This is a genomic window from Rothia nasimurium (assembly GCF_928381705.1).
Classification (GTDB): domain Bacteria; phylum Actinomycetota; class Actinomycetes; order Actinomycetales; family Micrococcaceae; genus Rothia; species Rothia nasimurium_G.
The window spans coordinates 1-93,501 of the sequence record NZ_CAKMSR010000011.1 but is presented as its reverse complement, the minus strand read 5'-3'; the positions used below and the strand labels follow the sequence as shown (position 1 = coordinate 93,501).

Sequence of the window (93,501 nt, the reverse complement as noted above, 5' to 3'; positions counted from 1 at the left end):
GGCCAGTAGGCGTAGGGCTCTTGTTTTGAGTTCTTGGGGGTATTTGGTGGGCATGGGTGAAGTTCCTTTGCTCTTTTTTGTTTGTTTCCAATGTACGGGGTCGGAACTAAACCCAGTACATATCACTGCATTTCAGTCTACAGGGTTCCATCTCTGTGGAAGCTCAGCCCTAGATATATAGCCAATCACTTCTCCCTAGTTAGTGCCTAAGAGGGATACACATTAGGTTTCACCCCCCGCACCTCTGCGCACCAGACTAAGACTCAGGCACTTGGAGCCCAATATCTAACTTTCCTTCACCCACTACACTAGATATGAATGTCACAGGTCACATAACCTGTTCTGTTTGATACCAAGGAGTCAATGATGACCTATACCGTGGGTAACTATATTCTCGATCGCCTGGCTGAGCTGGGCGTAGACAAAGTCTTCGGCGTGCCAGGGGACTTTAACCTCTTCTTCCTCGACGATGTGCTTGCGCACGAGAAGCTTGATTGGGTGGGCAACGCCAATGAGCTCAACGCCGGCTATGCGGCGGACGGCTATGCCCGCGTTAAGGGGCTGGGCGCCCTGGTAACAACCTACGGAGTAGGCGAACTGTCGGCCATCAATGCGACCGCCGGTTCCTACGCCGAGAACGTACCCGTGATTCATATTGTGGGTGCTCCCAGCCTCTCAGCCCAGAATTCCCATCTGCGCATGCACCACACTCTGGGCGATGGCGATTTCAAGCACTTCATGCGTATGGCATCCGAGGTGTCTGCTGCGGTTGCGGCTCTGCACCCGGCGACCGCCGCCACCGATATTGACCGCGTCATCCGTACCGCCGTCATCCACCGTAAGCCGGGCTACCTGATGCTGCCGGTTGATGTGTCCACTATGCCGGCTACCCCGCCGTCGCGTCCGCTTGATGTGGATAGCCATGTTTCTTCCCCTGACGTCGAAGCCCTCTTTAAGGAGGCCGTCACCGACTTTATGCGCGGCAAGAGCGTGACAGTGCTGGCAGACATCATGGCTGAGCGCCTGGGGGCGGTGCAGGACGTCCGCGCCCTGGTTACCGAGACCAAGTTCCCCTTCGCGTCCCTCATGTGGGGCAAGGCCGTACTGAACGAAACCAAGCCCAACTTCGCGGGCATCTACGTGGGCGGCCTGTCGGCTGAACATACCCGTGCGGTAGTAGAAGATGCCGAGGTTTTGGTCTGCGCTGGCGTGGAATTTACAGATACCACAACCGGCATATACTCACATCAGATAGACTTTGGGCGGGTTATTAACATCGGTGCTGAGAGCACCAGCATCGCCGATCGTCACTATGCCCCGCTCACCATGTCCAGCGCCCTGAACATCATTAAAGAGGTGTCTCTCAAGCTCGGTCTGAAAGGCACCCCCTTTGAGGCACCCACCACCGACGAGCCCCTACCTGAGATCACCGACGAAGCCCTGACCCAGGACGCCCTGTGGCGGGTCCTCTCATCAAACCTGGATGAGAAGAACACCGTTGTGGTCGATATGGGCACCTCTTTCTTCGGCATGGCAACCCGCAAGTTCCCGCGCAACTCCCGCTTTATCGGTATGCCCCTGTGGGGTTCTATCGGCTACTCCATTCCGGCCCTGCTGGGTGCGGCCATGGCCGATACCGATTCCCGTGGCGTGCTGATGGTGGGTGACGGCTCAGCCCAGCTGACGATTCAGGAGATTGGCACCATTATCCGCGAGGGCGTGAACCCGGTGGTCTTCTTGATTAACAACGATGGCTACACGATTGAACGGTCTATTCACGGCGTGGAGGCTGAGTACAACGACATCACCGCCTACGACTGGTCGAAGATTCCGGCAGCCTTCGGCGGCACAGACTCTAACACCGTCACGCTACGCGCTGCTACGGTTCGCGAGTTCGACGAGGCCTGCCGAGTGGCTAAGGAGAACCGTGACAAGCTGGTTTTCATTGAGGTGGTCACCGCACCCATGGATATGCCCGAGCTGCTTGAGAAGTTCGGCGCCCAGGCAGCCCAGCTCAACAAGAAGAAGTAGTTTAAGAGCCCGCAAGGACGCGCCCGCCCCGCCTTCACGCACGAAGGCGGGGCGGGCGCGTCCGGCCATAGCCCACAGGCAACTAAAGCAGGCTAGCGACCCCAAACACGGCCACGGCACCGGCAAAACCTACGACACCAATGAGGGTTTCCATCACCGTCCAGGTTTTGAGGGTGGTCTTCTCGTCCATATTGAAGAAGCGGCTGACCAGCCAGAAACCTGAGTCGTTGAAGTGCGAGAGCACCACAGAGCCTGCGGCGACCGAAACGACAAGGGCAGCCAGCTGGATGGAATTGAAATCTGCAGCCAGAACACCGGGGGTGATGAGACCTGCAGCGGTGGTCAGGGCTACGGTCGCTGACCCCTGGGCAACGCGCAGAATTGCGGCAATGAGGAAGCCCGCAACAATGAGGGGAACACCCAGGTCACCCAGCACATCGGCGAGAGCATCGCCGATTCCTGAGGATCGCAGCACGCCACCGAACATACCACCGGCGCCGGTAATCAGGATGACGGAGCAGACCGCGGGAAGCGCGCCGTCCATAGTCTGCTGGATACCCAGCGCGTGATCCTTACGTTTGAAGCCGAGCAGGTACATGGCAACGAGAGAGGTAATGAGCAGGGCAACAGGGGTCTCACCAAGCAGACGCAGGGTTTGGAACCAGGTTTCATCTGCTGCACTTTCAGGCAGCACGCCTCCCTTTGCCAGAGTGTTGAGACCGGTGTTGAGGAAGATGAGGACCATGGGGAGCAGCAGCACGAAGAGAACGGTGCCGAAGGAAGGCGGGTTGAGGGGTGAGTCCTGGGTTTCTTCGTGGCCCATGAGGGCAGGAACCGGCAGGTCAATGCGCTTACCGATGAACTGGGAGAAGAGGTAGACCGCTAGGTACCAGGTGGGTACCGCAATGATGAGGGAAACAAGCAGCAGAGTACCGACGTTGGCTTCAAAGAAGGAGGCGGCTGAGACGGGGCCGGGGTGCGGCGGTACGAAGACGTGCATAACGGAGAAGGCACCCACAGCGGGAATACCGTAGAGCAGGAGGGAGCCACCTACCCAGCGGGCGACAGAGAAGACGATGGGGAGCATGACGACCAGGCCGGCATCGAAGAAGATGGGGAAGCCAAAGAGCATAGATGCCACGCCGAGGGCGATGGGGGCGCGGTCTTCACCGAAGACCGAGATGAGCTTATGGGCAAGTACCTGGGCGCCGCCGGAGTATTGGATGAGGGCACCGAGCATGGCGCCGAGGCCAACGAGCAGAGCTACGGAGGCCAGGGTGGAGCCAAAGCCGCTGAGCATGACAGGTACGACACTGGCGATGGGGATTCCGGTGGCAACCGCGGTGAGCAGGCTGACGATGATGAGGGCTGGGAAGGCGTGGAGTTTGAACTTGATGATGAGCAGGAGCAGTAGCAGAATCGCGCCGGTGGCGATGGCAAGAAGCGGCCCGGCGGTAAGGGTTTGGACCCAGTCTTCGGGAAGAGGCATGGTGATGTGCTTTCGTGTGGGGGGTGTTTTAGAGGGTGGGGCGCAGAGCTGCCAGAGCAGCGGCAGCGACTTCTTCGGGGGTGCCGGAGATATCAACGAGTACGCCGGCTTCGTCAGCTTCAAGGGGTTCGAGGGTGGCGAACTGGGAGTCGAGCAGGGAGGTGGGCATGAAGTGGCCTTCGCGGTGCATCATGCGGTCTGCAATGGTTTCGCGCGACCCCGTCAGGTGAACGAAAAGGACGCCGGGGGCGGCTTCACGCAGTACATTGCGGTAGGCGCGCTTGAGGGCAGAGCAGGTGACGACCGTGTGCTCGCCGCGGGCGTCCGCGCCCTTGATCCAGGTGGCGATGCGGGCAAGCCAGGGGGCGCGATCGTCGTCGGTGAGGGGAATCCCGGCGCTCATTTTCTGGATGTTTTCAGCAGGGTGCAGGTCGTCGCCTTCGACGAATGGCCACCCTAGCTGGTCGCGCAGGGCGTGGGCGATGCTGGTTTTGCCGGTACCGCTCACACCCATCACGACAATGTGATGTGTGTTTTCCGTTGTCATGTCTATTATTGTGCACCCATTTAGTCTGTATATCGAATGCACAAAGCACTCAAGACATACGACTTCTACCCTTTGTTACAGCAGGTTGGCGTAACAGTGTCACAGTTCTACTCATAGGGGCAATATGTGAGAAAGGCTAGGGTTTGGTGCATCTGAAGTCCTAGGCTGAGACCAAGCGCTTCAGGCGCTGTAGTCCCCAAGCAGCCGCACAAAGGAAAACCGACCATGACCACCCAGGTAAATATCAGCGAAAAGACCGCCACTGAACTGTTCTGCGAGGCTTTCGGCGCGCAGGCGGCGGGCGTTGCCATCATTACCGCTGAAGGTTCCGACGGGCTGCCGGGTGGCCTGACTATCTCATCTCTGTCATCGGTTTCCGCAGAGCCCCCTATTGTGTCTTTTTCTTTCAAGGACCGCACCGGTTCGGCTGCCCGCATCATCGACGCTGATTCCTTCCTGATTCACCTGATTGGTGCCGACAACATCGAGATTGCCAAGCTCTTCTCAATCAGCAAGGCCGATAAGTTCGGTGATACATCCACCTGGGATCGCTTACCCACCGGTGAGCCCCTGCTGCACGGGGTGAGCCGGGTGCTGCGCGTCCGCCCCCTGGGTACCCTCGATGCGGGCCCGGCCGTTGTCTTTACCGCCGAGGTTACCGACTTCATCCGCCACGACGCCAACGCAGCCCCCACTGTTTACCATGCCCGCCGCTTCCACGGTCTGGGCGACCACTCCGCTCTGTAATCTAGCGCCCCGGCAGGCCCCGGGGTTTTAGACTGGTGCTATGACACTCCCTGCATCTCTTCCCTGGATTGAAAAGCTTATTGCCGCGCAGTCCATCAGCCAGACCAGCAACCGCCCCGTGCTCGACCTGTTGGCGGCTGAGTTTGAGGCTCACGGCCTGACCCCGCACTACACCTACAGCGAGGACGGCGAGCGTGCCAACCTCTTCGTGACCGTGCCCGCCGCTGACGGTGGTAGGGACGGCGGCGTGGTGCTGTCGGGGCATACGGACGTGGTGCCGGTTGAGGGCCAGGCATGGACGGTCACTGCCCCTTTCACGCCCCTGGTGAAGGACGGCAAGCTTTACGGGCGCGGGGCGTCGGATATGAAGTCTTTTATTGGGTCGGCTATGTGGCTGCTGCCCCAGTTGCGTGAAGCGGAGCTGGCTAGGCCCGTTCATTTCGCTTTTTCCTACGATGAGGAAATTGGCTGTGTGGGTGCGCCTGCTATGGTCAGAGATTTTAAGGCCCGCGGTATTAACCCTGATTTTGCGGTGATTGGTGAGCCATCCATGATGCAGGTTATTTCTGCCCATAAGGGTGCCCACCGCGGCCGGGTGACTTTCAAGGGTATCGCTAAGCATGCATCCTTGGGCCCGCACGGGGTTAACGCTCTGGCGCAGGCGGCGGAGTTTATTACTTTCTTTGAGCAGTTGGCCGGTACCTGGCGGGCTGAGGGTCCCTTTGATGAGGGGTTTGTGGTGCCCTATTCCACCGGCGGGGTGAACTTTGCCCGCGGTGGTATTCAGTACAACATTGTGGGTGAGCACGTGGTGCTGGAGTATGACTTCCGCACGGTTCCCCAGATGACGACCGACGAGGTGCTGGCCCTGGTTGAGGCGAAGATTGCCGACGACCTGTTGCCTGCACTGAAGGCGCGGGCAGCGGACGCTGAGGCCCTGGCTGGCGCTGCACCCGGCGAGTTTGTTGACGCCGTGGGTATTACCCATGAGCTGCTGGCTGCCGTCCCTGCCCTGGGAACTGCTGACGGTGCTGAGATTATTGCCCTGGCTAACGAGTGGGCGGGGCGCCCCGGTTCTGTGGAGGCCCAGAAGGTTACCTACGGTACTGAGGCTGGCCAGTTCGCCCTCTATGGCGGGGTGCAGGCGGTGGTGTGCGGTCCCGGCGATATCGCCCAGGCCCACACCCCCAATGAGTGGATTGAACTGAGCCAGATTGAGGCCTGCGACCGTTTCATGCTCAAGGTGCTGGAGTGGGCTAGCCGCACATAGTCCGGTGCAGACTTTTTGGGCTGTGTGCAGAGAAAACCCTGCACACAGCCCAAGAAGTCTGCACAGCACCGAGTGGGTTACTCCCAAAAGGCCCTCTTCTGCACGACCGGGATTTTGCCGGTGGGCACGTAGGTGGCGGCGGCGGACGCGGCGGTAGCCTCGGTGTCCTCACTCTGGGGCAGCACCTCAGCCGACTTAGACCGGTACATGTGCTTATTAGCCCACAGGCCAAACCCGAGCACAGCCAGGGCCAGCACGACGCCGACCACCTGGAAGATAGAGAACTGGCCGTCGTAGTAGAGCTTGAAGAAGGACCCACCCATCATGCCGCCTGCGATGGGGGCGCACACCGGCACCCAGGCGTAGTACCAGCGGGAGCTACCCTTACCGTGAATAGGTAGCAGGGCGTGCATGAGGCGGGGGCCGAAATCGCGGGCCGGGTTGAGGGCAAAGCCGGTCTGGCCACCCAGACCAATCACCAGCACAGTGACCAGGAAGCCAAAGGCCAGGGGCTTGAGCACATGGTTCAGGTTGAGGGCCAGGGCTGACCCCTCAAGGACGGGGGTGAAGTTAACCCCCACGTAGAGGGCCGAGAAGACCAGCAGGAAGGTCCCGATAATCTCAGACAGGGCGTTGGTGAAGTAGTTGTGAATAGCCGGCACGGTAGCAAAAACGCCGAGTTTGATCTTGCGGTCGGCGGTTGCCTTCCAGTGGGGCAGGTAGTTGAGGAAGACGAAACCCGCACCCACCATAGCACCGGCGACCTGGGCGATGATGTAGCCGGGCACCATGGCCCAGTCGAACTCCCCGTAGGCGGCTAGGCCGATAGAGACGGCGGGGTTGAGATGGCCGCCGGAGTAGGCGTGGGAGGCGTAGACACCGAAGGCAACGGCAAAGCCCCAGCCGAAGGCGATGGTGAAGAAGTTGTCGCCGTGGCCCTTGGAGCGGCGCAGTTCGACGGTGGCGATGACGCCGCAACCGATGGTCACCATAATCATGGTGCCCAGGAATTCAGCGAGGTAGGGGCTGATGGTGTTCACGTGCTTCTCCGCAAGTATCGGGGGCTAGTACGCCCAGGCAGGTGCCGGATCCTTCAGCCCATAGTTTGCTTCACTTGGCTTTAAGTGTGAATGATTGGGTTTTACGCGGCAAGGCTTAGGAGTAAAAGTGCCCTAACACTTAAGCGGTTTATCGCCCTCTTTTCCAAGCGCTGTGACCAAGCACCCATCAGCCCCACCCACCAGCTAAGACGGCGAGGGGCGGGGCGGGCGTCCGCGCGGGTCAACGAGGCGGACGCCCCACCCCACTAGCGCCCGAAGAGGCGGCGCAGCTGCCCCGGCAGGGTATGGCGATACTGCCAGGCGGCAAGGGCGCCCCAGCCCAGTACGGCACCCAGGGTGTTGTTGAAGATGTCTTCGGCGTCAAAGGTTCGGATAGCGCAGTCGTAGTAACCCCAGATACCGGTCAGCTGGGTCAGCTCGATCGCGAGCGAAGTGCCAAAGGCAGCAAAGAGCACGGTGCGAAAACTAGCCCCCCAGCGCCAGCGGGCCAGCAGGCCAAAGGGCACAAAGAGCAGCACGTTCAGCAGCATCTGCAGCACGTAGGTGGAGAAAAGGGCGCCGAGCAGGCTGTCGTTGGCGGCGACGGCGAACTCCATGCTCCAGCCCAAAGAAAAGCGGGGATAGGTGCTGCCCCAGCCATCGGGGCAGACAAAGACGTCGTTATCGGGCAGGGGTAGGAAGGTGTAGGCGATGACCCCGGTAGCGTAAAGCACCAGGACGCCCGTGGCAGCTATGCGGCGCAGGAGCCTGCGGGCAGGCAGGTGGCGGCCAAACCACCAGAGGGCAGGCACGATAAACACCATGAGCAGGGCCCAGAGGGAAAGAGCCTGCTGGAGCACAGGAATCGAGAAGTAGAAGTAGTACTGCATAGTCTTATATATCAACAAGAATCTGAGTGATTGAGTGTACCGGGTTTAGCTGGGTCATAACAGAGAAGAATAACGAGAGACTAGATGAGGGCGGTCAAGGTCAGCCCGGCCGCGGCGGCAGCGGTTGCGGCAAATAGTTGGCCGAGGGCAAGGACGACGGTGGCCAGCTTACCGGGGGCTCGTAGGGTTTCGAGCAGGGCGGTGGAGAAGGTGGTGTAGCCACCTAAGAAGCCCACCCCCAGAATGAGGGTGAGGTTTTCTGTAATTACAAAAGTTTCCGCGCCGGGAATAGGCTCAATATGGGCAGCAAGAAGGCCGGTGAGGCAGCCCAGAAGAAAGGACCCAGTGACATTAATAAAGAATGTCCCAAACGGCATAGACACTTGCCAGAGCCTTGACACGAGGGCCTTAACCCAGGCATCAACCCACAGGCGCAGGGCAGCGCCTGCGCCACCGGCGATAAAGACCAAAAGATAGACCATACCCTACTCCCCCGCTCCACGAGCTGACGTGTCGGCGTGGGGCGGGCGTCCGCGCCTCCCCCATCTACCCCCGAGCTGCCAGCCAGCCCAGGCCAGCAGGTAGCCACCAACAAGCGAGAGCAGGGCGTAGGTGACAGCCATTCCCCAGTGCCCGCCCAGGGTCAGCTGAGCCAGGGCGAGGGCGAAGGTGGAATAGGTGGTGAACCCGCCCAGAAAGCCGGTGCCCAGCGTAAGACGGAGCTCCTCAGCACGAGCCGTCAAGACCCCTCCCGGGGCAGCGGCAAGCAGGGCACCCGTCAAGAGAGCCAACAGGAAGGCCCCCACCCAGTTCACCACCAGCACGGTCACGGGTAGGGTGCCAGAGACGGGAAAGGCAGCCAGGAGCAAGGCCCGCACCAGGGCACCTGCTCCACCACCCAGAAAGACGAGCCAGGTTGCGCGAAATGTAGGGGTCATTCCCCCAGCCTACGCCACCAGCAGGGGCAGACGCACCGTAAACTCGGTACGCCCCGGGCGGGAGACTACATCGATAGAACCTCCGTGGGCTTCCACAATGGCCTTGGCGATGGGAAGCCCCAGGCCGGTGGTGCCATCGGAGCCGGAGCGGGCAGCGTCCGCCCGCGTAAAGCGGTCAAAAATCTTGCTCTTGAACTCGGGGTCAATGCCGGGGCCGTTATCGCTCACGCTCATGATGGCCTCGCGGCCGCTGGCAGAAATCGACAGGGAGGCGGTCACCGTGGTGCCCTCGTCCGTATGCTTCCGGGCGTTCGAGAGCAGGTTCAACAGCACCTGCTGCAGCTGGGAGCGGTCACCGCGCACCTCCACCACGTCCTCGGGCAGGTTAAGCTGCCAGATATGAGAGGGGGCTGCCACCTGCAGGTCCATGACGTTTTCTACCAGCAGTTCGGTCAGATCCACTTCGGTCATCTCAGGCTCGCGCCCTTCGTCGAGACGAGCCAGCAGAAGCAGGTCTTCGACCAGGCGCGACATGCGTTCGGTCTGCGAGTTCACGCGCTCTAGCGACGTCTTACCCTGGTCGGTGAGGGTTTCGGTCCAGCGAATCATATCGGCATACCCCTTGATAGCCGCCAGGGGCGTCCGCAGCTCGTGGGAGGCGTCCGCCACAAAGACCCGCATCTGTTCCTCAGTGCGCGAGCGCGCTTCAAGAGCCGACTGCACGTTGTCTAGGAGCTGATTGAGGGCATACCCAACCGCTCCCACCTCGTCGCCGGGGTGGGCGTCCGCGGGTTGCACGCGGGTTGCCTCGGGCAGGGTTTCGAGGGCCAGGTCCATGTGGGCGACGCCCGCTGCTACCTGTGAAACCCGCTCAAGGGGTTGCATGGTGCGGCGGATAATCCAGGAGCCCAGCACACCGGCACCAATCATCACGGCAACCGAGCCTGCAGCGATCACAGCTACCAGCACAGCGAGGGTACGGTGGGTTTCTGCCAGGGGTACGCCGGTGACGATGACGCCCTTGCTGACCGGGTTATCCTGCATGACAACCAGGTATTCACCCACCTCAAGGTCTACTTCAACGGTTCCGTTAGAGGTGGAGAGCGCCAGCAGGGTCTGCTGGTCGGCATCGCTGAGGGTCTGGGTGGAGCCAACCGAGTCAAGTAGACCAGCCACCACGGTCTGGCCGTTGGCGGTGCACAGGCTCAGAGTACCGGGCCCTTGGCCGGGGGCGTCAAGGGTGGTGCGGCCGTTGAACTGCTGGCAGCCGTCTACCTCGGTGCTACTGCTTTGCCCGGCAGGACCACCGGGTTTGAAAGAAACCGCTCGGTGGGCAGCTTCGTCGAGCTGCCCGTAAGCCCGGTCCATGAGAGAGCTAGAGAGGGCAATGTAGCTCGAAACGCCAATAATCAGGCAGGCGATACCCAGCATGGTCACCAGAATGGCGATGAGCTTGGTGCGCAGGTGGGGGGCGGTGCGCAGCCCGGTGGGGACTGCGTCCTGGGCCTGCTCCTGCCCCGAAGCGGGCGCAGGACTGCCCGCAGACTGTGAAGGTGCTGCCATGGGCCCTACTGGTTGGCGGGTTTAATGACGTAGCCTGCGCCGCGCACGGTATGAATCATGAGCTCACGGCCCGCATCAATCTTTTTGCGCAGGTAGGAGATGTAGAGTTCCACAATGTTGGCCTGGCCGCCGAAGTCGTAGTTCCAGACATTATCGAGAATCTGGGCCTTAGAGACCACGCGCTTAGCGTTTTCCATGAGGTAGCGCAGCAGATCGAATTGGGTTGCGGTGAGCTGGATTTCTTCGCCGCCGCGGGTAACTTCGCGGGTGTCCTGGTTGAGCACCAGGTCGCCGACTACGAGTTCAGCGTCATTGGCTGCTGCTACGCCGGAGCGCTGCACCAGGCGGTGCAGGCGGATGATGACCTCTTCCATGGAGAAGGGCTTGGTGACGTAGTCGTCGGCGCCGGCTGCTAGGCCGACGATGCGGTCGTCCACGGAGTCTTTGGCGGTGAGGAAGAGGCAGGGCACCTCGGGGTAGAGCTTGCGGATGCGGGAGAGCAACTCAACGCCGTCGAAGCCGGGCATCATGATGTCGAGCACGAGGACGTCGGGGCGCCAGCCGCGGGCGATAGCCAGGGCTGCGGGGCCCTCACCCGCTGATTTGACCTCCCAGCCAATCATTTTGAGTGCCACGCTGACCAGCTCTTCGAGCATGCGCTCATCGTCAACTACGAGGGCGCGGATGGGCGACCCGTCGGGGTGTTCAAGGGCCGGAAGGTTCTTGGCGATATCGGTTGCTGTGCTGCTCATACTTCTAAGGGTAGCCAACCGCGGAAGTTTAGGGGTACCTTAACCGCTATTTGGGGGCTTTGGGGGCTGTTTTCACAGGCGATTCTTATGCGAGTGTGAGCGGGAGCAAACTGGAAGCGGGGGTCCTTATAGAAGCAAGTGGGAGGCTGTTTTGTGTCGCATGAATGACACAGAGATGTAATGTTTCACAAAGACCTGGCTTTATGAACACCGCGGGTTTATTTCCGTGGCTTCATCGGGTAGAGTTTTGAGCAGGCTGTCAATTGTTTATTTTTGAAGAAACTTTATGACGGGTTGCCTAGAGGCTTTCTAAGTTTGAGTTGAATGAACCACCTCGCAACTCGTTAGGCGGGCTCGCGTTGATGGTTGTGGTTCCCCTCAGCGCGAGCCTCTCTACAGCAAAGGGTCTTGCCCCGCAGATGCGGGAGCAAGACCCTTTCTTTTTGCCCTCCTAAGAGGCCGGTGCGGTGCCCGGCTTAGCGGGCGGACGCGCGGCGGTGCTGTACCAGGTCGATGGCGGCACCGATGAGGGCGGCAACCAGAGTGGGTACGAACCAGCCCAGGTCGTAGGCGTGGGCGGGGGCCCAGCCGATGAGGGGCTCGATCACGTTTGAACCAAGACCCTGGGAGTTGAGGGTCATGAGCAGGGCCCAAATCACCGAGACCAGCAGGGCGAAGCGGTGGGTGAGGTTCATCCAGGGGGCGCGCAGGGCGGCCTCAATAAGAGTGAGGACGACCAGGGTCAGGGCCGGCGGGTAGAGGGTGGTGATGATGGGGATAGCGAAGCTCATCAGCCCTTCAAGGCCGAAGGACGCCAACGCGAAGGCAATCAGGGTGAAGATGATAGCCCAGGTGCGGTAGGAGACCGAGGGCACCAGCTTGTTGAAGAAGGAGCTGGTTGCGCCGATAAGACCCACCGAGGTGGTCAGGCAGGCTAGCAGTACGATGAGGCCGAAGACGACGGCACCGGGGCCGCCCATGGTCTGGGCTGCGGCGTCGGTGAGCAGGGCTGCGCCGTCCTTGTATCCCTGGCCGTCCGCGATATGCTCGCCAATATAGCCCAGCCCCAGGTAGACCGCACCCAGCAGCACGCCGGCAATACCGCCGGCCAAGGCGACGCTGCGGAGCATCTCGCTGCGTCCGGTCACCCCTTTTTCACGCAGGGAGGCAATCACGATGATGCCGAAGGCAAGAGCTGCCAGGGAATCCATGGTCATGTAGCCGTTGACGAAGCCGGTGGCAAAAGCACCCGTGGCGTAGTCTTCAGTCGGTGCAGCCGAGGGAGTGCGCAGGGTAATAAAGCTCATCACGACCAGCACACCCAGCAGGATCACCAGGGCGGGGGTCAGGTACTTGCCCAGGGTGTCGACGATACCGGTGGGGTTCATAGCCAGCAGGTAGGAGACACCAAAGAAGACGGCAGAGAAGATGAGGGTGGGCACCATGCCGTCCGCCGACAGATAGGGGTCTACGGCCATGGCATAGCTGACGGTACCGGTACGCGGCAGGGCGTAGAGGGCGCCGATGGAGAGGTAGACCAGGGGAGGGAAGATGAGGGCGAAGATTTTTCCGCCGCGGGCCGCCAAATCTTGCAGGTCGCGGCCGGTGACGGCGAGCGCGATAACAGCCAGGATGGGCATGAGGACGCCGGTCACCAGGAAGCCTGTAATGGCGGGGGTGAAGTTTTCACCAGCTTCTGCACCGAGCATGGCGGGGAAGATGAGGTTGCCTGCGCCGAAGAACATGGAGAACAGCATGAGGGCTGTGACCACGATGCTGATGAGCGGTGATGATTTAGTGGGTGCTGAGTTCATAAGTGTGGGGGGTAGTTCTCTATTCGTACGAAAGGGTTTAGTTTACTCCTCTTTATTGGGTAGGTTGCGGGCGCGTGGGGCCCGCGGGTGGCGGTGGGTCGGTAGACTGGTAGGGATATTCGCGCGTTTTGAACCTGAGGCGAAAGGGGGTCACGTTGCGCATTTCACGTATTTATAACAACAATGTGGCTCTGGCTCAGGCCTATACGGGCGAGCAGATGGTGGTTATCGGTCGCGGCTTAGCGTTTGGTAAGCGTAAGGGCGACATGGTTGACCCCACCCTCATTGAGCAGACCTTCGTGCCGGAGCACGGCACCCCCGATGAGCATTTGGCGGGGTCGCTGGCGAAGATTCCGTCTGAGATTTTGGGCTTGGCGACCGAGCTTGAGTTTTTGGTCAAGGCCGAGGGCATTACGATTTCTCATTCCTTTATCGTGCCGGTGGCTGACCATATCAGCTATGCGGTGGTGCGGGCCCGGGAGGGGCTGGCGGTGGATTACCCGCTGGCTCTTGAGGTGTCTCAGCTGTACCCGCAGGAGGTGCGGTTTGGGCGCCGTGCCCTGGAGCTGGTCAAGGAGCGCTTGGGCGTTGAGCTGCCCGAGATTGAGGCGATTCCGCTGGCTATGCACCTGGTTAATTCGCAGTTTGCCTCTGAGGATATGGGCGGCACCTACCGCATGACTGAGGTGCTCTCTCAAATTTTTGAGGTGATTGGGGCTGGCTTTGGCGGCCCGGTGGATCGCTCACTCATGAGCGCTGCCCGTTTCGTGACGCATCTACGCTATCTCTTTGTGCGCGCGGGTGCCGCCCAGACTGCGGACGCGGGCACGAGCGTCCCCATGCTCCTTGAAAGCCTGAAGGACGCCCACCCCCGCGCCTTTGCTGCGGCGGTCAAGGTGAAGCTGGTGCTTGAGATGCACCTGGAGCAGAACCTGACCGATGATGAGCTGACCTATCTGACGATTCATATCGCCCGCCTGGCCCGGGACCAGTACGGCACCTCCTAGCGGCGTCCGCCCTATTCTTTCTCTCTTCACCCCGAGATAATCCCTAGGGTCAAGAGAGAAAGAGTAGGGTCATTGGCTGGCTACCCGGACGCCAAGGTGACGCAACCTTGAGATCAACAGTTCCGGGCGCTGCGCCAGGTCACCCCAGGTGGCGCGAATAACCGTCCACCCCGCCAGTTCTAATTCCCGCTGTCTCAGCGCATCATTGCGTAGCTGCTCATCGGTTGCCCGGTAGGCTCCGTAATACTTATGCAGACCGTCCACCTCAAGAAGTAGCTTGAGGTGAGGCCAGGCAAAATCAGCACGGTACAGGCGCCCGGACGGGGTAATAATTTCAAACTGTTGAATAGGCGGCTCGAGACCTCCCTGATAGAGGCGAAGCCTGGCAAAAGACTCCAGAGGAGATTCGCTCAGCGGGCTCATCAGCGCAGCCACAACACGTAATTTCTGGGAGCCTCGCCCCGCACAGTGTTCAAGCTCTTCTTGTGCAGTGTCGAGTTCAAGATGCCCGTGTTTTAAAAAGAAATCTGCGATAGCTAGCGACTCTTGCAGGGGCATAGTTTTTCCGCAGTCTATGACGGTTGTGAGCGGGTTCGTGACTCTGACTCCGCCTAAATCAGTAGCCAGAGAGCATTCTTTTACCTTATGGCTATGCAGAATTGCCTGCGGGTGCCCCGACTTATTGATACCCAAGAGGGAGAGGTGCACTTTAGGGGGTAGGGCCATCAGCGGCGCACCCCACAGCAGAGCGGCTGACTGATGACTCACTACGGCTGTGGGACGGGTTTTCTGAAGGGCTACCGTCACAGCTTTAGCTCGATCGCTGCCTGTGCAGTGTCGTGCGATATCGCCTTTGAGATAGACCCCGCGCGTCAGACGTATAAGCTCACCTCTACGGTGTTTTGCGCTGATGAGATTATTGCTCATGCCTGAGTCTTTGAGATCGCGGTGAGTGTGCATCGCTGAACAGATGTGTGAGAGGGTGAGTTCCATGCCGCTACTGTGGCAAAAAGGCGCGGGCGCTTCAAGTGACCCTATTTGCGCCTGTGGATAACCCTTATTTTCGCTCGTCAGATGCCTGTGGACAAGAAGACACGAGACGGCCTCTACGTCGTCACAAAGAGCGCCCTATTCTTTCTCTCTTCACCCCGAGATAATCTCTAGGGTCATGAGAGAAAGAGTAGGGCAGTGAGCGCCGCTTTAGAGTTCGGTAGCCTGCTCCCCGTCACGGGCGTACAGAGCCAACCCGTCTAGGGGCAGGGAGCCTGCACGGTAGCGGACGGCGTCCGCCCCGGATCCTGTTGCGCGGACGGCGGTGGCAGCAAACGCCTTGACCGAGCCAGCCGATTCAATGGCAGGTACATTATCGCCACTGGTGGAAATTTCGCCGCCGACCTCGATGGAGTCGAGCTCGCCCCCGTCCTTGATGGACAGGGCGATGGCCTGCAGGGTGACTTGGACGCCGCGTACCAGGCTCAGTCCCTCACCACCGACGGTGGTGAGGTCGCGCTTAACGGTCAGCGACGGAAGCGGCTTGGAGACCTGAATGCCAATGGAGCCGTCGCCGGTAGTGGCGATGGAGTCAAAGATAGCCTTCTTAAGGTAGCCGTCGTAGAGGTTGAAACCACGAGCGCCCTTACCTGTGGTGAGAATGGGCTGGCGGATGTCGAGGGTGTCGATACCACCGAAGTTGACGAAGCCAATGCCAGAGGGGCCATGAGAGGTGACGCGGCCTTCAGAGATCCATTCGGTGGCCTTACCCCAGTTGTCGAGCACCATATCGTTTTGCCCGTAGGTGGTAGTGGAGCCCAGGTTGATGACCTTGTCGGCGATACCGCCATATATCAGGAAGACACCACCAGAGATCAGATCGGGGGTGCCGGGGGCGATGCCGCCGTCGGTGTAGATGTCGCCGGTGGTCAGTTCTGAGATAACGAGGGTGCCTCCTGCCGGAGTGCCGTCCTCGGTGCCTTGACCACCCACGAACACGCCGGAGCCGCGGACGGGGGTGTCTTCGGTTCCAGCAGAGATATTCAGTAGTTCTGCGGTGATAACGACATCCTCGTCCTTCTGCAGGTTCCAGGCGGTGAAGCCGCCCTGTAGGGCGTCGACACCGTAGGCATGGGGGCGCAGGGTGCGCCCGCGCACATCAGCGGCGATGACATGCACGCCGTCAGCTTCGAAGCGGCCTGCCCGGTTAGCACCAGCGGCGGTGAGGAAGACCTGCCCCACGGTACGGACATCTTCGAGGCGCAGGGTGCCGAAGTCTTCAACATCGTCGGAGTTGAAGATAGCAAGTTCCTGAACTGAGGTTGAGATTTTGAGGTGGGAGACGGTGTTGTTGGCGGTGAGCTGTAGGCCCTTGGCGCCGAAAGCCAGCTCGGCGTCGTCGGTGACACCGCGCAGGGTAACCCCTTCGGGGAGTTTGAGGGAGGGCATACCGATAATACGGCCGGAGATTTCAAGGACGCTTGTGCCAGCTGAGAGGGCGTCGGTTAGTTGCTGGGCGGTTGAGATGGTAGCCATGAGTAAACCCTTCAAATAATTCATCAATGTACTTCTTACACCCCTCACCCTACTCTCTTTTACACAAAATACAAGCCAGAATAATTTACATAGAAAATTTTTAAACCTTCCCATTCGCACAACACACCGACCGCAAGTTACTTTACAAGGAAAGTTTTTAGGGGTAGATTAAAACCATCAAAACAACAACACCACCCCGAAAGGTCACCACCATGCAGTTCGGTATCTTCTCCGTCGGCGACGTCACCATGGACCCCACCACCGGCAAGACCCCCAGCGAATACGAGCGCCAAAAGGCCATCGTTGAAATCGCCAAGAAGGCTGACGAGGTTGGCCTGGATGTCTTTGCCGTCGGCCAGCACCACAACCCGCCCTTTATTGCGTCCTCACCGACCACCACCCTGGCCTACATCGCAGCCCAGACCAAGAACATCCTGCTCTCCACCTCCACCACCCTGATTACCACCACCGATCCCGTGCGCATTGCCGAAGACTACGGTACGCTGCAGCACCTGACCGACGGCCGCATGGACCTCATGCTGGGCCGTGGCAACACCGGCCCCGTCTACCCCTGGTTCGGCAAAGACATCCGTCAGGGTGTCAACCTTGCCATCGAAAACTACGCTCTGCTGCGTAAGCTCTGGAGCGAGCAGGTGGTCAACTGGTCCGGCAACTTCCGCACCCCCCTCAACTCCTTCACCGTCACCCCGCAGCCCCTAGACGGCACCGCCCCCTTCGTCTGGCACGGCTCCATCCGCACCCCCGAGATTGCCGAGCAGGCCGCCTACTACGGTGATGGCTTCTTCCACAACAACATCTTCTGGAACAAGGAGCACACCCAGCAGATGATCAACCTCTACCGCGAGCGCTACGGGCACTACGGCCACGGCACCGCCGAGCAGGCCATTGTGGGTCTGGGCGGGCAGGTCTTCATGAGCAAGAATTCCCAGGACGCGGTCGCCAAGTTCCGCCCCTACTTCGACAAGGCTCCCGTCTATGGAGGCGGCCCCTCCCTGGAAGATTTTGCCGACCAGACCCCGCTGACTGTGGGCTCCCCCCAGCAGGTCATTGAGAAGACCCTCTCCTTCCGCGACTACGCTGGTGACTACCAGCGTCAGCTCTTCCTGGTAGACCATGCAGGCCTGCCCCTCAAGGAAGTTCTGAACCAGATCGACATGCTGGGTGAGCAGGTTGTGCCCGTCCTGCGCGAAGAGTTCGCGAAGCTGCGCCCCGCCGGTGTACCCGAGGCTCCCGTCCACCCCCGCTACGCAGCTCACCTGGCTGAGCAGGGCAAGTAGAGAGGAAAAGTCGTGAACACCCCGTCAATTGTTGTTGTCACAGCGGGTTTGGGCGAGCCGTCCACCACTGCCCTGCTGGGTGAGAACCTCAGTGAAGCTACCGACCGCGCCCTAGCCGCTGCTGGAGTTGAGGCGAGCTTCACCCAGATTTCGCTCCGCTCTCTAGCTACCGATATCACCAACCACTACCTGACCGGCTTCCCCATGGGCAAGCTGGCGACCGCCCTGGATCAGGTGCGGGAGGCTGACGCCCTGATTGTGGTGAGCCCGGTCTTTAAGGCCAGCTACTCGGGGCTCTTCAAGAGCTTCTGGGACCTCGTCGAGGACGGCTCTTTGGCCGGTAAGCCCGTGCTGATTGCTGCCACCGGTGGCACCGCCCGCCACTCCCTCATGCTGGAGACGGCCATGCGTCCGCTCTTTAGCTACCTCAAGGCAACAGTTGCCCCCTCGGGCGTCTTTGCCGCTACCGACGATTTTGGCTCCGATACCAACCTGGCTCCGCGCGTTGCCAAGGCAGCGGCCGAGTTCGCCCAGCTGGTCCTCTGGACGCTCGGGGCAGCACCTGCCGGGCAGGGTTCGCAGCAGGCGCCCCAGCAGGCCCACGAAAGCGGGGCGGACGAGGCCAAGCAGCAGGCAGTTCAGGACGCCAACGCCGGCTCCTTCTTCGGGATTCTTGAGGAAGAGCGGGGCGGGAAGGCACCTGCGCCAGCCTACAAGGCCCCGGGCTTAGAGGCTTTAACCGTGACCCCTTTCGAGGAATTACTTAAAAGGAATATGCCGGAATCCTAGGCCTAGTCATAAGCACACCGAACGAGCGGGAGGGCACATGCCCTCCCGCCCGTTCTTTAAGATGTCTAAATTGTCACCCTCTTTGCCGCGCAATCAAAAGGGAGTCCTACCTGGTGAATGCCAACAAACCCGTTAACCCGTCTTAATATTTCCCACATATATTCCATACAGGTGACACTGCGCGTTAGGCTAGCACCGAATAGAGATTTTCTGAGTAAAGTCTCCTGAACCACACCTGCCCACCCGGTAGAGAGGAGAGGAGGTTCTATGGGAACAGCCCCCACACCGGCTCGCTTCACCAAAGAACAGGAAAATCTGTGGAAGATCTATACCAACACATTAGAAACCCTTAATCTGCATCTCGATAGATGCTTGAAAGAAGAGGTGAAGATTAAGCTGGCAGACTACAGGATTCTGGCAGCAATCCTAGATTCCCCACAGACAGATTCCACCAACGAAGATTGCGTAGTGCGCATGCGCGATTTAGCTCGCGCCACCAATGTCTCGGCCTCGCGGCTGACCTACCAAATTGACGTGTTAGAGAAAAACGGCTGGGTTACTAAAGTCTCTGTTCCCAGCGATAAACGGGGCAAGGGCGTGCTGATTACCCCACAGGGGCGGCAGGTCTTCAGAGAAGCCACCCCGGTCTACACCCGCGAAGTCCAGCGCACGGTCTTTGAGGGGCTAGACCCCGACATCGCACGGGCTCTAGCCCACTTTTCGCGCGGGGTTCTCGGCAAGGTTACCCACCCCGAACGCAAGCGCGTGAGAGCCTAGATAGCATACAAGAGGGGCGGACGTTTATCAGCGTCCGCCCCTCTTGCGTACTCTGCTGGCAAGCAGAGAAAAAGTTTTAGATTTTTACTACTGGCCGGCCGAATCCTGCTTTTTAGCCTTGGGAATAACCCCAACCCGCTGGGCCTTGTAGAGCTGCTCGCGGTTAGCCAGCACCACCAGAGCCAGGGCATTGAGGGCCAGGCCGATAATGAAGATAATCCAGCCGATCACCATCAGGGTTGTGCCGCTGAGGATTGCACCAACAATCAGGGCAGCAACTGACACCAGATAAGCGGGGGAAAGAAGAAAACGGGTATCCATGGGGGCCTCTTCTGTGGTTCTAGCGGACGTGCGGGCGCGGGGCGCGGGAGCGGAAGATACGATCATCGCTAGCGACATCACCGGCACTAGCAGTGGGCGTTGCGGCAGCCACCAGGGGCTGGGACTCGGTAATGGCCTCGGGCTCATAGAGGTAGGTGTCAACGGACGCCTCTTCTTCCTCATACTCTACCTGGGCATCTGTGTCCACACCGGCAATCATAGCGGGCAGGGGCCCACCTTTGAGGCGCTGCACCATCACCAGGGTGGCAAAAATATTCAGGCCTAGACCCGCCAGCAGTACAACCCAGCCCAGCACCGAAACCCAGGTGGAACTCGTACCCACCATTAAAGCACCTGCAAAAAGGGCTGCCAGGGAGGTGAAGTATGCCGGGGAGAGGTCTTTGGTGTCCATTGATCCTGATTCTGTGAAAAAATTTATATTCTTTATTGAGAATATACTACCGAGTGTTGCGCCCTTCTTTTGCCCTCCATCACGAGGGCAATAAGCCAGAGGCCCTATAGGCCTACAGCGGAATAAGCACTTACCCATAGTAGGTGATGATTCTGCAAATTTCTTGAGTATCACCTAGCCGGTGCCCGGAATCACGCCCGCTCACGAGCGTCCGCACCACCAACGACAGGTAGCTGACGGGTCGCCACCCGCAGGGCCTCATCATCTAGCTCCTTTTGGGCCGAGATAATGCGCATCTCGGTGGTCTTAAAGAGCTGCTCTGCCTTCTCGCGATCCAATTTGTGCTCGCCGTTAATGAAGGACTTAGGCAGTGACATGGTGAGTGCCCCGGAGCCCTGGTCCATGGCGTCCTGGGCCTGCACCTGAACGTCAATCTGGTAGAGCACGTTACTCACTACTTCATAGTCATACTTGTTGCGCACATCGAGCACCGCAGCCTGGGCAGCCAACACCGATTTCTGCCGCACCAGGTTCATGAACTCGCACTGACGCTGACGTTCAGCCCAGCGCTCCTGGAAGTCACCGGTCTTCTGGCCCTCCTCAATACGGTCCATCATGCTGGTGACCACGTGCTTGAGCTGCTCGAAGGACTGCAAATCCCCGCTCTCAGCAACGGTTTGATACATAGATTTCCACATAGCCCTCTGGGCGATCTGCAAGAGCTCCTGTTCCTCGTGGTCGTCCTTTTCAGCCGTAGCACTCACACCCAGCACACGCACCAGCCAGGGCAGGGTCAGACCGGGGAAGACCATGGTGAAGAAGAGGACGGTCAGCACAATAAAGACAGCCTCGGTGTGCAGGCCGTCGGCCATTTCGGGCAGGCTCAGCGCCAGGGCGAGGGTGACCAGACCGCGCATACCGGCCCAGGTCATCACCAGCACTTCAGCAAAGGAGCACGGGGTGGTGCGGCGGGAGCCCCGCCAGCGGCCCCACAGCCACATGCCGGTCAACCAGGCCAGGCGCGTACCAATGGCAACGGCCGAGATGAGTACGCCGTGCCAAATCATGGTCAGCACATTGCGGTCTGCGCTGTAGAGCAGTTCGCCCGCCTGTAGGCCGATGAGGCCGAAAGCTAGACCGGTCGCCAGCATTTCGAGAACATTCCAGAAAACGGTGTTAGCTAGGCGTTCTTCGGCGGTGAGATCGGCGCTGTAGCTGGCCATCTGGATTGCCGCAATGACCACGGCTACTACACCCGAGGCATGCAGCTCCTCGGCGATGATGTAAACACCGAAGGGAATGACCAGGGTTAGCGCACTGCGGGCCACGGTGTCGGAAAGGTTGCGGCGTAGCAGGCTACCGCCCCAGCCCAGGGCTAGTCCCAGGGCCACAGCAACGAGAGCACTATAGACGAAACTGCCGAGGGCAGACAGGGGGCTGGGGATCGGTGCCAGCCGTCAGGGCAGCGAGGGCGATGTGAAAGAGCACCAGAGATACGGCGTCGTTAAAGATACCCTCGGTCTGCAGATTCGAGATGACGCGGCGGGGAATACCTACCGGCTCAGCCACAGCTTCTACTGCCACAGGGTCGGGCGGGGCGACGGCCGCACCGATAGCCAGGGCCAGGGCGATGCTGATACCGGGCACGATCATCCAGGTAGCCCACCCCACCACCAGGGCAGAGACAGCTGTCAGGGTGATGGAGTAAATCAGGACGCTGCGCCAGCTTCTGCGCAGCATGCCCCACGAGACGCGCTGGCCAATAGCCCACAGCAGGGGCGGCAGGAAGATGGGCAGAATAATCTCGGGCTCAATGTGCAGGCTGGGCATCTGCGGAATCACGATGACCACGGCGGTCACCAGCGTCAGCAGCACGGGCCAGGGCAGATTTAGCCTATCCCCCACACTTACCAGCAACAGCACCACAATCACAATGAGGACTTCCACACCCACCCCTTCGTCACCGATTTTAACTCTAGTACCTCAATCTAGGGGGACCCTGTGCCTCATGTGTGGTTTTGAGATGCCCTTTCCCCGGGGCTAGAAGTTGGGGACGGCGTCCGTCCCTACTCCGCGGTGGCGGATTTCGGGTATAAGAACCTCGGTAGCCCCCTGGTCAGCGGGGCGGACGCCGGCGTCCGCCTCCCCTGCGGACGGGTGGGTTCCACAGGCCCCGGAGCTACACCCACCGCATCCACCGGACGCCCCGCAGGGCGCGGGCGCAACAGCAGCTTCTTGGGCGAGGTCTACGCCGTGGGCGCGCAGGTAGTCTTCGTGTTCGGCGACCAGGTCACGGTCTTCGGCGCCGAGGACGACGAACCCGCCGTCCCGAATCATCTTGAGGTCCTCAAGGGCTGACTGGCCGGTCGAGGTCAGGTAGTCGCCCAGGAAGAGGGAGTTAACCACGTGCAGGGCTAGGGGTTGCAGGGTGCGCAGGTGCATTTCGCGTCCGCCCGCCATACGGAGCTCCTTATCAGGGGCGACCAGGCGCACGGTGGCCAGGATACGCAGGCAGCGCATGGGGGTGAGCTCCCAGGTGCCAGCTAGCGGAGTGCCTTCAAAAGGCATGAGGAAGTTGACGGGAATGGAGTCGCCGCCCAGATCGCGCAGGGCGAAAATCGCATCGACCAGCTGCTCGTCGGTTTCCTTCATACCCACGATCAGGCCGGAACAGGCCGAGAGCCCGGCATTCTGGGCCTTGTCGACGGTGGCGAGGCGGTCGGCATAGGTGTGGGTGGTGCAGATATCGGCGTAGTGGTCTTCGCTGGTGTTGAGGTTGTGGTTGTAGGCGTCCACCCCGGCCTGCTTGAGGCGGTCGGCCTGGCCGTCCTTGAGAATGCCCAGGCAGGCGCAGACTTCCACCTGGGGGTGTTCTTCTTTGAGGTCTTCGACCATGGTGGCAACGCGCTCGACGTCGCGGTCGGTGGGTCCTTTGCCCGAGGCGACCATGCAGACGCGGGAGGCTCCACCCGCGATGCCGTAGCCGGCCTGTTTGACGGCTTCGTCGGTTTTGATCCAGGAGTATTTGAGCACTTCAGCTTCGGAGCCAAGGCGCTGGGAGCAGTAGGTGCAGTCTTCGGGGCAGAGGCCGGACTTGAGGTTGACCAGGTAGTTCACCTTGACGGTGTTCCCGAAGTAATGGCGGCGCAGGCGGGAGGCGGCGTCAACGAGGGCAAAGGTTTCGGCGGCGCAGGCGGTCAGGGCGGCAAGCGCTTCATTGCGGCTTGCGGGCTGTCCGGCCAGGGCGCGGTCGGCGATGGCGGAGAAGTCAATCATGGAACCAGTCAACACCGATTTTGAACGGTGTTCAAATTATTACTTCTCTCTACATAGCCCCCACCAGCCAAGGGGACCGCAAAACTTAAAAGGGACCTCGTGTTTTGCGGTCCCTTTCAAGTTTTGCGGTCCCCTTGCGGAAAGCGCTAGGCGCCACAGCCTCCAGAGCCACAGGCACAGTTACCACCGCAGCCACCGCCGGACGCCGCACCCTCCAGCGCGACCTGGGCGTAGGCGTCCGCGTCCTCCACACCGGCAGCACGCAGGTGGTCTACATACTCAGCCACCAGGTCGCGGTCGCCCGCATCTGCGATGGTCAGGCCAGCACCCACGATGAGTTTAAGATCTTCAAACACCAGGCGGGGTTGGGCGGGGTCTACGGTCAGTACCAGTGAATCCAGGGCACCCACAGCCAGAGGTTGCAGGGAGCGCAGGGTCATTTCGCGACTCTCCCCCAGGTACAGACTCTTGGCCGGTGCGGCCAGACGGGCAGCAGCCAGCACGCGCAGGGCCTCCATGGGGGCGAGTGCTGGGCTGCCCACATAGTCCACGTCAATGCGTTCAATGGCAGGGTCAGCTGCCAGGTCTGCCAGGTTGGCGGCCAGGGCGTCGGCATCGAGCGGGGCGGTCACTTCCAGGCGGACGGACGCCACCTGCAGCGCGGGTGCGCCCAGCAGGTTGGTGGCGGTGACGGTTGAACCGTGGTGGGCGACGCGGAGTTCTGTGGCCAGGTCCATGAGGGCGAAGGTGGCGGCAGGGCTAGCGGTGAGCACGTCGTGAAGGTCGGCAGGTGAGGCTGTTTCTCCGGCTCGCAGGCGAGCGGCAAGATCTGAAAAGTTGAGGGTCATGGGTTCAAATCTACTCCTCTTCTTCCCCACCTTGCCCGCTCTCAGCTGTTGCCGGGAGCGAAAGTAGGTCACAATGAGGGGGTGGCTTTATCCCGTGAGAAGATTCTTGATACCGCTTTTGATGTGCTGTGCCAGTTTGGTCTGGCCGACCTTTCGATGCGTCGGCTGGCTACCGAACTGGGCGTGGCTCCCGGCGCTCTCTACTATCATGTGAAGAATAAGCAGGAGCTCCTTGCATCTCTCGCTTCCCGCATGTTGGCCACGGTTGAGCACCCCGGTACACCGGCAGACCGTAATAGCTTGGTCACCACCGGGGAAAACATCTACCAGCAACTTATTCCAGTTAAGGAATGTGCCGAAGTTATCCGCCTGGCCCTAGCTCTTCACCCCGCCACCCTCACCCCCGACCGGCTCACCTTACTGGACGCCCTGGAAGCTGACTTTGCGCTGGCCACCGGCACTCCGCAACCGGCCCTGGCTGCTGAAATCTTCATGCATACCTGCCTGAGCCTCATTGAGCAGGAGCAGACCCGTGCCCTACTCACAGGCAGCACCCCACCAGCTGAACCACCGGCGTCCTACACCGCCGCACTCACAGCCCTTATTAAGGGTTTTACCGCCTAAGCCCCCGACATCCAACCGACCGAAAAGAAGAAAAACCGTGACCCTCCGCGTTGAGCCCGCCTGGGCCTCCCTGCCAGACCACCGCGCCGAAGTTGAGGCAGCCCGAGCTGCCTTTGTCGAGAAATACGGCGTGGAGCCCGACGGGGTCTGGTCAGCCCCCGGCCGCCTTAACCTCCTAGGTGAATACATCGATTTTCTCGGCGGATCCTGTATGCCCATGCCTCTGCCCTACCGCACCTATGTGGCGGGCAGGCTGCGCACTGACGGGGTACTGCGAACCGCCTCCCTGCAGATGCCGGGGGACGACCGCACGGTCGTGATTCGCGAGATCACCCCGGGCACGTTCAAGGGCTGGTTTACCTATGTGGCAGGGGTAGCCTGGGCCATGAACCGCGAGGGTGGCAAGGATATCGCCCTGCCCCACAACTTTGGGGCCGACCTCCTCATTACCTCCCAGGTTCCGGTGGGTGGGGGGCTATCTTCTTCTGCTGCCCTGGAGTGCTCCACGGCCCTTGCCCTGTTGGATCTTTCCTGCCCCCTACGCAAGGGGTGCGACTGCACCGAGGCGCTACCTTCTGACCTCTCACCCGCCAATGACGCCCTGCGTGCCCGTCTAGCCCAGGTCTGCATACGCGCCGAAAACGAGGTGGCTGGGGCTCGGACCGGCGGTCTTGACCAGACCGCTGCGCTGCGCTCGTCGCCGGGCAAGGCTCTGGTGGTGGACTTCCGCGATTTTTCTATCAACCCGCTGACTGTTGATGTGGCCAGCGCTGATTTGGGCTGGCTGGTCATCAATACGAATACTCCGCACGAGCTGGCGGGGGGTGAGTTTGCGGCCCGGCGGGAGGCCAACGAGGCGGTTACTGAGGCCATGGGCTTGGACTACCTGCGCAATGCCCTGCCCGAGGATCTTACCTGCGCTGGCATGAGCGAGCGTGAGGCCAAGCAGTGCCGCCTAGATTTGGTGGATCAGACCGTCAACCGCGCCTTAAGCGCCCTGGAGGAAAGCGGCCAGCCTCGTACCTTTCCGCGCGGCTGGGTGCGCCACACCCTGCACGATATAACTCTGGTGGAGCGGGCTGCCTATCTTCTGGGGCGTCAGGACGCCGGTGGGCAGGTTGACTGGGAGGAGCTGGGCAGACTCTTTACCGAGAGCTTCGTGTCGATGCGCGATGAACTGCGTGTTTCCCGGCCCGAAGTTGACCTGGCGGTTGATACCTGCCTGGCAGCCGGAGCTCTGGGTGCCCGTATTGTGGGTGGCGGTTTTGGTGGGGCCGTGATGGCCCTGCTACCGCTGCACCTGGTGGAGTCGGTGGCCGAGCAGGTAGCCCTGGCCTATGCCCAGCACGGTTATGCTGATCCCGAGTTCCTGCCGATGGTAGCGGGCTTCCCAGCAGATCGGGATATCTAGACTTATCTTTCCCTTCTGGCTAGTTCAGGGCTAGCCGTCAGAATTTTCTCAGCCTACCGGGTTCCCTTTTGTAGGACTAGTGCGTAAACTTATCAATAAGGGAACCCTACGAACTATCCCTGTATTCCAGGATCGCGCAGGCGAGAGATGAAAGGAGCCACCATGGCTGCAGAAGACAAGATTGAAAACGGCCTCGACAACCTGGCTGGCAAGGCCAAGGAAGCCGGCGGCAAGCTGACCGGCGACGACCGCCTCGAAGCTGAGGGCAAGACCGACCAGATTCAGGCCCAGGCTAAGGACAAGGTCGATGAAGCCAAGCAGGCCATCTCAGACGGTGTCGATAAGGCTAAGGACGCCATCAGCGGCATCAAGAATTCCCTGAAGAAGGACTAGTCTCATCCCATTGAGGTACTACATCGCCGGGTTCTCACGATAATCGTGGGGCCCGGCGATAGTTGTATCTAGGCCCGGGCGTGAGCGCCCCACCCAAGTAGCTACAGAGGGAATACCTGCCCCTGTAGTGCGTTATATCGGACACTAGACCATATTTTTCACAAAAGGAGCATTGTATGCCGAGCACATCTTCCACCCACGCTGCCGCCGAAACCGGCTCTGTTGCAAAGATTGGCGGCAGTCAGAGGTAGGCTGTCGCTCTGCGCCGATCAGGCGGCTGCTGCGAAATGGTGGTTGAGCATGCCCATGGCCTCCGTCAGCGCCGAGGGCCCAATGCCAAAAGCTCTCTCCACAAGGCGCACCTCGCCCCTGATGCCGGGCTGCAGGCACCAGGGGCGAGCCTGTCCTTTGCGCAGGGCTCGCATGACTTCGAATCCCTTGATCGTGGCATAGGCCGTGGGGATCGATTTGAAACCGCGCACCGGCTTGATCAGTATCTTGAGCTTTCCGTGATCGGCCTCGATCACGTTATTGAGATACTTCACCTGCCGGTGGGCCGTCTCCCGGTCCAGCTTTCCTTCGCGCTTCAATTCGGTGATCGCTGCACCATAGCTCGGCGCTTTGTCGGTATTGAGCGTGGCAGGCTTTTCCCAGTGCTTCAGGCCTCGCAGAGCCTTGCCCAGGAACCGCTTCGCTGCCTTGGCGCTGCGGGTCGGCGACAGGTAGAAATCGATCGTGTCGCCCCGCTTGTCGACTGCCCGGTACAGGTAGGTCCACTTGCCCCGCACCTTGACGTAGGTTTCATCCAGGCGCCAGCTCGGATCAAAGCCACGCCGCCAGAACCAGCGCAGCCGCTTCTCCATCTCCGGGGCGTAGCACTGGACCCAGCGATAGATCGTCGTATGGTCGACCGAAATGCCGCGTTCCGCCAGCATTTCCTCAAGGTCGCGATAGCTGATCGGATAGCGACAATACCAGCGCACCGCCCACAGGATCACATCACCCTGGAAATGGCGCCACTTGAAATCCGTCATCGTTCCGTCCGTCCAATCTCCGCCAAGCATGCTCAAGCTTCACGATTTTTGCAACAGAGCCATATCGACAACCTCTCGCGCAACCAAGACATCGCGGTCGGACTGCAAGTGATCTTGAAGCCACGGGCCCGTCCCACCCCGACATGGACCTCGATGCCCGAACGGACGTTAGATTTCGAGTTCTAGGCGTTCTGCGATGAAGGTTGGATCCCAGCCGGGATTGAAAGTGTCGACGTGGGTGAATCCGAGCCGCTCGTATAGGCCACGCAGGTTCGGGTGGCAGTCGAGCCGCAGCTTGGCGCACCCCTGCGTTCGCGCGGCATGGCGGCAAGCCTCGATCAGCGCGGAGCTGACACCCCGGCCCGCATGTGTCCGTCGCACCGCGAGCTTGTGCAGATATGCGGCCTCCCCCTTGAGGGCGTCGGGCCAGAACTCGGGATCCTCGGCCGACAAGGTGCAACAGCCGACGATGCCGTCGCTGCAACTCGCGACTAGGAGCTCGGATCTCAGGACGAAGGTCTCCGCGAATGTCCGGTCGATCCGCGCGACGTCCCAGGCGGGCGTTCCCTTGGCGGACATCCACGCAGCAGCGTCGTGCATCAGCCGCACAACCTCGTCGATATCACCCGAGCAGGCGACCCGAACGTTCGGAGGCTCCTCGCTGTCCATTCGCTCCCCTGGCGCGGTATGAACCGCCGCCTCATAGTGCAGTTTGATCCTGACGAGCCCAGCATGTCTGCGCCCACCTTCGCGGAACCTGACCAGGGTCCGCTAGCGGGCGGCCGGAAGGTGAATGCTAGGCATGATCTAACCCTCGGTCTCTGGCGTCGCGACTGCGAAATTTCGCGAGGGTTTCCGAGAAGGTGATTGCGCTTCGCAGATCTCCAGGCGCGTGGGTGCGGACGTAGTCAGCGCCATTGCCGATCGCGTGAAGTTCCGCCGCAAGGCTCGCTGGACCCAGATCCTTTACAGGAAGGCCAACGGTGGCGCCCAAGAAGGATTTCCGCGACACCGAGACCAATAGCGGAAGCCCCAACGCCGACTTCAGCTTTTGAAGGTTCGACAGCACGTGCAGCGATGTTTCCGGTGCGGGGCTCAAGAAAAATCCCATCCCCGGATCGAGGATGAGCCGGTCGGCAGCGACCCCGCTCCGTCGCAAGGCGGAAACCCGCGCCTCGAAGAACCGCACAATCTCGTCGAGCGCGTCTTCGGGTCGAAGGTGACCGGTGCGGGTGGCGATGCCATCCCGCTGCGCTGAGTGCATAACCACCAGCCTGCAGTCCGCCTCAGCAATATCGGGATAGAGCGCAGGGTCAGGAAATCCTTGGATATCGTTCAGGTAGCCCACGCCGCGCTTGAGCGCATAGCGCTGGGTTTCCGGTTGGAAGCTGTCGATTGAAACACGGTGCATCTGATCGGACAGGGCGTCTAAGAGCGGCGCAATACGTCTGATCTCATCGGCCGGCGATACAGGCCTCGCGTCCGGATGGCTGGCGGCCGGTCCGACATCCACGACGTCTGATCCGACTCGCAGCATTTCGATCGCCGCGGTGACAGCGCCGGCGGGGTCTAGCCGCCGGCTCTCATCGAAGAAGGAGTCCTCGGTGAGATTCAGAATGCCGAACACCGTCACCATGGCGTCGGCCTCCGCAGCGACTTCCACGATGGGGATCGGGCGAGCAAAAAGGCAGCAATTATGAGCCCCATACCTACAAAGCCCCACGCATCAAGCTTTTGCCCATGAAGCAACCAGGCAATGGCTGTAATTATGACGACGCCGAGTCCCGACCAGACTGCATAAGCAACACCGACAGGGATGGATTTCAGAACCAGAGAAAGAAAATAAAATGCGATGCCATAACCGATTATGACAACGGCGGAAGGGGCAAGCTTAGTAAAGCCCTCGCTAGATTTTAATGCGGATGTTGCGATTACTTCGCCAACTATTGCGATAACAAGAAAAAGCCAGCCTTTCATGATATATCTCCCAATTTGTGTAGGGCTTATTATGCACGCTTAAAAATAATAAAAGCAGACTTGACCTGATAGTTTGGCTGTGAGCAATTATGTGCTTAGTGCATCTAACGCCGGAGTTAAGCCGCCGCGCGTAGCGCGGTCGGCTTGAACGAATTGTTAGACATCATTTACCAACTGACTTGATGATCTCGCCTTTCACAAAGCGAATAAATTCTTCCAAGTGATCTGCGCGTGAGGCCAAGTGATCTTCTTTTTGTCCCAGATAAGCTTGCTTAGCTTCAAGTAAGACGGGCTGATACTGGGCAGGTAGGCGTTTTATTGCCCAGTCGGCAGCGACATCCTTCGGCGCGATTTTGCCGGTTATTGCGCTGTACCAAATGCGGGACAACGTAAGCACTACATTTCGCTCATCGCCGGCCCAGTCGGGCTGCGAGTTCCATAGCTTCAAGGTTTCCCTCAGCGCCTCGAATAGATCCTGTTCAGGAACCGGGTCAAAGAATTCCTCCGCTGCCGGACCTACCAAGGCAACGCTATGTTCTCTTGCTTTTGTAAGCAGGATAGCTAGATCAATGTCGATCATGGCTGGCTCGAAGATACCCGCAAGAATGTCATTGCGCTGCCATTCTCCAAATTGCAGCTCGCGCTTAGCCGGATAACGCCACGGGATGATGTCGTCATGCACGACAAGGGTGACTTCTATAGCGCGGAGCGTCTCGCTCTCGCCAGGGAAAGCCGAAGCCTCCATAAGGTCATTGAGCAATGCTCGCCGCGTCGTTTCATCAAGCTTTACGGCCACAGTAACCAACAAATCAATATCGCTGTATGGCTTCAGGCCGCCATCCACTGCGGAGCCGTACAAATGCACGGCCAGCAACGTTGATTCCAGATGGCGCTCAATGACGCTTAGCACCTCTGATAGTTGGTTCGAAATTTCGATGGTCACCGCTACCCTCATGATGTCTAACTTTGTTTTAGGGCGACTGCCCTGCTGCGTAACATCGTTGCTGCTCCATAACATCAAACATCGACCCACGGCGTAACGCGCTTGCTGCTTGGATGCCCGAGGCATAGACTGTACAAAAAAACAGTCATAACAAGCCATGAAAACCGCCACTGCGCCGTTACCACCGCTGCGTTCGGTCAAGGTTCTGGACCAGTTGCGTGAGCGCATACGCTACTTGCATTACAGTTTACGAACCGAACAGGCTTATGTCAACTGGGTTCGTGCCTTCATCCGTTTCCACGGTGTGCGTCACCCGGCAACCTTGGGCAGCAGCGAAGTCGAGGCATTTCTGTCCTGGCTGGCGAACGAGCGCAAGGTTTCGGTCTCCACGCATCGTCAGGCATTGGCGGCCTTGCTGTTCTTCTACGGCAAGGTGCTGTGCACGGATCTGCCCTGGCTTCAGGAGATCGGAAGACCTCGGCCGTCGCGGCGCTTGCCGGTGGTGCTGACCCCGGATGAAGTGGTTCGCATCCTCGGTTTTCTGGAAGGCGAGCATCGTTTGTTCGCCCAGCTTCTGTATGGAACGGGCATGCGGATCAGTGAGGGTTTGCAACTGCGGGTCAAGGATCTGGATTTCGATCACGGCACGATCATCGTGCGGGAGGGCAAGGGCTCCAAGGATCGGGCCTTGATGTTACCCGAGAGCTTGGCACCCAGCCTGCGCGAGCAGCTGTCGCGTGCACGGGCATGGTGGCTGAAGGACCAGGCCGAGGGCCGCAGCGGCGTTGCGCTTCCCGACGCCCTTGAGCAGAAGTATCCGCGCGCCGGGCATTCCTGGCCGTGGTTCTGGGTTTTTGCGCAGCACACGCATTCGACCGATCCACGGAGCGGTGTCGTGCGTCGCCATCACATGTATGACCAGACCTTTCAGCGCGCCGGCTCTGTTGCAAAGATTGGCGGCAGTCAGAGGTAGGCTGTCGCTCTGCGCCGATCAGGCGGCTGCTGCGAAATGGTGGTTGAGCATGCCCATGGCCTCCGTCAGCGCCGAGGGCCCAATGCCAAAAGCTCTCTCCACAAGGCGCACCTCGCCCCTGATGCCGGGCTGCAGGCACCAGGGGCGAGCCTGTCCTTTGCGCAGGGCTCGCATGACTTCGAATCCCTTGATCGTGGCATAGGCCGTGGGGATCGATTTGAAACCGCGCACCGGCTTGATCAGTATCTTGAGCTTTCCGTGATCGGCCTCGATCACGTTATTGAGATACTTCACCTGCCGGTGGGCCGTCTCCCGGTCCAGCTTTCCTTCGCGCTTCAATTCGGTGATCGCTGCACCATAGCTCGGCGCTTTGTCGGTATTGAGCGTGGCAGGCTTTTCCCAGTGCTTCAGGCCTCGCAGAGCCTTGCCCAGGAACCGCTTCGCTGCCTTGGCGCTGCGGGTCGGCGACAGGTAGAAATCGATCGTGTCGCCCCGCTTGTCGACTGCCCGGTACAGGTAGGTCCACTTGCCCCGCACCTTGACGTAGGTTTCATCCAGGCGCCAGCTCGGATCAAAGCCACGCCGCCAGAACCAGCGCAGCCGCTTCTCCATCTCCGGGGCGTAGCACTGGACCCAGCGATAGATCGTCGTATGGTCGACCGAAATGCCGCGTTCCGCCAGCATTTCCTCAAGGTCGCGATAGCTGATCGGATAGCGACAATACCAGCGCACCGCCCACAGGATCACATCACCCTGGAAATGGCGCCACTTGAAATCCGTCATCGTTCCGTCCGTCCAATCTCCGCCAAGCATGCTCAAGCTTCACGATTTTTGCAACAGAGCCCCGAAACCTTTGTCGCCGAGGGTGGCGTCGCAATCTATTGGCGCCCGGGGTGCCCTTTCTGCCAGCGCCTGGACGCCGGCCTGGGCGAGATGGGTGAGCGAGCCCTCTGGGTGAATATCTGGGAGGACGCGGACGCCGAGGCCTACGTTAAGAGCGTCAATGACGGTAATGCCGTGGTGCCGACCGTCCGCACCGCTGAGCAGTCTTTTGTTGCCTCAGCTGCAAGCGCCCCGCAGACCGTAGCTGAGCTGATTGAAGCTTCAGGCAAGTAGCGGTTTAAGCCTCGTTTAATCCTGGTTTCATGTTGGCTTGAAAGAATGAGCGCATGATGTTTTCTATGAAAAAGACTGTTTTCACTTCTTCAGCGGCAGTAGCGGCGCTGGTACTTGCAGCGTGTGGTTCAGGGAGCGCCGAGACCAGCGCCCCTCAAACCTCTGCAGCAACCACCAGTGCAGCTGCTACCAGCACATCTGCCACAAGCAGCCAGGCAGCTACGTCCGCTAGCTCCTCCCCTACCCCTGAGGGCCCTGCCGAAACAGGAGCTCTGCTTGCTGCGCTTGAGCAGGGTCTAGCTGCCCGTCCCGGTGGCATCGTGGTACAGGTGGATGAGGAAGATGAGACCCAAGACAGCTTTGACCTTGCCATAGTGGTGGACGGGGTCAAGCATGAGTTCACCCTCTTTGCTGATGGTTCTATAGCTGATGAAGAGACCAGCGACGATGCTGATGATGTAGCACGTGCGGCTGCGGCCCAGGTTCTAGCTGCGGACGCCGTCCGCACCGCTGCTGAGGGTCGTGGCGGGCAGGTTGCCACTGACCTTGATCTTGACGATCAGAACGGTGCCCTGGTGTGGGAGGTTGATTTTGAGGACGCCCGCGGCAACGACGTGGGTTCAGTCAAGGTTGATGCCCTCACGGGCGAAGTATTGCCTGCTGAATAGTCACCTTTTTAAAATTACAGGTTTTCTACACCCTGCGGACGAAAGTTATCCACAGGTGGGGATAAAACTGGGGAAATCTCTTACACTGGTGTAATTACAGGCTCCATTCAAAGCCTTTTAGCCCTGTACACAGGTTTTTAACATCTGTGGAATTACACCCCTGTAGTTATTAACAGCTGTGGATAAAACCTGTGAATAAAAGAAGTGCGGGATCGCCATACCGGCGGTCCCGCACTTCTTCGCTGACATCGACTTTACTGTGAACGGCTTGGAATCCGATCAAGAACTGTAGCGACAAGCGCACCCGTGATTAGACCTCCCAGGTGGGCTTCCCAGGAGATTCCCGGCATGAGGAAGCCGAAAGCAAAGTTGATAGCCACCAGAATTATGATGCCGCTGGTGCTCTGCTGGCGCGCCCGAGACAGTGCGAAGAAGGCCCCGAAGAGGCCAAAGACGCCGCCGGAAGCCCCCAAAGTACTCACGTCCATGCCACCCAGAATAGATGCCAGCAGGTGCACTGCCACGGATCCACCAATAATTGAGAGCATGTAGGTGGCAAGGAACTTCCACTTTCCCATGAGCGGCTCTAGGGCTTGCCCAAAGAGGTAAAGGGTGAACATGTTAAGGAGCAGGTGGGTGACGTTGTTGGGCGAGTGCAAGAACCCCGAGGTCAGCAGACGGTACCACTGGCCCGTGTATTCCACGTAGAGGGGGTTATAGATACCGAAGGTAGTGACGCTAGAGAAGAAGAACTGCAAAATCCACACCACACTATTTATGCCGATAAGGGCATATGTAATAGTGGGAGTGGTTTTAGCGTAGCGAATCTGCGGCGCTGAGCGTTGTGCTTCTGCCAGGCAGTCCACGCACATCATACCCACCTCAAGCGGCACCTGGCACTGCCCGCAGGCTAGCCGCCCGCAGCGTCCGCACCGCACATAGGTCACCTGGTCAGGGTGGCGGGGGCACACCGGAGTCTCATCACTGGAATAGCCGTACCTGCCGACCTGCTCGCTCACGCGCTCGTCCTTTCAACTGCGGCGTTAGCCGCTCAAAAAAAAATTTTTCTAGGGTAGAGCAAAGGCCCACCCAGGAAGGGGCGGGCCTTGCACTAACCTGTGGAAGGTTTAGAGTTCTTCGATGTCGATGGAGGAGATAACGACGTCCTCGACGGGGCGGTCCATAGCGCCGGTTGCTACACCTTCAATGGCGTCAACGACCTTCTTGGAGTCCTCGTCTACAACCTCACCGAAGATGGTGTGGCGGCCGTTGAGCCAGGGGGTCTCAACGGTGGTGATGAAGAACTGGGAGCCGTTGGTGCCGGGGCCTGCGTTGGCCATAGCCAGCAGGTAGGGCTTGTTGAAGCTCAGTTCGGGGTGGATTTCGTCCTTGAACTGGTAGCCGGGGCCGCCGATACCCTGACCGAGGGGGTCGCCGCCCTGGATCATGAAGTCGCGGATAATGCGGTGGAAGATGACGTCCTTGTAGAGGGGGCCTTCCTGCACTTCGCCGGTGCGGGGGTGGCGCCATTCCTGGGTGCCATCAGACAGACCGATGAAGTTCTTGACGGTCAGCGGTGCATGGTTACCGAAGAGGTTAACGACGATGTCACCGTGGTTGGTGTGAATAGTTGCTTTTGCAGTTGCAGTCATGCCCCTATTCTCGCACGGGCAGGTGGGCAGCCGCTAGATATGACCTGAGCTTTTGCGGTGAGTGAAAGGAGCGGACGCCGGCGGGCGGCCTATACCTGCCCCGCCTGTCTCAGCACGAAGTCCTGCATTCCCGGCACCGTAAAGGCCAGCTGGCCTACACCCGGCGAGTACACCAGCCCTTTTTCGATGAGGGATTTACGCACCACGCTGGTTCCGTTAGCTGTCTTATCCAGGGTCTCTGCGATTTCTCCGGTGCGGGCGACCTGACCTTTCATCACGCGGGCCATAGCAACCAGGTAGTCCTGTTCTGCATCGGTAGTCCGCTGCCAGCGGGTGAGGTAAAAACCGCTATCTAGTTCGCTTCGCCCTACGGCAAGGCCAGCAAGCACATCGTCGTCGGTGATGGTCTGTTGGGCGGCAGAGTTCCAGATAGCCTGCCCGTACTGCTGAATGAAGTAGGGGTAGCCTTGTGAGGCTACGGTTGCTTTTTCGAGGGCGCTTGCTACGATGTGACCGCCGGGCCTGCGGATAGGTTCGATGAAAGCCCGCCGGGTCGCATCCGGGGTAAGAGCACCTATTTCGCGGTAGCTGAAGAGGCGTTCAGCGTAGGTTTTGATTTCCCCTAGACGGGTGGGCACTGAGGGTAGACCAGCCCCGATGATGTAAAAAGGTAGTTCCCGTTGTCCCGCCTCATGCTGGGTTGTCAGGAGCATATCGAGCAGTTCGCTGTCGAGGTCTTGGATTTCGTCAATGAAAAAACCGATAGCTTTAGGCTGGGGAAGTTCTTTGAGGGCTTCTGCCAGGTTCAAGATTGCTTCGGGGAAGTCTATATCGAGGACGCCGGTGGTGAAGGCAGGTTCGTCAGTCTTAGGTTTGAGCACTAGGCGGGCTTGGGCAAAGCCCAGCGTCAGTGATAGTTCGGCAATAGAGGCGATTGCTCGCTGTATTGCACTTCCAGTGTGCCCTTGGGTGGCTACCCTGGTCTGCTGGGCAAGATCTCGTGCGAGTTTGATACGAAGCTGTTTTTGGGCAGAGGAAGTAAGGCTCCCTTCGAGTCTGAGGGTGAGCCAGCCGGAGCGTTCTGCATGGGTTTCTAGTCTGCGAAGCAGGACGGTTTTACCGACTCCGCGTAGACCGTAGAGCATAAGCCCTCTATCGGTCAGGCGCATTTTGCTGCGGGCTACGAGCCTGTCGAAGTCAATGATTTCTTGGTCTCGGCCTGTGAGTTCAGGCGGTGTGAGCCCTGCTCCGGGGGTGAAGGGATTGAGGTCTTGATTCATCGTTCGCTGCTTTCTAAATCTTTCTAAGGCGTTCTAAAAAATATTTTAGAATGTCTTAGAAAGATTTAGAACCGCATGTCCCCGAATGTGACTCTCCGTCCCGAGCGTCCGTTCAAACACCACCCGCTCGGGAATTCACGTCGCATTCGAGCGGGTGCGCACCAGCGTCCACCCACCCTTCAGAAGCCCTTAACTTTAGCGGGCAGAGAAACACGAGGGTTTTTGTGCCGCCGCAAAACACTTTTAAGGTTTTAGAAAGTAAGCTGATACTAAATGTAAGTTGCTGGCCACCGCGCTCTACTCGAACTCACGAGTTAGGTGAGGGGCAGCCCCACACATGGAGGAAACACCCATGGCACTGTGCAAGAAGAGCAAGGCTAAGAAAGCTCAGAAGCAGGCAGAGAAGTTCTTCTCAAAGGCCGCTAAGAACACCGGCAAGAAGGCTGACAAGCTGACCGCCCTGGCCGAGAAGAAGGCCGCTCGCGCCGAGAAGCTCACCGGCAAGAAGGTTTCAGCCCTGCAGAAGGCTGCTGAGAAGCAGGGTAAGAGCATCTCCAAGGCAACCCAGTCTGTTGCTAAGGACAGCTCCAAGAAGCTGGAGAAGGTCCAGTCCACCCTGGCCGACAAGATTCAGCACACCATCGACGATGTCACCCCCGCCGTTGAAAACGCTGTAGCAACCGCCCGCGTTAAGGCTGCTGACGTTGCCACCACCGTTGCAGACAAGCTCTCCGACGCTGAGGTTCCCACCCAGGTTGAGACTGTCGCTGCTAAGGTCACCGGCGACAAGAAGGCGCTGAAGAAGGCTCAGAAGGCTGCTGTTAAGGCCGCTAAGGGTTACGCCAAGGAGCAGAAGAAGGCTTCTAAGAGCGGCAACAAGGGCCTGCTGGTCTTTGGTCTGCTGGTTGCTGGCGCTGTCGCTGGCGCAGCCGCTTTCAAGGCTTCTCGCCCCGTTGAGGACCCCTGGAAGACCCCCGCTGCCTAGTCCTCACTAGCTGCTCACATGCGTCCACCCCTCGTTGATTGCGAGCGCGGACGCCCGGCCCCGGCTCCCGCACAGGGAGGCCGGGGCCTTTGCTGTAAGGGGGCTTATTCTGAGATTCCTGACTCGTAGACGTCCCACCGGCCTTCGAAGTAGTAGGCCGAGGTGGTGGCGTCCATCAGGTCAAGGGTAAAGGCGCTGCCAATCGCCGTTCCCTGCACGCCCTCGACCATGGCCTGGCGGGCGGCGTCCGTATCTCCCGTGTAGCTCTCAAAGCGGGCGGTCACAAAGTAGTCGGTGGAGTCCCGGTATTTGTTGATGCTCACGACCTCTAACCCCTCAGTATGCGCCGCAAATGCCTGGGCAACCGGGGTAGCAGAGCGTGACCAGACCTGCGTCTCGCTCAACGGGCCGAAGACGAAAACCTGTATCGTCTCGGCATCAATCTGGGTCTCCTCCACGTACGAAACGCTCTCAAGGTCTGCCCCCTCCAGGGGCTCCCAGCTGGCCATATCAACGAGTAGGGCCTGCTGGTCTGAGCCCTTATCTCCGTAGAGGTAGTATGTGACCTCGGCCCAGGGAGCCTCGGTTTCGTATTCGTCAGCCCCGCGAGCGGAAGCACTCACCCGACCCCATGCGCTCGTCGGACGCCCGCGTGAGGATCGCCTGCCAGGTCTCGGCAAAGAGGGTAATAGGGATTTCCTCGTGGCTGTCAATGTCGATGGAGCCACCGCTCGGCAGGTAAATGTAGGTGGCATGGGTGGGCTCTCGCTGGAAGATTCCGCTGGTACCACCCAGCTGGGGCACTGTCTGCGCAAGGTGCTCGGCAAGGACGCCCGACTCTATACTGCCGGTATCGGCAACGCTGAGCCAGGTGGCATCTGAGTTTGATGAGCCGTCACCGGTCAGTATCGACGAATCCCAGATGCTCCCTCCGCCCAACGTCATGTGGCTGCGAGACCCCGCGAAATAGGCCACAAGCGCCAGAACCAGCGCCGTGGGAACGGCCAGTACACCCAGCAGAATCAGAATATTGCGCCGGGTATAGGACTTGTTCTCAATGCCAGGGACGGCAGTATCAGGCGTCTGGGCGGGCACGCTGGCAGGCACGGCTTCAGCCGGCACAGGCGGAGCTGGCACGGTTTGCTCAGGCGGGGTCTGAACGGACGCACTTTCCCCAGGCGGGGCGTTATAAGGCTGTTCTGGGTATGGGTGGGTCATGGTGGTTTCAGCCTAGCAGAACCCTTCCCCTCGCCCGGGGTACCCGTGCGTCCTTCCGTGCTTAAGCGTCCTTAGCCTTGACCTGCTGCATCTGCTGGGTGTGGCGCTCGCGGTCCTTCATCTCCTTGGGGCGCAGGAAAATCAGGCCCACCGCAATAGAGATAATGAAGATAGCGAGCATGACGAAGAAGAGGGGCCAGATGCCGGTCAGGTAAATGACGGGCACCGCCAGGGCCGTCACCAGACCGCCACCGAAGAAGGGCTCAAAAACCAGCTGCTTGTAGCCAAAGGCCTCGAAAGCTGGGGATTCGCCCTTGGGATCCACCACGCGCATCAGAATCAGGCCGGTGGCGGTCACGCCCATAGACTGGCCGAAATCACCGATGCCGCGTTCGAACCAGTAGCGGCCGATCAGGCGCGGGGCCAGCCAGAGGAACATAGCCACGTTGAAGCCGATACCGGCTACCGCCAGAATGGCAAAGACGGCGATGTTCTCACCCACAGCCTGCAGGGAGAGGTTGGCGATAGCGGCAACGATGAGGAAGTCCAGAGCCCAGCCCTGAATACGCAGCATCATCTGGTGGTCAATGATAGAGTCAGCGCCCACCGCCTTAGCAATCATCTGCACGATAACGCCGCCGAGCAGAGCCATGGGGAAGAGCGGCACGTAAGCGAAGATTTCAAGCGGGGTGTTCTCGTCCAGCATGATAGAGGCGTAGGTCTGCTGCTCAATCCAGCGCAGGCCCTCCAGAATCAGCCAGCCCACCAGCACCGCCAGCGCCATAATGGCCATGTGCAGGGAGAGCGGTTCAACGGACGCCGGGCGGGAGGTCATTGTGCCGGCCGAGTAGTGCTCGTCCTCGCGGAAGAGACCTTTCTGCTCGGCAATCGACATCTTGGCGTCACCCTTGAGAATTTCGGTCTTGCCGGTGCGCACGCCCCAGTTGATGAGGGCAATACCGATGACGATACCGCCTACGATACCGACGGTTGCCAGGCCAACTGCCAGGTCGGCACCTTCACTGAAGCCCAGGTCTTCCATGACACCGCGCATACCGGCAGCGGTGCCGTGCCCGCCCTCGAAGGCGATTTCGATGAGGGCGCCGGTCATGGGCGAGGCTGCAAAGACGGGGACGAGCACCAGGGCGGCAAGGAGCAGGCCCACGACGTACTGGCCCGACCCTAGAGCCACGCCCAGGGAGAGCTGGGGGCCGGCAAGCTGCACGGCCCGCTTGGGCGTGGGGAGCTCTTGCCCCAGGAACATGGTTGCGAAGATGACGCTGATGAGCAGGCCGGGGAGGGCTCCCCAGGTGGTGAGCATGGCGTCGGTAAAGAGGCCGTTTTCACCCCAGGGGCCGGAGAAGCGGCCAAGAACCTGCGGGCCGAGCAGGAGTAGCAGGACGCCCGCCACGATGGAGCTGGGCAAAAAGAGGGTTTGTACCCAGCCCACTTTGACTCGAATAATCTTGCCGATGAGAAGGGCTACGCCGAGTATCAGGAGGGCGAAGCCAACTGCTTGTGGTGACATGGTTTTGCCTTTGTTCTCGCTGGTGCGTCCTTGCACCTGCAATCACAGAGATTGCAACACTACTTACTTTTGAAGTGTTTAGTTTACCTACACAGGGTTGCCTCTGGCTATTTATGACAGAGACGGGCGGACGCGAGCGGTGGGCGGACGCGAGCGTGCGCCATATCGCTGAGCGTGCACCCGCCCTGCGCACGCTCAGCGATATCATGCACGCTCGCCAAAAGAACTGCGCATACAAAAAGGAACCCCAGTCTTTCGACTGGGGTTCCTTACCAAATTTAATTCGGCGATGACCTACTCTCCCACACCGTCGCCAGTGCAGTACCATCGGCGCTAAGAGCCTTAACTTCCGGGTTCGGGATGGGACCGGGTGTTTCCCTCTTGCTATAATCACCGAAGAGTGGAGGCGAGGGGACTCGAACCCCTAACCCCCTGCTTGCAAAGCAGGTGCGCTACCAATTGCGCCACGCCCCCGTGGTGTTATGCTTCTACCTTACTACAGGTTTTTTGCACGCGCAAACCAATTCTACCAAATATGCGGTTAGCTCCGCCACAGGTTGAGGGTGAAAGTCTGAAAAATAGGCGATATACCCCGGTTTATCCAAGGTGGTGCAGGTACATGTCGGGGTCATCGAGCATATTGCGCCAGTGGGTGGTCATATCGAGCTCAGCCCAGGCCAGTTTCTGGATCCCCCACTCCCCTATTTCCCACACCAGTTCATTGCGGCGTGCAGCGAGCGCAGCAAGGAGCGGGCTGTGGGTGCAGAGCACTACTTGCCCGCCTCGCTCAAGAAAGGCAAGGACGCGGGCACACAGCTCTAGTTGCCCCGAGAAAGATAGGCCCGATTCTGGTTCATCAAGAACCCAGAGGCCGTAATCTTCGAAAGATTCTTCAAGTAAATGCTGGGTGCCCTCCCCGTGGGAGAGGCGCAGAATATCGGTTGCCTGCTTTGATTTGAGGCTGGCCAGGTGTTCCAGGTGGGCCAGCATTCCTTCAGCTCGCAGGAAGAGCCCTGCCCGGCATCCTGCCGCACCTCGCACTACCTGCAGGTCAGCCCCAAAAGCGGAGGCCTGTTCAAAGGTGGGGCGGGCAACCCGGTTATCCCCACCGCCAAGTGGCAGGCCATAGGCTTCTGCGATGGATTCAACCAGGGAAGACTTGCCAGCCCCGTTTTCTCCCACGATAACCGTGAGCCGCCCAAAGGTGAGCCCGGCGAGCGCTGCCCGAGTAACCGCAAGACAATAGGGCCAGGTATGGGCGCGGACGTCCGTGAGCGGCTCGAAGTCGCTACGGGCGGTGATACTGCGGAGGGGAAGGTCGTTGAGCACCATACAAGGAACCCTACCGGCTTAGCAGGAGGGGGCACAAGGAACCAAAACCCCGTTCGTCCACCCTTTAAAACCAGTAGGGGCCGGTGGTTTCAGATGAAACCACCAGCCCCCGCCGTCTATAAACAGAACCCTTTTATTTAGCCTACAGCTCCCAGGAAGTTGAAGCCGGTGTAGGCGTAGATGAAATCCTTGGCGATCCAGAGAATACCGCTCACAACAGCCAAAGCCAGTACCGCAAACAGCACGTAGGCGGCAGCGCGGGCCACAGGGGCAGGCTCAGTGTAGACAGTACCCTCGGGGGTCTCTACAGCTGTGCCACTCATCAGGCGCACACCCAGGGCGTAGAGAATCGGCAGGCCAGCACCAAAGCCCAGACCGGCCAGAAAGACGGGGTAAATCTTGTGGAAGATATCAACAATCAACATTTAGGAACCAGCCTTCACGGTGGGAATCGACTCGGTGTGCACCTCACGGGCGGTGACGGCCTCACCCGAGTGCATATCGATGTGGCTGACGGCGCTCTTGCGGGAGTGGGCCCACATCCAGAAGCAGAAACCGACCAGAATGAGGAAGACGGTTGCCTCACCCATCCAGGCGCTACCGGTCATGGAGTTGATGCCGTTACCCACGAACCAGGTCAACGCGCCGACGGAGCCAGCGGCGGGCAGGGTGATAATCCAGGCGATAACCATACGGCGGGCGGTTGACCAGCTCACCTTAGCGCGACGGCCGAGGCCGGAGCCGATGATGGAGCCGGTTGCCACGTGAGTGGTAGACAGGGCCATACCGAAGTGGGAGGAGGTCAGGATGATAGCTGCCGAGGAGCCGTCCGCAGCAAAGCCCTGAGGGCCTTCAATATCGACAATGCCCTTACCCATGGTCTTGATGATGCGCCAGCCACCCAGGTAGGTACCCAGGGCGATAGCCAGGGCACAGACCAGACGTACCCAGAAGGGGATGTCTGCTTCGGGGTTGATTTCGTTGGCGGCCACCAGGGCTAGGAAGATAACACCCATGGTCTTCTGGGCGTCATTGGTGCCGTGGGCCAGGGACATCAGGGAAGCGGCAGAGATCTGACCGAAGCGGAAGTTCTTCTTCTTTTGTTCGGCGGGGACGGGCTTGGTGAGCGCATAGATGAGGGCGGCACCGACACCGGCAACTACACCCGCGATGAGCGGTGCCATCAGGGCCGGGACGATAATCTTCATCAGCACGCCGTTCCAGAGCACGCCGCTGGTGCCCAGTGACGCCAGGGTTGCACCGATCAGGCCGCCGAAGAGGGCATGAGAGGAGCTAGAGGGTAGACCCAGCAGCCAGGTGAAGACGTTCCAGAGGATAGCGCCAACCAAGCCGGTAAAGACAATGAGCATGAGGCTGGGGCCACCGCCGGCAGTTTCAAGGTCGATGAGGCCGGAGCCGACGGTCTTAGCTACCTCGATGGAGAGGAAGGCGCCGATGAGGTTAAGGACGGCTGAGAGAGCGACAGCCGCCTTGGGCTTGAGGGCGCCGGTGGCGATAGATGAGGCCATGGCGTTGGCGGTGTCGTGGAAGCCGTTGGTGAAGTCGAAGGCTAGTGCGGTCAGCACTACGATCACCAGAATGATGAGTTCTGTAGTCACGGTTTCTATTCTTGTGGGCAAGGCAGGTTTTGGGAAACATCAGGCAACTGAGGGGTTAGGCAGGGGTGAAATGTTGCTTAAGTTTCATAAAACCCACAAGAGGCATATTTTTAACAAGGACGCCCGCCGCGGCGAGGGCGGAATACTTTCGTTTCACCTGGTTAGGGGGTATTCCCTGCGAGGCTCCCCCTTAAAAGAATGTGGTTTTATATGGCTTTCCCCGAGCAGGCAGGGCCTCTCGTCACGAAAATCCCACACTCGGGGCGATGTTGTTTACCATTTGTTCATCTTAAGACCCCGTGGGGTTGCTCATAAACTGCCACAAAAGTTCAAGGTTTAGTTGAACTCTATTTCCACACCCCACCCGCCCCAGAGCAGAAGCGCCTATACAAAAAAGGAACCCCAGTCTTTCGACTGGGGTTCCTTACCACATTTAATTCGGCGATGACCTACTCTCCCACACCGTCGCCAGTGCAGTACCATCGGCGCTAAGAGCCTTAACTTCCGGGTTCGGGATGGGACCGGGTGTTTCCCTCTTGCTATAATCACCGAAGAGTGGAGGCGAGGGGACTCGAACCCCTAACCCCCTGCTTGCAAAGCAGGTGCGCTACCAATTGCGCCACGCCCCCATCGGGTGCTACCTATGAAATTTTATCTGTAGCTTCTTCCCAAGTTTTTTTATTCTCCTGAGAATCCTTAGCTTTCTTTGCTGCTACCGCTGTTGCCAGCGCAGCGAGCGTGATTGCCATAAATTTCTTCATGTCAACCTTTCAACCAAGGTGAGTGGGCGTACCAGGAATTGAACCTGGGACCTCTACATTATCAGTGTAGCGCTCTAACCGTCTGAGCTATACGCCCTTGGTGTTCATCAGAACGAGATATAACTTTACACAGGTTTTGACACCTTGCCAAATCGAAATAGCGTGTTCTGAGACACATACCCTGAAAGGGTGTTTAAAAGCTTCGTGGCGCCCTGAATCTACAGGGCGCCACGAGGCAGGGTTTTGGTTTATTCGTCGGTGAGGGTTACGCCCACGCCGCCAACCAGCTTGGCTGCCACGTTGTAGAGCATGGCTGCCAGGGTGCCGAGCAGGGTGAAGAGCACGACGTTCACCACGGAGATGATGGTGCTGTAGAGAGCTACCTGGCCCAGTGAGAGGTACTGGGAGATGTCTACGGCGTCACCGGTGGTACCGAGCAGGGTCAGCAGGTCATTGAGGCTCTGGAAGGCACCGGTGGCCTGCATGACGAGCCAGAGAATAACGGCTGCAACCACGGTAGCGATACCGATGGCGACCGAGAGCAGGAAGACGAGCTTGGCGACCGAGAAGGTATCTACCTTGGCAACGACCAGGCGAGCGCGACGGATCTTGGAGCGGGGGGCGGGGCGCACCAGCGGCTTGCGCTGGGCACCTGCGGACGCCGCACTCTGGGGGCGTGCCTTACCTTGGGCAGCGCGCGGGGTGCCGGCTCGCGGCGCTGGCCGCGGTGCGGTTCCGGTGCTTTTAGTGCTCACTCTTACCTCCAAGTGCGTCTGCGGTGTCGGCTACTGCCGGGGTGGTGTTGTTTTCTAAAGGTACTTCATCTGCCGGCTTTTCGGGGCTTTCGGCGCCGTTTTCGTCGGTGTCGTCTGCCTCATCGATGTTGCGCTCGTAGTTGCGGGCAACTTCGAGAATCTCGTCATTCTTGCCGGGCTTGGCGAAAATGACACCCATGGTGTCGCGGCCCTTGGCCGGTACTTCTGAGACCGAGGTACGCACGACCTTGCCGGACTGCATGACGACCATGACCTCGTCCTCTTCGCCCACAATCAGGCCACCGACGAGCTCGCCGCGGTCTTCTGCCAGCTTGGCGACCTTGATGCCAAGACCACCTCGACCCTGTACGCGGTACTGGTCGACCTGGGTGCGCTTGGCGTAGCCGCCAGCGGTGACCACGAAGACGAAGGAGTCGTCGGTGACGACGTTGGCTGAGAGCAGTTCGTCGCCGTCGCGGAACTTCATGCCGGTCACGCCGGAGGTTGCGCGGCCCATGGGGCGCAGGGCCTCGTCAGAGGCGGTGAAGCGCAGGGACTGGCCCTGGCGGGAGATCAGCAGCAGGTCGTCCTCGGCGCTGGCCAGCTGGGCTGAGACCAGCTCGTCGCCGTCACGCAGGTTGATGGCGATGACGCCGGCGGCACGGTTGGTGTCGTAGTCCGACAGGGCGGTTTTCTTCACCAGACCGTTCTTGGTGGCCAGAATCAGGTAGGGGGCGTCCTCGTAGGACTTGAGCTCCATAACCTTGGCGATGGTCTCATCGGGCTGGAAGGCCAGCAGGTTAGCTACATGCTGCCCCTTGGCGTCGCGGCCGGCTTCCATGAGCTCGTAGGCCTTGGTGCGGTAGACGCGGCCCAGGTTGGTGAAGAAGAGAATCCAGGAGTGGGTGGAGGTGACGAAGAAGTGCTGAACCACGTCGTCCCCGCGCAGTGAGGCACCCTTGATGCCCTTGCCACCGCGGTGCTGGGAGCGGTACTGGTCGCTGCGGGTGCGCTTGACGTAGCCGCCGCGGGTGATGGTGACGACCATTTCTTCCTCGGGAATGAGGTCTTCCATGGACATGTCACCGTCGTAGCCCATGAGGATCTTGGTGCGGCGCTCATCGCCGAAGCGGGCGACGATTTCGGCCAGCTCTTCAGAGATGATGGCGCGCTGGCGGTCCTCAGAGGCAATAATCGCGTTGTACTCGTCGATCATGCGCATGAGCTCGTCGTGGCGGTCCTGAATCTTCTGGCGTTCCAGGGCGGCAAGGCGGCGCAGCTGCATGTTCAGAATCGCCTGGGCCTGAGCCTCGTCGATGTCGAGGAAGTCCATCAGGCCGGTGCGGGCGTCATCGGCGGTGGGGGAGCGGCGGATTAGGGCGATGACCTCGTCGAGGGCATCGAGAGCCTTGAGCAGGCCGCGCAGGATATGAGCCTCTTCCTCAGCCTGACGCAGGCGGTAGCGGGTGCGGCGCACGATGACTTCGAGCTGGTGGTTGACCCAGTGGCGGATGAAGGCATCGAGAGAAAGGGTGCGGGGTACACCGTCCACAATCGCCAGCATGTTAGCTGAGAAGTTTTCCTGCAGCTGGGTGTGCTTGTAGAGGTTGTTCAGCACAACCTTGGGCACGGCGTCGCGTTTGAGGACGATGACCAGGCGCTGGCCGGTACGGCCGGAGGTTTCGTCGCGCAGATCAGCGATGCCGGTGATCTTGCCGTCCTTGACCAGTTCGGCAATCTTGATGGCCAGGTTATCGGGGTTGGCCTGGTAGGGCAGTTCGGTGACGACCAGGCAGGTGCGGCCCTGGATTTCTTCGACGTTGACCACAGCGCGCATGGTGATGGAGCCGCGGCCGGTGCGGTAGGCCTGCTCGATTCCCTTGTGGCCCAGGATGGTAGCACCGGTGGGGAAGTCGGGGCCCTTGATGCGGGCAATGAGGGCTTCGAGCAGCTCTTCATTGGAGGCTTCGGGGTTCTGCAGGAACCACTGCACACCGTCGGCTACCTCGCGCAGGTTGTGCGGCGGGATGTTGGTGGCCATACCGACCGCGATGCCCGATGAGCCGTTGACCAGCAGGTTGGGGATGCGGGAGGGCAGGACGACCGGCTCCTGGTTTTTGCCGTCGTAGTTGGGCTGGAAGTCGACGGCGTCCTCGGTGATATCTCGTACCATTTCGAGGGCCAGGGGGGCCATCTTGGTTTCGGTGTAACGGGGAGCTGCTGCACCGTCGTTACCGGGGGAGCCGAAGTTACCCTGACCGAGGGCCAGGGGGTAGCGCATGACCCAGTCCTGGATCAGGCGCACCAGGGTGTCGTAGATAGCGGCGTCGCCGTGGGGGTGGTATTGACCCATGACTTCACCGACCACGCGGGCGCACTTGTTGAAGGAGCGCTCGGGGCGGTAGCCGCCGTCGTACATGGCGTAGATGACGCGGCGGTGCACGGGCTTGAGGCCGTCACGCACGTCGGGCAGGGCGCGGCCGATAATGACGGCCATGGCGTAGTCCAGGTAGGAGCGCTCCATCTCGGAGCGCAGGTCGACAACCTCAACGTTGCCGGCGGCAGGTGCCGGGGTTGCGTCGGTTGTAACGATATCGCCCTCGACGGGCTGGGGTGAGCTGGTGGTGTTCTCGTCGCTCATAAGTTCCTCGTTTTTCGTCCTTGATTTTTATATTCCGTATTGGCTATATAGCGCTTAATTCACACTAAAAAGCCCTAGATATCAAGGAAGCGGATATCCTTTGCATTCTGCTGGATGAATTCTCGGCGGGCCTCGACGTCCTCACCCATCAGCACGGAGAAAATCTGGTCAGCCGCTGCGGCGTCTTCCATCTTGACCTGTAGCAGGGTACGGCGCTCGGGGTCCATGGTGGTATCCCAGAGCTCGGTGTAGTCCATCTCGCCCAGACCCTTGTAGCGCTGGATGCCGTTGTCCTTGGGGATGCGCTGGTTCTTGGCGTAGCCGGCTTCCAGGGCAGCGTCGCGCTCGGCGTCTGAGAAGACGTAGTCGTGCGGGGCGTTGGACCACTTGATGCGGTAGAGCGGGGGCTGGGCTAGGTAGACGTAGCCGGCTTCGATAAGCGGACGCATGTAGCGGAAGAGCAGGGTCAGCAGCAGGGTGGTGATGTGCTGGCCGTCCACGTCCGCGTCCGCCATCAGGACGACCTTGTGGTAGCGGGCCTTCTCGATGTCGAAGTCCTCACCGATACCGGTACCGAAGGCGGTAATCAGTGACTGGATTTCAGCGTTAGACAGGGCGCGGTCGAGGCGAGCGCGCTCGACGTTCAGCACCTTACCGCGCAGGGGCAGAATCGCCTGGGTTTCGGGGTTGCGGCCGCGCACGGCTGAACCGCCCGCGGAGTCACCCTCCACCAGGTAAATCTCTGAAATTGAGGGGTCCTTGGAGGAGCAGTCCTTGAGCTTGCCCGGCATGGAGCCGGTTTCAAGCAGACCCTTGCGGCGGGTGGTTTCGCGGGCCTTGCGGGCAGCCAGGCGGGCCTGGGCTGCGGTGATAGCGCGGCGGACGATTTCCTTACCGGTACCGGGGTTACGTTCCAGCCAGTCGCCCAGCTGGTCCATGGTCTCGCGCTGAACGAAAGCCTTGGCTTCGGAGTTACCCAGCTTGGTCTTGGTCTGACCCTCGAACTGGGGCTCAGAGATCTTGACAGAGACCACGGCGGTCAGACCTTCGCGGACATCCTCACCGGTGAGGTTGTCGTCCTTCTCGCGCAGCAGCTTGTTGTCGCGGGCGAAGCGGTTGATCAGGGTGGTTAGAGCAGTACGGAAGCCCTCTTCGTGGGTGCCGCCCTCGTGGGTGTTGATGGTGTTGGCGTAGGTATGCACCGATTCCTTGTAGGCGGTGGTCCACTGCATGGCCACTTCCAGGCTCATCATGCGGTCGGTATCTTCGCTTTCGAAGGCGATGATGTCATCGTGCACGGTGGTGAGCTTCTTGGAGGTATTCAGGAAGTTCACGTAGTCGAAGAGGCCGTCCTTGTACATGTAGGTGACGGTCTTGTAGCCGTTGGCATCGGCACCCACCTGGTTGAGGGGCAGCTTCTCGGGCTTCTCTTCGCCGGTGACTTCATCCCCCTCGTGCAGCTCGCGTTCGTCGGTGAGCTGGATGGTCAGGCCCTTGTTCAGGAAGGCCATCTGCTGGAAACGGGCGCGCAGGGTCTCGAAATCGAATTCGACGGTTTCGAAGATTTCGGGGTCGGGGTAGAAGGTCTGGGTGGTGCCGGTTTCGTCGGTGGCCTCCCCGCGGGTGAGGGGCTTGACGGTATGGCCGCCGTTGGCGTAGCTGATGTGCCACTTGTAGCCCTGGCGGCGCACCTCGGTTTCGACCTTAGTCGAAAGCGCGTTAACAACGGAGATACCCACACCGTGCAGGCCGCCGGAGACCGCGTAGCCGCCGCCACCGAACTTACCACCGGCGTGCAGGATGGTCATGACGACCTCGACGGTGGGCTTCTTTTCGGTGGGGTGCTCATCGACGGGAATGCCTCGCCCGTTGTCGGCTACTCGCACTGCGCCGTCCTTCTGAATGACGACCTCGATCAGGTCGGCGTGCCCTGCCAGGGCCTCATCGACGGAGTTATCAACGACTTCGTAGACCAGGTGGTGCAGGCCGCGTTCGCCGGTTGAACCGATGTACATACCGGGGCGCTTGCGCACGGCTTCAAGGCCTTCGAGGACCGTGATGTCGGCGGCGCCGTATTCGTGGGAGGTTTCTTCAGTTGCCACAGGTAGTTAGGCTCCTTGCATGGTCGGTCTCGCACCGGCGGCCGTTCAGCGCGGACGCCCGCGCTCAAGGCGGCGGGGTGGGGCTACTGTACGGGCGGGCAGGCGCGCGTATTCTGCTCTCAATTCTACCGCACAGGGCTATTTTTGAACCTGTTTTGTGATGTTTTAGAGGGGTACTTAGGGCCAGAAGAGCCCTAGCTCGCTGCTAGAGCGACCGGAACCCCGATGCTGTGGGTTCTCACAGGGTCAGGGGGTCAGGGGCGCAGAAACGATTTTTGTAATTTGCGCTCTTGGGTTTTCTACCCGTAGGTGTCGCGGGGGCCGCGTCCGCCGGGGGCAACCCGCCGTCCTTTTTTCCAGGAGGGGGCTGCTGGCCCAAAGGCGCGCACGTCTTTGACGACGTCGTCCCCCAGCTCCCCGTTGAAGCGGCGCATGATGTCGTATTTCATCTGGCGAATCTGCACGGCCCAGGCGGTTGATTCGCAGCGGACGGTCATCACCCCGTCCTCAAAACTCTCGGGGGTAGCTTTCGAGGCGATTTGGGGGCCGACCAGTTTATCCCAGCGGGCCATGACCGAGGAAACCGCTAGGGGAGTGGTCCAGCCCCGCTCCATAATGACGCGGTCGAGCAGGCCACCGAGGCTCTGCGGGTCGCGGGCGCTGGGGCCAGCTCCGGTATAGCCACCGAGCTGGCCGGTTGATCCTGTTGAGGCATAGCGACGCACTTTGGTGCCGGGCTCAGCGTTCATGACGCGGCCGAAGTCCTTGATAATTTTCCGACCGGCAGCGCCCTGCACCCGGTGTTCACCGCGGGCTTCTTTGGCAGCCCGGATGCGGCTGAGCAGGGCATGGGGAGCATCCACTGCTTCTACATCATATTCTGAATCAACCATATTTACCCCGTTGCCCAATTATTCCTGATTTGGAATATTACCTAGTGGGGAGCTTTCCACTCGGGCCCTGCCGGGTTCAACCCTGACCAGGGTAATCTCTCCCAGTTCTTCAGGGATATCACTTGCTACAGCACAGGTCACCAGCACCTGCTCAGCACCGGCAACAATAGCACCCAGCTTATGGCGGCGGGCGGTATCGAGCTCAGCAAAGACGTCATCAAGAATCAAGATGGGGGAGGCGCCGGGGGCATCGTTATCTGCCAGGTGCACGTACCAGGAGGCCAGCTTCAGACCCAGGGCATACGACCAGCTTTCCCCGTGGGATGCAAAACCCTTGACCGGGATGCCACCGAGTTCCAGGGCAAGATCATCGCGGTGGGGTCCCACCAGGGTCACGCCGCGCTCCAGCTCTTCCCGCTGCTTATCGGCAAAACCGCGCAACATAGCCTCCCGCAGATCATCTACCCCCATCAGGGCTGCGGTCGGCAGAAGGTTAGCTGAAATCGGCGGGAAAACAGTGGAATCGTACACCAGGCTCACATTCTTGGAACCGTCCGTGAGCTCGGTATAGGCCCTCTGTAGTTGCGGCAGAAGCAGGGCCAGGGTGCGTAGTCGGGCCTGCAGAAGGTGGGCACCGGCGTCCGCCAGCTGCTTGTTCCAGACCTCCAGGGTGTAGGAGTCCTCGGCCCCGGTGCTGCGCCGCGAGCGCATGGATTTGAGCAGGGAATTCCGCTGGCGCAAAACCCGCTCGTAGTCCGCCCGGTAGGCGGCAACAGAGGGGCGCAGGGATACCGCCAAATCATCAAGGAAACGGCGTCGCCCGGCGGGGTCCCCCTTCACCAGCTGCAAATCCTCGGGTGAGAAAAGCACGGTGCGAGTGACGCCCAGGGCTTCACGGGCGCGGACGGGCGCCGCCCGGTTGATGCGTACCCGGTTGCTTTTGCCGGGGGCTAGTTCAAACTCAAGGACGGTCTGCTGGTTGCCGCGGACCGTGCGGGTGCGGATGTAGGCGCGGTCAGCGCCCACACGTACCAGCGGGGCGTCCTGACTAACCCGGTGAGAAGCCAGCTGCGCAGTGTAGTCGATGGCTTCAACGATATTGGTTTTGCCCACCCCGTTTGACCCGAGAAAGACGGTGACGCCGGGGGTGAGGGGAAGAGTCAGGAGCTGGTAGGTGCGGTAGTCCATCAACGAAAGGTGGTCGATGTACAGCGCGCCCTCCTTGAGATAGCGGTTTGACCTGCGGCTTTACTGGTTCTGCAGGCGGATAGGCATGAGCAGGTAGCGGTAGTTCTTCTCGTCCTCAGCCTGCCAGTCGTCCTGTTCAGAGAGCACAACGGGCTTGCGGGGGTCGGTGAAGGAGAAGCGCACGAACTTGTTGGCTGCGAAGGTGTGCAGACCTTCGGAGAGGTAGCTGGGGTTGAAGGCTACGGTGATGTCGTCGCCGTGCAGGTGGGCCTGCAGCACCTCGGTTGCCTGGGCGTCCTCGCCGGTACCGGCGTCCAGGGTGACCTGGCCCTGGCTGAAGGCCAGGCGGACGGGGGTGTTGCGCTCAGCGACCAGGGAGACACGGCGGACGGCTTCCATCAGGTCTGAGGTGCGGACGATCGCGTGCACGGGGGTGACTTCGGGGAAGAGGGAGCGAATCTTGGGGTATTCACCGTCGACCAGCAGGCTGGTGGTGCGGCGGGAGTCAGATTCAAAGCCGATGAGCTCATGGGCATCTGACAGGGCGATGGACAGTTCCCCTGCACCACCCAGGGTCTTGGCGACCTCAGAAAGAGTCTTAGCCTTGACCAGCGCAGCGGTTGAGATAGAAGCGTCTGCGGGGTTCCAGGTCAGCTCGCGCATGGCCAGACGGTAGCGGTCGGTTGCGAGCAGGGTGATCTGGTCACCCTCGATTTCCATGCGTACACCGGTCAGAATCGGCAGGGTGTCGTCCTTCGACGCTGCTACCGACACCTGGGTAACAGCCTTGGCGAACTCAGAGCCCTCAACGGTACCTGATACCGCGGGGAGGGCAGGTAGCTCGGGGTAGTCAGCTACAGGCATGGACGACAGGTTGAAGTTAGAAGAACCGCAGGAGAGGTGAACCTTGCCCTCACGCAGTTCAAAGAGCACGTCAGACTTGGGCAGCGAACGGCAGATATCGGCAAGCAGACGGCCAGATACCAGGGCTTCGCCTTCTTCAGCGATATCGGCTGCGATGTTGAGTTTGGCTGAGGTCTCGTAGTCGAAGCTGGCGATAGACACTTCACCGGCTGCTGCCTTGATGAGCAGGCCAGAGAGTACCGGTACAGGCGGACGGGGGGAGAGGGAGCGGGCAGTCCAGCTGACGGCCTCGGCCAAAGTATCGCGTTCGACAGTAAATTTCACTGGAGCACCTTCCAAAGCTTTAAACATGAGAAGCCCTTAAACGGGCACAGTTCAGGTGTCCAGTCTACCGGACTACCTTGGCACTAAAGCTGTTTTTCTGTAATTACAAGCCGTGACCCTGAACCAAAGAGCCCTCACGAAAATCTGTAATTACAAGAGCTCAACCCCGCCCGGCAGCACGAGCACAGATTTTTTGTTATTTGACGTTTTTTCTTTAAGAATCGTAGTGTTAATAACCCTTGTGAAAACTGTGGAAAACCCCGTTTGAGCCCGGAATCTCAACCAAGTGCTTGTGGGGCGCCTGTGCAGAAAACCCGTCTCCGCTGTGAATGAATAGTGGATGGATATTTATGCAATCACCGAACTTCACAGGCTTTGCATATTCATGCACTTAACATCCACATTAAAACCCCTTAAGTCTCAAAGTTATCTACAACCCTGTGACTAGGCCTTTTAGGGTTAGGATGCGTCACGAGACCCCTGCTTAATACGGTTGGTAAGCTCTGTGACCTGGTTAAAGATAGGTCGACGCTCTGCCATGAGGTTACGAATCTTGCGATCTGCGTACATCACGGTGGTGTGGTCACGGTCGCCCAGCTCCTGCCCGATACGGGGCAGCGACATATCGGTGAGCTCTCGTAAGAGGTACATGGCGATCTGACGCGCGTTCACCAGAGTGCGGCTACGGGACTTCGACCGCAGGTCATCAATCGTTACGTCAAAGTACTCTGCCGTCGCCTGCAACACCTGCGATGCTGTAATTTCCTGGGCACCGTCGTCCAGCAACAGATCTTTGAGCACCTGCTCCGCCAGCTGCATATCCACCGGCTGCCCCTGCAAGGAGGCAAAAGCGGTCACACGAATCAGCGCGCCTTCCAGCTCACGAATGTTGGTGGAAATGTGCGAGGCAATATATTCCATCACGTCATCGGGTACATCAAGACCCTCATTCTGGGCCTTCTTACTCAGAATCGCGATACGGGTTTCGAGCTCCGGCGGCTGAACGTCGGTAATCAAACCCCACTCAAAGCGCGAGCGCATACGCTCTGCAAAACCGGTCAGCTGCTTGGGCGGTAGGTCAGAGGTAATGACCACCTGCTTCTGGTGGTTGTGCAGGGCGTTGAAGGTATGGAAGAACTCTTCCTGGGTACTATCTTTCCCAGCCAAGAACTGAATATCGTCGATCAAGAGCATGTCGACATTGCGGTAAATCTGCTTAAAGGTAATACCGTTGTTGTCGCGAATGGAGTTAATGAAGTCGTTGGTGAACTCCTCAGAGTTCACATAGCGCACCCGCAAACCGGGGTAGAGACTCTTGGCGTAGTGGCCGATGGCGTGCAGCAGGTGGGTCTTACCCAGACCCGAGCCGCCGTAGATAAAGAGGGGATTGTAGGCAGACGCCGGGGTTTCGGACACCGCGAAGGCAGCCGCGTGGGCAAAACGGTTGGACTGGCCAATCACAAAGCTATCGAAGGTGTACTTGGGGTTCAGGCGCGCGGTAGAGTCCCAGGTCTTTGCCTCCCCCGTCTCTGCGGGAGCCTCGATCAGCTCGCCTGCCTCAACAGGCTCTTCAAGGGGCTCTGCCTCGTGGTTGACCTGGGCAAACTCGGGAGCCGCCGGTGCCTGCCCAAAGGTGGGGGCGGCGTCCGGACGCTGGTGGGCAGCTTCGTCGAAACCGGCGTGGGAAGCCGGATCCCGCTCAACGGACGCCGGGAAAGACGGAGCAGCAGGACGCTCGGTTGCGGGTAGCGCCACCTTCTCAGGAGAATTCTCGAGGCTGGTATCAATAATGAAAGCCTCGGTCACCCCCTGGCCAAAGGTTGCAGTAATAGCCTCTTGCAGGGTCTCCTTCAGCTCGTGCTGAAAAATATCGCGGGTAAACTCGCTCGGCACCGCAATCAGCAGCACATTACCCATAAAAGCGTGAGGCTGAGCCAGGCCAATATGCGCACGGTGACGCTGAGCCACCGAAGTATCTGCCCGCAACAGGGTTACCAGGTGCATCCACTTCTTCTGAAGCTCCGGGTCCATATAATCGCCCACTGGCTCTCCTTTAATCTCAGGTCACGCAAAAAACTTACCCACAGCTTAGCCGCAGGGCCCACCGATTTATCACCATGTTATCCACAGGGTGGAAAACTTGTGATTTAACGAGGGGAGTACCTGTTTACAGTATGTGATTAAACCGCGCACCGCTAGCTCAAAACCGCAGTTTTTGTAACTTACAACTTTCCCCGGTGCGCCTGTGGATAACTCTCGCTAGGGCGAGCGCGCTCGCAAGCTATCCACAGGTGTGGGCAAACTCTCCCACCTACCTGTGATTAAAGACCTACCCCTAGCGGGCTTGACCTTATATCACAACCTCTTCTAGAGTTGTTTAGTCAAAGTGTGCTAGGACTATGCCTATATCTAAGGCCTGATATCCGCCCCTTACGCGGCGGAGCTAACACACGAGCAAGAAGCGTCAACCTGTTCGAAGAACTGTTGAAAGGTTGGCCCCCGTACCAACCATTTTTGGAGTAACCAAATGAGCAAGCGGACTTTCCAGCCGAATAACCGCCGCCGCGCCAAGAAGCACGGCTTCCGTCTTCGCATGCGCACCCGTGCAGGCCGCGCCATCCTCGCGAACCGTCGTTCAAAGGGCCGCGCAAGCCTCTCAGCATAAGGCTTCACATCTCCTCGCCTCGGCCTAGCCCCTTGTGCAGGCCAGCGTGACCACGCAGCCCGCCGAGAGACGACCGAAAAGACAAAGGAGACTACGTGCTGGCACAACAGAACCGGATGCGAGCTTCGGCTCAATTCTCAGCAACTACACGTTCCGGCGCCCGCTCAGGGCGTCGGAACTTAGTTCTATATACAGCCAAAACAGGCGAAGAACCAACCATCATCGGTTTCATCGTCTCCAAGGCCGTCGGTAACGCCGTTACCCGCAACAAAACCAAGCGACGCCTCCGCGACATCATCGCCCCCTTCGTCGCCGAAAACCCCACCGGCTACCAGGTGGTCGTACGAGCCCTGCCGCCGGCAGCGTCCGCCCCCTACACCGACCTCGAAACAGACCTGACCAGCGCGCTGGCCACCACCCTCAAAAAACTCGGTGCCACCGCCCGAGAGGAGCTCTAACCCATGAGCACCTCCCACCAGCACCCCGCCGGGGCACCCGCGGACGAAGACGTCCTGCTCGATAACGCCCCCCACGAATTCGTCGTGCCCACCACCATCGTTCAGGCAGCTATCACCCTGCCCCAGAACGTCCTCATCGCTTTCATCAAGGTCTACCGCGCCATCGTCTCGCCGCTCTACGGCAACGTCTGCCGGTACTATCCGAGCTGCTCAGCCTACGGGCTCGAATCGCTCACCACCCACGGCGCCATACGCGGCCTCTCGCTGACCGTCCGCCGTCTACTGCGCTGCCACCCCTGGGCCACCGGAGGCCTCGACCCGGTTCCACCCGGGCGGCGCACCTTCGCCCCCGGCACCGAACCCAAAATAATACTTCTAAACCACCCGCACCAGCACCTGAACCACTAACAGGCACTGGCTGCAGTCCACCACAACCGGCTCACACACCCGAGCCAGGGAGAGAACTATGTTCGACATCATTCTCTGGCCCTTCAAATGGATCGTCTCGGCGATTCTCTGGGCATTCCACGAACTCTTCACCGCCATCGGCATGGACCCCGCGTCCGGCGTCACCTGGGTACTGGCCATCATCGGCCTGACCCTGGTCATGCGAACCCTCACCATCCCGCTCTTCATGAAGCAGATCAAGGCCATGCGCGGCATGCAGGAACTGCAGCCCGAACTGGCCAAGCTCCAGGCCAAGTACAAGGGCAAGACCGACCAGCTCTCCCGCCAGGCCATGGCCCAGGAGCAGATGGAACTCTACCGCAAGACCGGCTCCAACCCCCTGGCCTCCTGCATGCCCATCCTGGTGCAGATGCCCATCTTCTTCGGCCTCTTCCAGGTACTCAACGGTGTACCCAGCGCAGCTGCCAACAATGAGAGCATCCTCATGCTCTCCAACGACAAGGTCGAGCAGTTCAACGACGCCTACATCTTCGGCGCACCCCTCTTCTCCACTATGATGCGCCCCGGCGATGGCAACCACGCAGCGACCATCATCATCGCCGCCATCATGGTAGTGCTCATGAGCGCCACCCAGTTCTACATCACCAAGCAGCTCTCGGCGAAGAACATGTCGGACGCCGCCAAGCAGTCCTCCATATACCGCCAGCAGCAGATCATGCTCTACGTGCTGCCCCTGGTCTTCGCCATCTCGGGTATCAACTTCCCCCTGGGCGTGCTCGTCTACTGGACCGTCTCCAACTTCTGGTCACTGGGCCAGCAGTACTGGGTCATCAAGAACAACCCCACCCCCGGCTCCCAGGCTGAGCGCGAGCTCAACGAGCGCCGCGCCGCTAAGGGTCTGCCCCCCGTCGGTAAGACCAAGGAGCAGCACGAAGCCGAGCTCGAAGCCCAGCGTGAGCGCGCTAACCGCGGCCAGCGTCAGCAGCCTATGAGCAAGAAGCGCCAAAAGCAGCAGAACAAGAAGAAATAGCGGCAGCTACAGGAGGAACCCCCATGACTGAAGCCTACGAAGAAACCGCCGCAGATGACGTCCTAGATACCGACCCCGACCAGGGCTTTGAGGACGAAGGCGACATCGCCGCTGACTACCTCGAAGAACTTCTCGACATCGCAGACATCGACGGCGACATCGACATCGAGGTGCGCAACGGCCGCACCTACCTCTCGGTTGTAACCGAGGACGGCAATAACACTGAACTCTCTGCCCTCGTGGGTGAAGACGGCGAAGTGCTGGACGCCCTGCAGGAGCTCGTGCGCCTCTCGGTGCTGGCTGCCACCGGCCAGCGCACCCGCCTGATTCTGGACATCGCTGAGCATCGTGCCGGCCGCCAGAAGGCTCTCGTGGACATGGCCGAAACCGCCATTGCCCGCGTCAAAGAAACCGGTGACGACGTGCACCTGGAGCCCCTGGGCTCCTACGAGCGCAAGCTGGTACACGACATCGTGGCAGCCCACGGCCTCCACTCCGAGTCCGAAGGCGCTGGCCCCGACCGCCATATCGTCATCATGCCGGCGGAGGACTAAACCATGAGCGAAGAAAACACTGCTCTACCCGAGCTAGCAGGCCCCACCCTGGTAGCTGCTGACCAGATCTTCGGTGACCGCCTGCCCCTGGCAGAGCGCTACGTGGAGCACCTAGCTACCAGCGGCATCGAACGCGGCCTGATTGGCCCCCGTGAGGTTCCCCGCCTCTGGGAGCGCCACGTGCTCAACTGCGCCGTGGTTGAGGAGTTCATCGAGGACGGCGCCCGCGTCGCCGACGTGGGCTCCGGTGCGGGCCTGCCCGGCCTCTGCCTGGCCATTGCCCGCCCCGACCTGCAGCTGACCCTCATTGAGCCCTTGGAGCGCCGAGTTATCTGGCTGACCGAGGTCGTGGACGATCTCGGGCTCGATAACGTCGATATTCTGCGCTCGCGCGCTGAGCAGGCCGTAGGTCAGGTTGACGCTGACTACGTGACCGCCCGTGCCGTCTCAGCCCTCGTTGGCCTGCTGGACATCACCCTGCCGATTCTGCGCGGCACCGGCCAGCTGCTAGCCCTCAAGGGCCGCAGCGCGGCGGACGAGATTACCAAGGCTCAGAAGAAGCTCAACAAGTACGGCGCTCGCGAGACCGAAATTCTGGTTGCTGGCGAGACCCTGCTCGAAGAGCCCACCACCGTGGTGCGAGTAAGCCTCTAGGCTTTAGACCAGGACGGCACAGCCCGGCTTCCCTGTACAGGGAAGCCGGGCTTTTTGTTTGGGACCTATCGGGGGTCTCTTCTGAAAATGAACTCGTAGTCTTGAGTAGAGCCAACCGTGAAGTAGTAGTCACCAACGCGCGCAAAGCCGTAGCGCTGGTAGAGGCGCTGGGCGCCGTAGTTTTCAGACCAGACCCCCAACCAGAGGGAACGGTGGGGATACTCGCGATCCAGCCACTCCAGGGCTGTCTCTAGCAGTCTGGTGCCCAGCCCTGAGCCCTGCTGGTCCTCTAAGACGTAGAGGCGTTTGAGTTCACCGTCCTGGTCGCTGCAATCAGGGTGGGGCAGACCAGCAGAGCCTGCCATGACGTAGCCCAGCGGGGTGCCGGCGTCCGTATCTTCTGCCAGCCAGATGGCGGTGCGGGGGTCTGCGAGATAGGCGAGGTAGTTTTCGGCGGTGTAGGTGGTGGAGAGATAGTGCTTTAGGTCTTCGGGCGGGTAGTAGTTGAAGGTCTGCGCATAGGTGGTAGCAGATAGGGCCGCTAGGGTCTGGGCGTCGTGGGGGAGGGCTCTGCGAATGGTGGTCATGGTCAGTGATTATAGGGGTACGCAAAGTGTTTCACGTGAAACATGGGTTTTTATCTGTAAAACAACTTAATGATGGTGTTTATTTTTCGATGTTTCGAGAGGTGGGAGAGAGCGGGTAACCTTAGATAAGCGAGACCACCACACCTACCGAGGGAGCACAGCCGGTGTCTACTATCTCCAATATTCCCGATTTTGGGTTACCACCTGAACCTCAGGACGCCTCCGCAAAGCCCGACCGCGGCTCACATGTTTCACGTGAAACACGTGAAAAGCTAGAGCGTGCTGACCTTGCGTCCGCCCAGAATAACCCCATCACCCAGCAGGCTCGCTCGGCCAAGCAGCAGTTCGAAGAGCTGGCCAGTGAAACCCTCAGTCGCCCCCGAGAGACCCGCATCTTCACCATCTCTAACCAGAAGGGCGGGGTGGGTAAAACATCAACCGCAGTGAACCTTGCCGCGGCGCTCGCCCTCAAGGGCATGAATGTGCTGGTCATAGATAACGACCCCCAGGGTAATGCCTCGACCGCGCTGGGCATAGAACACGGGGTGGAGGTTCCCTCTACCTACGATGTGCTGATTGACGACAAGCCCCTGGCAGATATTGTGCAGCCCTGCCCCGATATCGAAAACCTCTGGTGCGCTCCAGCCAATATCGATCTTGCAGGAGCCGAGATTGAACTGGTTTCTATGGTGGCTCGAGAGACCCGTTTGAAGAGCGCTGTCTCTGATTATGCTGCCGCGCGAGAAGTTGCCGGACTGCCGCGTCTTGACTATATCTTTATCGACTGCCCTCCCTCGCTAGGGCTGCTCACCATCAATGCCTTCTGCGCCGCCCGGGAGGTGCTCATTCCCATTCAGTGTGAGTACTACGCCCTGGAAGGTCTGAGCCAGCTGCTCAAAAATATCGGCATGATTCAAAAGCACCTCAACTCTGATCTGCACATCAGCACTATCTTGCTTACCATGTACGACGGCCGCACCAACCTCTCATCTCAGGTGGCTGACGAAGTGCGTGAACATTTCCCTGAGCAGGTGCTTGAAACCGCTATTCCCCGCTCTGTGCGCATCTCTGAAGCTCCCAGCTACCAGCAAACCGTGATGAGCTATGACCCTGCATCACCCGGTGCTGTGGCCTACCTGAAGGCTGCTATGGAGATGGCAAAAAGAGTGTAAACACCTTCTTTGCGATGTTTTAGTAAATATCTAAAGAAAGGCAAGGTAGGGTCGCAGCGAGCGTGAGCCTGCGTAGCCTTTCGAACAAGCTCAGTAAGAATGACGGCGCCTTGTGTTTACACGGGGCGCCGTTGGTCTACGCAGCGCAGCTGACTCCACTAGACTTGGGTGGAGAAAACTTTTGAGCACGGAGGTCAATGTGGCAGAGAAAAAACGCGGTCTAGGTCGGGGTCTGGGAGCCCTCATTCCGGAGAGCACAAAGCCCCCGGTCGAGAAGAAAGAAAACGCTCCGGCAGATAGTGAACAGCTCGATCTGGGCCTAGGTGTGGAGGTTCCTGCCCCCGCTCAAAAGAGTGTTTCACGTGAAACATCCAAGAAGAAGCGGGCGGATATGGGAGCTGCCCTCCGCACGGCAACCAGTTCGCGGCGTCCTGTCGATTTCTTCTTCGGCGACGAAACCGCTGCAGCAGGAGACGGCCTTGTGCCTGTTCCTGGCGCTGATTTTGCGACCCTCAACGTCACCGATATTCACCCCAACCGTAAGCAGCCTCGTACCGACTTTGACGAGCACGATATGCAGGAGCTGGTGCACTCTATTAAAGAAATCGGTGTGCTACAGCCGATTGTTGTGCGCCCCAGCCGGGAAAAGGGTGCTGAAAAATACGAACTCATCATGGGTGAGCGCCGCTGGCGCGCTACCCAGCGGGCGGGCCTAACCACCATTCCTGCGATTATTCGTGAGACCCAGGACGAAGACCTGCTGCGGGACGCCCTGCTGGAGAACCTCCACCGTTCACAGCTCAACCCCATAGAAGAAGCTGCCGCCTACCAGCAGCTTCTGGAAGAGTTTGGAACCACCCAGGAACAGCTGGCCCAACGCATTGGTCGCTCTCGCCCGCAGATTTCAAATACTATCCGCCTGCTGAAACTGCCTGCCCTGGTTCAGCGCCGGGTTGCTGCCGGCACCATTTCTTCTGGCCATGCCCGTGCCCTGCTGGGGTTGAAAAAGGCCGCTGATATTGAGACTCTGGCTCAGAAAATCGTCAATGAGGGTCTATCTGTGCGTGCCGTTGAAGAGCTCGTAGCTGCAGGATCTTCTGTTGAGCCCGAGCGAACCAAGAAGGGTGCCAAGGTCCAGGATCACTCTGAGCGACTGGATTATCTGGCAGATGCTCTAGCAGACAAGCTGGATACCAACGTCAAAATAAATCTGGGAGCTCGTAAGGGCAAGATGACCATTGAGTTCGCTTCGGTGGATGACCTCAACCGAATTCTTGACATCATTGATCCCAAGCTCAAGAAAAAGTAGGGGATCGGTCAGTTTGGGCTGGCTGGCCTGCCCTTGAGACCTGGAAGCGGTACCTGCTCGAAGTGCAGGTACCGCTTCTTTATGTTTCACGTGAAACATGGCGCATGTGGGTGCCCCCTGAGCGGAAATATAGGTTTTTTGGGCTTGTGGAGAGGTGAAAAAGCGCTGTACGGCCGTCTGAGGGCCTTAAAGAGGGTGCAACTTACTTGGATGCCGGTTAAGTCGCGTTAGGCGCTGAGAGTGGCTTCTAGAGCCTCAGTTTTTGCAGAAGGGACCAAAATTCTCCTGATTTCCTCGATGGTGCGCGTGCAATCGGAACTAATTTGGTCCCTTCTCGTCGGGAGACTCTGATTTTTCTAACTCGCAGTAAATATTGTGTGAGGTTTGGGTGAGGGGCTGTTCTATACTGGGGGTATCACAAGGAGGTGATAACGATGAATTTTTTCTATGAACTTATTTCCTGGTTTGGCGTTTTCATTATTTACGGTTTGATGTTTCTTGCCTTTGTCGTCATTGTGCGCCGTGTGGTTATTAAAGAAAAGCCTAAAGCGGGAAAATCTAAAAATAAATCTGCCACTAGTAAAGGTGATATATTTTCCGGTGATAAGTCGACGTTGGGTGATGGTTTAGCTCAGCCTATGGAATTATATGGTTCTTCTTTTGCCCCCGGGCGGTCGGCCAGATTTGAAGCTCCCCAGAAAAGCGGCAGGGATAGCTCGTCAATTCATGATCCTGGCAAAGACCCTCTAGAATCTTAAAAGCACCTCTCCAGGGTTGAATTATTGTAAATTCTGAGATTTTTGCCGTTTCACGTGAAACATTACCCGATTTTTAAGTCACTTTTGTTGAATACATGTCATATATGGAGGTTGATGATATGTCTAAAAAATTATTTTTTATAGCCCTCTCCCTGTGGGTGTTCGTTGCATTTATTGAAGTATTTGTATTTTCTCGTATGTTTACTTCGTGCCCAACAAATCTAGATTCAATCTATGGAGATGCCGGAGTTTCTCTTATTCCGCTGGGATATACCTGCACTTGGGATTCTTTTCCCCAGGGTGTAGTGGTGAAAAGTTACCCGCCTCTATCGACCCTGTTGACACCGTTGGTGCTTTTATTATGGGGATTTAGTCTTCTTGAAAAGAAAAAGAAGTGAGATTCTTGTAAACGAAGGGATTAATGTTTCAAAATATCTGTTGCGTGCATGCACCATCTGTTGCACGTATGCAACAGATGTTTTAGGTGGGGCATGTGGATATACCTGAACTCATCCGTGAAGTAGCCAAACAGTCTACCCCACCCTGCCAGAAAACCTGCCTCAAACTCGTCCTGAAGTAGCCCAGTGGTTAGCTCGCTAGAACGGTGGGGAACTACACCTACCACCCCAGAAGCTCCCCTCCGCGCCGCATACGTTGGGGCAACGACGAGGAGCAAATTTCTGCCTACTTTTGCTCTGCAGCGCAATCTTAGTTCTATTTTGATGGAAACAACGGTCAATCTGCTGGGTTTCACGTGGAACATTCCGGCCCTCTTCTGGTGTCTCTGGCAGCCTTCTGTGGCCACAAACAAGCCCCTCAGCGGGAAGCTGAGGGGCTTGTCAGGGGTGTCTAGAGAAGCAGCAAAGCCTACTTGAGGAACTCCGCAAACTCCTGCTCCAGGGCAGCCTTGGGCTTAGCGCCGACGGTCTGCTTGGCAACCTCGCCGTCCTTGAAAACGTAGATGGCGGGGATAGAAGTGATGCCGTACTTCATTGCGGTGGCGGGGTTGTTCTCAACATCGAGCTTGAGCACCTTGACCTTATCGCCGTACTCTTCACCGAGCTGGTCGATGATGGGGCCGACCATGCGGCAGGGGCCGCACCATTCAGCCCAGAAATCGACGATGACGGGCTTGTCTGACTTCAGAACCTCGTCAGCAAAAGTAGCGTCAGTAACCTGCTGTGCCATGATAAATAACCTTTCGTAGAGGGGCTAGGGGAGGCCTAGAGAGCCTCAAGATAGTGCTGGGCATCCAGGGCCGCAACGCAGCCTGAACCGGCTGCGGTGATGGCCTGGCGGTAGGTGGGGTCGATGACGTCGCCCGCGGCAAAGACGCCGGGAATAGAGGTGCGTGAAGAGCGGCCCTCTACGGCGATGGTGCCGGCCTCGGTCAGCTCCAGCTGGCCCTGCACCAAGGAAGTGCGGGGGTCTGAGCCGATAGCAACGAAGACACCCTCAACATCCAGGGTGGTTTCCTCACCGGTCTTCACATTCGACAGGGTCAGGCCAGAAACCTTCTCGTCGCCGTCAATGGTCTTGACGACCGAATCCCAGATAACCTCAATCTTCTCGTGAGCCAGGGCGCGCTGGGCCATGATCTCAGAAGCGCGGAATGAATCGCGGCGGTGAACCAGGTAGACCTTAGACGCAAAAGAGGTCAGGAACAGGGCCTCTTCGAGGGCGGAATCGCCGCCGCCAATAACAGCCAGGGCTTTCTCCTTGAAGAAGAAGCCGTCGCAGGTTGCACACCAGGAGACTCCGTGGCCAGAAAGGCGGGCTTCGCCGTCCACACCCAGCTTGCGGTACTCAGAACCGGTGGAGATGATGACGGTCTTGGCCAGATGAACTGACCCGTCGGTCAGAATAACCTTCTTGACATCGCTCTCCAGCTCAACCTCGGCGACGTCCTCGTAGCGAATATCTGCGCCGAAACGCTCTGCCTGGGCGCCGATGTTGGTCATCAGTTCTGGGCCCTGAATGCCGTTAATGAAGCCGGGGAAGTTCTCGACCTCGGTGGTGGTCATCAGGTCGCCACCGGGAGAGATCGATGAGGCAAAGAGGACGGGGTTGAGGTTGGCGCGGGCGGTGTAGATAGCGGCAGTGTAGCCGGAGGGGCCTGAGCCAACAATGATGACGTTGTGAACGGTCTGATCGTCGTTCTGGGCGGTAGCGTCGGGGGCGGTAGTGGTGGCTGAGCCTGCCAGGTTGAGGCCGGCAGCGGCGCCGCCGAAGAGGCCGCCGAGTGCGTTGTCGGTCATTGTTCTCCTTGGTGTTGATTTGGTGCGCTATGGGTATGGAACGGCGGGTGGGTGGGGTTTATTCCCAACCCACCCGCCGGCGGTAGATGTGCTGTTACTTGACGGAAATTTCTGCCAGTCGCAGGCCGTAGACGTAGCCCGGTACGATGGGCTGGCTTAGCTGCGGTGCGCTGGTGAACTGGACGATGATGTATTCGGTTTTGCCGTCCTGGGCGTCCTTGTTGAGCTGGACGGTGGTGTCACCCGTGGCTGCGAAGCTACCGGATCCGATTTCGGTGGCTCCCTCGATGGAGGCTGAATCGTTGGCGTAGATGGTGAATGCGCCGCCTACACCTGACACCTGGTTGATGGTGATGCTGTTGACGGTGGTTGCCTCATCGAGCTTGGCTGAGAGATAGAAGGAATCGGTCAGCCCACCAAAGTTCGCTGAGCCAAAGGCCAGGGAGAGCCATGTGGTGGAGGCGTTACCGTCGGTCAGGTTGTCCAGCAGGGAATCGCTTTCAGCCATGAGGGTGGGAGCGGACGGCACCGTGCGGGTGAAGGTTCCCTCAATCTTGGGGGTGGGTAGGGCGGTTTCGCTGGGGGTTGCTGAGGCGGACGCACTGGCTGAGGCGGACGCGGATGCGCTCGCGGAGGCGGTAGCTACGGCGGTACCGTTAGCGTCGAGTACCTGCTTTGAGGCCTCGGAATCCGCCATGCCGCCGAGGCTGGCAAAGACGGCTCCGGCGCCGATAACGAGCAACAGGACGGCCGCGATACCAACGACCCACATGCCACCGTTGCGTTCGGTGGGTTCATCGCCCTCGTAGTAGCCCTCTTCTTCGGCATCGTATTCTTCGAACTCGTCGGCGGGCTCTTCCTCTGCGGTGGAGAGGTTGCGGGTGGCAGAGATGGAGGTTGCACCCGCTACCGCTGCGGCACCTGCTGCCGCGCCGGCGTCCTGGCCCTGGCCAGCGGGCTTTTCTTTAGCCACCACGTAGGTATTGGGGGCGGTCATGGAACCGGTATCACCAAAGATTTCCTCACCGAATTCTTCAGCGGAGTTGCTGCCGCCCTCGGTCAGGAGCACATCGAGCAGGGTGTCGGGGCGGGAATGGGAGGTAATCAGGTAGGTGCGCTCGCTGTGGTTGCCCAGGTCGAGCACCTGCACAGCGGAACGGGAAAGCGCACTGGAGTTGCGGGCGTTGGTGACCAGCAGACGGTTGTGGTCGGGGGCAGCTACAAGGATGGAGACCTTGCGGCCGAGTACCGTATCAAGGCCGTCGAGCACGGTGTCGCCGCTGGCTGTGTCGAGCAGGTGCGCGGTGACTTTGTAGCGATCTCCCAGCAGGGTGTTGAGGGGAATCTGCTGTGTCAAGTGGGGCCTCCCGTTGCGAATGGGTGAGTGATTGGTTAGGTTACTGAGTTTACCCTCTGTGGCGGGCAGTGGGGCGGCGCATACCAATTTTCGCCATAATCGGGTTCATGAGGGTGTCGAGTTCACGCACGCGGAAGAGCATGAGCATGGCGTAGTAGGCCAGGCCCATGACGATTCCGCCGACGAGGACGGTGATGAAGGCGCTGCCACGTGAGGCCCAGGCGAAGCCGTCGAAGGTGTAGCCGCCCAGCAGGTAGAGGGCGGCGGCACCGGCCAGACCTGCGCCGATAGAGGCGAAGGAGACGCGGGCGTGGGTTGAGACGAGTTCGCGCACCCCGTAGTCGCCGAGACGGCGGGCAAGGACGCGGTGGCTCAGGTAGACCGCCAGTACGTTCTGCAGGGCGTAGGTGAGGGCCAGGCCGTAGATGGTGTATTGGGGAGCTAGCTGAGAGGCGGTGAAGCCCATGGCGACAATAACAACCGCTGAGATGAGCTGGATGTAGAAGGGGGTTTTGGCGTCTTCTTGGGAGTAGAAGACGCGACCCATCATGAAGGCGATGGTGAGGAAAGGGCCGCCCAGGGCGATGACGGCGATGGTCTGGCCAATCACTGCGCCTGCTTGCTGGGAGCCGCCGCCGAAGATCATGCCGATGGGCCCGGCGAAGACGATGAGGGCTACAGCGCAGAAGATGGTGGCGATAGATGCGGTACGCAGGCCGGACGAGAGTGCGGCGGCTACCGAGGTTTTGTCGTCGTCCTGCGAGGCTGCTGACATGCGGTTGAAGAGTACCGTGGCGATGGAGAGGCCGATGACGCCGTGGGGCAGGGAGTAGAGCATAGAAGAGTAATTCAGGGCCTGCACACCGGGAATTTGCACGCCCATGGCCAGGAAGTCCTCGCGGGCACCGATTACACCGGCTGCGACCTTGGTGAGGTACATGAAAGCCAGGTTAGAGATTGCACCGGTAGCTAGCGTCCATCCTGCTAGGTTTGCTGCTGTGCCCAGGCCGATGCCGCGCCAGCCAAACTTGGGGCGCAGCTTCAGACCCACCTTGCGCAGGGGGATAAAGAGGATCAGGGCCTGTAGTGCCACACCCAGCGTTGCTGAACCGGCAAGCACCAGGGTCTGGGCGGACGTCCAGCTCTCCAGGTTGTGGAAGGGTGGGTTGGTGGTGACGTCCTGGGGGCCAAAGGCCATGATGAAAATGACCAGGGCGGCAATCGCTACTACGTTGTTGAGGACGGGTGCCCACATGTACCAGCCGAAGGCCCCGCGAGCGTTCAGCACCTGGCCCAGGATCGTGTAGAGGCCGTAGAAGAAAATCTGGGGCAGGCACCAGAGCGCAAAGATCCAGCCGAAGTGCTGTTGCTCGGGCGTCCACTCTTCACCCATGACTAAGATAATGGGCCACGAGAAGAGCAGAACCACAGCGGTCACCGCGGCGATACCGCTGACCGCCAGCGTCACCAGGCGTGAGACGTAGTCGGAGCCGCCGTCGTCGTGCTTAGCCGCTTTAATAATCTGCGGCACCAGCACGGCGTTAAAAATACCGCCAGCCACCAGCACGTAGATCAGGTTGGGCAGGGTGTTAGCGGTTTCAAAAATATCGCCCACGGTGGCTGTGCCACCGAGAGCAACAGTAATCAGGAAGGTTTTAACGAAGCCGAGAACCCTCGAAACGAGCGTACCAGCGGCCATAATCGCGCTGGATAAAGCACCGGAACGTGCCACGGGAATCCTTATCTACTCAGTCAGCTAGGAGAGCTGGTGAATGATGTACTCACGGGCAATCTCAGCGATGCGCCGCTCGTTCGGGAACGAGAGTCTACGCCCCAAATCATCAATATTGACCCAGGCGACGTCAACCGCCTCGTGGTCAGGGTCGTTCTCGGTGGTGAGCTCGCCACCGGTTGCGGAGAACAAGAAGTGGTGAACCGTCTTATGCACTCGGTGCCCCGAAACGTTGAACCAGTAGTCAATGGACCCCAGCGAGGTAATCACATCGCCAGAGATGCCGGTTTCTTCTTCAATTTCGCGGGCCGCAGCTGCCACCTTGGACTCGTCCCCCTCGGGGTGACCCTTGGGCAGACACCATTCCAGACGCCCGCCACGGTTGATGCGGGCGATGATGGCAACGGGCAGGTTGCGGTCGTCAAAGTTGACGATGACGCCGCCTGCAGAGACCTCCTCAACCGTGGGCATGGCAGCAACGGGCGTGAAAGCCCGCTTCTTTGGTGCCCGGGGAATAGGAAAAGTCATGTCTCTACCTTAACCGATAGAGAGGGGTGATGTTTTAAAAGTTGAGGGTGTAAGTGGTAACTTGTGCGGTTTGCTGGCACGATTGAAGGGTTATGGCGCATGTTTTTGATACCTCCCTCATCCACCCGGTAGCACGTGAAGCGGGCGAGCTCTTTGCCCGCGTGGGCTTTGAATTAGCCCTGGTGGGCGGGCCCGTCCGTGACCTGTTTTTGGGGGAAACCTCGGTAGATTTGGACTTCACTACCAACGCCACTCCCGATCAAACCCTGGCGGTGGTGGACGGCTGGGCCGACGCTACCTGGGAGATCGGCAAGGAGTACGGCACCATCGGCATCCGCAAGGGGGATGAGATGGTTGAAATCACCACCTACCGTGCTGAAAAGTACGACCCTGATTCCCGCAAGCCGGTGGTCGCTTTCGGTACAGATTTGAAGGAAGACCTCTTCCGCCGCGACTTCACCATCAACTCTATGGCCCTGCGCCTGCCCTCCCTTGAACTGGTTGATCCCTTTGGGGGTCAGGAGGATTTGCGGAAGGGCATTATCCGCACCCCCGGTACCCCACAGGCGTCCTTCTCTGACGACCCGCTGCGCATGATGCGCGCTGCCCGCTTCGCCTCCCGCCTGGATATTGACCTGGCCCCCGAGGTCTTTGAAGCCATGGTCGATATGGCCGACCGTATTCAGATTATTTCGGCTGAGCGCGTGCGCGATGAGTTGGTTAAGCTCATTTGTGGTCTTGCTCCCCGCCGTGGTGTTGACCTGCTCGTGGAGTCGGGGCTGGCGTCCTTTGTTCTGCCCGAAATCCCGGCACTCAAGCTGGAAGTCGATGAACACCACCGCCACAAGGACGTCTACCAGCACTCCCTGACCGTCATGGAGCAGGCTGCTGCCCTTGAAACCGACGCGGACGGCGCTGTGCCCGGCCCCGACTTCATTCTGCGCTTTGCTGCCCTCATGCACGATATTGGCAAGCCCGCCACTCGCAAGTTCGAGAGTAACGGGGCTGTGAGCTTCCTGCACCACGACGTGGTGGGGGCCAAGCTGACCAAGAAGCGTATGCGCGAGCTGCGCTTCGATAACGACACCATCAAGGCTGTCGCCCGCCTGGTCGAGCTTCACATGCGCTTTTATGGCTACGGGGACGCCGGCTGGTCCGATTCTGCGGTGCGCCGCTACGTGCGCGACGCAGGGGACCTGCTGGAGCGCCTGCACCGGCTGACCCGGGCGGACGTCACCACCCGCAACAAGCGCAAGGCCAACCGCATCGCGTCCGCCTACGACGACCTAGAGCGCCGCATCGCAGAGCTGGCTGAACAGGAGGAACTGGACGCCATTCGCCCCGATTTGGACGGCGAAGAAATCATGGCGATTCTGGATATCAAGCCCGGCCCCCAGGTGGGCCAGGCCTACAAGTTCCTGCTCAACCTGCGCCTGGACGAAGGGGCCCTGGGCAAGGAAGAAGCAACGGCCCGCCTGCTGGAGTGGAGCAAAAAGTAAGGCCAGAAACTTGGATATAAGCATATAGCCTTATATATGAATATATAAGGCTATATGCTTATCTTGTGTTTGTTTTGACTGTTGACCAGGTGGGCTCATCCGGTGATAAGGACCGAATCCCAGACCTCTTTACCCTTGTCGATGGGCTAGAGGGTAGCGGCGCCCCAGTCCGTCCATTCCAGCGCACCGCAGGCGACGAAGCCCAAGCGGTGTTCGACGACCCAGCTGCTGCGCTTGTAACCGCTCTTGCTCTGGTGCGTACCGGTCACTGGTACGTGGGCATAGGGGAGGGCCCGGTAAACGTCCCGCTACCTGCAGAAACTCGGGCAGGGGCCGGGCCCGCTTTTGAGTACGCCCGCAGAGCGGTTGAGCGGGCTAAAAAAGCAAAAGGACGCTGCTGCTTCGCTGGGTCTGTAGCGGTAGCTCAGCTGGTTGATAGAGCCCTGAGTCTGCTCGCCCGTCTTGAAATAGACCGGCAAGAAACCCGCCAGCAGGCAGGAGAAATGGCTCGTCAGGGGTTGTCTCAGAAGCAGATAGCTGAAAAACTTGGGATAAGTCAGTCTGCCGTGAGCCAGCGGCTCAGTGAGGGCTACTGGTCTGAAACACGAGCCCTGATAGACGAACTGGTAGAGATCCTGCGGTAGTCCATGCATCTGCTCCATTCCTAAGGTGCATGAAGAACTCACCCCGCAGACTGATGTTTTCTTCAGTCTGACCCCCTAGTGTTAAAAGTGATACCGTCACGCACAACAAGGGGAGACCCATGCTCGAGGTCAGAAACCTCACCAAAACCTACGGCCCTAAAACGGCCGTCAATGACATCAGCTTCACCGTGCCCAACGGCCGAGTCGCCGGCTTTCTCGGCCCCAACGGCGCCGGCAAATCCACCACCATGCGCATGCTGGTGGGGCTAGAAAAGCCCTCCAAGGGCAGCGCCCTGGTCGACGGCCAGCCCTACCGCTCCCTCAAAAGCCCGCTCACCTCTGTCGGCGCCCTCCTCGATGCCAAGGCCATGCACCCCGGGCGTAACGGGGCAGCCCACCTGCGCTCGCTGGCGCTGACGCACGGTATCCCGAAATCCCGTGTTGATGAGGTTATTGAGATGACCGGCCTGGCCGCTGTCTCAAAGAAGAAGGTCAAGGGCTTCTCCCTGGGTATGGGCCAGCGCATGGGTATCGCGGCCGCCCTGCTGGGTGACCCCCAGAACGTCATCCTCGATGAACCCGTCAACGGCCTTGACCCCGAAGGTGTTATCTGGGTGCGTAACCTGGCCCGCCACCTGGCTTCTGAAGGCCGGGCCGTGCTGATTTCTTCCCACTTGATGAGTGAGATGTCCCAGACTGCCGACGATCTCATCGTGATTGGCCGCGGCCGTCTGCTGGCCAACTGCTCTATGGAAGACTTCCTGAAGATTGGTGACGAAAACAAGGTGCTCGTGCGCACCGACGCCCGTGATACCTTCGCTACCGCCCTAAATGAAGCCGGCCACACCTTCACTGCCCTCGAAACGGACGGCCTGATGGTGGAGCAGGCGGACGCCCGCGACCTGGCCCGCCTGGCCCAGGGGGCCGGTGTGCTGCTGCACGAGCTCACGCCGCAGAAGTCCACCCTGGAGCAGGTCTACATGAACATGACCCGCGACGAGGTCGAATACCACTCAGCCGAGTTCACCCCCTCCACCGGCCAGGAGAACGCCGCCGCCCCGGTACTCGCAGGCCCTGCAGATGGCCCTGCGGCCCCCTGGAACCAGACTTCAACCGACGCTAAGGAGAACTAACCATGACTGCTACCCTTTCTGCTCCTGCGTCTGCCTCCCAGTTCGCTGGGCGAAAGCTCTCTTTCGTGGGGGTTGTGCGGTCTGAGGCCCTGAAGTTCCGTACCCTCACCACTAACTGGGTGATGACCCTGGTGCTGGCTGTGGTGATGGTGGGTATGGCCCCCCTCTATTCCCTGGTTCTGAACTCTATGATGGACAGCCCGGAGCTGATGACCCAGGCTGAGCAGGGTATGGCTTCGACGAATGCCGGTGTTGAAACTATTGCCAACATGGCATATGCACTAGGTGCTTCAGGTATTGATATGGCAAATATGCTGATTGCCTCCATTGCTGCGGTCTTTATTGGGTCTGAATATGCCACCCGGTCTATTCATACGTCTATGACTGTTGTGCCTCGCCGTACCACCCTCTACCTGGCAAAAATCCTGGTTATTTCCCTCTATGCTTTCGTAATTGGCTTTGCCCTGGCTGCGATTGCTTTCTGGGTTGGCTACCCGGTGCTGGATGAGTCTATTCGTCAGGCTCTGGAGATGAACTCTGGCCTGCTGATGAACTGGGTTGCTGCAGGTATCTACTTCATGTTCATGGCCTGGATGGGCTTCGGCTTTGGTTCCCTCTTCCGCAATAACGCTGGCGGTATTGTGCTGGTGGTTTTCCTGCTTCTGATTCTGCCCATTATTGCCACTATCTTCATGGGGCAGTTCGAGTGGGTAGCGGACGCCTACAACTACCTGCCCTCGGGCTTAGGCCGCGTCATTCTCACCTACGACCTGAGCTCAGATGCCGACATCAGCTACCTGGAAGGCGGCGCCTGGTTCGCCCTCTGGGCCGCTGTGCCCGCCCTGCTGGGCTACCTGCGGTTTACTCTCACCGATACCCGCGGCTAAAAAGCTAGCTAGTCCTTGACTGGCATGGGTGGTGACTTCTTCTCAAGGGGAAAGAAGTCACCACCCTTATCGTTTAGCTTTACAATAGAGCCATGGTTGAGCGTAAGAAAAAGGACGGCGAACAGTGGCTTGCCCGTGCCGTCTCGCATGCCCGCCCCGAGGTTGTCCGCACAACCTTCTCTACGTCCATACAGCGAGTCAGTCGAATCCCCGGCCAGGTCGGGGAGTTCTCCGGGCGCGCCGCCGGCGTCCTTACCCGCAAGGACGCCCGCACCGTCCGCGTCCGCCTTACCCTCACCACCCTCTTTGTCACCCTGCTCGCCATACTGGTCGCCGCTGTGGGCAACTACCTCTCCCACACCCACACCCCCGAAGACAGCGTGGACCGCTACATGAGCGCCCTCGAACGCGGCGACTACATCGCCGGCATCGACCGCGGTGCCTACAGCGACTTCACCTACACCTACCTCACCAACTCCATCTACCGCGCCGCCCAGGGGCGCGTAGAAAACTACACCATCACCGGCACCAGCAAGGACGCCACCGGGCAGGTCACAGCCAGCGTCCTCGCCACCGTGGCGGGGCAAGACCACCAGCTCACTCTGCCACTCACCCAGATACCCCGCACGGGGCCCTTCAACGACAGCTGGCAGCTTGCCACCCCCGCCCAGTCCTACCTCACCCTCACCGCGCCGGTAGCGCTCGCCGGGGTGCAGGTCAACGGCCAGTCCCTCGACCTTCCCGTTACGCGCCGTACAGAAACAGAAGCCGGGTACCAGTGGGTAATCCCAACCCTGCCTGGCACCTACGATTTCACCCTGCCCAGCAGCTCCTACTACACCCTCAGGCATGCCGACCACACCGTCACCGCACCTCTACCGGGCGACGGAACAAGTGCTCAGGAGCTCACCCTCGACGTGCGCCCATCCCCCCGCATGTGGAATGAAACCAACAACCTCATCACATCCTGGCTAGAGCGTTGCGAAAGCGCCCGCCGCCTCGATGTTGCCGGGTGCCCCACCTCGGCCCTGCACGGGGAAGACTCCACCGCCACCATCAGCAACGTCTCCTGGGAACTCACCGACCGCCCCGCTTTCTACCTGGTGCCGGACCGCACCGACCCCACAGTCTGGCGGGCCTCCCGTTACCGCCAGGCCACCTTTGAAGTCACCTACCTCGCCGACGGTAAAGCCCAACGAGAAATCATCCCCTTCTACATCAACGCTGAGGTAGTCTCAGATGGAACCCAAGCTGACATCAGCGTGGGTCTTGGCGGCAGCGAAGAAAGTGAAGCCCAGCTGCGCCAGGCCATCACCAGTGAAGACGCCGCCAAATCTACCCTCCAAAAATTTGTGGCCTCACTCGAGAACACCCCCTAAAGGCAGGAGACCATGCCCGAACAGCCCCAGCACTACCAGCCCACCTATATCAACAACCCCGGCCGCGCCCGCTCCTTTGCCCAGGGGCAGCCGGTTTACATCGTGCAGGCCAAATCCACCCTGGTGGCCTACCTGCTCTTCTTCTTCCTCTGGTGGCTCGGGGCCCACAAGTTCTACCTGCGCCAGCCCATCATGGGCATCTTCTACATCGTAGGTAACCTTATTGCGGGCGGTATCACCGCAGCGGTGCCTTTCATCGGCTGGATCTTCTATATTCCCCTGGTCATCGTCATGATTTGGGACCTCTTCACCATCCCCGTACGCGTGGGCTACCTCAACGCTCTGGCTAACCGCCGCATCTACTAATGGTGCTGTGAACAACACCGCTTTAACCGCGCCACCCCTGCCCAAACCGGGCGTCCTGCGGTAAAGTTGGTCAAGTCTGTGCTGGCGCTCGGCCAACACCTGAGACCGGCCAGACCGTACGTAATCTCCTGCTATGGAAATCCCATAGCCGCTTAGCCCAAAGGAGGGGTTTAATCATGCGTGCATACGAACTGATGGTTATCCTCAACCCCGAGGTAGAGGACAAGGCTGTAGAGCCCACCCTCACCAAGTTCCTCGAAGTTGTCACCAAGGACAACGGCACCGTTGACAACATGGACATCTGGGGCCGCCGTAAGCTCGCTTACGAAATCCAGAAGAAGTCCGAAGGCATCTACGCCGTCGTTAACTTCACCTCAACCCCCGAGACTGCTGCTGAACTGGACCGCGTTCTGAACCTGAACGAATCCGTCATGCGCACCAAGATCATCCGCCCGGAAGATCAGCAGATCTCCTCCAAGTAAATGTTTGAGACGGGGCCCTGTTCACTAAAATGTCAGACCCCCGTGCAAAACTTCAAATACTTACTCTTATTACGACTGGAGGCATCACATGGCTGGCGATACCGTCATTACCGTCATCGGTAACCTGACCGGCGATCCTGAGCTTCGCTTCACCCCCAACGGTGCAGCGGTAGCTAACTTCACGATCGCTTCGACTCCCCGCAACTTCGACCGCGCATCCGGCGAATGGAAAGAAGGCGAGACCCTCTTCCTGCGCGCCAGCGTCTGGCGTGAAGCTGCCGAGAACGTCGCCGAGACCCTGAAGAAGGGCATGCGCGTCATCGCGCAGGGCCGTCTGAAGTCTCGCTCGTATGAAACCAAAGAAGGCGAACGCCGCACCAGCATGGAGCTAGAGATCGAAGAAATCGGTCCCTCACTCCGCTTCGCCTCCGCTAACGTATCCCGCAACCAGCGCTCAGGTGGCAACTTCGGTGGCGACCAGGGCTTCGGCGGCGGCTACGGCAACCAGCAGGGCAACGGCTTCAACGCCGGTGGCCAGGGTGGTTACGGCGGCGGCGCAGGCTACGGCAACCAGGGCGGCTTCGGTGGCAACACCGGCGGCGCACAGCAGGGCAACTTCAACGCTGCCCCTGCCGCACCCGCAGCAGCCCCCCAAGCCGCACCTGCCCAGCAGGCACCCGCTGCTGACCCCTGGGGCCAGCAGTCCGGTGGCAACTACGACTGGGGATCCGGCGCAGACGACGAACCCCCCTTCTAAACCCCGGGCAGGCACCGCCTGCACGGCAGAAGGGAAGGGGCGCCCGGCGTCCTTCTTTGAACCAAGACAAAATATTCATCCATCCCGCGGTTTATCCCGCGGGCTCCCACCAGAAAAAGGAGCACCACGATGGCTAAGGCTGAAATCCGCAAGCCCAAACCCAAGCAGAACCCCCTGAAGGCTGCTGACGTCACCGTAATCGACTACAAGGACGTCGCACTTCTGCGTAAGTTCATCTCCGACCGCGGCAAGATCCGTGCACGTCGCGTCACCGGCGTGACCGTTCAGGAACAGCGCAAGATCGCTCAGGCAATCAAGAACGCCCGCGAAGTTGCACTGCTGCCCTACTCAGGCGCTGGCCGCTAAATCGATAGGAGAGTAGAAGAACATGGCTAAGATCATTCTTACTCAGGAAGTCACCGGCCTCGGCGCCGCTGGCGACGTTGTAACCGTCAAGGACGGCTACGCACGTAACTACCTGCTGCCCCGCGGCTTCGCAGTCACCTGGACTGTAGGCGGCGAAAAGCAGGTTGAGTCCATCCGCGCAGCACGCGCTGCTCGCGCCAAGGCTAACCTCGAAGAAGCAAAGGCAACCGCAGCTGCTCTGGCAGCAAAGCCCGTTGTTGTTGCTCACAAGGCTGGCGCTGACGGCCGCCTCTTCGGCACCGTCAAGGCTGAGCACGTTGCTGACGCCATTGAGGCTTCAGGTGCAGGCTCCGTCGACAAGCGTGCGATCAACCTCGGTTCCGCTATCAAGCGCACCGGCGTTTACACCGTTTCCGTGCGTCTGCACGAAGACGTTGTAGCCAACGTTGAGCTGGACGTTGTAGCCGAGTAATTCCCTTGAGGATTATTCGCTAGGCTTCTAGCAGCATCAGGACGCCCCGTTCCCCCATCTTGGGGGAGCGGGGCGTTCTGCGTGTGGTGGGCTTGCGGTTTTCACAGGGGAGTCTGGCATGCTAGAGGGTATGGCTTTACGATCAACACCTTCTTCTACCCGCACCCGCCGCCCCCAGAGCACCCAGATGCTGTTTGCAGCTGCGGTGACCGAGGGCCTGGCGGTGCTGACGCTGGTGTTGGCTTTTGTGGTGAACGTGGGGTCACCCTCAATGGTTCTGGCCACCTTCTTGGGGTTTATGGCTGTTTCTGTCGTAGCAGCTACCCTAGCCTTTGTGCTGGCCCTGGTGGGGCTGCTGCGCTATGCCCGGCACACGGCCTGGTTCATCATGATTCTGGTGGTGTCTGTGCTGGCTAACCCGGTGCTCTGGTTCTTCCTGATTGGCTACTTCTCCTAGAAATTCCCCGGGCTGGCCGGGGCCTGCCCGCGCCCGGGAGGCGCCCACGGGCGTCCGCGAAAATACCCAGCTTGCTCCCAGGCAACTCAAAACCCAGTTCAAGCCTAGTGCGGTTATATAGATGTAACAGCTCGAAAGGCTATAAGAAGCGAATGTGTGTGTGCTTCGAAAAGCGGGTAATGCTGAACCCGGTTTTCACTCACCGATGGCGAGACCAGTATGGGGGTCTCGCCATCGGTGTTTAAAGCGTTTTTCACCCGCCCGGCGGATGTGCCCTAGTTCCGTTTTCTCTAAGGTAGAAGCAGAGACCCACACACGAAAGGTAGCAATGGAGCACCCCAACCAGCCCTCTCATCGACAACCACCACAGGCTCAGTCCACGCAGGCCTTGGCTCCGCAGCCTCAGCCTTCACAGGCTCAGGCGTCATCCACCCGCTCGCGTATGCTGGTGCCCGACGTTGCCCGCGGGCTCATGCTCTGGGGCATTGCGGTAGCCAACGTAGCTACAGCCTGGGTGCTCTTTGCGGGCGGCCCGGCGTCTATGACCGGGCGGGTGGTCGACGGGAGTTTCTGGGACAAGCTGACTATCATGTTCACCACCTCCTTTGTGCATGCCCGCGGCTTCCCCATGTTCTCGACCCTGCTGGGCTTTGGTGTGGGGCTGATTGCCGCCAGCCTCTACCGGCGCGGCTACCCTCTACCGAAGGCCCGCGGAGTGATTGCCCGCCGCTACGGCATGCTGGCGATCTTTGGCGGCCTGCACATGGTCTTTCTTTTCTGGGGCGACATTATGCTGGCTTACGGCCTGATTGGCCTGTTCATGGCCTGCCTGATTGCGGTGCGCACCAAGGTCCTGCTCTGGGTCGCTGGAACGCTCTTTGCTGTGACCAACCTGGTGGCCCTGGCCGGGGTGCTCCTGCTTCAGGCGGTGCTGGGCTCTGGCCAGCTCCAGGAGCTACTGAACGGCGGCAGCGGTGATTTGTTGCAGGTCACAAGCTACTGGTCGGTACTGCTCAACGGCCTGATTGTGCTGCTGGGCAGCCTCCTCGGCGTGCCCCTGCAGGCTTTCATGCTGCTTCCCTTGATGCTGCTGGGGTTTGTGCTGGCGCGAGAGGGCGTGCTGGCTGAGCCCGCGCGTCACCGCCGGGTACTGGTCTGGCTGGCCGGGGTGGGCCTGGCCGCTGCCCTGGGCACCGGCATCCCCGCCGGGCTTGAGGCCCTGGGTGTGCTGCATACCGGCGTTTTCGGGGTGCTCACCATGACCCTGGGCGTTCTGGGTGGCCCGGGCTTTATTGCCCTGCTGGCGCTGGCACTTGCCGGGGTTCAGGAGCGGGTGGACGCCGGTGCCCCCGTCCCTGCCCCGCTTCGACCCCTGATCGCCCTGGGTAAGCGGTCTATGACCGGTTATGTGCTACAGTCGGTGATTTTCTTGGTCGTCTTTGGCGGCTTTGCCCTGGGGCTCTTTGCGGACGCCGGTGCCTCGGTGCTCCTGCTGGTTGGCACAGGCGGGTGGCTGGTGACGGTTCTCGTAGCGGTGATCCTTGAAGCGGCGGGCAAGCCCGGCCCGCTGGAGGCCCTGCACCGCAGGATGTCCTACGGCAAGGGTGGGCTGAACTAGCTGAGGGGTGGAGACTTCACCCGCGCCTGGGGCGCTGTCTAGGTTTCTTGGCGTGTGTGCACGGTTTTCTCTGCACACGAGCTAAGAACCCTAGACAGACTACCGCTCCACATTCCCAGGCTGTACACAGGGACGGTATATAAGAGCTTAAGAAGGCTCCGCCATACTAGAGGTACAAGGTTCGAAAGAGCAGCCGCCCGCAGGGTGGCCCTGGAGAATCTCAAGAAAGCAGTAGTGTGTGTTTCTTGCATGGGGCCTAGCCCTGATGTGTAAATGTGTGTGTATTGATGAGGCCGGGTCGGGGGACCCGGCCTCGTCGTTTTAAACTGTGCGAGTGCGCACCTAGAATGGGTGCTTATGCACTGGCTTATTCTGATTATTTCTGGCCTTTTCGAAGCTGTCTGGGCAACGGCCCTGGGTAAGTCTGAGGGCCTGACCCGCTTGACCCCCACCCTGGTCTTTATCGGGGGTCTGGTTCTCAGTATGGTGGGCCTGGCCTATGCTATGCGGGAGCTGCCCACCGGTACCGCTTATGCTGTATGGGTGGGCGTCGGTGCGACCGTCACCGTCCTCTACGCCATGGCGACCGGCACCGAGCCTGTTTCCCTGCTTAAGGTGCTCTTCCTGCTCATGATTGTGGCAGGTATTGTGGGGCTGAAAGTCACCTCCTAGAGAGACAGGCGCATAATAGACCCATGAAGGTTTTACTCGCTGTCGATAAGTTCAAGGGCACGCTCACCGGTGCCCAGCTCACCGAGGCGCTCGCCGCCGGGCTAGAGGAGGCTGGCGGGTGTGAGGTCATCACCTGCCCCATTGCGGACGGCGGCGACGGCACCGTAGACGCCGCCCTGGCCGCCGGCTACAGCGAAGTCACCTGCACCGTCACAGGCCCCTTTGCCGGTCAGCCGGTGACCGCCCGCTACGCCTACTCGCAGGCTGAATGCACGGCCGTCCTCGAAATTGCCGAAGCGGGCGGCATTGCCCGCCTGCGCGAAGACCAGCTGGACACCTGGCGGGCCACCTCCTTCGGCGCCGGTGAGCTGATTCTGCACGCGGTGGGCGCGGGTGCGCGGACGCTCGTGGTTGGCCTGGGCGGGTCGGCCAGTACCGATGGGGGAGCGGGTCTCATGCAGGCGCTCGGTGTGAAACTTCAGGACGCTGCGGGGCGTGAGCTTGCCCCTGGAGGCGGGGCGCTGGGGCAGCTGGCTTCAGTTGATCTGACCGGGCTCGATGAGCGTCTGGCCGGGGTAGAAATTATCATGGCTAGCGATGTGACCAACCCGCTGTGTGGCCCGTCCGGTGCCGCTGCGGTCTATGGGCCCCAGAAGGGGGCTACTGAAGAGCAGGTTCCCCAGCTTGACCAGAACCTGCAAAAACTAGCCGATGCGGTAGAAGAAGCCCTCAATGTTTCACGTGGAACATTCGCTACCGCCCCCGGTGCGGGTGCTGCCGGTGGTCTGGGCTTTGCCTGCCTGTCAATACTCGGGGCCACCATGCGCCCCGGCGTTGAGGTCTGTTTTGAGCTCACCGGCTTCCACCGGGCCCTCGACGGCGCTGATCTTGTGATCACCGGCGAAGGAAAATTCGACGAGCAAACCCTTCAAGGCAAGGGCCCGGCAGGGGTTGCGGCAGAAGCCTCCGCCCGCAACCTGCCGGTTATCGCCGTCTGTGGAATCAGTGAACTCTCCCCCGAGCAGGCCCGCACCGCCGGTTTTACGGCCGTCTACTCTGTGGTGGGCGATACTGTCGCCACCCTGGAAGAATCCCTGGCCAACCCGCGTCCTTACCTCCACGAACTAGCGGCCACCATCGCCAGTGCCCACCTGCGCTAGACCCTTCCCCTACTACGGCGCGAGGACTACTTCTTCTTCCAATACCCCTTAGCGTAGCCGTGCCCCTTGGGCACACCCAGCTCCCGCCGCGCCCAAATACGCACGGGATGAATAGACCCGGACTCACCCGCCAACCAGGTACACACCGACCCCTCCGGCAGGGGATAGCCCATCACAGCCTCAGCCAACGCTCCGCGTTGGGCAGAATCCACCCAAACCACCTCAAAATTCTCAGAGGCAGCAATCGCCTGCCGTGACGACTCCCCAGGCACCTCAATCACGGCCACACCCCGGGCGCTCGCGGGCAGGCTCTCGATCCAACGGGCCATACCGGGTAGGCCGCTTTCGTCCCCGGCTAGCAGGTAAAAGTCGTAGTCCTTGCTGATGGAGTACCCCGACTTCGCCCCCAGAAAATGGGCGTTATCGCCCACAGCAACGGTGCGGGCCCAGGTCGTCCCAGCCCCGTGCTCGTGCAGCATGATGTTGATTTCCAGCGCCCCGGTGCGCTCGTCAAAGTTCCTGACCGTGTACTTGGCGGTGGTGGTCGGCTGGCTCCATCGCGCCTTGCCCTTCTCAAAGGTCGGCGTGGGCAGTACCTCCCCCTTCTTGCCGGTGATCAGGTAGACGTACTCACCCACCAGCCCCTGGGCCTCAACCCACTTGCCGTCAGCGGGTTCGGCAATCACCCGCATGACGGTGGGGGTCAGGTTCCCCACCTCGGTGACCCGGTAGTGGGCGTAGCCGCCCCGGTACTTGCCCGACTTCATGGGCTGGGGGTAGGACGTCCCCGCCCTGCCCCGGCTGCCCCCGGCAGCTTGGGGGCGGGCTGGGTTCTGCACAGGGGAGGCCGTGAGCGCCGCCCCCTGCCCGGCGGCGAGCGCCTTTTCCAGCTTCTCCACCCGCTTGAGCAGCTGCTTCTGCCCCTTCTTCAGGTACTTCACCTCAGTCTTGAGCTCCTTGAGCTGCTCCTTGGCGTCCTTGCCCTTGCTCTTTGTGCTGCCCACCGGCGTCCTTTCTCTGGCTACGACCAGCCCCTCTTGGCACTGGCCGGCTCAATCTCTAGTACTTAAGTACTCTAGCTAGAACCCATGCTACCGAGATAAAGTTAAGCCCATCACACCAATGTAGTTGTGGCACCAAGGAGGCACCCATGACAGCTACCTTCACCCCAACCAGCTCCCCGCTGGGAAAGGCCGCCTGCTGGCTGACCTGGGGCGGGTTCAGTCTAGCGATTTTCACGCTCATTGCCTGGTTTGCATCGTTAGGCTTTTACCAACCTGACCTCGCCCTTGTTTTTATCCTCATCCCCCTCGCAGGCTTTATAGGAATCGCTTTCTACAACCTCGGGCTGATCCTTGGCCTGGTTGCTATCTACCGGGGCCAGGCCAAGACGGCACTCCACTGGGGGCTCTGGCTCCCCATCGCACTGGTTGCCCTGCTCTTGCTCATCGCCTGGGCAGGGGCCCTTCTCTTACAAGGCCCGGCCCTGCACCCCTAGGAGAACCCCATGTCAGACATCCCCCAACCCCACGTCACCGGTTTTCACACCGCCAACCCCCGCAATGCTAAGTCGGCTACCGTTCTGACGGCTATCGGTGCCGTCCTCATCCTGGCCCCCGTAGCGCACCTACTCGCTGTCCCCCTCGGCCTCATGGGCGTGCCCGTCGCCAAAGAGTGGGTAGCCTACAGTTACGACCCCTTTAGTGCCAATATCCTTCTTGCTATCGTGGCCCTAGCCCCCGGCTACTTCTGCCTCCTCGCAGCCCTACGCCGCACCCCCTCCATACCCCGCCTTATCGCAGCAGCCACCGCCCCCACCCTGGTACTGCTCTATGCCCTCTTTGCCGTCTACTACTACCTCACCAGCATCTAGTCTCACAGCGAATCGGTGGTCTCCGGGCGCTCGCAGGTGAGATGATAGAAGCTCACCGTTTTCTTCACCACCGAGGGGGCCGCCTTGTCTGAGAGCCAGTCTGAGTTCGTCCGTACACCACCGCACGACGACACCGCCGAGCAGTCGGTACTGGGCGGCATGATGCTCTCCAAGGACGCCATCGCCGACGTCGTTGAGGTCATCGGCGGCGGCGCTGACTTCTACAAGCCCGCCCACGAGATGATCTATGAGGCCATCATCCACCTCTACGGGCACGGCGAGCCGGCGGACGCCATCACCGTAGCCGACGAGCTAACCAAGCGCGGCGAACTGAACCGCGTGGGCGGGGCAGCCTACCTGCATTCCCTGATTGCGGGCGTCCCCACCGCCGCTAACGCCGGTTTCTACGCCGAAATTGTGGCTGAACGCGCCATGCTCCGCCGCCTGGTTGAGGCTGGCACCAAGATTGTGCAGCTGGGCTACTCCGGCGACGGCGAGGCTGAGGCTCTGGTCAACGCCGCCCAGGCCGAGATTTACGGTGTCTCTGCCAACAACACCAAGGAAGACTACGTCCCCCTCTCTGAGGCCATGAACAGCACGGTCGAAGAGATTGAGGCCAACGGCTCCCGCGACGGCGGCATCCACGGCGTGCCCACCGGCTTCATCGAGTTCGACGAGCTCACCGCCGGCCTGCAGGCCGGGCAGATGATCGTGATTGCGGCGCGTCCGGCAATGGGTAAAGCGCTCGCCCTTGATACCCCCATCCCCACCCCCACAGGCTGGACCACCATGGGCGATATCCGCGTGGGCGACACCGTTCTGGGTGCAGACGGGCACCCCACGACCGTCACGAACGCTACCGACGTGATGACCGGGCGGCCCTGCTTCAAGGTCATTTTTGATGACGGAACCGAAATCATTGCCGACGCCGAGCACCAGTGGCTCACCGAAACCCGCGCGTCCCGTCGGGCCCGCTCGTCAGCTCTGGCGGGTTCAGGCGGAGGGCGTGTGCGGACGTCCGTGGGCGCGCAGGTGCGCACCACCGCTGAGATTCGTGAGACGGTTCGCTGCGCGACGGCTGACCGTCGAGCCAACCACTCCATTGCTAACACCCACCCACTCCAACTGCCCGAAGCTGACCTACTAGTCGCCCCCTACACCCTGGGAATTTGGTTGGGTGATGACTCAACAGCCTTGGCTCCGAGTGCTGAGAGCCTACGTACTCTGGGCGTTCTGAATAATAAGCACATTCCTATGCAGTACCTACGGGCCTCTGAAGCGCAGCGCCGAGCTTTGCTGGCAGGGCTGCTCGATAGCGACGGCACTGTTACAAACGCCGGGTGTATTCAGTTCACGGTGACGAACCGCCAGCTGGCACTTGATACCCAGGAGCTGGCGCTTTCTTTGGGGTACCGCACGGGTATGGCAACGAAAAAGGTCAAGGGTAGTAGCGAGGCTACGTCGACGGCCTACAAGCTGACCTTCTCTTCCTCTGATTCTGTTTTTGCTCTGTCTCGCAAGAAGCAAATGCACCGTGGCCGCGATGCCCGTCCGACCGCTAAGCGGAGCTCTCGCTACATTGTTGCTGTGGAGCCTGTTGATTCTGTACCGGTGCGCTGTATTGAGGTGGATAATGAGCAGCATCTTTTCTTGGCTTCTCGCGCTTTTGTGCCCACCCATAATTCTACGTTTGCCCTAGACATCGCCCGGTCTGCTGCCATTAAGCACGGTATGACCACGGTGTTCTTCTCGCTGGAAATGGGCCGCAATGAAATTGCTATGAAGATTCTGTCGGCTGAGGCTGGCATTAATCTGTCCGACCTACGCAAGGGCAAGCTGGACGATGACCAGTGGGCCAAGATTGCTACCGCCATGGGCAAGATGGACTCCGCTCCGCTCTTTATCGACGATTCACCCAACATGACCCTGATGGAGATTCGCGCTAAGGCCCGCCGCCTGAAGCAGAAGAATAACCTCAAGCTGATTGTTCTGGACTACCTGCAGCTGATGAGCTCGGGTAAGAAGGTTGAGTCGCGCCAGCAGGAAGTTTCGGAGTTCTCGCGTGCCCTCAAGCTGATGGCTAAGGAGCTTGAGGTGCCCCTGATTGCCCTCTCGCAGCTGAACCGTGGCTCTGAGCAGCGTACCGACAAGAAGCCGCAGGTGTCGGACCTTCGCGAGTCGGGCTGTCTGACTGCCGATACTCGTGTGCTTCGCTCTGATACGGGAGCTGAAACAACGATGGGCGAGCTTTTTGAGCAGGGCGCTCAGGACGTCCCGGTATGGTCCCTGGGGGGCGATATGCGTTTTGTGGAGCGGCACCTGACCCACGTCTTTTCTACGGGCGTGAAACCTGTGTATCGTCTAACGCTAGCTTCGGGTAAGACCCTGCGCGCTACCGCCAATCACCCCTTCTTTACCTACACAGGCTGGAAGGGTCTGGGTGAGCTTGCAGTTGGGGATCGTTTGGGTGTACCCCGCCACGTTAACGGGCCGTCTGCCCGGACGCACTGGAGTGACGAACAGGTCATCGAAGCTGCTTCTACAGCACCTGTGCTGGGTGTTCCCTCTAAGGTATTTTCCTTACCGAAAGAGCAGATTCGCCTTTTCCTGCGCTCAGTGTTCTTAGGCGTACAGACTGTAGATTCATCGGTTACGGTAAATCTGCCTCGACCGGTTGCTGAGCAGGTAAGCCTTCTGCTTCTACGTTTTGGTATTTCAACGGTCGTTGAAGATGGTTCTCTGTCTGTGACTGAGTCGGATGATTTAGTCCGGTTTAGCTTTGAGGTTCAAGAAATCGAGATTCCGGACGCCGGTGTTCCGCTGGGTAGGAATGAGCAGGTCTGGGGGCAGGTAGGTGATGTTTTGAGCGAACCTACTCGAGTAGCTGATGCTCTTACATCTGCTGGCGTACGCACGAGTGCTCCTGTGCTGACTCAAGTAGCTAGCGTCCTTGATGCCGCTGAGCTCGACATGCTTGCGGTCAATGACCTTTTCTGGGACACCGTCACTTCTATCGAGTACGAGGGGGAAGAAGAGGTCTTCGACGCCACTGTGCTAGGGGACCACAACTTCATCGCCAACGGCATCACCGTTCATAACTCTATTGAACAGGACGCTGACATGGTCATTCTCTTGCACCGCGAGGACTACTACGAGAAGGAATCAACCCGCGCAGGCGAGGCGGACGTCATCGTCGCTAAGCACCGTAACGGCCCCACCAAAACCATCGCGGTCGCCTTCCAGGGCCACTACTCGCGCTTTGCCAACATGGTGCACGATTCCTACACCGGCACCGAAACCTTCTAACCCCAGCCTAAAAACAAGCCCCCAGGAGACGGCCCTCTCGTTAGAAGAGACCATCAAACAGCGACAGCTGCTCCTGGGGGCTCTTCTTTTTCGACTCGGGCCGGGTCTTACGGGAGCGAGAATTCCCCTCAAGGTAGCTCCGAACGGCAGGTGCGGTGCGTTCAGCCAGTTCATCGGTGCTGAGCGCGGCAAGGTGGGGGAGCTGTAGAAGGTAGCGCCCCACGGCTAGCCCCAGAAGTTGGGTGCTGAGGAGCTCCGCGGACGCCTCATCCAGGCTAAGCTTCAGCGGGTCGGCACAGCTTTGGGTAAGGTGCTGCGCCAGAGCTTCCTTGATGGCGGGTGCCCCCGTGGCTGACGCAAGAGCCGAACGAACTAGACCTATAAGCAGCGGCCCTGTCTCGGGTGATTCCCACAGGTGCAGGTAGGTCGCGACAAGATCGGTAGCCCGGTCGCCGCTGCTGAGTGTTGTGGCCTGACTGGTTGAAAGTTCCATCACCTCATTGAGCAGGGTTGTAAAGAGTGCTTCTTTTGACCCAAAGAAATGTCGAATGAGGGCGGGGTCAACCTTGGCCTGCGCAGCGATAGCCCGTACAGAAGTACCCTCGAACCCGTGTTCAGCAAAGAGATTGGTTGCTGCCCGCAAAATGTCGTCGCGGGAGCGGGTGCCGCCGCTGCGTCGTCCGCGGGGGGAGCCGGAAGTAGTAGAGTGCTGAGCTGCCATACGCCCAGTCTACCCAAAATTCCCCACCTGTAGATGAAATTCATCAAGTGTGGAATAATATCCCCACTTGTTGAATTATGTAGAGTGGGCTAAAAGACTCGTTCGCGAACCCTGCTAACTCATCACCTGAAAGAGCACCATGAACTTCTCTACCCTGCATGAAACCCTGGTTGCGGCGTCCAATCCCGCCAATGCTGCCCCCATGGTCGCCTATATGCGCAATCAATTCCCCTTCCTGGGAATTAAAACCCCGCAGCGCCGGGAACTCATCAAACCCCTGCTGGCAGAGGCCCGGGTAGAAGCGAAGACTCAGGGCATAGACCGCAGCTTCATTGAGGCCTGCTGGCAGGCCCCGGAACGGGAGTTCCAGTACGCAGCGCTCGATTATCTACACGCCCTGCGCCGCTACCTCGAACCTGAAGACATCGACTGGTTGCGGGATTTCATCGAAGAGAAAAGCTGGTGGGACACCGTTGACCGCCTCGACACCATGGTCGGCGAAATCCTCTGGCGTAACCCCAACGACGACCTCATTCTTGACTGGGCGCAGGACGCCAACATGTGGGTCCGGCGCGTCGCCATTGACCATCAGCGCCCCCGCAAGGCCGCTACCGATACCGTCCTGCTCGAAGAAGTCATCACCCTCAACTTTGGTTCTAAGGAGTTCTTTATCAATAAGGCCATTGGCTGGTCCCTGCGCGAGTATTCCAAGACCGACCCCGCCTGGGTTGCCGACTTCATTGCCCGCCACGGCGCCCGCATGGCCCCTCTGAGCGTGCGCGAGGGCTCTAAGAGGCTCTAGATAAATGAATGATTGGCTGGTATTCTGAAGCGTAGAAGCCCCGGTGGAGCGCTACTTCAAACTTGTTTTGGAGTATTCTCGCCGGGGCATTGTCATATCACAAAGGAGTGATGCCTAGGATGCAGGAAACTTATTGGGTAGAGCAGTGGCTTTCAGCAGAAAGATGGGAAACCTATAAGAGCGCCGCCCAGGAAGATTTTGATTTAGCTCTGCGTCTGTACGAGTGGAATACTCAGCTGGCAGGGGCAATAATGCACGATGTTGCCCATATCGAAGTTGCTCTTCGCAATGCTTATGATCGTCTGCTTTCTGACTCATGGTCTGGTTCAGATCACTGGTTACTTGACTCTCTCTCACCTGTGAGGACCCCTCTAATACGAGTAAGGAATGGACAGCAAAGAGACCTGAATGCTCGTAACCGTTTAAGTATTGATGAAGCGGCGAAACGTACTCGCTTATCGAACCCCCTACCTGGGCAAATTATTGCTGAGTTATCTTTTGGGTTCTGGCGTCACCTTACTTCAGCGGCATTAGAGAAAACCTTATGGGTGCCCTACCTGCACGAAGCTTTTCCTGCTAGAACAGACCGGAAGAAAGTAGATCGTGCACTTGCTCTTGTGAACGGTGTGCGTAACCGTGCAGCGCACCACGAGCCTTTATTTACTAACAGAAGGTTGCAAGAGATTACTGCGGCCCATCAGGCTATCGGTATGCTCGCTTTCATGTTTCTCCCGGAGCTCGGTGAGCATCTTCGCCAAACAAGTTCTGTGAACTTGTATTTAGAAAATCGTCCCTCGGAGTAGGGATTCTTCTGTCATTTCCACCCCGGCGGTACCCTGGTGTTATGACTTCCTCAGCTTCCTCACCCCGCGCGTCCGCCGCTCCCGATGCCGGCCTGCTGGTCGGTAAGACCATTGCCGTGACGGCCTCCCGTCGTATTCAGGAGCAGGTTGCTGCTTTCGAGCGGCAGGGTGCGCGTGTGCTGGTGGCCCCCGCCGTCCGTATTGTGCCGGTAGCAGACGACACCGAGTTGCACGCGGCCACCGACCACATTATTGCCCACCACCCCGACGTCCTGCTGGTCACTACCGGTTACGGCCTGAACGGCTGGTTTGATTCTGCCCGCGAGCGCGGTCTTGAGGAGCAGCTGAGGCAGGCTCTTGCGGGGGCTACGATTTTGGTGCGTGGCGCTAAGGGTAGGGGTGCGGTGCGTGGTTTGGGGTTTGAGGACGCCGGTATGGCGGCGCAGGAGCGCACGTCGGCTTTGGTGGATTTGGCGCTGGAGCGCGGTGTTGCGGGTAAGCATGTGGTGGTGCAGCAGCACGGGTTGCCGGATGCGGCGCAGGAGGAGCGCCTGGTGGCTGCGGGGGCGCGGGTGACGGCTGTGGTGCCGCACCGGTGGGAGGCTCCTGAGCGTCCTGAGCTGGTGGATGAGCTGATTGATGCCCTGGTGAACTCTGAGCTGGATGCGGTGACGTTTACTGCTGCTCCTGCGGTGACTGCCCTGTTTGAGGTGGCGTCTGCTCGGGGTGTGCTGCCACAGGTAGTTGAGGCTTTTAAGGCGGGAATTATTGCTGCTGCTGTGGGGCCGGTGACGGCTGAGCCGCTGGAAGAGGTGGGCATTACCCCTCTTGCCCCCGAGCGTTTCCGCCTGGGGGCTCTGGTCAAGGAGCTAACCGCAGCTCTTTCTGATAGGTAGGGCCGGTGGGTATCTTCGAGCCGCCGCAGGGGTGGGGTCCTGCGCTAGTTGAGTATTTGGGGATCGAGCCCTGGCGTATTCCGGTGGTGATGCTCTCTGCTGTGGGTATCTACCTGACCTTTTTGGTGCTGGTGCGTATCTTCGGTGTGCGGGTGCTGAGCGGCTGGAACGGTTTTGATGCGGTCATCATCATTATGTTTGGCGCGGTGGCTGGCCGTGTGATTATTGGGCACCCGCCGACGCTGGCGTCGGGCATGGTGGGTCTGGGCACGCTCATGCTGCTGGAGAGTATCTTTGGTGCGGTGCAGTCGGTCACCGGTATTCGGCATATCAACCACAAGCCCCGGGTGATTATGGCTCATGGCAAGTTTGTGGTGCGCCATCTGAAGCGCTCGCATTTGGCGCCGGCTGAGGTGTACGCGGCCCTGCGGAAGGCCGGGGTGTCGCAGCTGAGTCAGGTGCAGTGCGTGGTGCTGGAAGCTACCGGCCAGCTGTCGATTGTGCGTGAGGGCGTGGAGATCGATCCGCAGCTGCTGCGTGGAGTGGTGGGCGCCGATAAGGTGTTGAAGAAGCGGCCAGGACGCCCGAGGTAGAGCTAGCTCTACCCGACAGCTGGGGTGCGGGTGGAGTAAGAGTAGAGACCGCCCCACTGTGCGCGGGCGGTAGCCGCGAAAGAATAGAAGTATGACAAGCACCGATTACACCCTGCATGACGCCGCACCTGCCGCACCCGCGGCAGGGAGCCAAGCACCGGCGTCCTTTGATACTGACCCCGCCGGCCAGCCCAAGCCCGTCAAGAGCCTGTGGCGCCGTATGGCTAACCCCTTCTATATTTTCACTGCTGGCCCCTGGATCGCGTTTGCCGTGCTGGTAGCCCAGGGCATTGTTGCCTCCCTGGTGACGGGTCTGACCGCCTCCATTATCGGTATTGCGGTTCTACCCTTTGTCGCTATCGGGTTTGCGGTCTATGAGCGCTGGCGCCTGGCAAAGACCGGCCACGGGGTGATCGCCAACGGTCACGTCGACTACCCCAACGCCAGCTTCTGGCAGGGAGTCCTCTTCCGTCTCAAAGAAATTGCCACCTGGCGCGAGGTCGGCTCCCTGGCGCTGACCACCCTCTGGGGCTGGCTGGCCGGCATAATTCTTGCCGCAGAAATGAGCCTGCTGGCGGTACTGGCTGGCTTCACCTACTACACCGGCAGGGGCAACAGCCTTTATATCGATATCGACTGGGGCCAGAGCATCGATTTCTTCACCGACTACCAGTACAACTATCTTGCCGACAGCAACAGTAACCTGCTGAACGGCCCCATTACCGAAATCTCCCCCCAGTACTGGTGGGTCTTCCTGGCAGCTATCCCCGTTCTGCTCATTATCTTCGCCTACGTCAACGGTCTGCTGGCTGCCACCGGTGGAAGCCTCTCCAAGCTCATTCTTTCTCCTCGCCCCGAGGAGCAGGAGCGTCAGCTGGCCCGTCTGACCGCCTCCCGCGCCACCATCGTCGACGCCTTCGAGGGTGAACGCCGCCGTATCGAACGCAACCTGCACGACGGCGTCCAGCAGGAACTGGTCAACCTCAACCTGCGCCTTGGCCTAGCCGAGATGGAAGCGAAGAACCTGGCTGCCGACACCCAGGACGCCCGCGCCGCAGCCCTACTCAACCACGTCACCGAGGCCCGCACCCAGCTCTCCCACGCCCAGCAGACCCTGCGCGACACCGTCCGCGGTATCTACCCGGCAGTGCTCGAAGACCACGGCCTCAAAGCCGCCCTGGAAGAACTGGTGCGCCACAGCGTCCTGCCGGTCCACCTGACCTACGACGCCCCCACCCGCCTGCCGCGCGATATCGAGCGCACCGCCTACTACACCGCCAACGAGGCCCTGACCAACACCCTCAAGCACGCCCAGGCCCAGTTTGTCTCACTCTCTACCTTCGTAGCGGGGGAGTCCCTGGTGGTTACGGTAGAGGACAACGGTATCGGCGGCGCTGACCCCGCCCGTGGCACCGGACTCGCCGGCCTGGTAGAACGCGCTGCTGCCCTGGGTGGCACGGTACAGGTAGATTCCCCTGCCGGTGGGCCCACCCGCCTGACCCTCGCCCTGCCCCTACCCAAGGGCTCAACAACCCTGTAGCGTTTCACGTGAAACGTTGTCACGAAAGGTGCCCCATGCGCATTATCCTCGCCGAAGATTCCGCCCTGCTCCGCCAGGGACTGACGATGGTGCTAGGAGCGCTGGGGCACTCCGTGCTTGCAGAAGCCGAGGACGCCCCCACCCTGCTCACCGCCGTTGATGCGGCTATGGCGGGGGAGGGTGTCGACGCCGTCATCACCGATGTGCGTATGCCTCCCACCCACACCTCTGACGGCCTCAAAGCCGCCCTACAGCTGCGCGAGACCTACCCCGGCCTGCCCATCGTGGTGCTCTCCCAGTACATCACCACCGCCTACGCCCGCGAACTTTTCGCCCGCTCTGCGGCGGGGCTGGGCTACCTGCTCAAAGACAGGGTGGGGGACGTCGAAGAATTCGCCCGCGCCCTTGAAACCGTGGTGGCAGGTGGCACCGTCATCGACCCGGACGTCGTCCAGCACCTTCTCGGCGGCACCTCTAGCGGGCAGATACCCGGCACCCCGGCGGGTACTTCCGGTGCGGACGCCCCCACCCCCTCTCCCTACCCCGGGGCAGGGGGCAGCGGGGGAGCGTCCGCCCGCCAGTCCGGCCAGGCAGCGCACCCGGTAGGGGGCAAGCTGGCCAGGCTTTCCCCGCGCGAGCTGGAAATCCTGCGGCTCATGGCCCAGGGGCGGTCAAACGCAGAGATTGAAGCTGAACTTTTCATATCCCCGGCAACCGTCGCCAAGCACGTGGGCAATATCTTCGACAAGCTCGACCTACCCGCCGATACCGGCAACCGCCGCGTCCGCGCGGTCTTGGCTTTTCTAGAGGGGTAACTATCTATAAAAGGTGGAACAGGCTCACGCTCGCTGTCGACCCTCTCGCTGGTTCGCAAGCTGGCTCGCAAGCTCGCCAGATTCGCACCGAGATTTATTTTCCTCGCGCGCTCGGAATCTCGGTGCTCATCACCAGCGATTCACGCCAGCCCCGTGCCAACAGCTTCGCTGTGAGCCTGTTCCACCTTTGCCTTGTTAGTAACTCGTTCTATTTCTGAATCATGGCCTGCGCCAGCACCTCAAGGCCGCGGTGGGCCTGTTCCGTGCTGGGGGAGAGATTAGAAATCATTAGCTCGTCGGCCTGTACCGAATCAGCGAAGCGGGTGAGGTAGTCACCTACCTGCTCCGAGGCGCCTACCGCGGTGTAGCGCAGCATGTCCAGGATTTGCTGGCCCTGGGGTGAAGCGACCAGCATATCCAGCTCGTCGTCGCTCAGGTCGCGGTCATCTAGGCGCATCATGGACTTCACCCGCTGCCGGTGCGCAATCACCTGCTGGGCGCGGGCGTCCTCTTCTGTATCGGCGGCAATCACGTTAGCCGCAGCGATCACGTAGGGCTGCTCTAGTTGCTCTGAGGGGGTGAAGCGCTCGCGGTAGACCGCTATGGCCTGTTCCAGGTGAGTGGGGGCGAAGTGGGAGGCAAAGGCATAGGGCAGGCCCAGGGCGCCAGCGAGGGAAGCACCGAAGAGGGAGGAGCCCAGAATGTAGAGGGGCACATTGGTCCCTGCCCCCGGGGTGGCGTGGACGCCGGGCACCCGGGTGTCCCCGCTCAGATAGCCGGCGAGTTCCTGGACGTCCTGGGGGAAGTTCTCTGCGTCCTGCGGGTCCCGGCGCAAGGCGGCGAGGGTGCGCATGTCGGTACCGGGTGCCCGGCCCAGGCCCAGGTCGATGCGGTCGGGGTACATTTCGGCCAGGGTGCCAAACTGTTCTGCCACGGTAAGAGGGGAGTGGTTGGGCAGCATGACACCGCCAGCTCCCAGTCGAATGGTTGAGGTCTGTGCACCAACGTGGGCAATAAGCACTGCCGGGGCTGCTGAGGCAATGCGCTGCATGTTGTGGTGTTCTGCGTACCAGATGCGTTCGTAGCCGAGTTTCTCTGCGTGCTGGGCTAGCGCTACAGAGCGTTTGAAGCTGTCTGCGGGGCGTTCACCCGGGAAAATGAGGGCAAAGTCGAGCAGGGATAGGGCTGGCATGGTGAATGTCCTTCTCTATATAGGGGTTGTGTACGCCTGGCATAACGGGCAGAGAGGGGTGCAATATTCCTTGAAAAGGGGTCAGGGAGGGCAGTTTGGGGGAGTTTTGAAGGTTTTTCAAAGAATTTTAGGTGTAGTGGGTCATAGATGTGAGCCATAGACCTGCCTCACTGACCGCCTGTGACTAGGTGAAATACTGTTGGTGGAGGTGCTTTGCGGGGCTAAAAATGGGTGTACGGACGCCTGTGGGTGGTTTTTGGGGTCATTTTCGACTTGCGAAGTGTTTTGAACCTGCGTAGAGTATTACGAGTCGCCACGGCACAGGGGAAACCCGCCAAGCGACAAAACACCTAGTCACATAGCGAATTCAGGCCCAAGCCGGAGCCGAGAAACCTCACCTCAAGCGAGTGAGATTTTGAAGTAATAAACCAGCCAAAAGCCACTGTGAAACACAACACGGAACACCGAGTTGACACACAGAAAAGAAACGCGATAGACTAGACGAGTTGCCCAAACGGGTAACACGAAAAACTGAGAATGACCGATACGAAACACCGGCCAGTTTTACTGGCTAGGGTTGAGAATGCGGTTTGTTGCTTGAAAACTCAATAGCGTACCAATGTTATAAATAACATTCTTATCGTCCATCATCACAATACCAAGACCACAACGGTCCTGGAGTGATATGGAAATTGAACTGATACCAAATATTTATACAACATGTGAGAAACCAACGGTTTCTCACAGAATTTGATAATCAATTGGTTTCAGATTCGTCAGCTCGAACCACACCACCCCGTGGTGAATGGTTCGCTAACAATCAGAGACTAGGATCATCAACTACTTCATTTTTTCAACGGAGAGTTTGATTCTGGCTCAGGACGAACGCTGGCGGCGTGCTTAACACATGCAAGTCGAACGATGAAGCCCAGCTTGCTGGGTGGATTAGTGGCGAACGGGTGAGTAATACGTGAGTAACCTG

94 protein-coding genes, 3 tRNA genes, 3 rRNA genes and 2 pseudogenes are annotated in these 93,501 nt (G+C 59.7%); 48 read left to right on the top strand and 54 right to left on the bottom strand.

Annotation, left to right across the window (positions count from 1 at the left end):
* Nucleotides 1-363 precede the first annotated feature (363 nt).
* The gene (locus L6762_RS09900; RefSeq protein ID WP_237187071.1) at nt 364-2,031 is read left to right on the top strand and encodes an alpha-keto acid decarboxylase family protein; all 1,668 of its coding nucleotides are present in this window, start codon (nt 364-366) and stop codon (nt 2,029-2,031) included.
* 82 nt (nt 2,032-2,113) lie between these two features.
* Here the strand turns inward: L6762_RS09900 and L6762_RS09895 are convergent, their stop codons facing one another.
* Entirely contained in the window at nt 2,114-3,520 is a 1,407-nt protein-coding gene (locus L6762_RS09895) for a GntP family permease (RefSeq protein WP_237187070.1), read from the bottom strand.
* 28 nt (nt 3,521-3,548) lie between these two features.
* Nucleotides 3,549-4,067, bottom strand: a complete 519-nt coding sequence (locus L6762_RS09890) for a gluconokinase (protein WP_237187069.1) — start codon at nt 4,065-4,067, stop codon at nt 3,549-3,551.
* Between the two features lie 225 nt (nt 4,068-4,292).
* On the opposite strand from L6762_RS09890, the gene L6762_RS09885 reads away from it, so the two are divergent.
* Both L6762_RS09885 and L6762_RS09880 read left to right on the top strand, forming a co-directional pair.
* Nucleotides 4,293-4,814, top strand: a complete 522-nt coding sequence (locus L6762_RS09885; protein WP_237187068.1) for a flavin reductase family protein — start codon at nt 4,293-4,295, stop codon at nt 4,812-4,814.
* A gap of 40 nt (nt 4,815-4,854) precedes the next feature.
* Nucleotides 4,855-6,084 carry an acetylornithine deacetylase gene (locus L6762_RS09880; RefSeq protein WP_237187067.1) on the top strand — a complete coding sequence of 410 codons (1,230 nt, stop codon included), beginning with the start codon at nt 4,855-4,857 and terminating at the stop codon, nt 6,082-6,084.
* A 77-nt stretch (nt 6,085-6,161) separates the two neighbouring features.
* On the opposite strand, the gene L6762_RS09875 is transcribed toward L6762_RS09880, so the two are convergent.
* The 7 genes from L6762_RS09875 to brnQ all read right to left on the bottom strand — a co-directional run bounded on the left by L6762_RS09875 (nt 6,162) and on the right by brnQ (nt 13,081).
* Nucleotides 6,162-7,124 (bottom strand): MIP/aquaporin family protein, encoded by a 963-nt coding sequence (locus L6762_RS09875; protein ID WP_272878704.1) that lies wholly within the window; start codon nt 7,122-7,124, stop codon nt 6,162-6,164.
* A gap of 266 nt (nt 7,125-7,390) precedes the next feature.
* Nucleotides 7,391-8,014, bottom strand: coding sequence for a VanZ family protein (locus L6762_RS09870; RefSeq protein ID WP_237187066.1), 624 nt, complete (start codon nt 8,012-8,014; stop codon nt 7,391-7,393).
* Nucleotides 8,015-8,094: 80 nt separating this feature from the next.
* Nucleotides 8,095-8,496 carry a fluoride efflux transporter FluC gene (locus tag L6762_RS09865; protein ID WP_237187065.1) on the bottom strand — a complete coding sequence of 134 codons (402 nt, stop codon included), beginning with the start codon at nt 8,494-8,496 and terminating at the stop codon, nt 8,095-8,097.
* 3 nt (nt 8,497-8,499) lie between these two features.
* Nucleotides 8,500-8,952 (bottom strand): FluC/FEX family fluoride channel, encoded by a 453-nt coding sequence (locus L6762_RS09860; RefSeq protein WP_237187064.1) that lies wholly within the window; start codon nt 8,950-8,952, stop codon nt 8,500-8,502.
* Between the two features lie 9 nt (nt 8,953-8,961).
* The gene (locus L6762_RS09855) at nt 8,962-10,515 is read right to left on the bottom strand and encodes a sensor histidine kinase (protein ID WP_237187063.1); all 1,554 of its coding nucleotides are present in this window, start codon (nt 10,513-10,515) and stop codon (nt 8,962-8,964) included.
* A 5-nt stretch (nt 10,516-10,520) separates the two neighbouring features.
* On the bottom strand, nt 10,521-11,267 hold the full coding sequence (locus L6762_RS09850; protein ID WP_237187062.1) for a response regulator transcription factor: 747 nt from the start codon (nt 11,265-11,267) through the stop codon (nt 10,521-10,523).
* A 476-nt stretch (nt 11,268-11,743) separates the two neighbouring features.
* On the bottom strand, nt 11,744-13,081 hold the full coding sequence (gene brnQ, locus L6762_RS09845; protein ID WP_237187061.1) for a branched-chain amino acid transport system II carrier protein: 1,338 nt from the start codon (nt 13,079-13,081) through the stop codon (nt 11,744-11,746).
* A gap of 155 nt (nt 13,082-13,236) precedes the next feature.
* On the opposite strand from brnQ, the gene L6762_RS09840 reads away from it, so the two are divergent.
* Entirely contained in the window at nt 13,237-14,088 is an 852-nt protein-coding gene (locus L6762_RS09840; RefSeq protein ID WP_237187060.1) for a PRD domain-containing protein, read from the top strand.
* A gap of 69 nt (nt 14,089-14,157) precedes the next feature.
* Here the strand turns inward: L6762_RS09840 and L6762_RS09835 are convergent, their stop codons facing one another.
* Nucleotides 14,158-15,081, bottom strand: coding sequence for a type IV toxin-antitoxin system AbiEi family antitoxin domain-containing protein (locus L6762_RS09835; protein WP_237187059.1), 924 nt, complete (start codon nt 15,079-15,081; stop codon nt 14,158-14,160).
* A gap of 207 nt (nt 15,082-15,288) precedes the next feature.
* A complete protein-coding gene (locus L6762_RS09830; RefSeq protein ID WP_237187058.1) occupies nt 15,289-16,614 on the bottom strand; it encodes a hypothetical protein in 1,326 nt (441 codons plus the stop codon).
* A gap of 212 nt (nt 16,615-16,826) precedes the next feature.
* Between L6762_RS09830 and L6762_RS09825 the strand changes: the two genes are divergently transcribed.
* The 3 genes from L6762_RS09825 to L6762_RS09815 all read left to right on the top strand — a co-directional run bounded on the left by L6762_RS09825 (nt 16,827) and on the right by L6762_RS09815 (nt 19,478).
* Nucleotides 16,827-17,912, top strand: a complete 1,086-nt coding sequence (locus tag L6762_RS09825) for an LLM class flavin-dependent oxidoreductase (RefSeq protein WP_237187057.1) — start codon at nt 16,827-16,829, stop codon at nt 17,910-17,912.
* A 12-nt stretch (nt 17,913-17,924) separates the two neighbouring features.
* Nucleotides 17,925-18,701 (top strand): CE1759 family FMN reductase, encoded by a 777-nt coding sequence (locus tag L6762_RS09820; protein WP_237187056.1) that lies wholly within the window; start codon nt 17,925-17,927, stop codon nt 18,699-18,701.
* Between the two features lie 267 nt (nt 18,702-18,968).
* Nucleotides 18,969-19,478: a MarR family winged helix-turn-helix transcriptional regulator gene (locus tag L6762_RS09815; RefSeq protein WP_237187055.1), complete on the top strand. Its 510-nt coding sequence runs from the start codon at nt 18,969-18,971 to the stop codon at nt 19,476-19,478.
* Between the two features lie 87 nt (nt 19,479-19,565).
* Here L6762_RS09815 and L6762_RS09810 read toward each other — a convergent pair whose 3' ends face one another.
* The 6 genes from L6762_RS09810 to L6762_RS09790 all read right to left on the bottom strand — a co-directional run bounded on the left by L6762_RS09810 (nt 19,566) and on the right by L6762_RS09790 (nt 24,335).
* Nucleotides 19,566-19,799, bottom strand: a complete 234-nt coding sequence (locus tag L6762_RS09810) for a hypothetical protein (RefSeq protein WP_237187054.1) — start codon at nt 19,797-19,799, stop codon at nt 19,566-19,568.
* 19 nt (nt 19,800-19,818) lie between these two features.
* On the bottom strand, nt 19,819-20,211 hold the full coding sequence (locus tag L6762_RS09805) for a hypothetical protein (RefSeq protein WP_237187053.1): 393 nt from the start codon (nt 20,209-20,211) through the stop codon (nt 19,819-19,821).
* A gap of 191 nt (nt 20,212-20,402) precedes the next feature.
* On the bottom strand, nt 20,403-21,602 hold the full coding sequence (locus L6762_RS09800) for a cation:proton antiporter (protein WP_272878703.1): 1,200 nt from the start codon (nt 21,600-21,602) through the stop codon (nt 20,403-20,405).
* Nucleotides 21,603-21,615: 13 nt separating this feature from the next.
* Complete coding sequence (locus L6762_RS11960; RefSeq protein WP_272878702.1) at nt 21,616-22,158, bottom strand: cation:proton antiporter; 543 nt, start codon at nt 22,156-22,158, stop codon at nt 21,616-21,618.
* A gap of 93 nt (nt 22,159-22,251) precedes the next feature.
* Complete coding sequence (bioB, locus tag L6762_RS09795) at nt 22,252-23,487, bottom strand: biotin synthase BioB (RefSeq protein WP_237187052.1); 1,236 nt, start codon at nt 23,485-23,487, stop codon at nt 22,252-22,254.
* A 146-nt stretch (nt 23,488-23,633) separates the two neighbouring features.
* Nucleotides 23,634-24,335, bottom strand: coding sequence for a hypothetical protein (locus L6762_RS09790; RefSeq protein ID WP_237187051.1), 702 nt, complete (start codon nt 24,333-24,335; stop codon nt 23,634-23,636).
* An 81-nt stretch (nt 24,336-24,416) separates the two neighbouring features.
* Between L6762_RS09790 and L6762_RS11955 the strand changes: the two genes are divergently transcribed.
* The 3 genes from L6762_RS11955 to L6762_RS09775 all read left to right on the top strand — a co-directional run bounded on the left by L6762_RS11955 (nt 24,417) and on the right by L6762_RS09775 (nt 26,763).
* The gene (locus tag L6762_RS11955) at nt 24,417-24,959 is read left to right on the top strand and encodes a TetR/AcrR family transcriptional regulator (protein ID WP_272878701.1); all 543 of its coding nucleotides are present in this window, start codon (nt 24,417-24,419) and stop codon (nt 24,957-24,959) included.
* Between the two features lie 37 nt (nt 24,960-24,996).
* Complete coding sequence (locus tag L6762_RS09780; protein ID WP_237187050.1) at nt 24,997-26,370, top strand: galactokinase; 1,374 nt, start codon at nt 24,997-24,999, stop codon at nt 26,368-26,370.
* 162 nt (nt 26,371-26,532) lie between these two features.
* Entirely contained in the window at nt 26,533-26,763 is a 231-nt protein-coding gene (locus tag L6762_RS09775) for a CsbD family protein (RefSeq protein ID WP_237187049.1), read from the top strand.
* Nucleotides 26,764-27,032: 269 nt separating this feature from the next.
* Here L6762_RS09775 and L6762_RS09770 read toward each other — a convergent pair whose 3' ends face one another.
* The 5 genes and pseudogenes from L6762_RS09770 to L6762_RS09750 all read right to left on the bottom strand — a co-directional run bounded on the left by L6762_RS09770 (nt 27,033) and on the right by L6762_RS09750 (nt 30,729).
* Nucleotides 27,033-27,797 (bottom strand): IS6-like element IS6100 family transposase, encoded by a 765-nt coding sequence (locus L6762_RS09770; RefSeq protein ID WP_001389365.1) that lies wholly within the window; start codon nt 27,795-27,797, stop codon nt 27,033-27,035.
* A gap of 168 nt (nt 27,798-27,965) precedes the next feature.
* On the bottom strand, nt 27,966-28,466 hold the full coding sequence (locus L6762_RS09765) for a GNAT family N-acetyltransferase (RefSeq protein ID WP_000376623.1): 501 nt from the start codon (nt 28,464-28,466) through the stop codon (nt 27,966-27,968).
* A gap of 127 nt (nt 28,467-28,593) precedes the next feature.
* Nucleotides 28,594-29,433, bottom strand: coding sequence for a sulfonamide-resistant dihydropteroate synthase Sul1 (gene sul1 / locus L6762_RS09760; RefSeq protein WP_000259031.1), 840 nt, complete (start codon nt 29,431-29,433; stop codon nt 28,594-28,596).
* On the bottom strand, nt 29,427-29,774 hold the full coding sequence (locus tag L6762_RS09755) for a quaternary ammonium compound efflux SMR transporter QacE delta 1 (protein ID WP_000679427.1): 348 nt from the start codon (nt 29,772-29,774) through the stop codon (nt 29,427-29,429). Before L6762_RS09755 ends, sul1 begins: the two co-directional genes overlap by 7 nt.
* Nucleotides 29,775-29,890: 116 nt before the next feature.
* A pseudogene (locus tag L6762_RS09750) lies at nt 29,891-30,729 on the bottom strand (AadA family aminoglycoside 3''-O-nucleotidyltransferase).
* 145 nt (nt 30,730-30,874) lie between these two features.
* On the opposite strand from L6762_RS09750, the pseudogene intI1 reads away from it, so the two are divergent.
* Nucleotides 30,875-31,654, top strand: a pseudogene (gene intI1 / locus L6762_RS09745) (class 1 integron integrase IntI1); the annotation flags it as partial.
* A 54-nt stretch (nt 31,655-31,708) separates the two neighbouring features.
* Here the strand turns inward: intI1 and L6762_RS09740 are convergent.
* Nucleotides 31,709-32,473 carry an IS6-like element IS6100 family transposase gene (locus tag L6762_RS09740; protein ID WP_001389365.1) on the bottom strand — a complete coding sequence of 255 codons (765 nt, stop codon included), beginning with the start codon at nt 32,471-32,473 and terminating at the stop codon, nt 31,709-31,711.
* Nucleotides 32,474-32,521: 48 nt separating this feature from the next.
* Here L6762_RS09740 and L6762_RS09735 point away from each other — a divergent pair, with 48 nt between their 5' ends.
* Nucleotides 32,522-32,806: a glutaredoxin domain-containing protein gene (locus L6762_RS09735; RefSeq protein ID WP_237187048.1), complete on the top strand. Its 285-nt coding sequence runs from the start codon at nt 32,522-32,524 to the stop codon at nt 32,804-32,806.
* Nucleotides 32,807-32,871: 65 nt separating this feature from the next.
* Entirely contained in the window at nt 32,872-33,474 is a 603-nt protein-coding gene (locus L6762_RS09730; RefSeq protein WP_237187047.1) for a PepSY domain-containing protein, read from the top strand.
* A gap of 254 nt (nt 33,475-33,728) precedes the next feature.
* On the opposite strand, the gene L6762_RS09725 is transcribed toward L6762_RS09730, so the two are convergent.
* From L6762_RS09725 to L6762_RS09715, 3 genes are all read right to left on the bottom strand, one after another.
* Nucleotides 33,729-34,493 carry a rhomboid family intramembrane serine protease gene (locus tag L6762_RS09725; protein ID WP_237187046.1) on the bottom strand — a complete coding sequence of 255 codons (765 nt, stop codon included), beginning with the start codon at nt 34,491-34,493 and terminating at the stop codon, nt 33,729-33,731.
* A 108-nt stretch (nt 34,494-34,601) separates the two neighbouring features.
* Nucleotides 34,602-35,126 (bottom strand): peptidylprolyl isomerase, encoded by a 525-nt coding sequence (locus L6762_RS09720; RefSeq protein ID WP_237187045.1) that lies wholly within the window; start codon nt 35,124-35,126, stop codon nt 34,602-34,604.
* 89 nt (nt 35,127-35,215) lie between these two features.
* Nucleotides 35,216-36,406, bottom strand: a complete 1,191-nt coding sequence (locus L6762_RS09715) for an ATP-binding protein (protein ID WP_237187044.1) — start codon at nt 36,404-36,406, stop codon at nt 35,216-35,218.
* Nucleotides 36,407-36,758: 352 nt separating this feature from the next.
* On the opposite strand from L6762_RS09715, the gene L6762_RS09710 reads away from it, so the two are divergent.
* Complete coding sequence (locus L6762_RS09710) at nt 36,759-37,391, top strand: hypothetical protein (RefSeq protein WP_237187043.1); 633 nt, start codon at nt 36,759-36,761, stop codon at nt 37,389-37,391.
* A gap of 104 nt (nt 37,392-37,495) precedes the next feature.
* Here L6762_RS09710 and L6762_RS09705 read toward each other — a convergent pair whose 3' ends face one another.
* The 19 genes from L6762_RS09705 to dnaA all read right to left on the bottom strand — a co-directional run bounded on the left by L6762_RS09705 (nt 37,496) and on the right by dnaA (nt 54,647).
* Entirely contained in the window at nt 37,496-38,014 is a 519-nt protein-coding gene (locus L6762_RS09705; RefSeq protein WP_237187042.1) for a hypothetical protein, read from the bottom strand.
* Nucleotides 37,989-38,609 carry a hypothetical protein gene (locus L6762_RS09700; RefSeq protein ID WP_237187041.1) on the bottom strand — a complete coding sequence of 207 codons (621 nt, stop codon included), beginning with the start codon at nt 38,607-38,609 and terminating at the stop codon, nt 37,989-37,991. The genes L6762_RS09705 and L6762_RS09700 overlap by 26 nt, the downstream gene beginning before the upstream one ends.
* Before the next feature lie 61 nt (nt 38,610-38,670).
* Nucleotides 38,671-40,137 carry a sodium/glutamate symporter gene (locus tag L6762_RS09695; protein WP_237187040.1) on the bottom strand — a complete coding sequence of 489 codons (1,467 nt, stop codon included), beginning with the start codon at nt 40,135-40,137 and terminating at the stop codon, nt 38,671-38,673.
* Nucleotides 40,138-40,418: 281 nt separating this feature from the next.
* A 5S ribosomal RNA gene (gene rrf, locus L6762_RS09690) occupies nt 40,419-40,535 on the bottom strand.
* A gap of 3 nt (nt 40,536-40,538) precedes the next feature.
* Nucleotides 40,539-40,611 (bottom strand) — tRNA-Ala (locus tag L6762_RS09685).
* 123 nt (nt 40,612-40,734) lie between these two features.
* Nucleotides 40,735-41,469, bottom strand: a complete 735-nt coding sequence (locus L6762_RS09680) for an ATP-binding cassette domain-containing protein (protein ID WP_237187039.1) — start codon at nt 41,467-41,469, stop codon at nt 40,735-40,737.
* A gap of 137 nt (nt 41,470-41,606) precedes the next feature.
* The gene (locus tag L6762_RS09675) at nt 41,607-41,894 is read right to left on the bottom strand and encodes a hypothetical protein (protein ID WP_237187038.1); all 288 of its coding nucleotides are present in this window, start codon (nt 41,892-41,894) and stop codon (nt 41,607-41,609) included.
* Nucleotides 41,895-43,088, bottom strand: coding sequence for an inorganic phosphate transporter (locus L6762_RS09670; protein WP_237187037.1), 1,194 nt, complete (start codon nt 43,086-43,088; stop codon nt 41,895-41,897).
* A gap of 436 nt (nt 43,089-43,524) precedes the next feature.
* Nucleotides 43,525-43,641 (bottom strand): 5S ribosomal RNA (gene rrf, locus L6762_RS09665).
* A gap of 3 nt (nt 43,642-43,644) precedes the next feature.
* Nucleotides 43,645-43,717: transfer RNA gene (locus tag L6762_RS09660), tRNA-Ala, on the bottom strand.
* Between the two features lie 12 nt (nt 43,718-43,729).
* A complete protein-coding gene (locus tag L6762_RS09655; RefSeq protein ID WP_221625849.1) occupies nt 43,730-43,849 on the bottom strand; it encodes a DLW-39 family protein in 120 nt (39 codons plus the stop codon).
* A gap of 23 nt (nt 43,850-43,872) precedes the next feature.
* A tRNA-Ile gene (locus tag L6762_RS09650) sits at nt 43,873-43,946 on the bottom strand.
* A gap of 151 nt (nt 43,947-44,097) precedes the next feature.
* The gene (locus L6762_RS09645; protein ID WP_237187036.1) at nt 44,098-44,604 is read right to left on the bottom strand and encodes a DUF3566 domain-containing protein; all 507 of its coding nucleotides are present in this window, start codon (nt 44,602-44,604) and stop codon (nt 44,098-44,100) included.
* Entirely contained in the window at nt 44,594-47,245 is a 2,652-nt protein-coding gene (gene gyrA / locus L6762_RS09640) for a DNA gyrase subunit A (RefSeq protein ID WP_237187035.1), read from the bottom strand. The genes L6762_RS09645 and gyrA overlap by 11 nt, the downstream gene beginning before the upstream one ends.
* A gap of 74 nt (nt 47,246-47,319) precedes the next feature.
* Nucleotides 47,320-49,347 (bottom strand): DNA topoisomerase (ATP-hydrolyzing) subunit B, encoded by a 2,028-nt coding sequence (gene gyrB / locus L6762_RS09635; protein ID WP_237187034.1) that lies wholly within the window; start codon nt 49,345-49,347, stop codon nt 47,320-47,322.
* A 299-nt stretch (nt 49,348-49,646) separates the two neighbouring features.
* Entirely contained in the window at nt 49,647-50,240 is a 594-nt protein-coding gene (locus tag L6762_RS09630; RefSeq protein ID WP_237187033.1) for a DUF721 domain-containing protein, read from the bottom strand.
* 18 nt (nt 50,241-50,258) lie between these two features.
* Nucleotides 50,259-51,452, bottom strand: a complete 1,194-nt coding sequence (gene recF / locus L6762_RS09625) for a DNA replication/repair protein RecF (RefSeq protein WP_237187074.1) — start codon at nt 51,450-51,452, stop codon at nt 50,259-50,261.
* Between the two features lie 36 nt (nt 51,453-51,488).
* Nucleotides 51,489-52,616, bottom strand: a complete 1,128-nt coding sequence (dnaN, locus tag L6762_RS09620; RefSeq protein ID WP_237187032.1) for a DNA polymerase III subunit beta — start codon at nt 52,614-52,616, stop codon at nt 51,489-51,491.
* Between the two features lie 459 nt (nt 52,617-53,075).
* Nucleotides 53,076-54,647 (bottom strand): chromosomal replication initiator protein DnaA, encoded by a 1,572-nt coding sequence (gene dnaA, locus L6762_RS09615; protein ID WP_423817121.1) that lies wholly within the window; start codon nt 54,645-54,647, stop codon nt 53,076-53,078.
* 496 nt (nt 54,648-55,143) lie between these two features.
* On the opposite strand from dnaA, the gene rpmH reads away from it, so the two are divergent.
* The 6 genes from rpmH (at nt 55,144) to rsmG (ending at nt 58,385) form a co-directional block, all read left to right on the top strand.
* Entirely contained in the window at nt 55,144-55,281 is a 138-nt protein-coding gene (gene rpmH / locus L6762_RS09610; RefSeq protein ID WP_083091541.1) for a 50S ribosomal protein L34, read from the top strand.
* Between the two features lie 95 nt (nt 55,282-55,376).
* The gene (gene rnpA, locus L6762_RS09605; RefSeq protein WP_237187031.1) at nt 55,377-55,739 is read left to right on the top strand and encodes a ribonuclease P protein component; all 363 of its coding nucleotides are present in this window, start codon (nt 55,377-55,379) and stop codon (nt 55,737-55,739) included.
* A 3-nt stretch (nt 55,740-55,742) separates the two neighbouring features.
* On the top strand, nt 55,743-56,147 hold the full coding sequence (yidD, locus tag L6762_RS09600; RefSeq protein WP_237187030.1) for a membrane protein insertion efficiency factor YidD: 405 nt from the start codon (nt 55,743-55,745) through the stop codon (nt 56,145-56,147).
* Nucleotides 56,148-56,205: 58 nt separating this feature from the next.
* Entirely contained in the window at nt 56,206-57,177 is a 972-nt protein-coding gene (gene yidC, locus L6762_RS09595) for a membrane protein insertase YidC (protein WP_237187029.1), read from the top strand.
* Nucleotides 57,178-57,200: 23 nt separating this feature from the next.
* A complete protein-coding gene (locus L6762_RS09590) occupies nt 57,201-57,731 on the top strand; it encodes a protein jag (protein ID WP_237187028.1) in 531 nt (176 codons plus the stop codon).
* Nucleotides 57,732-57,734: 3 nt separating this feature from the next.
* Nucleotides 57,735-58,385, top strand: coding sequence for a 16S rRNA (guanine(527)-N(7))-methyltransferase RsmG (gene rsmG / locus L6762_RS09585; protein WP_237187027.1), 651 nt, complete (start codon nt 57,735-57,737; stop codon nt 58,383-58,385).
* A 65-nt stretch (nt 58,386-58,450) separates the two neighbouring features.
* Here rsmG and L6762_RS09580 read toward each other — a convergent pair whose 3' ends face one another.
* Entirely contained in the window at nt 58,451-58,972 is a 522-nt protein-coding gene (locus L6762_RS09580) for a GNAT family N-acetyltransferase (RefSeq protein ID WP_237187026.1), read from the bottom strand.
* A gap of 353 nt (nt 58,973-59,325) precedes the next feature.
* Between L6762_RS09580 and L6762_RS09575 the strand changes: the two genes are divergently transcribed.
* The 4 genes from L6762_RS09575 (at nt 59,326) to L6762_RS09560 (ending at nt 62,609) form a co-directional block, all read left to right on the top strand.
* The gene (locus L6762_RS09575; RefSeq protein ID WP_237187072.1) at nt 59,326-60,144 is read left to right on the top strand and encodes a ParA family protein; all 819 of its coding nucleotides are present in this window, start codon (nt 59,326-59,328) and stop codon (nt 60,142-60,144) included.
* 199 nt (nt 60,145-60,343) lie between these two features.
* Entirely contained in the window at nt 60,344-61,453 is a 1,110-nt protein-coding gene (locus L6762_RS09570; RefSeq protein ID WP_237187025.1) for a ParB/RepB/Spo0J family partition protein, read from the top strand.
* A gap of 434 nt (nt 61,454-61,887) precedes the next feature.
* Entirely contained in the window at nt 61,888-62,211 is a 324-nt protein-coding gene (locus tag L6762_RS09565) for a hypothetical protein (protein ID WP_237187024.1), read from the top strand.
* 119 nt (nt 62,212-62,330) lie between these two features.
* Complete coding sequence (locus L6762_RS09560) at nt 62,331-62,609, top strand: hypothetical protein (protein WP_237187023.1); 279 nt, start codon at nt 62,331-62,333, stop codon at nt 62,607-62,609.
* Nucleotides 62,610-63,078: 469 nt separating this feature from the next.
* Here the strand turns inward: L6762_RS09560 and trxA are convergent, their stop codons facing one another.
* The 5 genes from trxA to L6762_RS09535 form a co-directional block, all read right to left on the bottom strand.
* Nucleotides 63,079-63,399: a thioredoxin gene (trxA, locus tag L6762_RS09555; RefSeq protein WP_185173759.1), complete on the bottom strand. Its 321-nt coding sequence runs from the start codon at nt 63,397-63,399 to the stop codon at nt 63,079-63,081.
* 35 nt (nt 63,400-63,434) lie between these two features.
* Nucleotides 63,435-64,469 carry a thioredoxin-disulfide reductase gene (gene trxB, locus L6762_RS09550; protein ID WP_237187022.1) on the bottom strand — a complete coding sequence of 345 codons (1,035 nt, stop codon included), beginning with the start codon at nt 64,467-64,469 and terminating at the stop codon, nt 63,435-63,437.
* Between the two features lie 94 nt (nt 64,470-64,563).
* Nucleotides 64,564-65,826 carry a serine/threonine protein kinase gene (locus L6762_RS09545; protein ID WP_237187021.1) on the bottom strand — a complete coding sequence of 421 codons (1,263 nt, stop codon included), beginning with the start codon at nt 65,824-65,826 and terminating at the stop codon, nt 64,564-64,566.
* A 49-nt stretch (nt 65,827-65,875) separates the two neighbouring features.
* A complete protein-coding gene (gene murJ / locus L6762_RS09540) occupies nt 65,876-67,558 on the bottom strand; it encodes a murein biosynthesis integral membrane protein MurJ (protein WP_237187020.1) in 1,683 nt (560 codons plus the stop codon).
* 24 nt (nt 67,559-67,582) lie between these two features.
* Complete coding sequence (locus tag L6762_RS09535) at nt 67,583-68,086, bottom strand: NUDIX domain-containing protein (RefSeq protein WP_237187019.1); 504 nt, start codon at nt 68,084-68,086, stop codon at nt 67,583-67,585.
* Between the two features lie 92 nt (nt 68,087-68,178).
* Here L6762_RS09535 and L6762_RS09530 point away from each other — a divergent pair, with 92 nt between their 5' ends.
* The 14 genes from L6762_RS09530 (at nt 68,179) to L6762_RS09465 (ending at nt 79,978) form a co-directional block, all read left to right on the top strand.
* On the top strand, nt 68,179-69,585 hold the full coding sequence (locus L6762_RS09530; RefSeq protein ID WP_237187018.1) for a CCA tRNA nucleotidyltransferase: 1,407 nt from the start codon (nt 68,179-68,181) through the stop codon (nt 69,583-69,585).
* Between the two features lie 65 nt (nt 69,586-69,650).
* Nucleotides 69,651-70,229 carry a helix-turn-helix domain-containing protein gene (locus L6762_RS09525; protein ID WP_237187017.1) on the top strand — a complete coding sequence of 193 codons (579 nt, stop codon included), beginning with the start codon at nt 69,651-69,653 and terminating at the stop codon, nt 70,227-70,229.
* Between the two features lie 119 nt (nt 70,230-70,348).
* A complete protein-coding gene (locus L6762_RS09520) occupies nt 70,349-71,362 on the top strand; it encodes an ABC transporter ATP-binding protein (RefSeq protein WP_237187016.1) in 1,014 nt (337 codons plus the stop codon).
* 2 nt (nt 71,363-71,364) lie between these two features.
* Nucleotides 71,365-72,249, top strand: coding sequence for an ABC transporter permease (locus L6762_RS09515; protein ID WP_237187015.1), 885 nt, complete (start codon nt 71,365-71,367; stop codon nt 72,247-72,249).
* A gap of 92 nt (nt 72,250-72,341) precedes the next feature.
* Nucleotides 72,342-73,628, top strand: coding sequence for a hypothetical protein (locus tag L6762_RS09510; protein WP_237187014.1), 1,287 nt, complete (start codon nt 72,342-72,344; stop codon nt 73,626-73,628).
* A 12-nt stretch (nt 73,629-73,640) separates the two neighbouring features.
* Nucleotides 73,641-73,994, top strand: coding sequence for a TM2 domain-containing protein (locus tag L6762_RS09505; protein WP_237187013.1), 354 nt, complete (start codon nt 73,641-73,643; stop codon nt 73,992-73,994).
* 176 nt (nt 73,995-74,170) lie between these two features.
* The gene (gene rpsF / locus L6762_RS09500) at nt 74,171-74,476 is read left to right on the top strand and encodes a 30S ribosomal protein S6 (RefSeq protein ID WP_135011322.1); all 306 of its coding nucleotides are present in this window, start codon (nt 74,171-74,173) and stop codon (nt 74,474-74,476) included.
* A gap of 88 nt (nt 74,477-74,564) precedes the next feature.
* The gene (locus tag L6762_RS09495; protein WP_237187012.1) at nt 74,565-75,233 is read left to right on the top strand and encodes a single-stranded DNA-binding protein; all 669 of its coding nucleotides are present in this window, start codon (nt 74,565-74,567) and stop codon (nt 75,231-75,233) included.
* A 129-nt stretch (nt 75,234-75,362) separates the two neighbouring features.
* Nucleotides 75,363-75,599: a 30S ribosomal protein S18 gene (gene rpsR, locus L6762_RS09490; protein WP_004005948.1), complete on the top strand. Its 237-nt coding sequence runs from the start codon at nt 75,363-75,365 to the stop codon at nt 75,597-75,599.
* A 22-nt stretch (nt 75,600-75,621) separates the two neighbouring features.
* Entirely contained in the window at nt 75,622-76,071 is a 450-nt protein-coding gene (gene rplI, locus L6762_RS09485) for a 50S ribosomal protein L9 (protein WP_237187011.1), read from the top strand.
* A 130-nt stretch (nt 76,072-76,201) separates the two neighbouring features.
* On the top strand, nt 76,202-76,528 hold the full coding sequence (locus L6762_RS09480; RefSeq protein WP_237187010.1) for a hypothetical protein: 327 nt from the start codon (nt 76,202-76,204) through the stop codon (nt 76,526-76,528).
* 328 nt (nt 76,529-76,856) lie between these two features.
* Nucleotides 76,857-78,146, top strand: coding sequence for a DUF418 domain-containing protein (locus L6762_RS09475; RefSeq protein WP_237187009.1), 1,290 nt, complete (start codon nt 76,857-76,859; stop codon nt 78,144-78,146).
* A 357-nt stretch (nt 78,147-78,503) separates the two neighbouring features.
* A complete protein-coding gene (locus L6762_RS09470; protein ID WP_237187008.1) occupies nt 78,504-78,818 on the top strand; it encodes a DMT family transporter in 315 nt (104 codons plus the stop codon).
* Between the two features lie 23 nt (nt 78,819-78,841).
* Nucleotides 78,842-79,978, top strand: coding sequence for a glycerate kinase (locus tag L6762_RS09465; protein WP_237187007.1), 1,137 nt, complete (start codon nt 78,842-78,844; stop codon nt 79,976-79,978).
* Between the two features lie 26 nt (nt 79,979-80,004).
* Here the strand turns inward: L6762_RS09465 and L6762_RS09460 are convergent, their stop codons facing one another.
* A complete protein-coding gene (locus L6762_RS09460; protein ID WP_237187006.1) occupies nt 80,005-80,982 on the bottom strand; it encodes a siderophore-interacting protein in 978 nt (325 codons plus the stop codon).
* A gap of 146 nt (nt 80,983-81,128) precedes the next feature.
* On the opposite strand from L6762_RS09460, the gene L6762_RS09455 reads away from it, so the two are divergent.
* The 3 genes from L6762_RS09455 (at nt 81,129) to dnaB (ending at nt 85,157) form a co-directional block, all read left to right on the top strand.
* Nucleotides 81,129-81,476 carry a hypothetical protein gene (locus tag L6762_RS09455; RefSeq protein ID WP_237187005.1) on the top strand — a complete coding sequence of 116 codons (348 nt, stop codon included), beginning with the start codon at nt 81,129-81,131 and terminating at the stop codon, nt 81,474-81,476.
* Nucleotides 81,477-81,485: 9 nt separating this feature from the next.
* Entirely contained in the window at nt 81,486-81,851 is a 366-nt protein-coding gene (locus L6762_RS09450; RefSeq protein ID WP_237187004.1) for a hypothetical protein, read from the top strand.
* A gap of 84 nt (nt 81,852-81,935) precedes the next feature.
* Entirely contained in the window at nt 81,936-85,157 is a 3,222-nt protein-coding gene (dnaB, locus tag L6762_RS09445) for a replicative DNA helicase (RefSeq protein ID WP_237187003.1), read from the top strand.
* Nucleotides 85,158-85,197: 40 nt separating this feature from the next.
* On the opposite strand, the gene L6762_RS09440 is transcribed toward dnaB, so the two are convergent.
* Entirely contained in the window at nt 85,198-85,878 is a 681-nt protein-coding gene (locus L6762_RS09440) for a TetR/AcrR family transcriptional regulator (RefSeq protein WP_237187002.1), read from the bottom strand.
* A gap of 139 nt (nt 85,879-86,017) precedes the next feature.
* On the opposite strand from L6762_RS09440, the gene L6762_RS09435 reads away from it, so the two are divergent.
* The 6 genes from L6762_RS09435 (at nt 86,018) to L6762_RS09410 (ending at nt 91,327) form a co-directional block, all read left to right on the top strand.
* Nucleotides 86,018-86,680, top strand: a complete 663-nt coding sequence (locus L6762_RS09435; RefSeq protein WP_237187001.1) for a DNA alkylation repair protein — start codon at nt 86,018-86,020, stop codon at nt 86,678-86,680.
* Nucleotides 86,681-86,799: 119 nt separating this feature from the next.
* Complete coding sequence (locus L6762_RS09430; RefSeq protein ID WP_237187000.1) at nt 86,800-87,483, top strand: Abi family protein; 684 nt, start codon at nt 86,800-86,802, stop codon at nt 87,481-87,483.
* Nucleotides 87,484-87,524: 41 nt separating this feature from the next.
* Nucleotides 87,525-88,379: a uroporphyrinogen-III synthase gene (locus tag L6762_RS09425; RefSeq protein ID WP_237186999.1), complete on the top strand. Its 855-nt coding sequence runs from the start codon at nt 87,525-87,527 to the stop codon at nt 88,377-88,379.
* Between the two features lie 56 nt (nt 88,380-88,435).
* Nucleotides 88,436-88,972 carry a DUF421 domain-containing protein gene (locus L6762_RS09420; RefSeq protein WP_237186998.1) on the top strand — a complete coding sequence of 179 codons (537 nt, stop codon included), beginning with the start codon at nt 88,436-88,438 and terminating at the stop codon, nt 88,970-88,972.
* Nucleotides 88,973-89,063: 91 nt separating this feature from the next.
* Complete coding sequence (locus L6762_RS09415) at nt 89,064-90,512, top strand: sensor histidine kinase (RefSeq protein WP_237186997.1); 1,449 nt, start codon at nt 89,064-89,066, stop codon at nt 90,510-90,512.
* 35 nt (nt 90,513-90,547) lie between these two features.
* Nucleotides 90,548-91,327 carry a response regulator transcription factor gene (locus tag L6762_RS09410; protein ID WP_237186996.1) on the top strand — a complete coding sequence of 260 codons (780 nt, stop codon included), beginning with the start codon at nt 90,548-90,550 and terminating at the stop codon, nt 91,325-91,327.
* A gap of 208 nt (nt 91,328-91,535) precedes the next feature.
* Here L6762_RS09410 and L6762_RS09405 read toward each other — a convergent pair whose 3' ends face one another.
* The gene (locus tag L6762_RS09405; protein ID WP_237186995.1) at nt 91,536-92,519 is read right to left on the bottom strand and encodes an LLM class flavin-dependent oxidoreductase; all 984 of its coding nucleotides are present in this window, start codon (nt 92,517-92,519) and stop codon (nt 91,536-91,538) included.
* An 853-nt stretch (nt 92,520-93,372) separates the two neighbouring features.
* Between L6762_RS09405 and L6762_RS09400 the strand changes: the two genes are divergently transcribed.
* Nucleotides 93,373-93,501, top strand: a 16S ribosomal RNA gene (locus L6762_RS09400); the annotation flags it as partial.

Excerpts from the sequence above, each read along its gene's own strand:
- L6762_RS09900 (WP_237187071.1), top strand. The coding sequence starts at position 364 with ATGATGACCTATACCGTGGGTAACTATATTCTCGATCGCCTGGCTGAG.
- L6762_RS09895 (WP_237187070.1), bottom strand. The coding sequence starts at position 3,520 with ATGCCTCTTCCCGAAGACTGGGTCCAAACCCTTACCGCCGGGCCGCTT.
- L6762_RS09890 (WP_237187069.1), bottom strand. The coding sequence starts at position 4,067 with ATGACAACGGAAAACACACATCACATTGTCGTGATGGGTGTGAGCGGT.
- L6762_RS09885 (WP_237187068.1), top strand. The coding sequence starts at position 4,293 with ATGACCACCCAGGTAAATATCAGCGAAAAGACCGCCACTGAACTGTTC.
- L6762_RS09880 (WP_237187067.1), top strand. The coding sequence starts at position 4,855 with ATGACACTCCCTGCATCTCTTCCCTGGATTGAAAAGCTTATTGCCGCG.
- L6762_RS09870 (WP_237187066.1), bottom strand. The coding sequence starts at position 8,014 with ATGCAGTACTACTTCTACTTCTCGATTCCTGTGCTCCAGCAGGCTCTT.
- L6762_RS09865 (WP_237187065.1), bottom strand. The coding sequence starts at position 8,496 with ATGGTCTATCTTTTGGTCTTTATCGCCGGTGGCGCAGGCGCTGCCCTG.
- L6762_RS09860 (WP_237187064.1), bottom strand. The coding sequence starts at position 8,952 with ATGACCCCTACATTTCGCGCAACCTGGCTCGTCTTTCTGGGTGGTGGA.
- L6762_RS09855 (WP_237187063.1), bottom strand. The coding sequence starts at position 10,515 with ATGGCAGCACCTTCACAGTCTGCGGGCAGTCCTGCGCCCGCTTCGGGG.
- L6762_RS09850 (WP_237187062.1), bottom strand. The coding sequence starts at position 11,267 with ATGAGCAGCACAGCAACCGATATCGCCAAGAACCTTCCGGCCCTTGAA.
- brnQ (WP_237187061.1), bottom strand. The coding sequence starts at position 13,081 with ATGAACTCAGCACCCACTAAATCATCACCGCTCATCAGCATCGTGGTC.
- L6762_RS09835 (WP_237187059.1), bottom strand. The coding sequence starts at position 15,081 with ATGGAACTCACCCTCTCACACATCTGTTCAGCGATGCACACTCACCGC.
- L6762_RS09830 (WP_237187058.1), bottom strand. The coding sequence starts at position 16,614 with ATGGCTACCATCTCAACCGCCCAGCAACTAACCGACGCCCTCTCAGCT.
- L6762_RS09825 (WP_237187057.1), top strand. The coding sequence starts at position 16,827 with ATGCAGTTCGGTATCTTCTCCGTCGGCGACGTCACCATGGACCCCACC.
- L6762_RS09815 (WP_237187055.1), top strand. The coding sequence starts at position 18,969 with ATGGGAACAGCCCCCACACCGGCTCGCTTCACCAAAGAACAGGAAAAT.
- L6762_RS09810 (WP_237187054.1), bottom strand. The coding sequence starts at position 19,799 with ATGGATACCCGTTTTCTTCTTTCCCCCGCTTATCTGGTGTCAGTTGCT.
- L6762_RS09805 (WP_237187053.1), bottom strand. The coding sequence starts at position 20,211 with ATGGACACCAAAGACCTCTCCCCGGCATACTTCACCTCCCTGGCAGCC.
- bioB (WP_237187052.1), bottom strand. The coding sequence starts at position 23,487 with ATGATTGACTTCTCCGCCATCGCCGACCGCGCCCTGGCCGGACAGCCC.
- L6762_RS09790 (WP_237187051.1), bottom strand. The coding sequence starts at position 24,335 with ATGACCCTCAACTTTTCAGATCTTGCCGCTCGCCTGCGAGCCGGAGAA.
- L6762_RS09775 (WP_237187049.1), top strand. The coding sequence starts at position 26,533 with ATGGCTGCAGAAGACAAGATTGAAAACGGCCTCGACAACCTGGCTGGC.
- L6762_RS09770 (WP_001389365.1), bottom strand. The coding sequence starts at position 27,797 with ATGACGGATTTCAAGTGGCGCCATTTCCAGGGTGATGTGATCCTGTGG.
- L6762_RS09765 (WP_000376623.1), bottom strand. The coding sequence starts at position 28,466 with ATGGACAGCGAGGAGCCTCCGAACGTTCGGGTCGCCTGCTCGGGTGAT.
- sul1 (WP_000259031.1), bottom strand. The coding sequence starts at position 29,433 with ATGGTGACGGTGTTCGGCATTCTGAATCTCACCGAGGACTCCTTCTTC.
- L6762_RS09755 (WP_000679427.1), bottom strand. The coding sequence starts at position 29,774 with ATGAAAGGCTGGCTTTTTCTTGTTATCGCAATAGTTGGCGAAGTAATC.
- L6762_RS09740 (WP_001389365.1), bottom strand. The coding sequence starts at position 32,473 with ATGACGGATTTCAAGTGGCGCCATTTCCAGGGTGATGTGATCCTGTGG.
- L6762_RS09730 (WP_237187047.1), top strand. The coding sequence starts at position 32,872 with ATGAAAAAGACTGTTTTCACTTCTTCAGCGGCAGTAGCGGCGCTGGTA.
- L6762_RS09720 (WP_237187045.1), bottom strand. The coding sequence starts at position 35,126 with ATGACTGCAACTGCAAAAGCAACTATTCACACCAACCACGGTGACATC.
- L6762_RS09715 (WP_237187044.1), bottom strand. The coding sequence starts at position 36,406 with ATGAATCAAGACCTCAATCCCTTCACCCCCGGAGCAGGGCTCACACCG.
- L6762_RS09710 (WP_237187043.1), top strand. The coding sequence starts at position 36,759 with ATGGCACTGTGCAAGAAGAGCAAGGCTAAGAAAGCTCAGAAGCAGGCA.
- L6762_RS09700 (WP_237187041.1), bottom strand. The coding sequence starts at position 38,609 with ATGACCCACCCATACCCAGAACAGCCTTATAACGCCCCGCCTGGGGAA.
- L6762_RS09695 (WP_237187040.1), bottom strand. The coding sequence starts at position 40,137 with ATGTCACCACAAGCAGTTGGCTTCGCCCTCCTGATACTCGGCGTAGCC.
- L6762_RS09680 (WP_237187039.1), bottom strand. The coding sequence starts at position 41,469 with ATGGTGCTCAACGACCTTCCCCTCCGCAGTATCACCGCCCGTAGCGAC.
- L6762_RS09675 (WP_237187038.1), bottom strand. The coding sequence starts at position 41,894 with ATGTTGATTGTTGATATCTTCCACAAGATTTACCCCGTCTTTCTGGCC.
- L6762_RS09655 (WP_221625849.1), bottom strand. The coding sequence starts at position 43,849 with ATGAAGAAATTTATGGCAATCACGCTCGCTGCGCTGGCAACAGCGGTA.
- gyrA (WP_237187035.1), bottom strand. The coding sequence starts at position 47,245 with ATGAGCGACGAGAACACCACCAGCTCACCCCAGCCCGTCGAGGGCGAT.
- L6762_RS09630 (WP_237187033.1), bottom strand. The coding sequence starts at position 50,240 with ATGGTTGATTCAGAATATGATGTAGAAGCAGTGGATGCTCCCCATGCC.
- dnaA (WP_423817121.1), bottom strand. The coding sequence starts at position 54,647 with ATGGACCCGGAGCTTCAGAAGAAGTGGATGCACCTGGTAACCCTGTTG.
- rpmH (WP_083091541.1), top strand. The coding sequence starts at position 55,144 with ATGAGCAAGCGGACTTTCCAGCCGAATAACCGCCGCCGCGCCAAGAAG.
- yidD (WP_237187030.1), top strand. The coding sequence starts at position 55,743 with ATGAGCACCTCCCACCAGCACCCCGCCGGGGCACCCGCGGACGAAGAC.
- yidC (WP_237187029.1), top strand. The coding sequence starts at position 56,206 with ATGTTCGACATCATTCTCTGGCCCTTCAAATGGATCGTCTCGGCGATT.
- L6762_RS09590 (WP_237187028.1), top strand. The coding sequence starts at position 57,201 with ATGACTGAAGCCTACGAAGAAACCGCCGCAGATGACGTCCTAGATACC.
- rsmG (WP_237187027.1), top strand. The coding sequence starts at position 57,735 with ATGAGCGAAGAAAACACTGCTCTACCCGAGCTAGCAGGCCCCACCCTG.
- L6762_RS09580 (WP_237187026.1), bottom strand. The coding sequence starts at position 58,972 with ATGACCACCATTCGCAGAGCCCTCCCCCACGACGCCCAGACCCTAGCG.
- L6762_RS09565 (WP_237187024.1), top strand. The coding sequence starts at position 61,888 with ATGAATTTTTTCTATGAACTTATTTCCTGGTTTGGCGTTTTCATTATT.
- L6762_RS09560 (WP_237187023.1), top strand. The coding sequence starts at position 62,331 with ATGTCTAAAAAATTATTTTTTATAGCCCTCTCCCTGTGGGTGTTCGTT.
- trxA (WP_185173759.1), bottom strand. The coding sequence starts at position 63,399 with ATGGCACAGCAGGTTACTGACGCTACTTTTGCTGACGAGGTTCTGAAG.
- trxB (WP_237187022.1), bottom strand. The coding sequence starts at position 64,469 with ATGACCGACAACGCACTCGGCGGCCTCTTCGGCGGCGCCGCTGCCGGC.
- L6762_RS09535 (WP_237187019.1), bottom strand. The coding sequence starts at position 68,086 with ATGACTTTTCCTATTCCCCGGGCACCAAAGAAGCGGGCTTTCACGCCC.
- L6762_RS09530 (WP_237187018.1), top strand. The coding sequence starts at position 68,179 with ATGGCGCATGTTTTTGATACCTCCCTCATCCACCCGGTAGCACGTGAA.
- L6762_RS09520 (WP_237187016.1), top strand. The coding sequence starts at position 70,349 with ATGCTCGAGGTCAGAAACCTCACCAAAACCTACGGCCCTAAAACGGCC.
- L6762_RS09515 (WP_237187015.1), top strand. The coding sequence starts at position 71,365 with ATGACTGCTACCCTTTCTGCTCCTGCGTCTGCCTCCCAGTTCGCTGGG.
- L6762_RS09510 (WP_237187014.1), top strand. The coding sequence starts at position 72,342 with ATGGTTGAGCGTAAGAAAAAGGACGGCGAACAGTGGCTTGCCCGTGCC.
- L6762_RS09505 (WP_237187013.1), top strand. The coding sequence starts at position 73,641 with ATGCCCGAACAGCCCCAGCACTACCAGCCCACCTATATCAACAACCCC.
- rpsF (WP_135011322.1), top strand. The coding sequence starts at position 74,171 with ATGCGTGCATACGAACTGATGGTTATCCTCAACCCCGAGGTAGAGGAC.
- L6762_RS09495 (WP_237187012.1), top strand. The coding sequence starts at position 74,565 with ATGGCTGGCGATACCGTCATTACCGTCATCGGTAACCTGACCGGCGAT.
- rpsR (WP_004005948.1), top strand. The coding sequence starts at position 75,363 with ATGGCTAAGGCTGAAATCCGCAAGCCCAAACCCAAGCAGAACCCCCTG.
- rplI (WP_237187011.1), top strand. The coding sequence starts at position 75,622 with ATGGCTAAGATCATTCTTACTCAGGAAGTCACCGGCCTCGGCGCCGCT.
- L6762_RS09480 (WP_237187010.1), top strand. The coding sequence starts at position 76,202 with ATGGCTTTACGATCAACACCTTCTTCTACCCGCACCCGCCGCCCCCAG.
- L6762_RS09475 (WP_237187009.1), top strand. The coding sequence starts at position 76,857 with ATGGAGCACCCCAACCAGCCCTCTCATCGACAACCACCACAGGCTCAG.
- L6762_RS09470 (WP_237187008.1), top strand. The coding sequence starts at position 78,504 with ATGCACTGGCTTATTCTGATTATTTCTGGCCTTTTCGAAGCTGTCTGG.
- L6762_RS09465 (WP_237187007.1), top strand. The coding sequence starts at position 78,842 with ATGAAGGTTTTACTCGCTGTCGATAAGTTCAAGGGCACGCTCACCGGT.
- L6762_RS09455 (WP_237187005.1), top strand. The coding sequence starts at position 81,129 with ATGACAGCTACCTTCACCCCAACCAGCTCCCCGCTGGGAAAGGCCGCC.
- L6762_RS09450 (WP_237187004.1), top strand. The coding sequence starts at position 81,486 with ATGTCAGACATCCCCCAACCCCACGTCACCGGTTTTCACACCGCCAAC.
- L6762_RS09440 (WP_237187002.1), bottom strand. The coding sequence starts at position 85,878 with ATGGCAGCTCAGCACTCTACTACTTCCGGCTCCCCCCGCGGACGACGC.
- L6762_RS09435 (WP_237187001.1), top strand. The coding sequence starts at position 86,018 with ATGAACTTCTCTACCCTGCATGAAACCCTGGTTGCGGCGTCCAATCCC.
- L6762_RS09430 (WP_237187000.1), top strand. The coding sequence starts at position 86,800 with ATGCAGGAAACTTATTGGGTAGAGCAGTGGCTTTCAGCAGAAAGATGG.
- L6762_RS09425 (WP_237186999.1), top strand. The coding sequence starts at position 87,525 with ATGACTTCCTCAGCTTCCTCACCCCGCGCGTCCGCCGCTCCCGATGCC.
- L6762_RS09415 (WP_237186997.1), top strand. The coding sequence starts at position 89,064 with ATGACAAGCACCGATTACACCCTGCATGACGCCGCACCTGCCGCACCC.
- L6762_RS09410 (WP_237186996.1), top strand. The coding sequence starts at position 90,548 with ATGCGCATTATCCTCGCCGAAGATTCCGCCCTGCTCCGCCAGGGACTG.
- L6762_RS09405 (WP_237186995.1), bottom strand. The coding sequence starts at position 92,519 with ATGCCAGCCCTATCCCTGCTCGACTTTGCCCTCATTTTCCCGGGTGAA.